The sequence below is a fragment of the Streptomyces sp. NBC_01306 genome, from assembly GCF_026340465.1.
Classification (GTDB): Bacteria; Actinomycetota; Actinomycetes; order Streptomycetales; family Streptomycetaceae; genus Streptomyces.
Window position 1 is genome coordinate 2,745,906 of record NZ_JAPEPC010000001.1, and the last position, 114,637, is coordinate 2,860,542.

At 68.7% G+C, this 114,637-nt stretch carries 106 protein-coding genes and 3 pseudogenes (2 of these 109 only partly in view); 41 read left to right on the top strand and 68 right to left on the bottom strand.

The annotated features are described in order from the left end of the window. The 15 genes from recQ to OG385_RS11955 all read right to left on the bottom strand — a co-directional run. On the bottom strand, positions 1-1,911 hold the 5' portion of the coding sequence (gene recQ / locus OG385_RS11885) for a DNA helicase RecQ (protein WP_266854372.1). It extends 228 nt beyond the left edge of the window; only the first 1,911 of its 2,139 coding nucleotides appear in the window; the start codon lies at positions 1,909-1,911; the stop codon falls past the left edge of the window. A gap of 383 nt (positions 1,912-2,294) precedes the next feature. Next, a complete protein-coding gene (gene nuoN / locus OG385_RS11890; protein WP_266854373.1) occupies positions 2,295-3,947 on the bottom strand; it encodes an NADH-quinone oxidoreductase subunit NuoN in 1,653 nt (550 codons plus the stop codon). Further along, positions 3,944-5,515 carry an NADH-quinone oxidoreductase subunit M gene (locus OG385_RS11895; protein ID WP_266854375.1) on the bottom strand — a complete coding sequence of 524 codons (1,572 nt, stop codon included), beginning with the start codon at positions 5,513-5,515 and terminating at the stop codon, positions 3,944-3,946. The genes nuoN and OG385_RS11895 overlap by 4 nt, the downstream gene beginning before the upstream one ends. A gap of 5 nt (positions 5,516-5,520) precedes the next feature. Then, a complete protein-coding gene (nuoL, locus tag OG385_RS11900) occupies positions 5,521-7,416 on the bottom strand; it encodes an NADH-quinone oxidoreductase subunit L (protein ID WP_266854377.1) in 1,896 nt (631 codons plus the stop codon). A gap of 14 nt (positions 7,417-7,430) precedes the next feature. Then, positions 7,431-7,730, bottom strand: coding sequence for an NADH-quinone oxidoreductase subunit NuoK (nuoK, locus tag OG385_RS11905; RefSeq protein ID WP_266854378.1), 300 nt, complete (start codon positions 7,728-7,730; stop codon positions 7,431-7,433). Next, on the bottom strand, positions 7,727-8,611 hold the full coding sequence (locus tag OG385_RS11910) for an NADH-quinone oxidoreductase subunit J (protein ID WP_266854380.1): 885 nt from the start codon (positions 8,609-8,611) through the stop codon (positions 7,727-7,729). The genes nuoK and OG385_RS11910 overlap by 4 nt, the downstream gene beginning before the upstream one ends. After that, positions 8,608-9,288, bottom strand: a complete 681-nt coding sequence (nuoI, locus tag OG385_RS11915) for an NADH-quinone oxidoreductase subunit NuoI (protein WP_266854382.1) — start codon at positions 9,286-9,288, stop codon at positions 8,608-8,610. The genes OG385_RS11910 and nuoI overlap by 4 nt, the downstream gene beginning before the upstream one ends. Next, positions 9,281-10,612 carry an NADH-quinone oxidoreductase subunit NuoH gene (nuoH, locus tag OG385_RS11920; protein WP_266860784.1) on the bottom strand — a complete coding sequence of 444 codons (1,332 nt, stop codon included), beginning with the start codon at positions 10,610-10,612 and terminating at the stop codon, positions 9,281-9,283. The genes nuoI and nuoH overlap by 8 nt, the downstream gene beginning before the upstream one ends. Before the next feature lie 35 nt (positions 10,613-10,647). Beyond that, positions 10,648-13,164 carry an NADH-quinone oxidoreductase subunit G gene (locus tag OG385_RS11925; RefSeq protein ID WP_266854384.1) on the bottom strand — a complete coding sequence of 839 codons (2,517 nt, stop codon included), beginning with the start codon at positions 13,162-13,164 and terminating at the stop codon, positions 10,648-10,650. After that, positions 13,161-14,546 carry an NADH-quinone oxidoreductase subunit NuoF gene (nuoF, locus tag OG385_RS11930; RefSeq protein WP_266854386.1) on the bottom strand — a complete coding sequence of 462 codons (1,386 nt, stop codon included), beginning with the start codon at positions 14,544-14,546 and terminating at the stop codon, positions 13,161-13,163. The genes OG385_RS11925 and nuoF overlap by 4 nt, the downstream gene beginning before the upstream one ends. After that, positions 14,546-15,358, bottom strand: a complete 813-nt coding sequence (gene nuoE / locus OG385_RS11935) for an NADH-quinone oxidoreductase subunit NuoE (protein ID WP_266860786.1) — start codon at positions 15,356-15,358, stop codon at positions 14,546-14,548. Before nuoE ends, nuoF begins: the two co-directional genes overlap by 1 nt. 53 nt (positions 15,359-15,411) lie before the next feature. Then, positions 15,412-16,755, bottom strand: coding sequence for an NADH-quinone oxidoreductase subunit D (locus OG385_RS11940; RefSeq protein ID WP_266854388.1), 1,344 nt, complete (start codon positions 16,753-16,755; stop codon positions 15,412-15,414). Beyond that, the gene (locus tag OG385_RS11945) at positions 16,755-17,477 is read right to left on the bottom strand and encodes an NADH-quinone oxidoreductase subunit C (RefSeq protein WP_266854390.1); all 723 of its coding nucleotides are present in this window, start codon (positions 17,475-17,477) and stop codon (positions 16,755-16,757) included. Before OG385_RS11945 ends, OG385_RS11940 begins: the two co-directional genes overlap by 1 nt. After that, positions 17,474-18,028, bottom strand: coding sequence for an NADH-quinone oxidoreductase subunit B family protein (locus OG385_RS11950; protein ID WP_266854392.1), 555 nt, complete (start codon positions 18,026-18,028; stop codon positions 17,474-17,476). Before OG385_RS11950 ends, OG385_RS11945 begins: the two co-directional genes overlap by 4 nt. An 18-nt stretch (positions 18,029-18,046) precedes the next feature. Beyond that, entirely contained in the window at positions 18,047-18,406 is a 360-nt protein-coding gene (locus OG385_RS11955; protein WP_250299117.1) for an NADH-quinone oxidoreductase subunit A, read from the bottom strand. Between the two features lie 775 nt (positions 18,407-19,181). On the opposite strand from OG385_RS11955, the gene OG385_RS11960 reads away from it, so the two are divergent. From OG385_RS11960 to OG385_RS11975, 4 genes are all read left to right on the top strand, one after another. Further along, positions 19,182-19,997 carry a C40 family peptidase gene (locus tag OG385_RS11960; RefSeq protein WP_266854394.1) on the top strand — a complete coding sequence of 272 codons (816 nt, stop codon included), beginning with the start codon at positions 19,182-19,184 and terminating at the stop codon, positions 19,995-19,997. A gap of 236 nt (positions 19,998-20,233) precedes the next feature. Continuing rightward, positions 20,234-20,755 (top strand): nuclear transport factor 2 family protein, encoded by a 522-nt coding sequence (locus OG385_RS11965; protein ID WP_266854396.1) that lies wholly within the window; start codon positions 20,234-20,236, stop codon positions 20,753-20,755. Positions 20,756-20,787: 32 nt separating this feature from the next. Beyond that, positions 20,788-21,651, top strand: a complete 864-nt coding sequence (locus OG385_RS11970) for an SDR family NAD(P)-dependent oxidoreductase (RefSeq protein WP_266854397.1) — start codon at positions 20,788-20,790, stop codon at positions 21,649-21,651. Positions 21,652-21,906: 255 nt separating this feature from the next. Next, positions 21,907-23,343: an RICIN domain-containing protein gene (locus OG385_RS11975; protein WP_266854399.1), complete on the top strand. Its 1,437-nt coding sequence runs from the start codon at positions 21,907-21,909 to the stop codon at positions 23,341-23,343. A 93-nt stretch (positions 23,344-23,436) separates the two neighbouring features. Here the strand turns inward: OG385_RS11975 and OG385_RS11980 are convergent, their stop codons facing one another. The 5 genes from OG385_RS11980 to OG385_RS12000 form a co-directional block, all read right to left on the bottom strand. Beyond that, the gene (locus tag OG385_RS11980) at positions 23,437-24,480 is read right to left on the bottom strand and encodes an alpha/beta hydrolase (protein WP_266854401.1); all 1,044 of its coding nucleotides are present in this window, start codon (positions 24,478-24,480) and stop codon (positions 23,437-23,439) included. Positions 24,481-24,522: 42 nt separating this feature from the next. Further along, positions 24,523-25,422, bottom strand: coding sequence for a hypothetical protein (locus OG385_RS11985; protein WP_266854402.1), 900 nt, complete (start codon positions 25,420-25,422; stop codon positions 24,523-24,525). Continuing rightward, a complete protein-coding gene (locus tag OG385_RS11990; protein ID WP_266854403.1) occupies positions 25,419-25,682 on the bottom strand; it encodes a hypothetical protein in 264 nt (87 codons plus the stop codon). Before OG385_RS11990 ends, OG385_RS11985 begins: the two co-directional genes overlap by 4 nt. A gap of 11 nt (positions 25,683-25,693) precedes the next feature. Beyond that, positions 25,694-28,195 carry an ATP-binding protein gene (locus OG385_RS11995; RefSeq protein WP_266854405.1) on the bottom strand — a complete coding sequence of 834 codons (2,502 nt, stop codon included), beginning with the start codon at positions 28,193-28,195 and terminating at the stop codon, positions 25,694-25,696. A gap of 194 nt (positions 28,196-28,389) precedes the next feature. Continuing rightward, complete coding sequence (locus tag OG385_RS12000) at positions 28,390-29,109, bottom strand: Crp/Fnr family transcriptional regulator (RefSeq protein WP_266854406.1); 720 nt, start codon at positions 29,107-29,109, stop codon at positions 28,390-28,392. Between the two features lie 170 nt (positions 29,110-29,279). On the opposite strand from OG385_RS12000, the gene OG385_RS12005 reads away from it, so the two are divergent. The 3 genes from OG385_RS12005 (at position 29,280) to OG385_RS12015 (ending at position 31,757) form a co-directional block, all read left to right on the top strand. Beyond that, a complete protein-coding gene (locus OG385_RS12005) occupies positions 29,280-30,020 on the top strand; it encodes a hypothetical protein (RefSeq protein WP_266854408.1) in 741 nt (246 codons plus the stop codon). Next, complete coding sequence (locus tag OG385_RS12010; protein ID WP_266854409.1) at positions 30,017-30,484, top strand: hypothetical protein; 468 nt, start codon at positions 30,017-30,019, stop codon at positions 30,482-30,484. Before OG385_RS12005 ends, OG385_RS12010 begins: the two co-directional genes overlap by 4 nt. 97 nt (positions 30,485-30,581) lie before the next feature. Beyond that, positions 30,582-31,757: a trans-acting enoyl reductase family protein gene (locus OG385_RS12015; protein WP_266854411.1), complete on the top strand. Its 1,176-nt coding sequence runs from the start codon at positions 30,582-30,584 to the stop codon at positions 31,755-31,757. Positions 31,758-31,782: 25 nt separating this feature from the next. Here OG385_RS12015 and OG385_RS12020 read toward each other — a convergent pair whose 3' ends face one another. Next, positions 31,783-32,265 carry an ATP-binding protein gene (locus tag OG385_RS12020; RefSeq protein ID WP_266854412.1) on the bottom strand — a complete coding sequence of 161 codons (483 nt, stop codon included), beginning with the start codon at positions 32,263-32,265 and terminating at the stop codon, positions 31,783-31,785. A gap of 202 nt (positions 32,266-32,467) precedes the next feature. On the opposite strand from OG385_RS12020, the gene OG385_RS12025 reads away from it, so the two are divergent. The 3 genes from OG385_RS12025 (at position 32,468) to OG385_RS12035 (ending at position 34,234) form a co-directional block, all read left to right on the top strand. Next, complete coding sequence (locus tag OG385_RS12025; RefSeq protein ID WP_323183751.1) at positions 32,468-33,376, top strand: helix-turn-helix transcriptional regulator; 909 nt, start codon at positions 32,468-32,470, stop codon at positions 33,374-33,376. Between the two features lie 11 nt (positions 33,377-33,387). Then, positions 33,388-33,585, top strand: coding sequence for a DUF397 domain-containing protein (locus tag OG385_RS12030; protein WP_266854414.1), 198 nt, complete (start codon positions 33,388-33,390; stop codon positions 33,583-33,585). A gap of 247 nt (positions 33,586-33,832) precedes the next feature. Beyond that, entirely contained in the window at positions 33,833-34,234 is a 402-nt protein-coding gene (locus tag OG385_RS12035; protein WP_266854416.1) for a hypothetical protein, read from the top strand. On the opposite strand, the gene OG385_RS12040 is transcribed toward OG385_RS12035, so the two are convergent. Continuing rightward, entirely contained in the window at positions 34,191-35,360 is a 1,170-nt protein-coding gene (locus OG385_RS12040) for a Cmx/CmrA family chloramphenicol efflux MFS transporter (RefSeq protein ID WP_266854417.1), read from the bottom strand. The genes OG385_RS12035 and OG385_RS12040 overlap by 44 nt on opposite strands. A 494-nt stretch (positions 35,361-35,854) precedes the next feature. Further along, positions 35,855-36,046, bottom strand: coding sequence for a DUF1059 domain-containing protein (locus OG385_RS12045; protein WP_266854418.1), 192 nt, complete (start codon positions 36,044-36,046; stop codon positions 35,855-35,857). A 368-nt stretch (positions 36,047-36,414) separates the two neighbouring features. On the opposite strand from OG385_RS12045, the gene OG385_RS12050 reads away from it, so the two are divergent. Next, complete coding sequence (locus OG385_RS12050) at positions 36,415-37,095, top strand: DUF4232 domain-containing protein (protein WP_266854419.1); 681 nt, start codon at positions 36,415-36,417, stop codon at positions 37,093-37,095. Positions 37,096-37,129: 34 nt separating this feature from the next. On the opposite strand, the gene OG385_RS12055 is transcribed toward OG385_RS12050, so the two are convergent. Then, the gene (locus OG385_RS12055) at positions 37,130-37,738 is read right to left on the bottom strand and encodes a TetR/AcrR family transcriptional regulator (protein ID WP_266854421.1); all 609 of its coding nucleotides are present in this window, start codon (positions 37,736-37,738) and stop codon (positions 37,130-37,132) included. A 92-nt stretch (positions 37,739-37,830) separates the two neighbouring features. Here OG385_RS12055 and OG385_RS12060 point away from each other — a divergent pair, with 92 nt between their 5' ends. The 3 genes from OG385_RS12060 to OG385_RS12070 all read left to right on the top strand — a co-directional run bounded on the left by OG385_RS12060 (position 37,831) and on the right by OG385_RS12070 (position 41,248). After that, positions 37,831-38,592: an SDR family NAD(P)-dependent oxidoreductase gene (locus tag OG385_RS12060; RefSeq protein WP_266854422.1), complete on the top strand. Its 762-nt coding sequence runs from the start codon at positions 37,831-37,833 to the stop codon at positions 38,590-38,592. A gap of 269 nt (positions 38,593-38,861) precedes the next feature. Next, entirely contained in the window at positions 38,862-40,139 is a 1,278-nt protein-coding gene (locus tag OG385_RS12065) for an MFS transporter (protein ID WP_266854424.1), read from the top strand. A 116-nt stretch (positions 40,140-40,255) separates the two neighbouring features. After that, positions 40,256-41,248 carry a hypothetical protein gene (locus OG385_RS12070; RefSeq protein WP_266854425.1) on the top strand — a complete coding sequence of 331 codons (993 nt, stop codon included), beginning with the start codon at positions 40,256-40,258 and terminating at the stop codon, positions 41,246-41,248. A 121-nt stretch (positions 41,249-41,369) separates the two neighbouring features. Here the strand turns inward: OG385_RS12070 and OG385_RS12075 are convergent, their stop codons facing one another. Beyond that, a complete protein-coding gene (locus OG385_RS12075) occupies positions 41,370-42,653 on the bottom strand; it encodes a geranylgeranyl reductase family protein (RefSeq protein ID WP_266854427.1) in 1,284 nt (427 codons plus the stop codon). A 100-nt stretch (positions 42,654-42,753) separates the two neighbouring features. On the opposite strand from OG385_RS12075, the gene OG385_RS12080 reads away from it, so the two are divergent. After that, on the top strand, positions 42,754-43,278 hold the full coding sequence (locus tag OG385_RS12080; RefSeq protein ID WP_266854429.1) for a GNAT family N-acetyltransferase: 525 nt from the start codon (positions 42,754-42,756) through the stop codon (positions 43,276-43,278). 71 nt (positions 43,279-43,349) lie between these two features. Here the strand turns inward: OG385_RS12080 and OG385_RS12085 are convergent, their stop codons facing one another. The 4 genes from OG385_RS12085 to OG385_RS12100 form a co-directional block, all read right to left on the bottom strand. Continuing rightward, on the bottom strand, positions 43,350-44,048 hold the full coding sequence (locus tag OG385_RS12085; protein WP_266854430.1) for a demethylmenaquinone methyltransferase: 699 nt from the start codon (positions 44,046-44,048) through the stop codon (positions 43,350-43,352). A 107-nt stretch (positions 44,049-44,155) separates the two neighbouring features. After that, a complete protein-coding gene (locus tag OG385_RS12090; RefSeq protein WP_266854432.1) occupies positions 44,156-44,668 on the bottom strand; it encodes a hypothetical protein in 513 nt (170 codons plus the stop codon). Between the two features lie 7 nt (positions 44,669-44,675). Beyond that, positions 44,676-45,890 (bottom strand): cyclic dehypoxanthinyl futalosine synthase, encoded by a 1,215-nt coding sequence (mqnC, locus tag OG385_RS12095; RefSeq protein WP_266854434.1) that lies wholly within the window; start codon positions 45,888-45,890, stop codon positions 44,676-44,678. A gap of 252 nt (positions 45,891-46,142) precedes the next feature. Beyond that, a complete protein-coding gene (locus OG385_RS12100; protein ID WP_266854436.1) occupies positions 46,143-49,082 on the bottom strand; it encodes a BTAD domain-containing putative transcriptional regulator in 2,940 nt (979 codons plus the stop codon). A 434-nt stretch (positions 49,083-49,516) separates the two neighbouring features. Here OG385_RS12100 and OG385_RS12105 point away from each other — a divergent pair, with 434 nt between their 5' ends. The 3 genes from OG385_RS12105 to OG385_RS12115 all read left to right on the top strand — a co-directional run bounded on the left by OG385_RS12105 (position 49,517) and on the right by OG385_RS12115 (position 51,340). Next, positions 49,517-50,473, top strand: a complete 957-nt coding sequence (locus OG385_RS12105; protein WP_266854437.1) for a virginiamycin B lyase — start codon at positions 49,517-49,519, stop codon at positions 50,471-50,473. Next, positions 50,470-50,817, top strand: a complete 348-nt coding sequence (locus OG385_RS12110; RefSeq protein WP_266854438.1) for a YciI family protein — start codon at positions 50,470-50,472, stop codon at positions 50,815-50,817. Before OG385_RS12105 ends, OG385_RS12110 begins: the two co-directional genes overlap by 4 nt. 67 nt (positions 50,818-50,884) lie before the next feature. After that, positions 50,885-51,340: a VOC family protein gene (locus OG385_RS12115; protein WP_266854439.1), complete on the top strand. Its 456-nt coding sequence runs from the start codon at positions 50,885-50,887 to the stop codon at positions 51,338-51,340. A gap of 71 nt (positions 51,341-51,411) precedes the next feature. Here the strand turns inward: OG385_RS12115 and OG385_RS12120 are convergent, their stop codons facing one another. From OG385_RS12120 to OG385_RS12135, 4 genes and pseudogenes are all read right to left on the bottom strand, one after another. After that, complete coding sequence (locus OG385_RS12120) at positions 51,412-52,263, bottom strand: aldo/keto reductase (RefSeq protein ID WP_266860790.1); 852 nt, start codon at positions 52,261-52,263, stop codon at positions 51,412-51,414. Between the two features lie 198 nt (positions 52,264-52,461). Beyond that, positions 52,462-53,466 (bottom strand): UDP-glucose 4-epimerase GalE, encoded by a 1,005-nt coding sequence (gene galE / locus OG385_RS12125; protein ID WP_266854440.1) that lies wholly within the window; start codon positions 53,464-53,466, stop codon positions 52,462-52,464. 74 nt (positions 53,467-53,540) lie between these two features. Continuing rightward, the gene (locus OG385_RS12130; RefSeq protein WP_266854442.1) at positions 53,541-54,461 is read right to left on the bottom strand and encodes a helix-turn-helix domain-containing protein; all 921 of its coding nucleotides are present in this window, start codon (positions 54,459-54,461) and stop codon (positions 53,541-53,543) included. 466 nt (positions 54,462-54,927) lie between these two features. Continuing rightward, positions 54,928-55,020: pseudogene (locus tag OG385_RS12135) on the bottom strand (ATP-binding protein); the annotation flags it as partial. Between OG385_RS12135 and OG385_RS12140 the strand changes: the two are divergent. The 11 genes from OG385_RS12140 to OG385_RS12190 all read left to right on the top strand — a co-directional run bounded on the left by OG385_RS12140 (position 54,997) and on the right by OG385_RS12190 (position 65,303). Further along, entirely contained in the window at positions 54,997-55,191 is a 195-nt protein-coding gene (locus OG385_RS12140) for a DUF397 domain-containing protein (RefSeq protein ID WP_266860792.1), read from the top strand. The pseudogene OG385_RS12135 and the gene OG385_RS12140 overlap by 24 nt on opposite strands. Positions 55,192-55,480: 289 nt before the next feature. Further along, on the top strand, positions 55,481-56,137 hold the full coding sequence (locus OG385_RS12145; protein ID WP_266854444.1) for a hypothetical protein: 657 nt from the start codon (positions 55,481-55,483) through the stop codon (positions 56,135-56,137). A gap of 53 nt (positions 56,138-56,190) precedes the next feature. Beyond that, positions 56,191-57,219, top strand: a complete 1,029-nt coding sequence (locus OG385_RS12150; RefSeq protein ID WP_266860794.1) for a hypothetical protein — start codon at positions 56,191-56,193, stop codon at positions 57,217-57,219. Between the two features lie 244 nt (positions 57,220-57,463). Further along, complete coding sequence (locus tag OG385_RS12155) at positions 57,464-58,084, top strand: hypothetical protein (RefSeq protein ID WP_266854446.1); 621 nt, start codon at positions 57,464-57,466, stop codon at positions 58,082-58,084. A gap of 349 nt (positions 58,085-58,433) precedes the next feature. Next, on the top strand, positions 58,434-60,443 hold the full coding sequence (locus OG385_RS12160; RefSeq protein ID WP_266854447.1) for a hypothetical protein: 2,010 nt from the start codon (positions 58,434-58,436) through the stop codon (positions 60,441-60,443). 74 nt (positions 60,444-60,517) lie between these two features. Continuing rightward, complete coding sequence (locus OG385_RS12165; protein WP_266854449.1) at positions 60,518-61,534, top strand: hypothetical protein; 1,017 nt, start codon at positions 60,518-60,520, stop codon at positions 61,532-61,534. A gap of 77 nt (positions 61,535-61,611) precedes the next feature. Next, on the top strand, positions 61,612-61,896 hold the full coding sequence (locus tag OG385_RS12170) for a hypothetical protein (RefSeq protein WP_266854450.1): 285 nt from the start codon (positions 61,612-61,614) through the stop codon (positions 61,894-61,896). A 392-nt stretch (positions 61,897-62,288) separates the two neighbouring features. After that, the gene (locus OG385_RS12175; protein WP_266854452.1) at positions 62,289-62,516 is read left to right on the top strand and encodes a hypothetical protein; all 228 of its coding nucleotides are present in this window, start codon (positions 62,289-62,291) and stop codon (positions 62,514-62,516) included. Beyond that, positions 62,513-63,748 carry a WXG100 family type VII secretion target gene (locus OG385_RS12180; protein ID WP_266854454.1) on the top strand — a complete coding sequence of 412 codons (1,236 nt, stop codon included), beginning with the start codon at positions 62,513-62,515 and terminating at the stop codon, positions 63,746-63,748. Before OG385_RS12175 ends, OG385_RS12180 begins: the two co-directional genes overlap by 4 nt. 23 nt (positions 63,749-63,771) lie before the next feature. Next, positions 63,772-64,608 (top strand): hypothetical protein, encoded by an 837-nt coding sequence (locus OG385_RS12185; RefSeq protein ID WP_266854455.1) that lies wholly within the window; start codon positions 63,772-63,774, stop codon positions 64,606-64,608. 11 nt (positions 64,609-64,619) lie between these two features. Continuing rightward, complete coding sequence (locus tag OG385_RS12190; RefSeq protein WP_266854457.1) at positions 64,620-65,303, top strand: hypothetical protein; 684 nt, start codon at positions 64,620-64,622, stop codon at positions 65,301-65,303. 114 nt (positions 65,304-65,417) lie between these two features. On the opposite strand, the gene OG385_RS12195 is transcribed toward OG385_RS12190, so the two are convergent. The 12 genes and pseudogenes from OG385_RS12195 to OG385_RS12250 all read right to left on the bottom strand — a co-directional run bounded on the left by OG385_RS12195 (position 65,418) and on the right by OG385_RS12250 (position 74,826). Continuing rightward, positions 65,418-66,137 carry a hypothetical protein gene (locus tag OG385_RS12195; RefSeq protein ID WP_266854459.1) on the bottom strand — a complete coding sequence of 240 codons (720 nt, stop codon included), beginning with the start codon at positions 66,135-66,137 and terminating at the stop codon, positions 65,418-65,420. A 32-nt stretch (positions 66,138-66,169) separates the two neighbouring features. Then, positions 66,170-66,862, bottom strand: a complete 693-nt coding sequence (locus OG385_RS12200) for a hypothetical protein (RefSeq protein ID WP_266854460.1) — start codon at positions 66,860-66,862, stop codon at positions 66,170-66,172. Positions 66,863-67,188: 326 nt separating this feature from the next. After that, positions 67,189-67,875 (bottom strand): hypothetical protein, encoded by a 687-nt coding sequence (locus OG385_RS12205; protein WP_266854462.1) that lies wholly within the window; start codon positions 67,873-67,875, stop codon positions 67,189-67,191. 93 nt (positions 67,876-67,968) lie between these two features. Further along, positions 67,969-68,427 (bottom strand): TadE/TadG family type IV pilus assembly protein, encoded by a 459-nt coding sequence (locus OG385_RS12210; RefSeq protein ID WP_266854464.1) that lies wholly within the window; start codon positions 68,425-68,427, stop codon positions 67,969-67,971. Continuing rightward, a complete protein-coding gene (locus OG385_RS12215; protein WP_266860796.1) occupies positions 68,424-68,834 on the bottom strand; it encodes a TadE/TadG family type IV pilus assembly protein in 411 nt (136 codons plus the stop codon). The genes OG385_RS12210 and OG385_RS12215 overlap by 4 nt, the downstream gene beginning before the upstream one ends. A 98-nt stretch (positions 68,835-68,932) precedes the next feature. Further along, positions 68,933-69,373 (bottom strand): TadE family protein, encoded by a 441-nt coding sequence (locus OG385_RS12220; protein ID WP_266854466.1) that lies wholly within the window; start codon positions 69,371-69,373, stop codon positions 68,933-68,935. A gap of 160 nt (positions 69,374-69,533) precedes the next feature. Beyond that, complete coding sequence (locus OG385_RS12225) at positions 69,534-69,779, bottom strand: hypothetical protein (protein ID WP_164259321.1); 246 nt, start codon at positions 69,777-69,779, stop codon at positions 69,534-69,536. Positions 69,780-69,823: 44 nt separating this feature from the next. Then, entirely contained in the window at positions 69,824-70,753 is a 930-nt protein-coding gene (locus tag OG385_RS12230; protein WP_266854468.1) for a type II secretion system F family protein, read from the bottom strand. Positions 70,754-70,992: 239 nt separating this feature from the next. Beyond that, a pseudogene (locus OG385_RS12235) lies at positions 70,993-71,907 on the bottom strand (type II secretion system F family protein); the annotation flags it as partial. Positions 71,908-71,917: 10 nt separating this feature from the next. After that, positions 71,918-73,228, bottom strand: coding sequence for a CpaF family protein (locus tag OG385_RS12240; protein ID WP_164259316.1), 1,311 nt, complete (start codon positions 73,226-73,228; stop codon positions 71,918-71,920). Then, a complete protein-coding gene (locus OG385_RS12245; RefSeq protein ID WP_266854470.1) occupies positions 73,225-74,052 on the bottom strand; it encodes a hypothetical protein in 828 nt (275 codons plus the stop codon). Before OG385_RS12245 ends, OG385_RS12240 begins: the two co-directional genes overlap by 4 nt. Before the next feature lie 45 nt (positions 74,053-74,097). Beyond that, a complete protein-coding gene (locus OG385_RS12250; protein ID WP_266854472.1) occupies positions 74,098-74,826 on the bottom strand; it encodes a hypothetical protein in 729 nt (242 codons plus the stop codon). Positions 74,827-75,741: 915 nt separating this feature from the next. Here OG385_RS12250 and OG385_RS12255 point away from each other — a divergent pair. From OG385_RS12255 to OG385_RS12275, 5 genes are all read left to right on the top strand, one after another. After that, positions 75,742-76,401 carry a hypothetical protein gene (locus tag OG385_RS12255; protein WP_266854473.1) on the top strand — a complete coding sequence of 220 codons (660 nt, stop codon included), beginning with the start codon at positions 75,742-75,744 and terminating at the stop codon, positions 76,399-76,401. Then, positions 76,389-77,441, top strand: a complete 1,053-nt coding sequence (locus OG385_RS12260) for a hypothetical protein (protein ID WP_266854475.1) — start codon at positions 76,389-76,391, stop codon at positions 77,439-77,441. The genes OG385_RS12255 and OG385_RS12260 overlap by 13 nt, the downstream gene beginning before the upstream one ends. Positions 77,442-77,674: 233 nt before the next feature. Beyond that, the gene (locus tag OG385_RS12265) at positions 77,675-78,202 is read left to right on the top strand and encodes a hypothetical protein (protein WP_266854477.1); all 528 of its coding nucleotides are present in this window, start codon (positions 77,675-77,677) and stop codon (positions 78,200-78,202) included. 204 nt (positions 78,203-78,406) lie between these two features. After that, positions 78,407-79,003, top strand: coding sequence for a hypothetical protein (locus OG385_RS12270; RefSeq protein WP_266854478.1), 597 nt, complete (start codon positions 78,407-78,409; stop codon positions 79,001-79,003). Between the two features lie 146 nt (positions 79,004-79,149). Next, the gene (locus OG385_RS12275) at positions 79,150-80,580 is read left to right on the top strand and encodes a PE-PGRS family protein (protein WP_266854480.1); all 1,431 of its coding nucleotides are present in this window, start codon (positions 79,150-79,152) and stop codon (positions 80,578-80,580) included. Positions 80,581-80,685: 105 nt separating this feature from the next. On the opposite strand, the gene OG385_RS12280 is transcribed toward OG385_RS12275, so the two are convergent. The 4 genes from OG385_RS12280 to OG385_RS12295 form a co-directional block, all read right to left on the bottom strand. Further along, a complete protein-coding gene (locus OG385_RS12280; protein ID WP_266854482.1) occupies positions 80,686-81,228 on the bottom strand; it encodes a hypothetical protein in 543 nt (180 codons plus the stop codon). A gap of 838 nt (positions 81,229-82,066) precedes the next feature. Further along, entirely contained in the window at positions 82,067-83,449 is a 1,383-nt protein-coding gene (locus OG385_RS12285; protein ID WP_266854483.1) for a PE-PGRS family protein, read from the bottom strand. Between the two features lie 34 nt (positions 83,450-83,483). Further along, positions 83,484-84,317: a hypothetical protein gene (locus OG385_RS12290; RefSeq protein ID WP_266854485.1), complete on the bottom strand. Its 834-nt coding sequence runs from the start codon at positions 84,315-84,317 to the stop codon at positions 83,484-83,486. Between the two features lie 38 nt (positions 84,318-84,355). Further along, positions 84,356-84,616, bottom strand: a complete 261-nt coding sequence (locus OG385_RS12295) for a WXG100 family type VII secretion target (protein WP_266854486.1) — start codon at positions 84,614-84,616, stop codon at positions 84,356-84,358. A 693-nt stretch (positions 84,617-85,309) separates the two neighbouring features. On the opposite strand from OG385_RS12295, the gene OG385_RS12300 reads away from it, so the two are divergent. Beyond that, positions 85,310-85,570 carry a WXG100 family type VII secretion target gene (locus OG385_RS12300; protein ID WP_266854487.1) on the top strand — a complete coding sequence of 87 codons (261 nt, stop codon included), beginning with the start codon at positions 85,310-85,312 and terminating at the stop codon, positions 85,568-85,570. 125 nt (positions 85,571-85,695) lie between these two features. Here the strand turns inward: OG385_RS12300 and OG385_RS12305 are convergent, their stop codons facing one another. The 3 genes from OG385_RS12305 to OG385_RS12315 form a co-directional block, all read right to left on the bottom strand. Continuing rightward, complete coding sequence (locus tag OG385_RS12305; protein ID WP_266854489.1) at positions 85,696-90,171, bottom strand: FtsK/SpoIIIE domain-containing protein; 4,476 nt, start codon at positions 90,169-90,171, stop codon at positions 85,696-85,698. A 222-nt stretch (positions 90,172-90,393) separates the two neighbouring features. Beyond that, a complete protein-coding gene (locus tag OG385_RS12310) occupies positions 90,394-92,649 on the bottom strand; it encodes a serine/threonine-protein kinase (protein ID WP_266854491.1) in 2,256 nt (751 codons plus the stop codon). A gap of 235 nt (positions 92,650-92,884) precedes the next feature. After that, on the bottom strand, positions 92,885-93,631 hold the full coding sequence (locus OG385_RS12315; protein WP_266854492.1) for a DUF4232 domain-containing protein: 747 nt from the start codon (positions 93,629-93,631) through the stop codon (positions 92,885-92,887). 155 nt (positions 93,632-93,786) lie between these two features. Here OG385_RS12315 and OG385_RS12320 point away from each other — a divergent pair, with 155 nt between their 5' ends. Next, entirely contained in the window at positions 93,787-93,942 is a 156-nt protein-coding gene (locus tag OG385_RS12320; RefSeq protein WP_266854494.1) for a hypothetical protein, read from the top strand. A 97-nt stretch (positions 93,943-94,039) separates the two neighbouring features. Here OG385_RS12320 and OG385_RS12325 read toward each other — a convergent pair whose 3' ends face one another. Further along, positions 94,040-94,852, bottom strand: a complete 813-nt coding sequence (locus tag OG385_RS12325; protein WP_266860798.1) for a menaquinone biosynthetic enzyme MqnA/MqnD family protein — start codon at positions 94,850-94,852, stop codon at positions 94,040-94,042. Positions 94,853-95,252: 400 nt separating this feature from the next. Between OG385_RS12325 and OG385_RS12330 the strand changes: the two genes are divergently transcribed. Continuing rightward, positions 95,253-95,456: a cold-shock protein gene (locus OG385_RS12330; protein WP_008738468.1), complete on the top strand. Its 204-nt coding sequence runs from the start codon at positions 95,253-95,255 to the stop codon at positions 95,454-95,456. A gap of 191 nt (positions 95,457-95,647) precedes the next feature. On the opposite strand, the gene OG385_RS12335 is transcribed toward OG385_RS12330, so the two are convergent. Further along, entirely contained in the window at positions 95,648-97,564 is a 1,917-nt protein-coding gene (locus tag OG385_RS12335) for a long-chain fatty acid--CoA ligase (RefSeq protein ID WP_266854496.1), read from the bottom strand. A 129-nt stretch (positions 97,565-97,693) separates the two neighbouring features. Next, positions 97,694-98,936: pseudogene (locus tag OG385_RS12340) on the bottom strand (acetyl-CoA C-acetyltransferase). 93 nt (positions 98,937-99,029) lie between these two features. Here OG385_RS12340 and OG385_RS12345 point away from each other — a divergent pair. Further along, complete coding sequence (locus OG385_RS12345; protein ID WP_266854498.1) at positions 99,030-100,385, top strand: 3-oxoacyl-ACP reductase; 1,356 nt, start codon at positions 99,030-99,032, stop codon at positions 100,383-100,385. Between the two features lie 84 nt (positions 100,386-100,469). On the opposite strand, the gene OG385_RS12350 is transcribed toward OG385_RS12345, so the two are convergent. The 3 genes from OG385_RS12350 to OG385_RS12360 form a co-directional block, all read right to left on the bottom strand. Further along, positions 100,470-100,865 carry a RidA family protein gene (locus tag OG385_RS12350; RefSeq protein ID WP_266854500.1) on the bottom strand — a complete coding sequence of 132 codons (396 nt, stop codon included), beginning with the start codon at positions 100,863-100,865 and terminating at the stop codon, positions 100,470-100,472. 75 nt (positions 100,866-100,940) lie between these two features. Further along, positions 100,941-101,966 (bottom strand): NlpC/P60 family protein, encoded by a 1,026-nt coding sequence (locus tag OG385_RS12355; RefSeq protein WP_266854501.1) that lies wholly within the window; start codon positions 101,964-101,966, stop codon positions 100,941-100,943. A gap of 309 nt (positions 101,967-102,275) precedes the next feature. Continuing rightward, entirely contained in the window at positions 102,276-102,920 is a 645-nt protein-coding gene (locus OG385_RS12360) for a class I SAM-dependent methyltransferase (protein WP_266854503.1), read from the bottom strand. Positions 102,921-103,081: 161 nt separating this feature from the next. On the opposite strand from OG385_RS12360, the gene OG385_RS12365 reads away from it, so the two are divergent. Further along, positions 103,082-103,726: a dihydrofolate reductase family protein gene (locus tag OG385_RS12365; protein ID WP_266854505.1), complete on the top strand. Its 645-nt coding sequence runs from the start codon at positions 103,082-103,084 to the stop codon at positions 103,724-103,726. 62 nt (positions 103,727-103,788) lie between these two features. On the opposite strand, the gene OG385_RS12370 is transcribed toward OG385_RS12365, so the two are convergent. Together OG385_RS12370 and OG385_RS12375 are read right to left on the bottom strand one after the other, a co-directional pair. Beyond that, positions 103,789-106,065: a C2 family cysteine protease gene (locus tag OG385_RS12370; RefSeq protein ID WP_266854507.1), complete on the bottom strand. Its 2,277-nt coding sequence runs from the start codon at positions 106,063-106,065 to the stop codon at positions 103,789-103,791. After that, positions 106,062-106,400 carry a hypothetical protein gene (locus tag OG385_RS12375; RefSeq protein ID WP_266854508.1) on the bottom strand — a complete coding sequence of 113 codons (339 nt, stop codon included), beginning with the start codon at positions 106,398-106,400 and terminating at the stop codon, positions 106,062-106,064. Before OG385_RS12375 ends, OG385_RS12370 begins: the two co-directional genes overlap by 4 nt. A 279-nt stretch (positions 106,401-106,679) precedes the next feature. On the opposite strand from OG385_RS12375, the gene OG385_RS12380 reads away from it, so the two are divergent. After that, entirely contained in the window at positions 106,680-107,555 is an 876-nt protein-coding gene (locus tag OG385_RS12380) for a MaoC/PaaZ C-terminal domain-containing protein (RefSeq protein WP_266854509.1), read from the top strand. Here OG385_RS12380 and OG385_RS12385 read toward each other — a convergent pair. From OG385_RS12385 to OG385_RS12410, 6 genes are all read right to left on the bottom strand, one after another. After that, positions 107,515-108,138: a TetR/AcrR family transcriptional regulator gene (locus tag OG385_RS12385; RefSeq protein WP_266860800.1), complete on the bottom strand. Its 624-nt coding sequence runs from the start codon at positions 108,136-108,138 to the stop codon at positions 107,515-107,517. The two genes, OG385_RS12380 and OG385_RS12385, sit on opposite strands and share 41 nt — an antisense overlap. Positions 108,139-108,362: 224 nt before the next feature. After that, a complete protein-coding gene (locus tag OG385_RS12390) occupies positions 108,363-109,769 on the bottom strand; it encodes a dicarboxylate/amino acid:cation symporter (RefSeq protein ID WP_266854511.1) in 1,407 nt (468 codons plus the stop codon). Positions 109,770-110,174: 405 nt separating this feature from the next. Further along, positions 110,175-110,471 (bottom strand): DUF4229 domain-containing protein, encoded by a 297-nt coding sequence (locus OG385_RS12395; protein WP_266854513.1) that lies wholly within the window; start codon positions 110,469-110,471, stop codon positions 110,175-110,177. Between the two features lie 116 nt (positions 110,472-110,587). After that, complete coding sequence (locus OG385_RS12400; protein ID WP_266854514.1) at positions 110,588-111,112, bottom strand: GNAT family N-acetyltransferase; 525 nt, start codon at positions 111,110-111,112, stop codon at positions 110,588-110,590. Between the two features lie 75 nt (positions 111,113-111,187). Further along, entirely contained in the window at positions 111,188-112,366 is a 1,179-nt protein-coding gene (mqnE, locus tag OG385_RS12405; RefSeq protein ID WP_266854516.1) for an aminofutalosine synthase MqnE, read from the bottom strand. 123 nt (positions 112,367-112,489) lie between these two features. Continuing rightward, entirely contained in the window at positions 112,490-112,945 is a 456-nt protein-coding gene (locus tag OG385_RS12410) for an Lrp/AsnC family transcriptional regulator (protein WP_164259277.1), read from the bottom strand. 97 nt (positions 112,946-113,042) lie between these two features. On the opposite strand from OG385_RS12410, the gene OG385_RS12415 reads away from it, so the two are divergent. Further along, positions 113,043-113,180, top strand: a complete 138-nt coding sequence (locus OG385_RS12415) for a hypothetical protein (RefSeq protein WP_266861326.1) — start codon at positions 113,043-113,045, stop codon at positions 113,178-113,180. 32 nt (positions 113,181-113,212) lie between these two features. Here the strand turns inward: OG385_RS12415 and OG385_RS12420 are convergent, their stop codons facing one another. Together OG385_RS12420 and mqnP are read right to left on the bottom strand one after the other, a co-directional pair. After that, complete coding sequence (locus OG385_RS12420) at positions 113,213-113,917, bottom strand: UbiX family flavin prenyltransferase (RefSeq protein ID WP_266854517.1); 705 nt, start codon at positions 113,915-113,917, stop codon at positions 113,213-113,215. 79 nt (positions 113,918-113,996) lie between these two features. Continuing rightward, on the bottom strand, positions 113,997-114,637 hold the 3' portion of the coding sequence (gene mqnP, locus OG385_RS12425; protein WP_266854518.1) for a menaquinone biosynthesis prenyltransferase MqnP. The gene runs 262 nt beyond the window's last position; 641 of the gene's 903 nt are visible here — the last part of the coding sequence; its start codon lies off the right edge, out of view — the gene reads right to left on this strand; it ends in the stop codon at positions 113,997-113,999.

Consider the following 114,637-nt stretch of genomic DNA (forward strand, 5'->3'; position numbering starts at 1 on the left):
GCCCGCACCCGCCAGCTCGCCCAGCACCCCGAGCACGCCCTCCCCGTACGTCGCCAGCTTCTTCTCACCGAGGCCGCCGATGCCACCCAGCTCACCGAGCGTGGCGGGCCGCACCGTGGCGATCTCCCGCAGTGTCGCATCGTGGAAGATCACATACGCCGGGACGCCCTGCTCCTTGGCCTGCTTGCCGCGCCAGGTGCGCAGCGCCTCGAAGACCGGCACCGCTTCCGCGGGCAGATCCGCTGCCGCCACTGCCGCCCTGGCCTTCTTCTCGCCCTTGACCGCCCGGGCCACCACGGCCTTCTCCGGCTCCTTGCGCAGCCGGACCCCGGTCTCTCCCGAGAGCACCGAGCCGCTGGTGCCGGTCAGGACCAGCGTGCCGTACTCCCCCTCGACCGCCAGCAGCCCCTGCGCCAGCAACTGCCGTACCACACCCCGCCACTGGGCCTCCGGCACGTCCTCGCCGATGCCGAAGACGGAGAGCTGGTCGTGGTCGAACTGGATGACCTTGGCCGTCCTGCGGCCGAGCAGGATGTCGACGATCTGGCCGGCGCCGAACTTCTGCCTGCGCTCGCGCTCCAGCCGTACCACCGTCGACAGCACCTTCTGCGCCGCCACCGTGCCGTCCCAGGTCTCCGGCGGCGTGAGGCAGGTGTCGCAGTTCCCGCAGGCGGGGGCCACCGCCTCCTGGCCGAAGTACTGGAGCAGCTGGGCGCGGCGGCAGTCGGCCGTCTCGCAGAGCGCCAGCATCGCGTCGAGATGGGCCGCGGCCCGGCGCCGGAACGCCTCGCCGCCCTCGCCGCTCTGGATCATCTTCCGCTGCTGCACGACGTCCTGGAGTCCGTACGTCATCCACGCCGTGGACGGCAGCCCGTCCCGCCCGGCGCGCCCGGTCTCCTGGTAGTACCCCTCCACCGACTTGGGCAGGTCCAGGTGGGCGACGAACCGGACGTCCGGCTTGTCGATCCCCATCCCGAAGGCGATCGTCGCGACCACCACCAGGCCGTCCTCCCGCAGGAAACGCGACTGGTGGACGGCGCGGGTGCCCGCGTCGAGCCCCGCGTGGTACGGCACGGCCTCGACACCGTTCTTGCAGAGGTACTCGGCGGTCCGCTCGACGGAGGCACGGGAGAGGCAGTAGACGATTCCGGCGTCCCCCGCGTGCTCCTCCTTGAGGAAGGCGAGCAGCTGCTTCTTGGGGTCGTTCTTGGGGACGATCCGGTACTGGATGTTGGGCCGGTCGAAGCCCGCGACGAAGTGCCGCGCGTCCGGCATCCCGAGCCGCTCGGTGATCTCCTGGTGCGTGGCGCGGGTGGCGGTGGCCGTCAGGGCGATGCGCGGGACGTCGGGCCAGCGCTCGCCGAGCAGCGAGAGCGCCAGGTAGTCGGGGCGGAAGTCATGTCCCCAGCTGGCGACACAGTGCGCTTCGTCGATCGCGAACACGGAGATCTTCGCGCGGCTCAGCAGACCGAGCGTGGCCTCGACCCGCAGCCGCTCGGGCGCCAGATAGAGCAGGTCGAGCTCTCCGGCGAGCAGCTCGGCCTCCACGGTGCGGCGCTCGTCGAAGTCCTGCGTGGAGTTCATGAAGCCCGCGCGCACACCGAGGGCGCGCAGCGCGTCCACCTGGTCCTGCATCAGTGCGATCAGTGGGGAGATCACCACGCCCGTACCCGGTCTGACCAGGGCGGGGATCTGGTAGCAGAGGGACTTTCCGCCACCGGTCGGCATCAGCACGACGGCGTCCCCGCCGTCCACCACCTGCCCGATGATCTCTTCCTGCTCGCCGCGGAAGGCGTCGTAGCCGAAGACCCGGTGCAGGGTGCTGAGCGCCTCGCTCTCCGCGCCCCGCGCGTGCGTGGTCCGCTCTGCCTGCTCCGTACGCTCGGCCACTGCCTCGCCACTGCCCTTCATCGTTCCGTCCTGCGTTGTGCCGTCCTGCGCCGTTCAGTCCTGCGCCGTTCAGTCCTGCGTTGTTCCGTCGCGCGTCTCATCGTTCCGTCCCCCGTCGCGCTGGTCACTCGCCGTACCGCCGGTCGCTGCCTCTCACTCCTGCCACGATAGGGTCCCGCACCGACATCCCCGGACACAGCGGCGCATCCCGGGGTGCGCCCGCGACGGTACGCGCCCCCGGCTCACGCCGGGACAAGCCGGGGCACGCCGGGAAACCCCAGGTCAGCGGCGTACGAAAGCCGTCGGGCGGACCGGGGACACCCGGCCCGCCCGACGGCGGAGATCGTTACCGCGGAATTCGTACGACTGAGTTCGTACCGCTGAGATCCTTTGGAGAAGCCCGGCTACCGGGCGAAGACCCCCGCCTGGCCCGCCAGGTCCAGGAAGTACTGCGGGGCGAGCCCCAGCACCAGCGTGACCGCGACACCCACGGCGATCGTCGTCATCGTCAGCGGCGACGGGACGGCGACCGTCGGGCCGTCCGCCTTCGGCTCGCTGAAGAACATCAGCACGATGACCCGGATGTAGAAGAACGCGGCGATGGCGGACGAGATCACACCGACCACGACCAGACCGCCGGCCCCGCCGTCGGCCGCCGCCTTGAACACGGCGAACTTCCCGCTGAACCCGCTGGTCAGCGGGATGCCCGCGAAGGCCAGCAGGAAGACGGCGAAGACCGCGGCCACCAGCGGTGAACGCCGCCCGAGCCCCGCCCACTTGGAGAGGTGCGTGGCCTCGCCGCCCGCGTCCCGTACCAGCGTGACCACGGCGAAGGCACCGATCGTCACGAACGAGTACGTCACCAGGTAGAAGAGGACCGAGCTGACGCCCTCCGGTGTGGTGGCGATGACACCGGCCAGGATGAACCCGGCGTGCGCGATGGACGAGTAGGCCAGCATCCGCTTGATGTCGGTCTGCGTGATCGCGACGACCGCGCCGCCCAGCATCGTGATGATCGCGATGGCCCACATCACGGGCCGCCAGTCCCAGCGCATCCCCGGCAGCACCACGTACAGCAGCCGCAGCAGCGCGCCGAACGCGGCGACCTTGGTGGCCGCCGCCATGAAGCCGGTGACCGGGGTGGGCGCCCCCTGGTAGACGTCCGGGGTCCACATGTGGAACGGCACGGCGCCGACCTTGAAGAGCAGCCCGAGCAGGATCATCGCGCCGCCGATGAGCAGCAGTGCGTCGTTGCCCATCGTGTTGGCGAGCGCCGGGTCGACGTTCTGCACGGTGCCGTTGACGACGTCGGCGATCCGGGCGTACGAGACGGAGCCCGCGTACCCGTAGAGCAGGGCGATCCCGAAGAGCAGGAACGCCGAGGAGAACGCCCCGAGCAGGAAGTACTTCACGGCCGCTTCCTGCGACATCAGCCTCTTGCGGCGGGCGACGGCGCAGAGCAGGTAGAGCGGCAGCGAGAAGACCTCCAGCGCCACGAAGAGCGTCAGCAGATCGTTGGCCGCGGGGAAGACGAGCATCCCGCCGATGGCGAACAGCGCGAGCGGGAAGACCTCGGTGGTGGTGAACCCGGCCTTGACCGCTTCCTGTTCGCTGTCGCTGCCCGGTACGGCGGCGGCCTGCGCGGCGAAGGAGTCCGTACGGTTGCCGTGCACCTCCGGGTCGAGCCTGCGCTCGGCGAAGGTGAAGACCGCCACCAGCGAGGCCAGCAGGATGGTGCCCTGCAGGAAGAGCGCGGGCCCGTCGACCGCGACCGCGCCCATCGCCGCGATGTGCGCCTTGGTCGAGCCGTAACCGCCGGCCGCCAGCGCGACGACCGCCGCGAAGGAGGCGACGACCGCCACGACACTGAGGAACACCTGGGCGTGGTAGCGGACCCTGCGCGGCACGAAGGCCTCGACGAGGACGCCCAGCATCGCCGCACCGAGAATGATCAGCACGGGTGAGAGCTGCGCGTACTCGATGTGCGGGGTCGGGATCTTGCCGATGGGGCCCGCCGCCCCCGTTGTCCACAGGCTGTGGACAGCTGTTGCGCTCACTTCGCGGCCTCCACTGTGGGCTTGGGGTCCTTCTTCTGGACGTCGGACATGGTGTGCTTCACGGCCGGGTTGACGATCTCCGTCAGCGGCTTCGGATAGACGCCGAGGAAGACCAGCAGCGCGATCAGCGGCAGCACGACGACCAGTTCACGGACCTTGAGGTCCGCCATGCCCTGCACCGTCGCCCTGACCGGGCCGGTCATGGTGCGCTGGTAGAGGACCAGGACGTAGAGCGCGGCCAGCACGATGCCGACCGTCGCGATGATCCCGGCGGCCGGGTACGCGCTGAACGTGCCGACCAGGACCAGGAATTCACTGACGAACGGCGACAGGCCGGGCAGCGACAGGGTGGCGAGACCGCCGATCAGGAAGGTCCCGGCCAGCACTGGGGCCACCTTCTGCACACCGCCGTAGTCGGCGATGAGCCGCGAGCCGCGCCGCGAGATCAGGAACCCGGCCACCAGCATCAGGGCGGCCGTCGAGATCCCGTGGTTGACCATGTAGAGCGTCGCGCCCGACTGGCCCTGGGTGGTCATCGCGAAGATGCCCAGGATGATGAAGCCGAAGTGCGAGACCGACGCGTAGGCGATCAGCCGCTTGATGTCGCGCTGGCCGACCGCGACGAGCGCGCCGTAGACGATGCTGATCAGCGCGAGCACCAGGATCACCGGGGTGGCCCACTTGCTCGCCTCCGGGAAGAGCTGGAGGCAGAAGCGCAGCATCGCGAACGTGCCGACCTTGTCGACCACGGCGGTGATCAGCACGGCGACCGGGGCGGTCGCCTCACCCATGGCGTTCGGCAGCCAGGTGTGCAGCGGCCAGAGCGGCGCCTTCACCGCGAAGGCGAAGAAGAAGCCGAGGAAGAGCCAGCGCTCGGTGCTGGTCGCCATGTGCAGCGAGCCGTTGGCCCGCGCGGCGACGATCTCCTGGAGGGAGAAGTTCCCCGCGACGACGTAGAGGCCGATGACTGCGGCCAGCATGAGCAGGCCGCCGACCAGGTTGTAGAGGAGGAACTTGACTGCCGCGTACGAGCGTTGGGTCGCCGCCGCCTCGTCGCCCCCGGCGTGCGCCCGGTCCCCGAAGCCGCCGATGAGGAAGTACATCGGGATGAGCATGGCTTCGAAGAGGATGTAGAAGAGGAACACGTCGGTGGCCTCGAAGGAGAGGATCACCATCGCCTCGACGGCCAGGATCAGGGCGAAGAAGCCCTGGGTGGGCCGCCAGCGCGAGCTGTGCGTCTCCAGGGGGTCGGCGTCGTGCCAGCCGGCCAGGATGACGAACGGGATGAGCAGGGCGGTCAGGGCGATCATCGCGAGCCCGATGCCGTCCACCCCCAGCTCGTACCGCACGCCGAAGTCCTTGATCCAGGCGTGCGATTCGGTGAGCTGGTAGCGGGCGCCGCCGGGGTCGAACCGGACGAGCTGGACGGCGCCCAGGGCGAGCGTGCCGAGCGAGAAGAGCAGCGCGAGCCACTTCGCCGCGGTGCGCCGCGCGGCCGGGACCGCGGCGGTGGCGACCGCACCGACCGCCGGGAGCGCCGCGGTCACCGTCAGGAGAGGAAAGGACATGGTGATCAGACCGCCCTCATCAGCAGGGTCGCGGCGACGAGGATCACTGCGCCGCCGAACATCGAGGCCGCGTAGCTGCGGGCGTAGCCGTTCTGCAGTTTGCGCAGCCGTCCCGAGAGCCCGCCGACCGAGGCGGCCGTGCCGTTGACGACGCCGTCCACCAGGGAGTGGTCGAGGTAGACCAGCGACCGGGTGAGGTGCTCGCCGCCGCGGACCAGGACCACGTGGTTGAAGTCGTCCTGGAGCAGGTCGCGCCGGGCGGCGCGGGTGAGCAGCGAACCCTTGGGGGCCACCGCGGGCACGGGCTTGCGTCCGTAGACGAGCCAGGCGATGGCGACGCCGATCACCAGGACCACCATCGTCCCGGCGGTGACGGCGCCCGCGCTGACCGGCGAATTGCCCTCGGAGTGGCCGGTGATGGGCTCCAGCCAGTGCAGGAAGCGGTTACCGATGCCGAAGAACGCACCGGCGAAGACCGAGCCGAAGGCCAGGATGATCATGGGGATGGTCATCGTCCTGGGCGACTCGTGCGGGTGCGGCTCGTGGCCGTCCGCGTCCGGCACCCAGCGCTTCTCGCCGAAGAACGTCATCAGCATGACCCGGGTCATGTAGAAGGCCGTGATGCCGGCGCCCAGCAGGGCCGCGCCGCCGAGGATCCAGCCCTCGGTGCCGCCCTTCGCGAAGGCCGCCTCGATGATCTTGTCCTTGGAGAAGAAGCCGGAGAGGCCGGGGAAGCCGATGATCGCCAGATAGCCGAGGCCGAAGGTCACGAACGTCACCGGCATGTACTTCCGCAGGCCGCCGTACTTTCGCATGTCCACCTCGTCGTTCATGCCGTGCATGACCGATCCGGCGCCGAGGAAGAGCCCGGCCTTGAAGAAGCCGTGTGTGACGAGGTGCATGATCGCGAAGGCGTACCCGATCGGGCCGAGTCCCGCCGCCATGATCATGTAGCCGATCTGCGACATGGTCGAGCCCGCGAGGGCCTTCTTGATGTCGTCCTTCGCACAACCGACGATCGCCCCGAAGAGCAGTGTCACCGCGCCGACCACCACGACGGCCAGCTGCGCGGTGGGAGCGGCGTTGAAGATCGCGCCGGAGCGGGTGATGAGGTAGACGCCCGCGGTCACCATCGTCGCCGCGTGGATCAGGGCCGAGACCGGGGTCGGGCCCTCCATCGCGTCACCGAGCCAGGACTGGAGCGGCACCTGCGCCGACTTGCCGCACGCGGCGAGCAGGAGCATCAGGCCGATGGCGGTGAGCTTGCCCTGCGAGGCGCTCCCCACGGAGTGCAGGACCGGGCCGAAGGCGAAGGTCCCGAAGGTGGTGAACATCAGCATGATCGCGATCGACAGGCCCATGTCGCCGACGCGGTTGACGATGAAGGCCTTCTTGGCCGCCGTCGCCGCGGACGGCTTGTGCTGCCAGAAGCCGATCAGGAGGTACGAGGCGAGGCCGACGCCCTCCCAGCCGACGTACAGCAGCAGGTAGTTGTCGGCGAGGACCAGCAGCAGCATCGCCGCGAGGAAGAGGTTCAGATAGCCGAAGAAGCGGCGGCGCCGTTCGTCGTGCTCCATGTAGCCGATCGAGTAGATGTGGATCAGCGTGCCCACACCGGAGATCAGCAGGACGAACGTCATCGACAGCTGGTCGAGCTGGAAAGCGGCGTCGGCCTTGAAGCCGGCCACCGGGATCCAGCTGAACAGGTACTGGTGCAGGGTGCGGTGGTCCGCGCTCTTGCCCAGCATGTTCACGAAGAGGACGGCCGCCAGCACGAAGGACGCGGCGGCGAACAGCGTGCCGAGCCAGTGGCCGGCACGGTCGAACCGCCGCCCACCGCAGAGCAGTACCGCCGCTCCGAGCAAAGGCGCTGCGATCAGCAGCGCAATCAGGTTCTCCACTGTTCAGCGACCCCTTACAGCTTCATCAGGCTGGCGTCGTCGACCGAGGCCGAGTGGCGGGAACGGAAGAGCGACACGATGATCGCGAGCCCGACCACGACCTCCGCGGCGGCAACGACCATCGTGAAGAAGGCGATGATCTGGCCGTCCAGGTTTCCGTGCATACGGGAGAAGGCGACGAACGCGAGGTTGCAGGCGTTGAGCATCAGCTCCACGCACATGAAGACCACGATGGCGTTCCGCCTGATCAGCACCCCGACCGCGCCGATGGTGAACAACAGCGAGGCGAGATACAGATAGTTGACCGGATTCACTTCGCCTCCTCCTCTTCCCGGTCGAGCCGGTCGGAGCGGTCGGACCGAGTGCTCCCGGGCCGGTCGCTCTCACCGGCGATCCCGGCGTCGTGGCCGTGTCCCGACGTACGGCCCAGCCGCTCCTCGGAGCGCTGCTCCAGCGCCCTGAGGTCCGCCAGGGCCTGGCTCGACACATCGCGGATCTGGCCGCGCTGACGCAGCGTCTGCATGACGGTGAGCTCCGCCGGGGTGCCGTCCGGGAGCAGTCCGGCGACATCCACGGCGTTGTGCCGGGCGTAGACACCGGGGGCGGGCAGCGGCGGGACCTGCTTGCTGCGTACGCGGTCCTCGGACATCTGCCGCTGGGTCCTGGCCTGTTCGGTGCGCTCCCGGTGGGTGAGCACCATCGCGCCGACGGCCGCGGTGATGAGCAGCGCGCCGGTGATCTCGAAGGCGAAGACGTACTTGGTGAAGATGAGGGCGGCGAGGCCCTGCACATTGCCGTGGGCGTTGGCCTGGCCCAGACCCGTGAAGCTCTTGAGCGAGGCGTTGGCGATACCGGCGATCAGCAGGATGCCGAAGCCGAGCCCGCAGAGCACGGCCAGCCAGCGCTGCCCCTTGATGGTCTCCGTGAGCGAGTCGGCCGCGGTGACGCCGACCAGCATGACCACGAAGAGGAAGAGCATCATGATCGCGCCGGTGTAGACGACGATCTGGACGATGCCCAGGAAGTAGGCGCCGTTGGCGAGGTAGAACACCGCCAGGATGATCATGGTCCCGGCGAGGCTCAGCGCGCTGTGCACGGCCCGGCGCATCAGTACGGTGGAGAGCGCGCCGATCACGGCGACCGTGCCCAGCACCCAGAACTGGAAGGCCTCACCGGTGGAGGTCAGGTAGTTCACGCCTGCGCCTCCTCGTTCGGCGCCCCGGCCCCGGCCGGCGGCTCGGCCGTCTCACCCTTGGAGAACGCGGTCTGGCGGACCGTGCCGGGGGCGGCTTCGGTCACCAGGCCCCGGTAGTAGTCCTGTTCGTCGGTACCCGGGAAGATCGAGTGCGGCGAGTCGACCATGCCCTCGTCCAGGCCGGCGAGCAACTGCTCCTTGGTGTAGATCAGGTTGGCGCGGCTGCTGTCGGCGAGCTCGAAGTCGTTCGTCATCGTGAGCGCCCGGGTGGGGCAGGCCTCGATGCAGAGTCCGCACAGGATGCAGCGGGCGTAGTTGATCTGGTAGACGCGGCCGTACCGCTCGCCCGGGGAGTAGCGCTCCTCCTCGGTGTTGTCCGCGCCCTCCACATAGATCGCGTCCGCCGGGCAGGCCCAGGCGCACAGCTCGCACCCGATGCACTTCTCCAGTCCGTCCGGATGCCGGTTGAGCTGGTGCCGCCCGTGGAAGCGCGGCGCCGTCGTCTTCTCCTGCTCCGGGTACTGCTCGGTGAGCCGCTTCTTGAACATGGCCTTGAAGGTCACGCCGAAGCCGGCCACCGGGTTCTGCCACGGTGTCTTCGGGGTCTCGGGTGTCCCGGGGGTCTCGTCCCCGGAAGACCCGGAGGACCCGGAAGCCCCTGTAGAGCGGTCAGGCATCGTCAGCCTCCTTTCCATCACTCACAGTGTCCACGCCACCACTGACAATCAGCTCCCGCTCCGTGCGCGAGGGCCGCCGGGGTACGGGTGGAAGGGTCTGTCCCGGCAACGGTGGTACGGGGAAGCCGCCCGCCATCGGGTCGAAGGCCGGCCCGGGGCCCGCGGCTTCCTCGGCGGCCCGCTCCTGCTTCTCCTGCTTGTCGCGGAAGATGTCGTAGACGAAGGAGAGCAGCAGGATCGCCACGACGGCCCCGGCTCCGTAGAGCACGATCCGGGAGTAGTCGTAGTTGTCGTTGCGCAGCGCCCGCACGGTCGCCACCAGCATCAGCCAGACCACGGAGACCGGGATGAGGACCTTCCAGCCGAGCTTCATCAACTGGTCGTAGCGCACGCGGGGAAGCGTGCCGCGCAGCCAGATGAAGAAGAAGAGGAGGAGCTGGACCTTGATGACGAACCAGAGCATCGGCCACCAGCCGTGGTTCGCGCCCTCCCAGAAGGTGGAGATCGGCCACGGGGCCCGCCAGCCGCCCAGGAAGAGCGTCGCGGAGACCGCCGAAACGGTGACCATGTTGACGTACTCGGCCAGCATGAACATCGCGAATTTGATGGACGAGTACTCGGTGTTGAAGCCGCCGACCAGGTCGCCTTCGGACTCCGGCATGTCGAACGGGGCGCGGTTGGTCTCACCGATCATGGTGACGATGTAGATGATGAAGGAGACCGGCAGCAGCACGATGAACCAGCGGTCCTTCTGCGCGTCCACGATCGCCGAGGTCGACATCGACCCCGAGTAGAGGAAGACGGAGGCGAAGGCGGCGCCCATCGCGATCTCGTAGCTGATCATCTGCGCGCAGGAGCGGAGTCCGCCGAGCAGCGGGTACGTCGACCCGGACGACCAGCCGGCCAGGACGATGCCGTAGATGCCGACCGATGCGACCGCGAGGATGTAGAGCATCGCGATCGGCAGGTCGGTGAGCTGCATCGTCGTACGGTGGCCGAAGATCGACACCTCGTTGCCGGAGGGGCCGAAGGGGATCACCGCGATCGCCATGAAGGCGGGTACCGCGGCGACGATCGGCGCCAGCACGTAGACCAGCTTGTCCGCCCGCTTGACGACCAGGTCTTCCTTCAGCATCAGCTTGATGCCGTCGGCGAGCGACTGGAGCATTCCCCAGGGGCCGTGCCGGTTGGGGCCGATGCGCAGCTGCATCCAGGCGACGACCTTGCGCTCCCACACGATGGAGAAGAGCACGGTGATCATCAGGAACGCGAAGCAGAAGACGGCCTTGATGACAACCAGCCACCAGGGGTCCCGTCCGAACATCGACAGGTCCTCGGTCGCTGCGAGGTAGTAGTTCGTCACGCCTCCACCTCCGTCGTGGCCGCGGGTGCGGCGGGTGCGGCCGGCGCGGCGGAGATCCGCACCGGTTCGCCGGGGCGGGCGCCGGTGTCGCGCAGGACGCCGCCGCCCGTCGAGTTCATCGGGAGCCAGACCACCCGGTCGGGCATCTCGGTGACCTGGAGCGGCAGCCGTACGTCGCCCGCGGGGCCGGTGACGGCGAGGACGTCGCCGTCCTTGACGCCCGTCTCCTCGGCGGTCGTCGCCGACAGCCGGGCGACCGCCGCGTGCCGGGTGCCGGCCAGCGCGTCGTCGCCCTGCTGGAGCAGGCCCAGGTCGAGCAGCAGCCGGTGGCCCGCGAGTACGGCCTCGCCCTCGGAGGGGCGGGGCAGTGGAGCGACCGTGCCGGCCGGGTCGCTCGCGTGCTGCCCGGTCCACGCGCCCAGCCGGTCCAGCTCGTTGCGTACGGAGGTGATGTCCGGCAGCGCGAAGTGGACGTCGAGCGCGTCGGCGAGCATGTGCAGCACCCGTGAGTCGGCCGGGGCCAGGGTGCGCGTCATCTGCTCGGGCTTGAGCGATGCCTCGAAGAGCCGTGCCCTGCCTTCCCAGCTGAGGAAGGTGCCCGCCTTCTCGGCGGCGGCGGCCACCGGAAGGACCACGTCGGCCCGGTCGGTGACCGCGCCGGGCCGCAGTTCGAGCGAGACCAGGAAGCCGACCTTGTCGAGGGCCTCCTCGGCCCGCGCCGGGTCGGGGAGGTCCGCGGTCTCGACACCCGCGACGAGCAGTGCGCCCAGTTCGCCGGTCGCGGCTGCTTCGAGGATCTGTCCGGTGTCCCGGCCGAAGCGGTGCGGGAGTTCGCGTACGCCCCAGACCGCGGCCACTTCCTCGCGGGCCCGCGGATCGGTGGCGGGGCGGCCGCCGGGCAGCAGCGCGGGGATCGCGCCCGCCTCGACCGCGCCCCGCTCCCCGGCCCTGCGGGGCACCCAGACCAGGGCGGCGCCGGTGGCGGTCGCGGTGCGTACGGCCGCGGTGAGCGCGCCGGGTACGGCGGCGAGCCGTTCGCCGACGACAATCACCGCGCCTTCCGTACGGAGGGCTTCGGCGGCCTGCTGCCCTTCGGGGTCCAGGCCGACCCCGCCCGCGATGGCGTCCAGCCACTCGGTCTCGGTGCCGGGTGCGGCGGGCAGCAGCGTGCCGCCCGCCTTCGCCAGGCCGCGGGTGGCGTGGGTGGCGAGGGAGAAGGTCCGCTGCCCGTGCGTGCGGTGCGCCTTGCGCAGCCGCAGGAAGATGCCGGGGGCCTCCTCCTCGGACTCGAATCCGGCGAGCAGGACGGCCGGGGCCTGTTCCAGCGAGGTGTTGGTGACTCCCGTGCCGTCGAGGTCCTTGCCGCGGCCCGCGACCCGGGCGGCCAGGAAGTCGGCCTCCTCGGCCGAGTGCACCCGGGCGCGGAAGTCGACGTCGTTGGTGTCGAGGGCGATGCGCGCGAACTTGGCGTACGCGTAGGCGTCTTCGACGGTGAGGCGGCCGCCGGTCAGCACACCGGCCCGGCCGCGCGCCGCCGCGAGACCGTTCGCGGCCCGCTCCAGCGCCTCCGGCCAGCTGGCCGGTTCCAGGACGCCGTCCTCGTTCCGTACGAGCGGGGTGGTGAGCCGGTCCGGGCGCTGGGCGTAGCGGAACCCGAAGCGGCCCTTGTCGCAGAGCCACTCCTCGTTGACCTCGGGGTCGTTGTCGGCGAGCCGCCGCATGACCTTGCCGCGCCGGTGGTCGGTGCGGGTCGCGCAGCCCCCCGCGCAGTGTTCGCACACCGAGGGCGACGACACCAGGTCGAAGGGGCGGGAGCGGAACCGGTAGGCCGCCGAGGTCAGCGCGCCGACCGGGCAGATCTGGATGGTGTTGCCGGAGAAGTACGACTCGAACGGGTCGCCCTCGCCGATGCCGACCTGCTGGAGCGCGCCGCGCTCGATCAGGTCGATCATCGGGTCGCCGGCGATCTGGTTGGAGAACCGGGTGCAGCGGGCGCAGAGCACGCACCGCTCGCGGTCGAGCAGCACCTGGGTCGAGATCGGTACGGGCTTCTCGAAGGTCCGCTTCTTGCCGTCGAACCGGGAGTCGGGGTTGCCGTGCGACACCGCCTGGTTCTGCAGGGGGCACTCGCCGCCCTTGTCGCAGACCGGGCAGTCCAGCGGGTGGTTGATGAGGAGCAGTTCCATCACACCGTGCTGGGCCTTCTCGGCGACCGGCGAGGTGAGGTGCGACTTGACGACCATGCCGTCGGTGCAGGTGATGGTGCAGGACGCCATCGGCTTGCGCTGGCCCTCGACTTCGACGATGCACTGGCGGCAGGCGCCCGCGGGGTCGAGGAGAGGGTGGTCGCAGAAGCGCGGGATCTCGATGCCGAGCTGTTCGGCGGCGCGGATGACCAGGGTCCCCTTCGGGACCGAGATCGCGATGCCGTCGATGGTCAGCGACACCAGGTCCTCGGGCGGCACTGCTGCCTCACCGCCCCCGGAGGGAGCGCTGTTAGTCGTCACTGTCATGCGTTCACCTCCGAGATGTGGCGGGGCTCGTCGGCCCAGACGGTCGACAGGTCCGGGTCGAGCGGGCAGCCCTTGCCGGTGATGTGCTGCTCGTACTCCTCACGGAAGTACTTGAGCGAGGAGAAGATCGGCGACGCGGCGCCGTCGCCGAGCGCGCAGAACGACTTGCCGTTGACGTTGTCGGCGATGTCGTTGATCTTGTCGAGGTCCGACATCTGGCCCTTTCCGGCTTCGATGTCGCGGAGCAACTGGACGAGCCAGTACGTCCCTTCGCGGCAGGGCGTGCACTTGCCGCAGGACTCGTGCGCGTAGAACTCGGTCCAGCGGGTGACGGCCCGCACCACACAGGTCGTCTCGTCGAAGCACTGGAGCGCCTTGGTGCCGAGCATCGATCCTGCGGCGCCCACGCCCTCGTAGTCCAGCGGGACGTCGAGGTGCTCGTCGGTGAACATCGGGGTCGAAGAGCCGCCCGGCGTCCAGAACTTGAGCCGGTGGCCGTGCCGCATCCCGCCGCTCATGTCGAGCAGCTGGCGCAGGGTGATGCCGAGCGGGGCCTCGTACTGGCCGGGGCTGGTGACGTGCCCGCTGAGCGAATACAGCGTGAATCCGGCGGACTTCTCGGTGCCCATCGATTTGAACCAGTCCTTGCCCCGGTTCAGGATCGCGGGAACCGACGCGATGGATTCCACGTTGTTCACCACAGTGGGACATGCGTAGAGCCCGGCGACAGCAGGGAAAGGAGGCCGGAGCCTGGGCTGGCCGCGGCGGCCCTCCAGGGAGTCGAGGAGTGCGGTCTCCTCACCACAGATGTACGCGCCCGCCCCCGCGTGCACGGTGACGTCCAGGTCGAGTCCGCTGCCCAGGATGTCCTTGCCGAGGTACCCCGCCTCGTACGCCTCGCGTACGGCTTCGTGCATTCGCCGCAGTACGGGGACGACTTCACCCCGGAGATAGATGAAGGCATGAGAAGACCTGATCGCGTAACAGGCGATCACGATCCCCTCGATGAGGGAATGCGGGTTGGCGAAGAGGAGCGGGATGTCCTTGCAGGTCCCGGGCTCCGATTCGTCGGCGTTGACAACTAGATAGTGCGGCTTTCCGTCGCCCTGCGGGATGAACTGCCACTTCATCCCGGTGGGGAAGCCCGCGCCGCCTCGGCCGCGCAGACCCGAGTCCTTGACGTAGGCGATGAGGTCGTCGGGCGCCATGGCGAGGGCCTTCTTCAAACCCTCGTACCCGTCGTGCCGTTTGTACGTCTCCAGGGTCCAGGAATCCGGCTGGTCCCAGAAGGCGGAGAGGACCGGGGTGAGCAGCTTCTCGGGGCTGGACTCTCCGTCGCCCTCGCCGTTCCCGCTGCCGTTGAGCTCGGTTGCCACGCTCATCACTCCCCCTCCTCTGATACGGGGCCTGCCGGGTGCTCCGGGTCTGACGCCGAGGTCTGCTGCGGTGCGTCGTGCGAGCTGAGGTGCTCGGAGCCCGGCTGGGCAGGAGCCTTCGGGGATCCGCCGCGCGGAGACACCACACGCGGCTGCGGCGCCTCACCCTTCGCAAGCCGCAGGCCCACCAGGGACGCGTGCCCCGCGCCGCCGGTCGACTCGACCGCTCCGTCCCGCTCGTCGGGGAAGCCGGCCAGGATCCGGGAGGTCTCCTGGAAGGTGCAGAGCGGCGCGCCCCGGGTCGGGGTGACCTGCTGTCCGTCCCGGAGGTCGTCGACGAGCCGTTTCGCGGACTCGACGGTCTGGTTGTCGAAGAACTCCCAGTTGACCATCAGGACGGGTGCGAAGTCGCAGGCCGCGTTGCACTCGATGTGCTCCAGCGTGACCTTGCCGTCCCCGGTGGTCTCGCCGTCGCCGACGTCGAGGTGCTCCCGCAGCGCGGAGTAGATGGCGTCGCCGCCCATCACCGCGCAGAGGGTGTTGGTGCAGACACCCACCTGGTAGTCGCCGCTCGGCTTGCGCCGGTACATCGAGTAGAAGGTGGAGACCGCGGTGACCTCGGCGGTGGTCAGCTCCAGCGCCTCCGCGCAGAACCGGACGCCGGTCCGGGTGACGTACCCCTCCTCGGCCTGCACCAGGTGCAGCAGCGGGAGCAGCGCCGACCTGCTGTCCGGGTAGCGGGCGATGATCTCCTTGGCGTCCGCGTCGAGCCTGGCGCGTACGTCGGCCGGGTAATCGGGGGCGGGGAGCTGGGGCATGCCCAGGCTCGTCGGGGCGGCCGATGCCGCCGGAGCCGCCGAATGAGCTTCCGTCATCGGTCGACGCCTCCCATCACGGGGTCGATGGACGCGACGGCGACGATGACGTCGGCGACCTGGCCGCCCTCGCACATCGCCGCCATCGCCTGGAGATTGGTGAAGGACGGGTCGCGGAAGTGGACGCGGTAGGGGCGGGTGCCGCCGTCCGAGACCATGTGGACGCCCAGTTCGCCCTTGGGTGACTCGACAGCGGTGTACGCCTGTCCGGCCGGGACCCGGAACCCCTCGGTCACCAGCTTGAAGTGGTGGATCAGGGCTTCCATGGAGGTGCCCATGATGTTCTTGATGTGGTCCAGCGAGTTGCCGAGTCCGTCCGGGCCGAGCGCGAGCTGCGCGGGCCAGGCGATCTTCTTGTCGGCGACCATCACGGGGCCCGGCTCCAGCCGGTCCAGGCACTGCTCGACGATCCGCAGCGACTGGCGCATCTCTTCGAGGCGGACCAGGAAGCGGCCGTACGAGTCGCAGGTGTCGGCGGTCGGCACGTCGAACTCGTAGTTCTCGTAACCGCAGTACGGGTCGGTCTTGCGCAGGTCGTGCGGGAGGCCCGCGGAGCGCAGGATCGGCCCGGTCGCACCGAGCGCCATGCAGCCGGCCAGGTCGAGATAGCCGACGTTCTGCATACGCGCCTTGAAGATCGGGTTGCCGGTGGCGAGCTTGTCGTACTCCGGCAGGTTCTTGCGCATCGCCTTGAGGAACTCGCGCAGTTGGTCCATGGCGCCGGGCGGCAGGTCCTGGGCCAGTCCGCCGGGCCGGATGAACGCGTGGTTCATCCGCAGTCCGGTGATCAGCTCGAAAATGTCGAGGACGAGTTCACGGTCCCGGAAGCCGTAGATCATGATCGTCGTCGCGCCCAGCTCCATGCCGCCGGTGGCGATGGCCACCAGGTGCGAGGAGAGCCGGTTGAGCTCCATCAGCAGGACGCGGATCACCGAGGCGCGGTCGGGGATCTGCTCCTCGATGCCGAGCAGCTTCTCGACGCCCAGGCAGTACGCCGTCTCGTTGAAGAACGGCGTCAGGTAGTCCATGCGCGTGACGAAGGTGGTGCCCTGGACCCAGGTCCGGTATTCGAGGTTCTTCTCGATGCCGGTGTGCAGATAGCCGATGCCGCAGCGGGCCTCGGTGACGGTCTCGCCGTCGATCTCCAGGATGAGCCGGAGCACACCGTGGGTGGACGGGTGCTGCGGTCCCATGTTGACGACGATGCGCTCGTCGTCGGCCTTGGCCGCGGACTGGACGACCTCGTCCCAGTCGCCGCCGGTGACTGTATATACAGTCCCCTCTGTCGTCTCGCGGGCCGAGGCGGCCGAGGCGCGGGGAGCTTCGCTGGAAGTGGTCATCAGGTGTACGACCTCCGCTGGTCCGGGGCAGGGATCTGGGCGCCCTTGTACTCGATGGCGATCCCGCCCAGGGGGTAGTCCTTGCGCTGCGGGAAGCCCTGCCAGTCGTCCGGCATCATGATCCGGGTGAGGGCGGGGTGGCCGTCGAAGATGAGGCCGAAGAAGTCGTAGACCTCGCGCTCGTGCCAGTCGTTCGTCGGGTAGACGGCGACCAGCGACGGGATGTGCGGGTCCGCGTCGGGCGTGCCGACGTCCAGCCGGATCAGCCGGCCGTGGGTGATCGAGCGCAGGTGGTAGACCGCGTGGAGTTCGCGGCCCTTGTCGCCGGGGTAGTGCACGGCGCTGACGCCGGTGCAGAGTTCGAAGCGCAGGGCCGGGTCGTCGCGCAGTGTCGTCGCCACGGTCAGCAGGTGCTCGCGGTCGATGTGGAAGGTGAGTTCGTCCCGGTCGACGACCGTCTTCTCGATGGCGTTCTCCGGGACGAGCCCCTGCTCCTCCAGTGCGCCCTCCAGCTCGTCGGCGACCTCGTCGAACCAGCCGCCGTAGGGGCGGTTCGCGGCTCCGGGCAGGGCCACGGTCCGTACGAGACCGCCGTATCCGCTGGTGTCCCCGCCGTTGCGGGCGCCGAACATCCCCTTGCGTACGCCGATGACCTCACCGGCTTCGCTGCGCTGGGCGGGCGCCGCGCCGTTCTTGTCGCGCTGCTCTTCGTCGCCGCTCACCGCAGCAGCCCCTTCATCTCGATCGTCGGGAGCGCCTTGAGGGCCGCCTCCTCCGCCTCGCGGGCCGCTTCCGCCTGATTGACCCCGAGCTTGGAGCTCTGGATCTTCTGGTGGAGCTTGAGGATCGAGTCCATCAGCATCTCGGGACGCGGCGGGCAACCGGGCAAATAGATATCAACCGGGACGATATGATCTACACCCTGAACAATTGCGTAATTATTGAACATACCGCCTGAAGACGCACAAACCCCCATGGAAATGACCCACTTGGGGTTGGGCATCTGGTCATAGACCTGCCGCAGGACGGGCGCCATCTTCTGGCTCACCCGCCCTGCCACGATCATCAGGTCCGCCTGTCGCGGCGAACCGCGGAAGACCTCCATGCCGAACCGCGCGAGGTCGTAGCGGCCGGCACCCGTCGTCATCATCTCGATGGCGCAACAGGCGAGGCCGAACGTGGCCGGGAAGACGGAGGACTTCCGCACCCAGCCGGCGGCCTGTTCGACGGTGGTCAGCAGAAATCCGCTCGGCAGCTTCTCTTCGAGTCCCATGGTGTGCTCCTCAGCCCCTCAGTCCCATTCCAGACCGCCGCGCCGCCACACATACGCGTAGGCGACGAAGACGGTGAGCACGAAGAGCAGCATCTCGACGAGCCCGAAAAGCCCCAGGGAGTCGAAGGTGACCGCCCAGGGGTAGAGGAAGACGATCTCGATGTCGAAGACGATGAACAGCATCGCCGTCAGGTAGTACTTGATGGGGAAACGGCCGCCTCCGGCCGGCGTGGGTGTCGGTTCGATACCGCACTCGTAGGCCTCTAGCTTCGCCCGGTTGTAGCGCTTGGGACCGATAAGCGTGGCCATGACCACGGAGAAGATCGCAAACCCTGCCCCGAGGGCGCCGAGCACGAGGATGGGCGCGTAGGCATTCACGCTCCTCGCTCCTTCCAGTCGTCCTTGACCGTTGGACCGCATCGGGCCGGCTCGTCCGCCTCGCTCCCCCGCCGTCCTGACGAAGATCGCGAATATGTGAAGCAGGTCACAAGCCCGACTGCCCCGCATCCTATGCCCGCCGGTCTGTGATCTGCGACACGGGGTGCGACAACGCCTTTGTGATCTCCACCACCTGACGAAGGATCATCAAGTCGGATGACCGGTGATCTTCATACGTGAAGCGCCCGAGTGGTCACGAGACGTGACATCTCACTGCGTCAGCGCTGGTCGAGAGCGTGCGCCACTATCAAGTAGTGGCTCTTACATGCAAATTGGCGATGGACGCGGATGGGTGCTATCGACCCCTCGGCTCTCCAGGGGGAGGCATCCGGCGGCCGCGAAACGGTGCGTGCACACGTTCACGAGCGACCCCGGGGGCGCTCCGGAAGTGCCCCCGAAAGGGGGGCGTCCACGACTCCGGTCGCGGACGCAGCGCCGCCCCCCTCCGGTTCACAGCGGTCATGTGACCTGCCTCACGCAGGATGGGTGCCGAAGAAACAGGGCTTGGCCAACCTCGTGAACGGATGGTAGGCGTCGGGCAATTCGGGCGTATTGCAGAAAGCCCATGATCACGCCCTTGATCGCCCACGCCCGTATTGCCCGTTTCGGCGTCAATAAAGGCCGCAGGCAACCGGAATGAACTGTTCCAGTCGTAACTGTGGCGCAACACACGTTTGTTGAAGCCACCCCGGAATGCCTGATAGCGGTAGTGCTCATGTCCCACACCGCTCACATACCCAGCCACCGGAAGCCCCGTCGGAGCAGCGCCGCCAGGACCGCGCTCCGTGCCGGAGTTGCCGGTGGCGTTCTCAGCACCATCGCAGTGGCGGGTGCAGCTGGTTCGGCGAACGCGGCCGAGCCGGTGAACGAGAGCACCATCCAGATGCCCACCCTCAGCGCGGCCCAGGTCGCCGACGTCACGGAGCAGGTCGCATCCGACCTGCAGCAGCAGGCCCAGCAGGACACCGCGGCCCAGGACGCCGCCAAGGCCGCCAAGAAGGCCCACACCGAGGCCGTGCACAAGGCGGAGGCCAAGAAGAAGGCCGAAGCGAAGGCCAAGGCCGAGGCCAAGGCGAAGGCTGAGGCCGCCGCACGCGCCTCGCGCTCGTCCGCCCGTACGGCGCTGCACGCCGTCACCACGGCCGCGAGCACGTCCTCCAGCTCCTCGATCGGCTCCGGCTCCGTCGCGTCCATCGTGAGCTTCGTGAAGTCCCACATCGGCGACGCATACGTCATGGGTGGCACCGGCTCCAGCTCCTGGGACTGCTCGGGTCTGGTCCAGGCCGCGTACAAGAACGTCGGTGTCGACCTCCCCCGCGTCTCGCAGGGCCAGTCGACCGCGGGCACCCAGGTCTCGCTGAGCAACCTGCAGCCCGGCGACATCCTCTACTGGGGCAGCTCCGGCAGCGCGTACCACGTGGCCATCTACGTGGGCGGCGGCCAGTTCGTCGGCGCGCAGAACCCGAGCACCGGTGTGGTCGAGCGCCCCCTGAGCTACGACCAGCCGACCGGCGCGGTCCGCGTCCTCTGAGTCCGGGTCTGAGTCTGAAGTCTGTGGTCTGAGCCTCCGGGCATCTGAGCACCGTTTGCCTCTGGCCGAAGGGCCGTCACTTCCCCCGCTCGGGAGTGGCGGCCCTTCGGCGTATCCAGGAGTCGCCCGCCCCCGGCATCCGTTTCTCCCGCTGACAGGGAAACCACCGTGGCCTCCGCCCGTATCCGGCGCCTACCGTCGCGGCCGGCCCATCCGTCCGCCGAGAGGAGCCAGCGATGCCGTCACCGTCCGCCGCCCTGCCGAGCCCGAGCCTTGCCGAGCGTGTTGCCCGGTTGGAGGCGCGGCAGGAGATCGAGGAGCTGAAGTACCGCTACCTGCACGCCTGTGACCACAAGGACCCCGAGGAGTTCCGCGCCTGTTTCATCCGCGAGGGCGCCGACATCGACTACGGGGAACTGGGCGCCTTCGCCACCGTCGATGACCTCGTCACCCTCTTCAGCCGGATCGCGCTCGCCCGCGGCGGCGAGGGCGGACACATCGTCCTGGACATGCACCACGGCCTGCACCCGCAGATCACCTTCCACTCACCCACCGAGGCAAGTGGCCGCTGGACGCTGCGCTTCCGGCAGGTCAACATCGCCGAGGAGACCGAGCGGGTGATGTGCGGTGAGTACGACGACCGGTACGTCGTCGAGGACGGCGCATGGCGCCTGGCCCAACACCACTTCCGCACGCTGTGGTCACTGACCCGCCCACTGCCCCAGGGGTACGCCGTCGACGAGGGAGGGTTTCAGTGACCGAAGCGACCGAAGCGACTGAAGTGACCGAAATGACTGAAGTGACCGAGGGGACCGACAAGTCCGCCAAGACCGCGGCGCGCGTCGCGCTGGTCACCGGCACCGGCAAGGGCGTCGGCCGGGGCATCGCCGCCGCGCTCGGCGCGCAGGGCTGGACCGTCTACGTCACCGGCCGGGGCGAGCCGGGCCCGGACAGCCCGCAGGCGGAGACCGCCCGCCGGGTGGCGGAGGCCGGCGGCGAGGGCGTCGGCCTGCGCTGCGACCACCGCGACGACTCACAGATCGAGGCACTGATCGCGCGGATCACGGCCGCGCGAGGCCGACTTGACCTGCTGGTCAACAACGTGTGGGCGGCACCCGACGGCATGGCCGGGTTCGACGAGCCGTTCTGGACCCGGCCCGTCTCCGACTGGGAACCGCTGGTCGGCATCGGGCTGCGCGCCCACTACGTCGCCTCGGTGCACGCGGCCCGTCACATGGTGGCCCGCGGCAGCGGTCTGATCGTCAACATCTCCTCGTTCGGCGCCCGGGCCCCGCTGCACTCGGTGCTCTACGGCATCTCCAAGGCAGGTCTGGACAAGATGGCCGCCGACATGGCGCACGAGCTGCGCGCGGCGGGGGTGTCGGCGCTCTCCCTCTGGCCCGGCCTGGTGCGTACGGACGGACTGGTCGAGGCAGGCGTGAAGGAGGTGGCCGGGTTCCAGTTGGCGGACGCCGAGTCACCTGAGCTCGTCGGCTCCGTCATCGCCCGCCTCGCGGACGACACCCGGCTGCCGGAGCGCAGCGGGCACACCTATGTCGTTGCCGAACTCGCCGAGGAGTACGGAGTGACCGAACCCGACGGCCGACGCGCCGCGTCGCACCGCGCGGCCTTCGGCGGCGGCCCGCTGTACTGACGGCCCCGGTCGGCCCGCTGTGGAGCACCGGCATGAGCAGTGCGTTGACGGTTGACGCCGGAGGCTCAGGTGGCAGCGGGCCGTCGGGCGCCGGGCGCTGAGTGCCCCAGTGCAGGTCAACGTGGATCAGCTGGGTCTCCACGGTGCGATTCGGACAGGGCGGCACGAAGGGCAGCCGGAGAGGCCGCCCGGGGCAACGGCCGTGCCCCGTAGTCTGGTGACACCGGGTCATGATGCTGACTAGTGTTCGACACAATGAGCATCTGGACTTCTCTGGAGCCGGCGTCCACCACAGTGGACCCCGGCAGTACGGCCACCGTGCGGCTACGGCTGCGCAACACGGGCGACGTCGTCGACGAGTACCGGTGCGTACCCGTCGGTGACCTCGCCCCGTACGTGACCGTCGAACCACCGACCATCCGACTCTTCCCCGGCACCACCGGCACCGTGGACCTCACGTTCGCCCCGCCGCGCACCCCCGACGCCATCGCCGGACCCAACCCGTACGGCGTCCAGGTCATCCCCACCGAACACCCCGAGGCGACCACCGTCCCCGAGGGCAACGTCACCATCACCCCGTTCTCCGAAGTCCGCGCAGAACTCGTACCCCACACCGTCAAGGGACGCTTCCGCGGACGCCCCAAGCTCGCGATCGACAACCTCGGCAACACCAAGCTCACCGCATCGATCAACGGCAGCGAGAACGGCGACCAGCTCTCGTACGAGATCCTCCCGGCCAACGTCCAGATCGAACCCGGCCGCGCCGCCTTCGTACGCGCCACCCTCCGCCCCCGCCAGATCATCTGGTTCGGCCGCAAACAGGACCGCCCGTACAAACTCGCCATCCAGCGCTCCGGCACCAAACCCCTCGACGTCGACGGCACCTACGTCCAACGCGGAGTACTCCCCCGCTGGCTCGCCACCGTCTTCGCCATCTTCATGGCCATCGCCATCGTCTTCATCATGGCCTGGTTCACCCACAAACCCACCGTCGCCACCCGCGCCACCGCCAAGGTCGCACAAGCCGGCGACATCCCCGCCCCCACCCCCACACAGAGCCTCCCGACGCCCGCCGCGAGCGTCCCGCCGCCCACGCCGTCAGCTCCGAACCCGAACACCGGCGACAGCGGTGGCGGCGACAGCGGAGGTGGCGGTGGAGGCGGCGGAGGCGCTCCCAAGAAGAAGCCCGACCCGGCGAACGCCAAGCACGTGCTGATCAAGAACTCGGTCACCCACCTGTGCGCCGAACTCCCCGGCAGGGACAACGGCCAGATCGGCGGCCCGGTCCAGGAGAACGACTGCAACCCCACGGACCAGGACAACCAGATCTGGGACCTTGAGGTCCAGCACCCGCACGGCGGCCCGAACAACAACAGCCTCTTCCAGATCCGCAACATCAAGGACAGGCTCTGCATGGACCTGCCGGAGGGGGGCAGTCAGCCGATCGGGGCCGTGGTGTCCGAGTTCACCTGCGCCGGCACCAATCCCGACAACCAGCTGTGGTGGCTCGCCAAGCAGGACGACGGCCACTACTGGTTCCGCAACCAAGCGAGCAACGGACTCTGCCTGAACGTCGATGGGTACAGCCCGCCCGGTAAGCCGGTCACCACCAAGAACCGGCTCACGCTTCAGAAGTGCGCCAACAATGACGACCGGGAGTGGGACATCATCAAGGTCCCCAAGGACATGTAGTCCCGGTCCAGGACCCGGCGTTGACACGGTGTGGGCCGGCCTGGCCTGATTTCGCGGCCGGCCGGCCACCCGAGGCCGTACTGGCCGGGCGCCTCAGCGGGCAGGCCCGCTGTTCGCATCGGACTGCGTGAGGATGCGCCGAAGCCAGTGGGTACGGGCGTCTCGGGCGTCCTGGCTGAGAGTTGCCTGTGGCGCGATGCTGTCGAAGCCGTGGAAAGCTCCGGGCCATACGTGCAGTTCGGCTTGGCCACCGGCCTGCCAGATCGCCTGGGCGTAGGCCACGTTCTCGTCCCGGAGGGTCTCGGCCGACCCGACATCGATATACGCCGGGGGCAGCTTCGACAGATCCTCGGCACGCCCGGGAGCCGCGTAGGGCGACAGGTCCGATGCCCCGTACCGTGCGCCCAGCAGCGCCTGCCACCCGGTGGCGTTGGAGGTTCGGTCCCAGGTGTCGATTCCGGCCATCTGGTGGCTGGAGAGGGTGTTGTTACGGTCGTCGAGCATCGGGCACAGGAGCAGTTGCCCGATCGGCGCGGGCCCGCGCCGGTCACGGGTGAGCAGGGCGAGGGCAGCGGCGAGTCCGCCGCCGGCACTCTTTCCACCGACAATGATGCGATCCGTGTCGATGCCCAGCCGGTCCGCGTGCGCGGCCACCCAGACGAGTCCGGCGTAACAGTCCTCCACCGGCCCCGGGTACTGCGTCTGCGGTGCCAGCCGGTACTCGACAGAGATGACGGCCAACTTCAGTCCGAGAGCCCAGTCGCTGAGCAGCTTCGGAAGCACGGACCACGCGTTACCCATGATCATTCCGCCGCCGTGCATGTAGTACAGCAACGGCAGCGGCCCGGCGATCCCGGCGGGCCGTGCGCTCACGAGCGTGACGCCCTGACCGTCCGACGCTCCCGGCACACACAGCTCATCCACCTCGAACCGGCCGTCGGCCCGGAGGTCTCGGACCGTCGGCCTCGGCCGGGCGGCAGCATCCCGCCGCTGCCGGGCCGCAAGGTTCTCCGGGGTGAGCGGCTCCCTCGCCCCGTCCCCCGAAGCCGCCAGCACCAGGCCCAGTTCGGGGTCGAAAGGGGGCGCAGCCCCAGCCGTCGGGACGGGGCCGCCTCGCTCGGTGGGATGGCCTGTCATGAGTGCAGGAACCCTCGCGCGAAGTCCATGTGGCCCAGTCAATCACTCGCGGGGAGGAAGCGTGAACGCATAGGCGCGCTGCGCTGCGCATCCCTGGCAGATACCGGCGAACCGGGAGAGGAGGTGATCGTCTGCCGGGGTAAGGATGTTGCGCCAGAAGCAGCGGAACTCCCCACATGCGCAGGACCGTTGACTGACATCGGTGAACGCGCTGGTGTTGGAGTCGCGGCCGCCCTCGGCCGGCGGCTGTGGCCAGGCGTCGCTCCGGTCGGCAGCAGGCAGCCCGTACTGCTTCCGCTTCCACGACACCGCATCGGAGGTGAGGAAACCCCGCCCGGCGCATTCCACACACTTGCCGGGCCCCGCGTTGTTTCCGGCACACGAGCATCGCCCGTAGCCGCCGCTGCCGCCGCTGTAGGCCCTGCCTTCGCAGAGCAGGCACACCCCCCAGCCGTGACAGTCGTCGCACAACACACCACTGGCCGTGGTGAGGGTGAAGAGCGGCTGGCCCAACTGCCGTTCGGTGTATACGACCGGTGTCCAGCCGGTGAGCGACAGGATTCCGGGCCCGTTGCCCTCGTAGACCTTGACCTCGAACTCTTCGCGCCGGACCGTCGCCCAGTTCTCCCCGGGGTGGCCGGAAGACCGTCGGTGCACGTTCCAGCCGGCCACGGTGAAGGCGTTCAGGACGTCGTCGAAACCGGCAGACGAGGGCGGATCGCCCCCGCTGACGCAGACGAGGAACAGGAAGCGGTGACCGACCGGTGCGGGGTCGCGCAGCCGTACCAGGTCGGTCCACTCACGGACCACCACGGGTCGGCGGTCCGGGTGCAGCGCGGAAGCGATCTCCAGCAGCTGCCCTCTGAGCCACACCGCACTGGCCGGGACGGCAAGCGCGCCCCCGTGCCCCGGTTCATCGGTCGTACCGGCCGTATCGGTCATTGTGGGTATCGTCCCTCTCCCCCGTCCTGGTGGATGTGCATGTCGCCGTTGGTGACGGCATAGACAGTGCCGTGGCCCTTCGCCGTGTTGGTCTGGGTCGACGTCGCAGGGTCCGGTTCAGGCACGGGTGGGGTCGCGGGGGCGGGTTGGTGCACTTCGACGTGGTTGTCGTGGCCGACGACGACGGGGCCGGACACGTCGCCGCCGATCCGGACGGTGAACTCGTCGCCCGACGACGAGGGTGACAGTGACGGTGACACGATGATGGCTCCTACGAGTAGCAGAGATCGGTCACCGCGGATGCGTCGTCGCCGGTGGCGTCCACATACTGGTCGATGGCCGCCAGGTCATCGCGGGTGATCGCGCTCGCGAGAGATGCGTGATCCGACGACTCCTTCTGGATCGCCGACTTGATCGATGGGTCGGTCGCGGCCCCGGCCGCCGCCGCCAGGTCCTCTGAGAGCTGCTGCTCGTTCGCGGCCCACGCTTGATCAGCGGCGGGGTTCGTGATCGGTGCCGTTGCCCCGGCCTCATCGGACTTCTGCTTCGCGTCGGACTGCTCTTCACACCCCGCCGGATCCTCAAGAGGATCGTCGGTGGGCGTCGAGGTATCTGTCAGCTCCGACGGGAGGGAGAACGACGGGGTCGGCAGCGCCTCGTTGCGCGCGTCACTCGATCGCGACTGTCCGCTGTGGGAACTGGACGAGCTGATGGCGTAGCCCACGCCCGCGACCAGCGCACAGGCGATGACCAGGGAGACGAGGGTCACGGCCAAGGTGCTCACGCCCGCACTCGCCGCTCCCACCGCCGTCGCCGTTGTCGCTGCCGTCGTTGCCGTCGTTGCTGTCGTTGTCGTCGCGGCACCGGACGACGCTGTCGTGGCGCCACCCCAAGAACCGCCACCGGCACCCGCCGAGTGCGCGGCCGCACCGGATGCCCCGCCGTGGCCCGTGAGACCCGAGGCGCTACCGCCACCGTGGCCCGTGAGACCCGAAGCACCACCGCCACCGTGCCCCGAAGCTACAGACGCACCGCCACCGCCGTGCCCCGAGGCCGATGCACCGGCGCTTCCATGGCCCGGGGCCCCGCCCCAGGAGCCTGCCCCTCCGGAGCCCACCGACGGCTGGGCCAGGGCGCCATGACCGGCGGAAGCACCTGAGTGGGCCGACCCGAAGCCGTGCTGACCCATGTAGTGATGGACGTCGAACGAAGGTTGCCCACCGCTCGCATGGGCTCCCGCCCCTCCGACTGCACCGCTCGCATGGGCTCCCGCCCCTCCGGCTGCACCGCTCGCGTGGGCCCCCGCCCCTCCGCCGGCACCGGTCGCCGACCCGGCGGCCAGTTCATGCCCGAGCCACGCCGCGTGAGCCAGCAGCGCCGCGTACACGACCCGCTTGCCGATCAGCAGGGCCCGGACGGCCTCCTCGTGAAGGAAGTACGCCTCGGCCTGACGGTCGTCCGCGGCCCGCGACGCGACCCAGCCACGGCCGAGCAGCCGCCCCCACACACCGAACCGGAGCGAACGGGCCAGCCCGGGCGACGTGGCCCGTGCGAGCCGCACCGCCAGATCCGGGTGGCCCGAGGACTCGGCCACCTCGGCCACCTTCTCCAGCACGCTGCCGTGGGCAGCCAGCTCCTGCGGCGTGGTTTCCCGGAGCGCCGCCCACCGAGTGAAGTGGTCGCACAGCCGCTCGGCCGGGAACGGCGCGGGGAACCGCGCTCGCACCACCGGCACCGTGTCGGCAACGGACGCGTAGCCGTACTCGCCGAGACACGCCAGCCCCAGGCGCACCAGCCGGTCGCACACCGCGCCGGGCTCCGCCACCTCCGTCAGCGCCCCCACATGTACGGCCGCCACCTCCGCCCCGTCGAAAGTGGCGAGCAGGTGCAGCACCCCCATCACCGACTCGTCGTCGGCCAGTTGGGCGAGCAACGCCGGGAGCAGGTCCGCGACTTCGCCGACGCGCGGGAGCCTGCCCTCGCCCTCCGGGCCGGAGCGCGCCACGGCAGCCGCCCGCAGCAGTGGCAGCGGCAGACCACCGGCGGCCCGGCACAGAGCGGCGGCGGCCTCGTGGTCCGCGTCCGCCAGCGGACCGCCCAACTCCCGTTCCAGAAGCTCACGTCCGGCGGTTTCCGAAAGACCGCACAGCTCCAGTGCCGTGCCGCCGCTCCACAGCGTCCGCTCGGCACTGGCGAAGACGAACGTTGCCTGCGGGGCCATGTCCATCAACTCAAGCAGCTGGTCGGACGTCAGGTCGGCGTCATCCACGTACACCGTCACCCGCATACCGGTCATCAACCGTCGCAGTTCCGCCCGGTTCGGCGCATACCCGGGGGCCTCGTAGCAGGCCTCGAACACGTCCTGGGCGAGATCCTCGATGTCGCGATCGGCCCCGCCCAGGAACACCGTCCCGTCCGGCCCGGGGGGCAGCAACCGCGCGGCGTGCCGCAACAGCGTGGTCTTGCCGACCCCCGGCAGCCCCCACAGCTGCACCGGTCCTCCGGCTCGGACCGCCGCCGCCAGCGCCTGCGCCGCCTCCTCCCGGCCCACCGGCTCCGGCAGACTCCGGGGCAGAACCTCGGCCCGCTCCCGGCGCTGAGGGCGGGGCCGTTCGGGGCCGACCAGCACGGTGACCTGTGAGCCCTGTTGCGCGTCGACGACCACATTGTGGTTGCCCGCGATCACGGAGCCGGTGACGCTGCCACCGACGTCGATCCGGTGCGTCGCGCCCGGCCCGTCGGGTGTCCGCGTGTTGTCATCCGTGTCTGGCATCGCTCCCCCTGTGCCGCCCGGTCATCCACTGCCGTCGTCCCTGTCGCGAGACATCAGGCCTCATCCCCGTCTCCCCGTTCAGGAGGTCTCCCCGTTCAGGAGGCGGTCCGCCCGCTGTCACGCTAATGGCCCGCTGCCGCCCGAATACCGTCCTACGACGGTTTTCCGACGACCGCTCGGTGCCTTGATGGACTTCAGGCACAGGCGAGTTGACGCAGCTGCGCGAGATTCTCGACGCAGAAGGTGCGGTAGCCGGTGGACACCACACCAGCTTCACGGAGCCTTCGCAGCGCCTTCTGCACGGTTGGCTCCGCCGCACCGGCGAGAGTGGCCAGTTCGGGCTGGGTGATCGGCCAGCGGATGATGGCGCCCGCGCCGGTGCGCTCTCCGTAGGTCATGGTGATCTGGTAGAGCACCCGGGCCAGCCGGGTCGGGGCGTCGCAGCCGGTGAAGTCGATACGGTGGCCCGTCGCGACCCGCAGTTTGGCGACGATCGACTCGTTGACCGCCTGGGCGATCCGCCGGTCGTGCCGCATACAGTCGAGGAAGTCGGCGCGGGTCACGACGCGGGCGATGACCGGCCCGCACGTCGTCACCGTCGCGGACCGTGGCTGCCCGTCGACGGCGGCGAACTCGCCGACGAGGTCGCCACCCATACGGACGGCCAGGAGAGCATCCCGGTGGTCGTTAGTGCGTCCGGTCGCCTTGACCACCCCGTCGAGCAGGATCAGCATGAACGTGCTCTCCTCCGCTTCACGGATCAGCACCCGGCCGCCCGGGTAGCGCACGAGGGCCCCCAGCGCGAGCAGCCGGTCGCGCGCCGCCCGCGGGAGCCCCCCGAGCACGCTCGCCGATGGCCACGCCCATGACTCGCGCGGTCTCCGCCCGGCCCGCCGCTCCGCAGAATTCACCACGGCATCAGTGTGCACCCGGGTGGGGCGCCGGACATGGCTCCCAACAGCCCCCGTGCGTCGACGACTTCATCGAACGTGGGCGGATTCCGTACTGGGACGGGATCTCCGGCACACGCCTGGTGCACAGTGGGCGGGCGAGGCTGGACCGGTGGCGGGACCCGGAGGAACGCATGGACGCAGTACTGGAGTACCGGCCCCTGATGGCTGTGGACATCGAACGTTCAGGGGGCCGGGGCGACGTGGCCCTGCTGCGCATCCGCGAGGTGCTTCTGAACACGCTTCAGGAGGCGCTGAAAGAGAGCGGAATCGACTGGCAGGACTGCCGGATCAACGACCTCGGGGACGGCCTCCGGATCGTCGCCCCGGCGTGGGCGCCGAAGTCCAGGTTGATCCACCCGCTCTTCCACGAGCTGGTGGTCCGGCTGCACGCGCACAACCGGACGGCCGCAGGGCCGACCCGGATCCGCCTCCGGGTGGCGTTGCACGCCGGTGACGTGTGGCTCGGACGGGCCGGGGTCGCCGGGGGGCCGCTGGAGGTGCTCGCCCGGCTGCTCGACGCCCGCCCGGCCCGGGAGGCGTTGGCCGGGGCACCCCTCACGGTGCCCGCGTCGCTCCTTGTCTCCCAGCACTTCTACGACGAAACGGTGCGGCACGGCTACCCGGGCATCGATCCCGAGTCCTTCCGGCGGGTTGACGTCACAGAGAAGGAGTACTCGGCGAACGCCTGGCTGCACCTCCCCGGGGCAGCCGCTCCGACGGGGGGAGCGGCTGCCCCGGACCAGGCCGTCGAACCGCACCGGCGGGACCGCCCGGCGGGCCAGTCAAAGATGATCAACAAGGCTTCGGGACACGGCGTCGTCTACGCCACGCAGAACGGCAACCAGAACATCAACGGACGCCCGCCCGAATGAGGAAGGGAAGTTACGTGGAGGACGAACTGGCCACACTCGCGGCAGCCGGAGCGACCACCCTGGTCACCGCGATGACCACGGACCTGTGGCAGACCGTGCGCGACGGCGTGGCCGACCTGTTCCACCGGTCCGGCCGGCGGCGCCGGGAGATCGCGACCCGGCTCGACAGCCACGCCGCGCTCGTCGAGGGGGCTGCGGCCCCCGACGTCGCGCGGCAGGCACTCCTGGGTTCCTGGGAAATGGAACTCGAAGCCCTGCTCCGCAGAGAGCCGTCCTGCCGTGAGCCGCTCGCGCGCCTGGTGGAGGCGGTACGGCGCACGATGCCGGACAACCACCGGGAGGCCGCCCACGCACACCTGGAACAGACCAACACCGCCCATGGATCCGGCACGGTCTTCGCTGTCCAGGGCGGCGACCAGCCGGTGCACTGGCCGGGACGGGGTGACACGACTGCACCCCAGTGAGCGGCACGGTCCGGCCGGTGTCGTGAGCCGCTCGCTTGTCGCGCCCCCACTTGGTCCCTACCGTTGGGTAACCGCAAGCTGAGGAGAGTGCGAGACCATGGATCGTGCGTACGACATCGTTCTCGTCGGTGCGACCGGCTTCGTCGGCGCCCTGACCGCCGACTACCTGGCCCGCAACGCCCCCGAGGGCTGCCGATGGGCACTCGCCGGACGCAATGCCGAGGCCCTGCGCGCGCTGCGGAGCCGGCTCGCGGAGACCGTGCCCGCGGCGGCCGGGGTTCCCCTGCTCCACGTCGATGTGCACGACCCCGCCACCGTGAGGGAACTCGCTCACTCCACCCGGGTTCTCGCCACGACGGTCGGCCCGTACGTCCAGCACGGCATGGGCACCGTCGCCGCCTGCGCCGACGCCGGGACGGACTACGTCGATCTCACTGGCGAGCCGGAGTTCGTCGACCTCGCCTACGTCCGGCACCACGCCCGCGCCCTGGAGACCGGAGCCCGGCTGGTGCACGCCTGCGGCTTCGACTCCGTCCCGCACGACCTCGGTGTCCAGTTCACCGTGGAGCAGTTGCCGCAGGGCGTGCCGCTGCGGGTCGACGGTTACGTGCGCACCAGCGCCGCCCCCTCCGGCGGCACTCTCGCCTCCACCCTGACCGCGCTCTCCCGGGGCCCGCAGATGGTCCGCGCGGCGCGTGACCGCCGTAACGTCGAACCCCGGCCGAGGGCCCGCCGGATCTCCACCCGGGCCGGGGCGAGGTTCGCTCCGGAGGTCGGGGCCTGGGCTCTCCCGCTGCCCACCATCGACCCGCAGGTGGTGTCGCGCTCGGCGGCCGCCCTCGACTCCTACGGCCCGGACTTCCGTTACCGCCATTACGCGGCGGTCCGGCGGCTGCCGGTCGCTCTCGGCGCGGTCGCAGGGGTGGCCGGGGTGGCGGCTGCCGCGCAGCTCCCCGCCGCCCGGCGCTGGATCTCCGGCCGGCTCGCTCCGGGCGACGGCCCGTCCGATGAGCGCCGGGCCCGCAGCTGGTTCAGCGTCCGGTTCGTCGGCGAGGGCGGAGGCCGACGCGTCTGCACCGAGGTGTCGGGCGGGGACCCGGGCTACGACGAGACCGCGAAGATCCTCGGCGAGTCCGCGCTCAGCCTCGCTTTTGACGAACTCCCCGCCCTGGCGGGCCAGCTCACCCCCGCTGTCGCCATGGGCCCGGCGCTGCGGGCACGGCTGCTGCGCGCCGGGCTGCGCTTCAGGGTGGCCACTCGGCGAGGGGTATGAGCCGGGCCGGGGAGCAGCACTCCGTTCAATGAGTGGGGGCGAACGGCGGGATGACGCGTTCGGTGCCACTGACGAGCGTGAACCAGACGGACTTGGACTCCGGTACGGGCTCCCCGTTGGCCCGGGTCCCCCAGCGGGCCGCGAGGGCTTCCACGAGGACGAGGCCGCGGCCGTGTTCGGCGCAGGGAATGTGTTCCCCGTGCGCGCGCCAGGGCAGCGACGCCGGGTCGTCGTCGGTCACGTACACCGTCACCCGCTTCGGGTTGACTCTGACATCCACCCTGACGAGTGGCGAGCGGGTGTGGCAGTACGCGTTGGTGACGACCTCGCTCACGCAGAGACGCCCGTCCTCCACGAGACCCGGGTGCCCGGTGGCCCGCAGCAGCGTGCCGAGGAAGTCCCGCACGATCCCGGGCGCGGTCGGGCTGTTGGGCGCGATCAGCCGGTAGCGGGCGCCGCGCTGCGGGAGGGGCGGGCGGGGTGCTCGACGGGCGGTGGCAGGGGTCATCTCATGGTCTCCCTTACGTGATCCGGTCTCGGCCGCAGCGCGTATCGCCGTCCATAACCCGTGGCATCGGCCACCCTTCATGCCGTCAACTGGCATGTGGATGGCTGCACTTCGGACTGTAGGCAGACAGCACCGTACGGTGAGGACAATAGGGGTCACACAAGCCCCGGAGCAACCTTGTCCCTAGAGTTCACACGACCGAGTGGACCAGCTGCGCCATGACGCGCCAAACTGGACGCAGACAGGGGAAGGTGACATGCCGCCAAGGGACAATCCGACCGGGCGCCAGGCGCGCCTGGGCGGTGAACTGCGGAAGCTGCGCGAACGTGCGGGCAAGACCGCCCGGGAAGCCGCCGGGCTCATCTCGACCGACCAAGCCAAGATCAGCCACATAGAAGCGGGCCGCACCGGCATCGGCGAGGACCGCATCCGCCGCCTGGCCAGCTTCTACGCCTGTGACGACGACGCGCTCATCGATGCGCTGTGCGCCATCTCGCGGGAGCACCGGGGCCAGTTCTGGTGGGACGAGTACCGGGGCATACTCGCGCCCGGATTCCTGAACATCGCCGAGATGGAGCACCACTCCCGTTACCTGCACTGCCTCCAGTCGGTGACACTGCCCGGATTGCTCCAGACACAGGAGTACGCCCAGGCACTGTTCGACGCGGTTCTCCCCAAGCTGCCCGAGGACGACGTGGCAGCCAGACTCGAACACCGGATGCGAAGGCAGTCGGTACTCGACAGGGAACAGCCACCAGAATTCGACGTCATGGTGCACGAAGCAGCTCTGCGCATGCGTGTTGGCGGGCGCAAGATCGCCCGCCAACAACTGGAACACCTCATGGAGGCGACAGACCGGCCGAACGTAACCGTGCAGGTGATCCCGTTCGCCATCGACCGGTTCGTCGATATCACCCAGACAGTGCTGTACGCAGGCGGAGTGGTGCCTCAGCTGGACACTGTGCACATCGATACCCCCATCCGCGGGCTCTATTTGGACGCCGCAGCGGATGTGCACAGGTACCGGCTGCAACTCGATGTCGCGAAGCAGGCCTCACTGGACCCCGTGGAGTCGCGCAGCTTCATTCACCACATCGCACGGGACATGTGAGAATCCGCAGCATGGACGCAGCAATTGAGTGGCAGAAGTCATCCTTCTCCAACGGCCAGGAACAGTGTGTCGAGATCGCGGAGCGCGCCGGCGAGATCCTGATGCGCGAGAGCGACGACCCGGGCGCGGTCGCCGCCACCAGCCGGGAGAAGTTCGCGGCATTCATCCAGGGCGTCAAGGCAGGCGAGTTCGACCACTTCGCCCAGTAGCCCGTCCCGCCGCCGCTGAAGGCCCCTCGCCCCTGCGGGCAGGGGCCTTCACGCGCACCCGGAGGCATGAATGCCCCGGAGCATACTTGCGCAGCCATTCCCGGTAACGCTACCGTCACCGTACGTCGCCACCACGGCCGCAGCAGTAACCGAGCCGCGCCCTGGAACGCGTAACCACCCCTGCCTGCACTCCAGTTGAGGCAGCCACGCCAGGCTTTCCCCAGACGCTGCGATCGGACGGTCGGCCATGCGTACGTCACCCCACACCGCTCCCCACACCCTCACCGAGGCCCGGGTCGAGCACGGTTTCCGGTTAGAGGTGCTGCGGTACGGGCCCGCGACCGGATTCCGGCCCGAGCCCATCGATCTGAGGATCGTCCCCACCCCGCGCGAGGCCATCCGCGTGATCCGTACTCAGCTCCGCGCCAGCCATGTGCTCGGCCTGCCACCGCGCGAGACCGCCCGCGCCCTGCGCTGGTCCGAACACGGCGGCTGGCTGCCCGCGCTCGCCGCGCTGCACCGCGCCGAGCCCTGCGGATTCATGCTGCTGCTCCGCAAGGGGCGCCACATCGAGTGGACCGTACGCCCCCTGCGCTACCTCGTACTCACCCCGTCGCCCGGATCCGCACCCGCCGCGCCCCGGCCGTGATCAGGGCGAGCCCCATCAGCGCACCGCTCACCCAGACCGGTGCCCGGTAGCCGAATCCGGCGTCCAGGGCCAGGCCGCCCGCCCAAGGGCCCAGCGTGGCGCCCAGGTTGAAGGCGGTCGTGGAGAACGCCCCCGCGAGGCTCGGGGCTTCGGGGGCCTCGTCGAGGACACGCGCGATCAGCGCCGTGCCCGTACCGAAGGCGAACATCCCCTGCACCAGGATCAGGGCGAGGGCCGCGGGCGGGCTGCCCGCCGTCAGGGCCAGGGCGCTCCAGCCCAGGGCGAGGGCGACCATGCCGGAGGCGATGAGGGCCGTGGGGCGGCGATCGGCGAACCGTCCCGCGACGGTGACGCCGATGAACGAGCCCACACCGAAGAGCGCGAGGGCGGCCGGCACCCATCCGGCGCTCAGACCGGTCTCCCGGGTGAGGAGCGGTTCCAGATAGGAGAACGTGCAGAAGGTCGCCCCCTGGACCAGCGCCATCGTCAGCAGGGTGAGCCGGAGGCGGGAGCGGCTCAGGACACCCAGTTCGGTGCGTACGGGTACAGGTACAGGTACAGGTGCGGTTTCCGCGTCGGGCCGCCCCGCCGGGACATTCCGTACGAGCGCCAGGACCGCCGGTACGCAGACCAGGGCGACCGCCCAGAACGCCGACCGCCACCCCCACCGCTCCCCCAGCACCGCACCGGCCGGTACCCCGACCACGCAGGCAACCGTGACCCCGCCGACCACCACGGCCGCCGCCCGCGCCTTCAACTGCGCCGGCACCAGAGAGACCGCCGTCGTCAACGCCACCGCCCAGAAGCCCGCGTTGGCGACGGCGCCGGCGAAACGGGTCGCGAGGAGCACTCCGTAACTCGGGGTGAGCGCCCCGATGACGTGCACCGCGACGAACACCGCGAGGAACAGCAACAGCGCGCGGCGCCGGGGCCAGGTGCGGGCGAAGAGCGCCATGAGGGGCGCGCCGACCACCATCCCGACGGCGAAGGCCGAGGTCAGCAGACCCGCTGCGGCGAGGGAGACGTTCAGGTCAGTGGCGATGCCCGAGATGAGCCCGGACAGCATGAACTCCGATGTGCCCTGAGCGAAGACCGCGAGCCCGAGGACGTAGACAGCAAATGGCATGGGAGGCGCACCCCTTGGGACGGAACAGTCGACGAAGCCGTCATGGACAGACAGACCGGTGTGCGGGGATGCGGGCCGCGCCCGTCGTACGCGCGGGGAATCCGGCATACGTGACGCCGTGACGCGGAAGAATGCCCGGCTGAGAGCAGCGGGGCATGACTCGGGGAGCAGCGATTCAGCGCTCGGCCGAGGAGGAAGCGGCCCGTACCCGCGGTGATCCGGCGGCGACGGAGCCGTGCGAAGAAGTACCCATGACCCTGCGGGTCAACCAGCCTCAGTCAGCAGGAACTCGGCCACCGGCGCACCGGTGGCCTCGGTCTGTCGGACTCGGGGGAGGACATGGAGGGGACGGTATCCGGCCGGGTGGTCGCGATGCCAGTGATTAAAGGTGTCATCGCCGTTGGATCCGGCCCTTTGGGTCCGGCCCACGTTGCGGCGACATCCAGGCGGCCCGTTTCCACGTCGAACGCCGCGCCGCCTGAATCGCAAGGGGGTCACACGTGCTGCGGGGCTTCGTCCTTCAGCATGCCGCGGACCTGCTCGCGCAGCTCACTGCTGTCCGTGTGTCCGTGGACCGAAGCGGCGTGCTCGGACGCCGCGCGTACGACTTCTTCCTCCTCACCGCTGATGGTCAGCGTGCAACCGGATTCGCTGGGCATGTCCCGGCAGTCGGCGACCTTACGCATGGCAAACCTCCAGTCAGCCCCGCCCCCGTACCGCCGGCCTGCGGGCACCGAAGCCATAGGCCATGGGGCAGACACTGGGGCTACATGGGCCATATACCACAAATATAGGTATTACTTACCAAGAACACCAGCTTGCGGTCGTTCTCCCAGGTCGCTGCGCCGGACCCCGCCGGACAGCTGCCGCCATGGAACGGGACCGGACTGTCCCACTTCCTCCGCCTTCCTGTCACAGCGAGTCGACTCGCATGTCACAGCGGTGTCTTGATGGAACTCCGCTCGGAACAACCAGCCCAGCTGTCGGAATCCTATGAACAACAACGCCCGCTCAACCGGAGCGAGCGTGAAGACACCGCTTCCCTGGAGTACCGATGCGCGTCAAGAAGATCTCCGCTCTCGCCCTCGTCGTCGCCGCTGCCGGCCTCTCGCTGACCGCGTGCGGCAGCAGCGACGGATCGAACGCTTCCGCCGCCAACAACAGCAGCAGCACGTCCACCGCCGCGAGCGGCTCGACCGGCAGCAAGGGCTCGACCTCGGGCTCCTCGGCGTCCGGTTCCTCGTCGTCCAGCTCCTCCAACGGCTCCGGCACGAACGGCAAGGTCGCCACCAAGAGCGAGTCCGCGGGGTCGGGCGCTCGCTGCGACGCCGACCACCTCGCCCTCAGCGCCGCCTCCGCGGGGGTCAAGAACCAGCTGGTCATCAACATGAAGAACACCGGCTCCAGCACGTGCAGCATGCACGGCTTCCCGGGCGTCCAGCTCATCGGCCCCGACGGCCTGGGCGACACCGGCCCCGACGCCGCCCGCACCGACGCCTCGGGCTCCACCATGACCATCGCGCCCGGCGAGGAGACCCGCTTCCTGCTCCACTACATCCCGGACACCAGCGGCAACGGCAAGACCTACACCCGGCTCGCTGTCACCCCGCCCAACGAGCGGGTCTCGGAGATCGTGAACCTCAACAAGCTGGCCATCACCGTCTCCCCCTCCACCGGCAACGCCCCCGACGTCTACGTCGACCCGATCGGCTACCACACCGGCTCCGGCAAGTGAGCCCAGCAGCACCGAGTTCACCCCGGAACGGCCGTCACACGGGCGGCCAGTTCCGCAGGGCCGCGTCGGCCACCCGCTGGAGGTCGTCGCGGCTGGTGCCACCGGCGGCCTGGACGGCGATGCCGTTGGCCACGGCCATGAGGTAGCGGGCGAGCACTCCGGGATCAGCGTCCGGGGGCAGGTCGCCTTCGTCGACGGCTTGCCGGAACCGGTCCCGGAAGCGGGAAGTACCGCCGTTGCGCCAGTCGTTGAGAGCGGTGCGGGCGGCGTGCCCGGAGGCGCCGGAGGCGAGGGAGCCCTGAACGCCCAGGCATCCGGCGGGGCAGTCGGGGCGGGTGGTGGCCCGGACGGTGCCGTTGAGGAAAGCGGCGGCCACCTGCCGGGCGGTCGGCTCCTCAAGTGCCCGGGTGCCGTGCGCCGCAGGACCTTCGGCATAGCGCTCCAGCGCCCTGCGGAACAGCTCGTCCTTGTTGCCGAAGGCCGCGTACATGCTGGTGCGGGTGATGCCCATGGCGCTGGTCAGGTCGGTCAGGCTGGCGCCTTCGTAGCCCTGTTCCCAGAAGACCCGCATGGCGCGTTCGAGGGCCTCCTCCGCGTCGAAACCTCGCGGTCGGCCGATCGGTGCCTTCTGGTGGATCTCCATGCCCTCAACCGTACCGCTTCCGCACCGATCGGTACGGAAGTGCTACGGTCTCTTTCAGTACCGATCGGTACTGAACTGCGTGGAGGTCAGTCATGGTCGTTCGTACGGGACAGCTCGAAGGCAAGACAGCGGTCGTCACCGGAGGCAGCACCGGCATCGGTCTGGCCACCGCCGTACGGCTGGCCGCCGAGGGCGCACACGTCTTCATCACCGGCCGGCGCAAGACCGAGCTGGACGCGGCCGTCGAGACGATCGGCCGGGCAGGGGCCACCGCAGTGGCGGGCGACGTCTCGAACCTCGCCGACCTGGACCGGCTGTACGAGACGGTCCGCGCCCGGGGCCAGGGCCTGGACGTGCTGTTCGCGAACGCGGCGATCGGCTCATTCGCGACGCTGGAACAGACCACGGAGGAGCACTTCGACCAGACCTTCGGCGTCAACGTGCGAGGCATGCTCTTCACCGTGCAGAAGGCGCTGCCCCTGCTCAACGACGGCGCCTCGGTGATCCTGAACGCCTCCACCGCCGCCGATCGCGGCGCGGAGGCATTCGGTACGTATGCGGCGTCCAAGGCCGCGGTCCGGACCTACGCGCGGACCTGGGCCAACGAACTCACGGGCCGGGGCATCCGGGTCAACGCGATCTCGCCGGGCCCGACCGACACCCCCGGAATCACGGGCCTCGTCGGCGACGAGAACACTGCCGACGCCAAGGCGAACCTCATCGCGGGCGTGGCGATGGGGCGGATGGGACGCCCGGAGGAAGTCGCCGCGGCCGTGGCGTTCCTCGCCTCCGAGCAGAGCAGTTTCGTCCTCGGCGCGAATCTGTACGTCGACGGCGGTGAGAACCAGATCTGACCCGAGCGTCGCCGAGCGTGCGTAACAAGACGCGCACCGGCCCACTCCCCCGCTCCCCCTGCTCTCCCCGATCCAGCCCTGCGTACAACGTGCTGTTGTGACCTCGGACGCGTCGGTTGTTTGACCGCAGGTGTACCGCTCGATTTGATCTCGGGGGTCAACGCCAGGTAGTCCGGGCGGGAAATCGGGCGAGACATCCGCCGGGAAATCCCGCAGGGCGTCCGGCGGGACCGGGCCGGAGAGCAGAGTGAGCGGGAGGTGCGCTGAGCGTGGTGTCCAGGCGGTCGCTGGGGCGGCAGTTCGGGTGGCTCTGGGCGGCGTACGGGGTCAGCACGCTCGGTACGTTTCTCGCGTTCGACTCGTTCTCGCTGATCGCGATCCTCGCGCTGCACGCCGGGACGGCCGAGGTGTCACTGCTGTCCGCCGCCGGTCTTGCGGTCGGTGCGGTGGTGGCCGTGCCGCTCGGCCCGTGGGTGGAGTTCCGCCGCAAGCGGCCGGTGATGGTCGCGATGGACCTGATCCGGTTCGCCGCGCTGATGACCATCCCCGCCGCCTACGCGCTCGGCGGGCTCAGCTTCGCCCAGCTGCTGGTCGTGTCGGTGGTCGTCGGCGCGGCCGACATCACCTTCACCGCGGCGAGCGGGGCCTGCCTCAAAGCGCTCGTACGGCCGGAGGACCTGCTGATCGCGAACGGCCGGTTCGAGTCCACGGCCTGGACCGCTACCATGCTCGGACCGCCGCTCGGCGGGGCCGCGATCGGGATGTTCGGCCCGGTGCTGACCGTACTCGCCAACGCGGTCAGCTATCTGCTGTCGGCCGTGGGGATCCGCGCGATCGGCGGCGAGGAGCCACGCCCCGAGCGGGCCGCCGCACCGAGGCTGCGCGCCGGTGACCTGCTCGACGGGTGGCGGTACATCCTCAAGCACCCGACGCTGCGCCCGCTGTTCTTCAACTCGATCCTGAACAACGCCCTGATCATGGCGGCTCTGCCGCTGCTGGCCGTGCTCATGCTCAGCCACCTCGGGTTCGCCCCCTGGCAGTACTGCATCGCCTTCGCGGCGCCCTGCGTCGGCGGTCTGATCGGCTCACGGGTGGCCCGCCGCCTCGTCACGCGATTCGGCCAGCACAAGGTGCTGCTCGCCGCCGGGACACTGCGGGCGTGCTGGTCGATCGGGCTGGCCTTCATCGGGCCCGGCGTTGCCGGGCTGGTACTCGTGATGGCCGTCGAGCTGGGGCTGATCACCTGCTCGGGCGTGTACAACCCCGTCCTCGCCACCTGCCGGCTCGCCCAGACCGCACCGGACCGGGTCGCCCGTACCCTGTCCGCGTGGTCGGTCACCAGCAAGGCCACCATCGCGGCCGTGACGGCCCTGTGGGGCCTGCTGGCCGCGGCGACCGGGGTCCGTACCGCGATCGCGATCGCCGGTCTGCTCCTCCTGGCGACCCCGCTGCTGCTGCCACGCCGCGACCCCTCAGCACGGCCCGGACCGGAAACGGAGCCGGAGGCGGGGCCAGGAGCTGAACCGGCCCAGCCCCAGCTGTCGTAATCGGACAAGAGCTGGGCAAGGATGTTCGTTTTGATTGACTCCCCGATCTGACATGAGCATGGTTTCTGCGTACTCCTCGGTCCCCCACCTCTGAGAGGACGCACCCCGTGAGACGTATGAAATCCACGGCAGCCGCGCTCGGCGCCACCGCTGTTCTGCTTCTGGCCTGCGGTGTCGGCAGTGCCACCGCCACCGCGGCACCCGCCCACGGCCGCGCTGCCGCCGCCCGGCAACAGGCCGCCGACGTCTGCGCGTCCGCCGGCGCCGACTCCGGCCGTACGGTCCGCGGGGCACTCTCCCGCGACGAGGTCCACCATCAGCTCGCCGGCCTGACCGGTCCCCAGCGTGCGGCCCGCGGCTACCCCAACTCCGCGAACAAAGCCGACACCTCAGGGATAGCCGACAAGGGTCCGCTGGGCGGCGGCGGCCCCGGCCGCGGGCTGCTGACGGACATACACCCGGCCCAGGGCACCTCCTTCAAGGAGATCAGCGGCAGCGACGGCTCCTGCGCCACCCAGTCGGTGTCCACACAGCTGACCGTCCAGGACGGCTCCACGACGATCTACACCCCCACGATGTACCCGGCGGGCGGCTCATGCATCGAGCTGGTCACCGTCTACACGGTGTCCGGCCGCTCGGTCTCGGCCTGGGACTGGTGCGACAGCGTCGCCTTCGAGGCGTCGGTGCCCATCGACAGCGCTTTCCTGAGCACCTACACGGACGGCACCTCCAGCGCGTACACGGGCCGTGTCGTCAAGACCGACGCAGCCAGCAACTCCTGGACCGCGGGGCTCTACAACTACCGGACGGGTTCCTGGGACACCCTCTTCACCCAGTCGGGCCAGAACCAGTCGGGCCGCAACACGGGCTGGGACATCAACGAGCTGTACTCCCAGGTCGGCACCTCGGGCCGGTCCGCCGCCTGCGATGCCATGGCGGGCCAGACCTTCGAGTCCAGCAACATCACGGTCCGGATCAACGGCAGTTGGACCCCGGCGTCGCCGGACAACTCCGACACCACCTATGACTCGCCGGCCGGTTCCTTCTACTGCCCCGACCGCACCTACCAGATGGTCAGCGCGTACGACCACTGGAAGGCCGTGGGCTGAGGCCGTGGGCTGACGGACCGCCGTCGCACGTGAACCGTCCCGGCGCCCTGACGCGCCGGGACGGTTGGACGCCGGGACGCCGGGACGCCGGAGCTCCAGGGGAGCAGGAGCCCAGCCCCCGTCAGGAGTTGGGTGCCACCTTCGACAGCCCGTTGATGATCCGGTCCATCGCGTCCCCGCCGGTCGGGTCGGTCAGGTTCGCCAGCATCTTCAGCGTGAACTTCATCAGCACCGGGTGGGTCAGGCCGCGCTCGGTGATGAGCTTCATCACCTTCGGGTTGCCGATCAGCTTCACGAACGCGCGGCCCAGCGTGTAATAGCCGCCGTACGTCTCCTTGAGGATCTTCGGGTAGTTGTGCAGCACCATCTCGCGCTGGGTGGGCGTCGCCCGCGCGGTGGCCTGGACGATCACGTCGGCCGCGATCTGGCCGGACTCCATGGCGTACGCGATGCCCTCGCCGTTGAACGGGTTGACCATGCCGCCCGCGTCACCGACGAGCAGCAGGCCCTTGGTGTAGTGCGGCTGGCGGTTGAAGGCCATCGGCAGGGCGGCCCCGCGGATCGGCATCGTCATGTTGTCGGGGACGTAACCCCAGTCCTCCGGCATCGACGCGCACCACGACTTCAGCACCTCGCGCCAGTCCAGCTCCTTGTAGGCGGCCGAGGAGTCGAGGATGCCGAGGCCGACGTTGGAGGTGCCGTCGCCCATACCGAAGATCCAGCCGTACCCGGGCAGCAGCCGGTCCTGCGCGCCGCGGCGGTCCCACAGCTCCAGCCAGGACTCCAGGTAGTCGTCGTCGTGACGCGGCGAGGTGAAGTACGTACGGACCGCGATCCCCATCGGCCGGTCGCTGCGCCGGTGCAGGCCCATGCCGATGGAGAGGCGGGTGGAGTTGCCGTCGGCGGCGACGACCAGCGGGGCGTGGAAGGTGACCGGGGTCTTCTCCTCGCCCATCTTGGCGTTGACGCCGGTGATGCGGCCGGTGCGCGGGTCGGTGATCGGGGCGCCGACGTTGCAGCGCTCGTACAGCCGGGCGCCCGCCTTCTGTGCCTGGCGGGCCAGTTGCTCGTCGAAGTCGTCGCGCTTGCGGACCAGACCGTAGTCCGGGTACGAGGCGAGATCCGGCCAGTCCAGCTGGAGGCGCACGCCGCCGCCGATGATCCGCAGGCCCTTGTTCCGCAGCCAGCCCGCTTCCTCGGAGATGTCGATCCCCATGGAGACCAGCTGCTTGGTGGCGCGCGGGGTCAGTCCGTCGCCGCAGACCTTCTCGCGCGGGAAGGCGGTCTTCTCCAGAAGCAGGACGTCGAGTCCGGCCTTGGCCAGGTAGTACGCGGTCGTGGAGCCGGCAGGGCCTGCCCCGACGACGATCACATCTGCGGTGTGCTCGGAGAGGGGCTCGGTCACGGCGGGAACTCCGGAAGACTCGATTTCATGTGCCACGCGGCACTGGACAGGTGCAGTCTATGGGGACCTCCTGATCGATCAGCTGAAGGGTTGGAACGAAGTGAACAAGCCTGCGCCGGTCGTCCGGCTGCGCGTCCCCACCGAGGAGGACGCCTTCGCCTGGCACCGGGTGTTCGACCATCCGGACGTCATGGAGTTCCACGGGGGTGCATCGAAGGAGTTGTCGGAGTACGAGGAGTTGACCGCGCGGCAGCGCAGACACGACGCCGAGCGGGGCTTCTGCCTCTGGACGGTGCTCGACGGGGACGGCGAGGTGATGGGTTTCACCGGCGCGCAGCCCTGGCCGCAGGAGAACTTCGGGCCGGTCGGCCAGATCGAGATCGGCTGGCGGCTCGGGCGGAAGTACTGGGGCCACGGGTATGTGACGGCCGCCGCCCGCACGACCCTGGAGCGCGTACGGGCGGCCGGTGTCGATGAGGTGTTCGCGATGGTCGACGCCGAGAACGAGCGGTCGGTCGCGGTGACGCGGCGGCTCGGGATGGAGCTGCACGAGACCTTCATGACACCGGTGTCGAAGCGGAAGGGCCACTGCTTCCGGCTGGACCTGCGGGAGGGGACCGGCTGAGGGCGATGGGGACGGGTGGGGGCGCGACTCCGCCCCCACCCGTCCTCTCCCCCTGGTTCAGTCCACCTGGTTCAGTCCGTCCGCTTGAAGCCGCGGTGCAGGGCCACGATGCCGCCGGTCAGATTCCGCCAGGCCACGTCCGCCCAGCCGGCCTGCTGGAGACGGGCGGCGAGTGCGGGCTGGTCGGGCCAGGCGCGGATCGACTCGGCGAGATAGACGTACGCGTCCGGGTTGGACGAGACGGCGGTCGCCACCGGGGGCAGCGCCCGCATCAGGTATTCGGTGTAGACGGTGCGGAACGGGGCCCAGGTGGGCTGCGAGAACTCGCAGATCACGACCCGGCCGCCGGGCTTGGTGACCCGGTACAGCTCCCGCAGCGCGGCGTCCGTCTCCTGGACGTTGCGCAGCCCGAAGGAGATCGTCACGGCGTCGAAGACCCCGTCGCGGAACGGCAGTTTCGTCGCGTCGCCCGCCGTCAGCGGGAGGTGCGGATGCCGCTGCTTGCCGACCTGGAGCATGCCGATCGAGAAATCGCAGGGCACGACGTACGCACCGGTCTGCGCGAACGGCAGCGAGGACGTAGCGGTCCCGGCGGCCAGGTCGAGGATCTTCTGCGCGGGGCGGGCACCGACGGCCTTGGCCACCTCCTTGCGCCACAGCCGCGCCTGCCCGAGGGACAGCACGTCATTGGTGAGGTCGTAGTTCGCCGCCACGTCGTCGAACATCGAGGCGACTTCGTGCGGCTGCTTGTCCAGGGATGCTCGGGTCACCCGTCCATTGTGTCGTGCGGCCCACCGGAGCCCGCCCACAGGGTCGCGGCCCGCGTGGCCCGGGGGAGGGTGTGGGGCGCCCTTCCTTGACTCGCCGGTTGTCGGCGTCACCGCGCCCGGTGCACCATCCGCCCGGCGATGCACGTCACCAGGCAGTTCCCGTCGTCGCCGTACACCGCGAAGTCGGCCCGCCCGGAGACGGCGAGGGTACGCGGCGCGGAGAGCGCCGAAAGCACGGGGAGGCCCGACCGTTCGACAGCCGTACGGACGGCCGCCCGTGCGAACGGGCCGGCGAGCGACGTCGTTCCCGCCGCGAGGAGCCGTTGCAGCCCGCGCCGGGCGCTCGCGCCCCAGCGGACCTCGGTCATCCCGAGCGCGGCCAGCGCCTCGCCGGTCAGCGGGTCGGAGCCGAGGTCCTCGCGGGGGTCGGGCCAGTAGGCCGCTTCGAGGAGCGCGGGCGCGTCCGGTTCGTGGCGGCCGGGGGTCAGCACCCCGTCCCAGCTGCGCAGCCGGGCCCGTTCGCCGTACGCCGCGTCCAGCTCGTCGTACGGTCCGAGCGCCGCGATGCGGTCGCCGTCGATGACGACCGCGTCCGCACCGGCCCGGTGAAGGGTCAGCAACGCGGCCTCAGTTGGCGTCGAGGAGCTTCAGCTCGGGGTGGGCCGTGCCGCCCTCGATCGCCGTGGACGAGATGTGCGAGACGACGCGGTCGTCGACCGGGTCGTTCGCCGGGTCGTCGTGCACGACGAGGTGCTCGTACGTCGTCGCGCGCTGCGCGGGAACGCGGCCGGCCTTGCGGATGAGGTCGATGATCTCCATCCGGTTCGACCGGTGCCTGGCACCGGCCGACGAGACCACGTTCTCCTCCAGCATGATCGAGCCGAGGTCGTCGGCGCCGTAGTGCAGCGACAGCTGGCCGACCTCCTTGCCGGTCGTCAGCCAGGAGCCCTGGATGTGGGCGACGTTGTCGAGGAAGAGCCGGGCGATGGCGATCATGCGCAGGTACTCGAAGAGGGTGGCCTGCGTCCGGCCCTTCAGGTGGTTGTTCTCGGGCTGGTAGGTGTACGGGATGAAGGCGCGGAAGCCGCCGGTCCGGTCCTGTACGTCGCGGATCATCCGCAGGTGCTCGATGCGCTCGGCGTTGGTCTCGCCGGTGCCCATGAGCATGGTCGACGTGGACTCGACACCGAGGCCGTGCGCCGTCTCCATGATCTCCAGCCAGCGCTCGCCGGACTCCTTGAGCGGTGCGATGGCCGTGCGCGGCCGCGCGGGCAGCAGCTCGGCGCCCGCACCTGCGAAGGAGTCGAGCCCGGCGGCGTGGATCCGCGAGACGGCCTCTTCGACCGACACCTTGGAGATCCGCGCCATGTGCTCGACCTCGGAGGCCCCGAGGGAGTGGATGACCAGCTCCGGATACGCCTTCTTGATGGCCGAGAAGTGCTCCTCGTAGTACTCCACACCGAAGTCCGGGTGGTGCCCGCCCTGGAACATGATCTGCGTACCACCGAGCTCGACGGTCTCTGCGCAGCGGCGCAGGATGTCGTCGAGGTCGCGGGTCCAGCCCTTCTCGGTGTCCTTCGGGGCCGCGTAGAAGGCGCAGAACTTGCACGCCGTGACGCACAGGTTCGTGTAGTTGATGTTGCGCTCGATGATGTACGTGGCGATGTGCTCGGTCCCGGCATACCGCCGCCGGCGCACGGCATCGGCGGCCGCACCCAGCGCGTGCAGCGGGGCGTCGCGGTACAGCACGACCGCTTCCTCGGGAGTGATGCGCCCGCCTGCGGCGGCACGGTCGAGGACGGCTGCGACATTTACAGACGTAAGGTCGGCGTTCTCGGTCACCGGGCGGGTCCTTCCCAAGGGGCTACTGACGACCGATCCAGCCTACGCCAGGGGCTGACACGAAAGATTGCGCCCCCTTTGTCTGGTTTCCATGGAGGGGTCGTGGGGGCGACGTCGGCAAAATCAAGCCCGTCCTGGGGGCACCTCCCAGCGGTAGCTGGGGGAGAGTGAGGACCGGGGTCCGGGGCGGAGCCCCGAAAAGGCCCGCACCCCCACACCCCGCATCGCCACCGCCACCGCCACCGCGTACGGTCACCCCGCCGCCGCAACTCCCCCACGCCACCCCGGAAGCAGCTCATCCAGCAACGCCTCCGTACGCGGCGGCACCCCCCGGTCCCCGCCCCGTACGGTCAGATCCGCCGCAAGCTCCCGCAGCCGCGCCTCGTCGCCGGTCGCGTGGGTCGCGCGCAGCATCTCGTTCCACAGCCGCTCGTCCGCCGAGGATCCGGACACGGCGGCCCGCAGCGCGGCGATCGCCTTCTCCGGATGCTCCTGCTCCAGGTGGTGCGCCGACAGGGCCAGCGCGACATCGGCCACCAGCAGCGGCAGCTGCGTGTCGATGATCTCGTGGGTCAGCCAGGTGTAGCGGCCCTCCGTACGGTCAGCGAGCAGCGGCCCCCGTACCAGCCCGAGCGCATCGGTGAGCAGCCGCTCCCGCACCGAGGCGCGCCGCGCGCCCCGGCCCTCGGTCGCCTCGTGGTGGAGCGAACGGAGCACGTCCAGGTCGGACACCACGGACGGGGCCAGCGTGAGCCGCCCGGTGCTGTCCGTACGGAGCCGGGCCGAGCCGTCCTCGTCGGTGCCGAGCCACAGCCGCAGCCGCTCGATGAGCGCGTCGCACACCTCCGGGGTGACTCCGCGCGGCCACATGGCCGAGGCGAGGACCCGCGGGTGGACGCCCTCACGGTGCAGCAGGAGCAGCGCGAGCGCTTCGTGCAGCAGGGCGCTGCGTTCGCTGTCCGGGGTGTCGAGGCCGATGATCTCGTACGGTCCGACCAGTCGCGCGTACACCGCGGGGCGGCCCTGCTCGGTGATGTCGACCAGGAACGGGCGGGCCGGTTCGGGCCCGTCACCCTCCGGGGCGGCGTCGGCGAAGAGCCGTACGACCGCTTCGTGCTGCGCCTGCGGCAGCAGCTGCGCGTCGAGTTCGAGGCCGAGCAGCGGCGCGAGCAACCTGCCCTCTCCCGTGATCTCCAAGTCCCAGGTGGCACCCGGCAGTTGCCCGGCCGAACCGGCCCCGATCAGACAGCCGATGCCCAGCCGTCCCGAGTCGGCGGTGAGTTCGGCGAGCGCGGTGGCCTCGTCGGCGGTCGGTTCGTCCGCGACGAGCACCAGGTGCGGGGCCCAGCGGGTCTGCTGGGCCGGGCCGGTCCGCCCGGTGAGGACCGAGTCGTGGCCGGCCGCACCGAGCGCGCTGCGGCGCTGCCCGATCTCCGCGCCGAGCGTCTCGATGAGTTCGTCGACGGAGCCGAGGTGGCGCAGCCGTGTCGGGGCCAGCGGGCTGAGCTCCGCGCCGAATCCCACGACCGTGACGGTCATCCGGTCCGACCAGCCGTTGGTGGCCAGTTCGGCGGCGACGGACGAGAGGACGGCTGCCCGGTCGGGGTCGGCCCCGGTGAGGGCGACGAGACCGGGCACGGCCTCCAGGTTCAGCAGCAGCCGCGCGTCGTCGCGGGTGCCGAGGCTCACGAGCCCCGGGTACGGGGCGGCCGAACTCTCCGGGTCGATCCCCTCGTACGTCGCGACGGCCGACCGCTCAAGCCGCCAGAACGTCTGGTCCTGGCCCAGCTCCCAGGGCGCCGGCGGCGTCCCCGACGGCTGGGCGAGCTGGAGGTGCAGATCGTCGTCGGTGAGCCAGGCCGCGTACACGACGGGCAGCGGGCGGCTCTCCCCGCCGAGCGAGGAGGAGAGGCCGCGGAGGGCCAGGTCCAGGAAGCGGACGGCGTCGGGGTCGGCCCCGACCAGCAGCGCGTCGTGCACATCGGCCTCGTCGCCGGTGGGGACCGGCGGCTCCATACCGCGCCGGCCGGCCACCGCGGTCATCGCCGACTGCCACAGCGCCATCCGGCGGCGGCGGCCCAGCGCGCCGAGGATTCCGGCGGCGAGCAGCGGGGCGCCGATGAGAGCAGCGGAGAGGCCGAGTCCGGAGTCGGAGCTCTGCGAGGGCGCCTCGGCGACCGCACCCGATCCGGCGCCGGAGCCCGTGGTGGGCGCGTTCGGGAGGCGCTGTTCCGGTACGGAGATCTGCGCCGTCGGGTTGTCACCGCGGCTGCCACCCTGGTGCTGCGCGGGCTGCTCCTGGTGGTTCCCGGACTTGGCGTAGTCGTCGATCTGGTGACGTACCTGCTCGGAGACGCTCGGCGCCTGGTCGGGCATCTGCACGACCTCGCCGCCGTGGGCGTCGGCCGGCATCTCCATGATCCAGCCGGGCCGGATCAGACTCGCCTCGGAGAGCTTCGTGCCGTCCGGCTGCATCCGGTCCTTGTTGAGCTGGTAGATCTCCTTGTACCTGCGGCCGTCGCCCAGGTGGCGCTGGGCTATCTCCCACAGCGAGTCGTGGTGGCGGCCCTCGGGCGGGCTGATCCGGTAGAACTTCGTCGCACCCTCGGTGCCGGTCTTCGCGTTCGCCTGCTCGGCGTGTGCCTGCGCGTCGGCCTGCGAGGCCACGGCGGCCTGCGCCTGCTGCGCGACGCCGACCCCGGGGGCCTGCTGCGCGGCGGCGACCGTCGGCTTGTGCGTCGACTCCAGGGACTGCCCGAACTGCGCGATCCCGGGTGCGAAGCTCGCGGCGGTGGCGCTGACCAGGAGCAGCGCGGCGATCAGCTGCCGGGCCAGCATCTGGCTGGGCCCCGCGCCGGGAATGTGCGAGGGCATCCCGACGCCGGAGACCGCGGCCTTGACTTCCACGAGGACGCACGCGGCGAACTGCGCCCAGGCCAGCCAGACGACGCAGATCAGGATGTTCACGAACGTGTCGACGGTGATCTGCTGCTGCACCATGTCGAAGGACGGCATGCCGTGCGGCAGCGGCCAGCCCTGCGTGGACAGGGCCAGCGGCACGGCGAGCAGCAGCCCCGCGAGCGCGAGAAACGCGAAGAACGCCTTGGCGAAGTCACCCGCGGTCCGTTGCCGGGGCAGAGGCTGAGGCGTCCGGTTGGTCGGGCCCGTCGAGCCGGGAGTATTGCGCGCCATGGCGGGTGTCCTGTGTGGAGGGAGCGGGTTCGGGATCGTCGGGGTCGCTGGTCGTCAGTCGTCGGAAGTCGTCGGAGCCGGTCGGAAGCCGAGGGGGGTGGACCGAGCCTACCGAGATGGTACGGACGGTTTCGAAAGACAGACAGGGCCCGGGGGACACAACGTGCCCGAAATAGCACCCCTGTTGACACTTGCCCTGATTAGTCGCTGGCGGGCCGGAGAACTGGAGGCCCAGCCGTAACCGGTACGGTCGCTGGACCGGCGGAGTGACTCAGCGGAGTGGCTCAACTGCAAGCCCCTGAAAGTCCGTTGCTCCGGGTGCGCCCCAGCCTCCATGCTGTGCCGACCGCCGCCGATCCGATCGGCGGACCCATGATCCGTCATCCCATTGATCCGTCATCCCATGGTCCGGAGCATCCGGAGAAGGAGCGTTGATGCCCCAGGCCGTCGAGGAGTACGTCGTGTCCGGCCCCGAGAGCGGCCCGTACGCGATCACCACGGGCCCGGACGGCGCTCTGTGGTTCACCATGGTGCACAGCGGCAGGATCGGCCGCCTGATTCCCGGGCAGAAGCCGACCAGCCATCAGCTCGACGCCGACAGCGGGCCGACGGTCATCACGGCCGGCCCGGACGGCGCACTGTGGTTCACCGAGTACCGGGCGCACCGGATCGGACGGATCACGACGGCAGGCCAGGTGACGGAGTTCGCCCTGCCGACCGCGGAGTGCGGGCCGTTCGGTATCGCGGCGGGCCCGGACGGCGCGCTGTGGTTCACCGAGACCGCCGCCGACCGCGTCGGGCGCCTCACCACCGAGGGGAAGGTCACGGAGTACGCACTGCCGAGGGCCGGAGCGTTCCCCTCCGCGATCGCCGCCGGACAGGACGCGATGTGGTTCACGATGAACCAGGCCAACGCCATCGGCCGCATCGGCATGGACGGCACTGTCACGGTGCACGACCTGCCCACCGAGGCTGCCGCACCGGTGGGGATCGCGGTAGGGCGGGACGGAAACGTCTGGTTCACCGAGATCGCCGCCGGCCAGATCGGCCGGATGGCACCCGACGGCCGGATCACCGAGTACCCGCTCCCCGACCGTTCCGCCCGGCCCCATGCCGTCACCACGGACACCGGTGACAGGCCCTGGTTCACGGAGTGGGGCGCCAACCGCGTCGGCTCGATCGCATCCGACGGCACCGTCTCCGTCCATGCCCTGCCCACCCCGGCATCCGAACCGCACGGCATCGCCGTGGGCCCGGACGGCGCCCTGTGGACGGCTCTGGAGACGGGTGCACTGGCGCGCGTAGCCCCGACACAGGCACCGGCACCGGCCGGCAACACCACCAGCACCAGCACCAGCACCAGCACCAGCAACCAGAGGAACGGCTCATGAAATACGCACTCGTGGTCTTCGAGACGGATGCATCACGCGCACAGATCCAGGCCGATCGCGACGCCTACCGGAAGGCATACGAGACCTGGATCGGCGAGACCGCAGCGGCGGGCAAGCTGGTGGGCGGCGACGCGCTGGAAACCGAGCACCAGGGCCCCGTCACCGTACGCAAAGCGGCGAACGGGTCCCCGACCGTGACCGAGGGGCCCGTGCACGCGGGCGAGGAGACCCTCGGCGGCTGGTTCGTACTGGAGGTGGCCGACCATGCCGAAGCGGTCGAACTGGCCCGCGGCTTCCCCACCCCGGAGGCACTCGAAATCCGCCCGCTCCTCGAATCCGCCTGAGCGGCACCAACCCCTGAACGGCAGCAGCCGATGGGGCAGTTGAGACGACGCGTCCGATGATGGGTGGATGACTTCCTACTATCACGTGTGCTTCGTCGTCCCGGACATCGAGCGAGCCATGGCTGACTTCCGGCGGTCGGCCGGAGTCGAGTGGAGTGATCCCGCTTCCGAACGAATGGGTGAGTGGGACTACCTGATCGCCTTCACGACGGGCGGGCCGCCGTTCATCGAGCTGATCGAGGGCCCCGAGGGCAGTCCGTGGGACGCGTCGGCGGGAGCCCGGTTCGATCACCTCGGGTTCTGGACGAGCGACATCCAGCAAGGCTCGTCGCGCCTCGAACGGGAAGGACTGCCCGTGGAATTCTCCGGCTGCCCGCACGGCCGGCCGTTCGCCTATCACCGTATGGACAGCGTCGGCGCGCGTATCGAACTCGTCGACGCCGGCCGGCAGGACACTTTCCTCAGCCGGTGGCACCCCGACGGCGCCCCGATGCCCGCCATCGACGAATCGCAGAGGAGCTGACAGAAGACCTCCCCGGCATCAGGGGCGCCGCCGACGCGCGGCGCCGCGCGGCGCTGTCGTCGCCCCGCCTCTCAGCTCCCGGTGGCCTGAAGAAGATCCATGTCATCGGCGGTGAGGTGCAGCGCCCCGGCGGCCACGTTCTCCTCCAGGTGGACGGGGTTGCCGGTCCCCGGGATAGCCAGGACGTGCCGGCCCTGTTGCAGCGTCCACGCCAGGCGGACCTGGGCCGGGGACACCCCGTGGGCCTCGGCGATGTCGCGTACGTGCGCGCTTTCGCCGCCGTTGGCCCTGGCGCCCTCGTCCCGGCCCTCTCCGGCGATCGCGTAGAACGGCACAAACGCGATGCCCTGCTCCCCGCAGGACCGCAGCAGTTCGCTGTTCCTCCGGACGTCGAGGCTGAAATGGTTCTGCACGCACACCACGGGCGCGATGGCCTGCGCCTCCGCCAAGTGCTTCGCCCTGACGCTGGATACGCCGAGGTGCCGGATCAGCCCCGCATCACGGAGGTCGGCGAGAGCGCCGAAGTCCTCGGAGATCGAGTCCTGGGACATGCGGCGCAGGTTCACCACGTCGAGGTGGTCGCGGCCCAGCTGGCGCAGGTTCTCCTCCACCTGGCCGCGCAGCTGGTCGGGGGTGGCCGTGTACCACTCGCCCGAGGGGTCGCGGCCGGGTCCGACCTTGGTGACGATGACCAGGTCCTCCGGGTACGGGGACAGGGCGGTGTTGATCAGCTCGTTGGCCGAGCGCAGGCGTGAGAAGTAGAACGACCCGGTGTCGATGTGGTTGACACCGAGCTCGACGGCGCTGCGGAGGACCTTGACCGCTACGTCGCGGTCACCGGGTTCACCGAGGTCGAACGCGCCACTGCCGGTGAGGCGCATCGCTCCGAGGCCGATCCGGTTCACGCTCAGGTCGCCCAGCATCCAGGTCCCGGCCTCGGATGCATGGGCGCTCGTCGTGGTGTTGTGCACGCCCTCGTTCACAGTGCTGTTCACGGCGTTGTTGTTCGCGGCGTTGTTGTTCACGGCGTTGTTGTTCACGGCGTTGTTAACGGAGTTGTTCACGGTCCTGCTCCTGCTTCCCTGAGTCGCGCATCGGCCCCGCAACGCACACGGGCTTCGTCAACCGGCCACCTGTGCAGCCCACTTCGCACGCCAGGCCAGCGCGTCGCGTACACCTTCCACCGTGCTCTTCCGGGCGCTCCAGCCCAGGAGTTCACCCGCACGGTCGCCGGCGGTGTAGCAGCCGATCACATCACCGGGACGCGGTCCGGCCTCACGGACGTCAAGGGTCTCTCCCACCGCCTCCTCGAAGGCCGTGACGAGTTCCCGCACGGTGGTGCCCTGACCGGTGCCGACATTGATGACCTCGTACCGGTCATCGGCACCGGGTTTCAGGACCTCGTCGAAGCGCGTGAGGGCGGCAACATGCGCAAGGGCAAGGTCCCAGACATGGATGTAGTCGCGGATACCGCTGCCGTCGCGGGTGTCCCAGTCCACTCCGGTGATCGTGAACGGAGTTCCCTCGGTGTGCGCCTCGATGAGCTTTCCCAGCGCGTGGGACGGATTCAGGTCCTGCAACCCCGTACGCATCTGGGGGTCGGCCCCGATCGGGTTGAAGTACCGCAACGCGATGACGCGGACGGGGGCCGCCACAGTCCAGTCCTGGAGAACCTGCTCCATCATCTGCTTGGTACGGGCGTAAGGACTCGATGCGGCCACCGGGCAGGTCTCGTCCGCACGGGCGTCGGCGGTGGGCGCGTAGATGGAGGCTGAACTGCTGAAGACGACGCGCTCGCAGCCGTTGCGCTGGAGGGATTCCAGAAGGTCGACGGTCTTGGCGACGTTCTCCCGGTAGTAGTGCAGCGGCCGGTCGACGGACTCGGGAACGACGATCTTGGCAGCACAGTGCAGGGTCACGTCGATGTCGGGATGCTCGGCGAACACCTTGTCCAGCAGGGCCTGGTCGGCGATATCACCCTGGTAGAAGACGCGGTCGCGGACGAACTCGCGCCGCCCCTTGGAGAGATCATCGAGGATGACCGGGGTGATCCCCTGATCGATGAGAGCGGAAGCGACAGTACTGCCGATGAATCCGGCACCGCCGGTGATCAGAATCTTGGTCATACGCACGATTCTCCCCCCAGGCTCGTTCCTCCCCCGGCCTCACTTCTCCCCCGAGACCCCCTCCTCCCCCGGCCTCACCGCTGCTGCCCGGCCCGGCAGTCGCGGCAGCGGCCGGGCCCGGGTGACCGGAACGCGTGGTCGCAGGCGTCGCAGTTCTGAAGCGGGTCCGGCCGCCCGGCCCCTTCCCGGGTACGGAGATCGGGCAGCGGGGGCGGCACCAGGGCGGCGAGCCGGTGGGCGAGAAGGGCTGCGGGGTGTCTCAGGCGACCGGGCAGATCGGCGGTGAGGACAGCGCGTACGGCGTCGGGCCGGGCATCGCGTTCGAGCCAGGCCGCAACGGCCGGGGCCAGGCGCCGGACGTCGGTCTCGGCCAGCAGCAGCATGGGCTCGTCGCGGCGCAGGCCGGAGAGCAGTTCGATGGCCGCGCGGTGGCGTTCGGGGTCGGGCACGAGCGGCTGGGGAAGCACCAGGGCCGGGCGCGGCCCGTGGACGCCCGCTCGGGGCAGTGGCTGCGGTGGTGGCTGTGAACGCAGCTGTTGCTCGGCCGCGGGTACGACGGCAGGGGGCACGGGCGCCGCAGCCGCAGGGGCGACAGGCACGGCCGAGGCCACAGGGGCGGCGGCCGGCGGGACGGCGCCAGGCGGGACAACGCCGGGGCTCACATCCGTACGTGGCTTGCCCGGCTGGTTGTACGAGACCGTGCGGGTGACGACCCGGCCGTTCGGGAGGCGTTCCCGGGTGCGGCACAAGTAGCCGTGCGCCTCCAGCTCGCGCAGTGCGGCGGCCACCCGGGCCTCGCTCTCCGGGAAACGGTCGGCGAGGACCTTGACGCCGATCCGGGCTCCGGCGGGCAGCGACTGGATATGAACGGCCAGCGCGATCGCGACGAGGGACAGCCCGGGGTGCTGGGCGAGATGGTTGCCGACGACGGTGAAGCGGGCGGTATGCCGCGAGTTGATGTGCACGACACCGGAGGGCACGGGCCCGGAAGGCATAACGCGGGAAGGCATGTCACGGGAGGCCACGTCGCGGGAGGCCATGTCGCGGGAGGGCGTAACGCGGGAGGGCATGTCGCGGGAGGTCACGCCGCCCCGGGGATCGCGGGACGGGGCGCGCGAGGGCGCGCTAACCTGCTGGGTATCCATCGGGAAGCTCGATTCTTCCTCGGTGGTCAGGCCCTCGGACCAGGATTTGCCGTCCTGCCGGGGGCCGTCACATGTCTTGGGTTGTTGGTCGCGGCGAGCATATGCCGACCAACCAGCTCTAAATCCAGCCCGGTTGGCGAACCTCACCCGTGTGGGTGACGGGCCGCGGGGTGAGGTCGGGTGGGGTGGGGAGGTTATTTCTCCTCAGTACTTGAGAGTTCTTATGTCGCGGGAGACGGCGTCGCGGCCCACCGGGTCGCGGGGATCCGCGACCCGGTGAAGACGGCCACGGTGTCGACGTAAAGAGCCCGGGCGGTCACGGTACGAGATCGAGTTCCGCCCAGACCGTCCAGCGCGGGACAGGGCCGGGCGTAACCCCCCAGCGATCCGCGAGCGCCTCAACGTCAAGAGCAGCTACGGCACCAACGACGGCCCCGAATACGTCGAGATCGCAGCGGCGGCAAACACCGTCCACGTCCGTGACTCGAAGAACATCCCGGGCCCGCAGCTCGGCTTCACGCCGGACGCATGGACGGACTTCGTGACGTACACGTCCGGCACGTCCGGAACTACCCCCTGAGCACTCGCGCCCCGAGCCCGACCGCCCCGGGCATCGGGGCGCGCTGCTGTCACAGCACCCGGCATCACTCCAGTCGCCACCGCATCACACGCGCACACGGCCACCAGGAGGCGCACACAACACCCCACCCGCGACAGATTCATCCCGCCCGGGCAGCTCTTCCCGTACATGGCACGGAATCCCCCGACCGTCCTCTGCTGCCCTTTACACGCGGCTGGTAGCTTCGAATGCCCTGAACGTTTGCAGTCCGGCCTGCCGGCCTGCTGCCGCCAACCGGGGGAGAACACTCGTGGCCCGCCGCACTCCAGCCATCGCCGCCGCACTCGCTGTCAGTGCGGCCCTGCTACTGACCGCTTGCGGAGGCAGCAACAACGACGCCTCCAAGGACAAGATCAAGGGGGCGGACGAGGGGACGAAGAGCCCGTCTGCTTCGACATCAGCGGCGACCGGTGACGGCAGGCCCGACGTCAGCGTGCCGGCGGACCTCCACCTGAACTTCTCCTTCGACAAGCCGGCCGATGCGGCGAAGGCGGCAGCCATGGGCGATGCCGAGAACTACATTCGCGCCCTGAAACACGGCATCGTCAAGCAGAACCCGGAAGACCCGGCGTACAAGTTCTACTCGTACCCGGTTGCAGCTCGTTATGCGAAATCGCAGATCCAGGCATGGGTCAAGGGCGATTGGACACCCACCGGAACGGACCGCTACTTCAACGCCGAGGCCAATTCGGTCGGCACGTCGAAGTCGGTACTCGTCACCTTCTGCCGCAACCAGGCCAAGTCATACAGCAAGTCGGTGAAGACCGGAAAGATCAATGACGTAGGTGAGAGCCTGGACAGTTATCAGAAGTACAGCCTCTTGATGGCTCCGTCCACGACGGATGGCAAGGTCTGGAAGGCCCAGCAGATCGAGGTCCAGGGGAGGGTGAAGGAATGCCGAGGATAGGGTCCGCGCCGAGCGTACGACGGTGGCCCCTCGCCGGGGCCACAGCGATCTGGCTGCTGTGCTCCGGTGGCGTGGCGCACGCCACCGACACGCCGGGGGAGACCACGACTCCACCCGCCGACCACACACAGGGAGGCGCTGGGAACGGCAACGTCAGCGCCTCCGCCACCCACTCCCAAATCCGGCTCAGCTATCCCAAGGGAGGCGGCGGGAGCGGCAAAAAGGGCAACCTGGCTGCGATCGATCCCAACTGGAAACCGCCCGCGTGCTGGTACGAGCCAGTCTTCACGCCCGAAGGCTTGAAGAGTTTCGTGAAGTCGTCCGGCGGCGACGGCGATGTGGGTATCCACGAGTCCTGGTTCGGCACTGGCCTCTGGACCGACCACTACAAGGACGGCAAGCCCGAAGCCAACTTCGACGACCCCAGCTCCATGGCCGATGGCTACAAGAACTACAACATCGGCAAGGGCGGCTACTTCTGGCGGAGCGTAGCCCCGGACGAGTCGGATCCCGATTCCTGGCAGTGCGGCCGCATCATGTTCTGGCAGCCGGCCGGCCAGGTCCCGAAGATCCCGCACGCGCCCACGCCGAAGATGCTCGCCGAGTATGCGTACAACAAGGTCAAGGTCCCCGAGACCAAGATCGAGCTGAAGCCGCAGACCAAGTCCACCGTGAACCTGCCCACCTGGGTCTGGCTGGACAAGGGCACCTTCAAGGACGTCGTCGTACGCGCCGAACTCCCCAACACCGGGCTCTGGGCCGAGACCACCGCGAAACCCGTGAGCCTCCACCTGGACCCGGGCACGGACGACGCGGACACCTTCCCCTCCTCCGGCACCTGCACGTTCAACAAGGACGGCTCCATCGGCACGCCGTACAAGTCGGGCGACGCCAGCCAGAACCCGCCCTGCGGCATCAACTACCTGCATGCCACCGACGGAAGCCCGTATCAGCTCAAGGCGTCCATCACCTGGAAGATCAGCTGGAGGGGCACAGGCGGAGCACATGGCGACCTCCCCGACGGAACCTTCCAGACCACCCAGGACATGAACGTCCAGGAAATCCAGACGATCAACCGCTGACAAAGGGCCGCGAACGGACACCGTTCGGTACCTCCAGCTGTCACATCGCGCCCCGACGCACAGCCGCCGCGCGATCACTGCTGACGGCAGTCGTTCCGGAGCGAGCCCCCTGCATAGCCGCCATCGCCCGGGAGCACCCGCCCGGATACGATCAAGCTGGGCCATCAGAGCCCCAACCAACCTCAGGGGGCGGCAGATGAGAAGGCGTCCACGGTCGCAGTGGGAGCACGCCACGGCATCAGCGATGGCCGCGCTGCTACTGGCAGGGACGGTGTCCGGGTGTGCGGGCCAGTCCCCTCGGACGGCCGCCGGCGGGCCGTTGAACGTATCCCCGCTCGTGAAAAAGGCGGGTGCCGTTCACGGCGATGCCGGACCCTGCCCGATCAGCTACGACATCGGCCAAGCAGCAAAGCGGATTGGCGTGAGCGGCCAGGCTGGGCCGGAGCAGGGCAAGGGGACGGTCAGCTCCGAATCCGACAAGACCGCGGGGCCCGGCTCACCGCTCGCCGACGCCGGTGGCGCAGTGGTGAGCTGCGCCTTCGGAATCGCCGCAGACAAGATCACTGTGTACACGGTCGGCACCCGACGCCCCGATTACGCACTGGGGTTGATGGCTCCCCAGATCGCTTCCGATGCGCAAATGGCGTCCAGCGCGATGCAGAAGTGGCTGCCCACGGCACAGAAAGCCAAGCGGGGCACTGCCACAGTCACTCCGAGCGGAAACGTCGGCGCTGTCCGGCTTTCGGTGGACGGCGCCGGTGACATCGCCCTGGTGGTCATTGAGGGGAAGGATGGCCGTACACACATCGGTGCGGACAAGATGAAGACTCTCACGGAGACACTGGCCGCCCAAGCCGACTGGTGAGCATGACACCGGTCAAGTTCGTCGCGCCGCCACTACGAGCCGACGCAGAGCCGGTTCGGTTGCCACGGATCCCTCCACGTCGGCAGTTGGTCCCCGCCGAGTGAGGCGCACAAGGTCAAGCCCCCCCCTCACGCGAGGGCGGCCGCCGTCGCTCCCGGCGTGTGATCAAACATCCGGGCCATTCGTCGAAGAGGTCGCTTCAGCTTCACCCAGGCCCGTCCCGGCCCTGGAGTCCGCGCCCTGTTGCTCCCCGCCGCCTTTGCAACAAAGGAAGTTGAGCCGAGTGCGCCTGTTAGCCTGGCCTGTCGATCTCACGATCGGGCAATGTGTCGCACGGGGGGAGCTGTCTGTGAACGACTACGTCGGTGTGGATCCGGTTCGTATACGCAAACTGGCCGACCGCCTGAAGGATCTGGAGGCGGCGCTCTCCAGACACGGTGGCGTCATCCGCAAGAACTTCAAGGAGTGGGACGGCAGCCTCGACCTGTCTCTCATCGCACAGCAGACACACGCCGTCGGTGATGACGGCCGTGACATGTCCAAACGCGCAGACCTCGCCCGAAACCTGGAAGAGCACGGCGGCTCAGGCATGTGCACGCCTGACGGCAACATTCTTGAGATCCCGTGGGACATGAAAGGTGTACGTCAGCAGAGCGCCAAGGAGGCCAAGGAGGAAGCCGACACCCTCAAGAAGGCGCTCGACGACCCCAAAGCCGACGGCTCCCGCGACGACATCGAGGCAGTCGCCCAGTCCCTCGCCGACCACCAGGACGACCCCGCCTACCTGACCGCCTTCGCAGCCGCCGGTGGCGTCGCGGACGCTGCCCGCGTCGGCAGCGCGTTCCACCAGGAGGACGGCACCCACGGAGGGAAGGTACTGAACGACGACTCGACGAAGGTGATCGGTCAGTACGCCACAGGCATCAACCGGATCTTCACCCTCCAGAAGAAGGGCAAGATTCCACCCAATCCGGACTACCTCAAATCTCTCACCGACCCGCCGGGCGGCGACATGTGGTCGGTCGGGACGCTCTTCAAGTACGGGCCGCCCGGCGCCAAATGGGACCCGACAGTACTGTCCCAGGTCGGTGGCGCGATGCTCGACTGGCGTAAGGACCACCCAATGCGGCCCGCATATTCCAAGGGCGGCATCCAGGGCGGAATCTACACGGGCGATGCCTATGTAGACCCGGACAGTGCCTGGTACTCGGAGCTGGGTCTCGATCACAGCTACGTCGACGAGAACCTGGACGAGGCCACACGGCGCGTCAACGCAATCGACGCCAACGATCCATCGCTCGCCCTCATGCAGCGGGTCAGCGAGAATCCCGAAGCTTCTCGGGACCTCCTCAATGGCCCGGAGGGCGCGACGCACGCGAAGGAACTCATCGACGATCACTGGGCCACTCCGGGCACACACCTCGATGACACCAAGTGGCCAAGTGCCGTCATCCGCGCGGCCACAAGCGACAGGCTCCACCACCCTGACGCCTCAGCCAAAGCCGCGAAGAACATCATCAACGCCGGCGCAGAAAAGTACAAACTGGACGGTAAGAAGAGCGATTACGAGAAGGAGCAGTACCCAGTCAACATGGGCATATCGAAGGCACTGTCCAACGTCTTCCAGTCCTATGTTCCTGATTTTGCCGAGTCGACCGGAATTGATCAGAACCAGGCTTCCGAGTCTGGTGGCACCATCATCTCGGACAAGGACACCACGAAAGCCTTCCTCAGCGAGATCATGAAGAACAAGGACGAGGCCGGCAATGTTCTTCAGTCCATCAACGCGCAAATCAGCCTGACCTCTCAACGCGGTCTCACCGGTGATCAGGGGGCGTACCTGAACAACCTGGCTGAACTCCGAGGCGAAGTTTCAGCCGCCGGACACGATGTCAAGATGGACGATGCAGCGCTACGGGATGCCGAGCACGCGAAGCAGCTCATGTGGTTCAACATCATCGCCAGCGGAGCAGCCGCCGTCCCCCTCCCCGCGAATCCGGCAAAATTCGCACTCGGCTCCACATGGGTTCAGGCCTCCATCTGGGCAGGGATGCCCTACGCCGGATCGAAATTCCCCTCAGGGGAAGCCGACCAAGTACAGAGTGATTACAAAAGTATCAAGTTCGGCGATTCGACATCTATGCAAATCCCGATAGTGCAAGGTCTCATCCGATCCGGCAAGATGAAGGCTCCGGACGGCCATCCGGAGTGGGCTGACGGAAACATTGTAATCCACAATGAGAATGATCGAGAAGATTTCAACGCAATGTGGTCCGCCGAGAAGAAGCGGCATAATCACGAGCTGGATAATTTCGACGACACCATGAGAAATTCCTTCAAACGCGGGGCCGACGACTGACATGTGCGTACTGAGCGAAGGGTTCAGCCGTGAGGCGAAGCGTTAAGACATACCTGTCGGCCGGGATGGCCCCGATGGTCCTTCTCGGCCTGGCAGCCTGCGACGGCAAGCCGGGAAACACCTGGAAGGAGCCCGCCAAGGGGCAAGCCGTGGCCGTTCTCCAGACCGATTCGGACAACAAGGCCCAAGAGATTGCCTACGACGGGTTCGGAGGCACCCCGGAAGGGGTTGCCTACGGCCCCGACGGCCTGGTCTACGGCCTGGGGACATCCCTCGTCGCCATCACCAAGGACCACAAAGCGAAAGTCATTCTCGATGACCAAATCGAGGGCATGGCAGGACTGGTAGCACTGCCCGGCGGGAAGTTCCTGACAAGCGCCGATTCACAGCTCATTGAACTGGGGCCCGGCGGCCGTAAATCGGCTCTCGCAGGAGTCGCGGGAAAGAACCGAAAACTACGGGACCCTGCCCCGAAAACCGCATCGGCAAGCCAATACCGCTTCGCCGCCAGCCAACCCGTACCGTTCGCGACAGAGCCCGACGGCTCGATCATGATCGCCGATTACAACGTTATCTGGCGACTCAAGGACGGACACCTCACCCGTATCTACCAGGTGCCAGGTCGAGGCCCAGTCAAGGACTGGCCGGCTATCTCCCCCGGTGGCGCGGTGAGTGGCACGCACACGGTCTACGTTTCCCCCAGCACCAACGACCCTTCGCAGGTCCGCGGCATAACGTCCATCAGCGCAGACGGTTCCTCGCGCACTATAGCCTTGCCCCGGCATATCGACGGAGTCCCCGGAGACCCCGCCTCCCTCAAAGTTCGCTGGATGAGCGACGACGGTGCGGACGGCATTTACGTCCACGCGGGAAACTCATCGGGCTCCTACGTGCTCCACCTGGCTACCAAAAAGACCGAACTCGTGGCAAGGCACTCATCGAAAAACGAGTCGGGTTCCACATGCAAGCCAGGGAAGCCAGTTGACGCGAAGAATATTCCCTGCGAGCTACCAACATCCCTGGCCTACTCATCGGGCAGCCTCATCATGGCAGGGCTCACTTCCGCCGTACTGAAGATCTCAACAAAATAACGGTCACCCAAGGCGGTGCTGTTGCAGAAGTCCCCCGCAGTCGCACTCCGCAAATACGCCCAGCAAAGGAGTACTCCATGGGCATTCCCGAGCAGGACCGTCTCGACTACGTGTGCCGGCAGGACATGAATGAGATCGAGAGGGCGGTGACGGACATAAAAGCGGCCATGAAACGCGTCGACGCCATGATGCCGCATACCTGGATCGGCAAGAAGGCCGACACATGGCGTACCGATCACGAAGGACGCATGAAGCGGCTGAAGACCCTCTTCGATTCGTTCCCGGCAGAGGAGAACCGGCTGGTGGATGAAGCCCAGAAAAAACAGTCCGCCCAGGACAGGAAGATGCACGGCGCGAGTTAGCGTCCGTTGATTCCGCACGCCGCCGACCTGAGCATCGGCACAGAGACCGGTGAACTCTGCCCATCCCCGCACGCCGGCTTCCGAGTGCCGGCGCGCGCTGTCTGGCACTGAGCACCTCGAAGGGGCCGGTCCCCGCCACGGAAGCCGGACGCGGAACCCCGCCCGCAACCTTTTCGTCAGGCCACACAATTGCAAAGTTCCGCTCACCGCCCGGCCAAGAGTGGGCGATGCACCCCTTCCGGCGTTGACTGCGAACGGCCCCGCCAAGCACCGTCTGAGGCTGAGGTCAGGGCTGCGACGGATCAGCCGGGCCCGGGTACCGAAAACGGGGTGTGGGATCAGTGGGCTACCGGGGTGGTGACGCCGAGCACATACAGGCGTCGGCTTCATCCATGAAATCGGTCGTTACCTCGGCCAACAGTCATTCCAAGGCTGGAACGGCGGCCGGCAAGCAGGCAGCCGGCGCCGCCGGGGACCACCGGGTGGCCTCGGCGATCAGCTCGCTGGCCGGTGCAATCGCGAAGGCAGCCGGTGATACCGGCACCTCCGTCAGTGATCTCGGTGACGTCGCCCAGACGACCGCCACCAACCTCAAGAAGGCAGGCGGAGGCGGCAAATGACGCCTCCCACCTACACCGTTCCGTCCGGGGATCCAGAAACCCTGCGGACCGCCGCCGGCCGGTTCAAATCGCTGGCCCATGACCATTCCACGCTGCTGACGACGTTCCAGCGGCATGTCGAAGCCGTACTCAAGGGCTGGTCCGGCCCGCTGTCCCAGCAGTATCGGACGGCGGCCGAAGGTGTGTACCCCCGCTTCAAGGCCGTCCATGTGGCCGCGGGCGCCGCTTACTCCGCGCTGCACACCTACGCCGGGGCGCTGGAGAGCGCGCAGAAAGCGGTGAAGGGCGCCAACACCACTGCCGACAGCCACTCCCATGCCTCCAGCCATGCGCCGACCGCGCCGGGCCAGTCCCCCAAAGCACTCGGCCAGAAGGTCAGCGACGCGAGTTCCGACCTGAACCGCGCCGCGGGTACGTGTGCGACCGCGCTCAGCAACGCGCAGACGACGCTCGCCAAGACCTGTCCTGACACCCTGTCCGCCAAGCAGCTCAAGGAGCAGGTGGCGAAGGCGGGCGAGGAGCTGAAGGAAGAGAACCCGGGGCTCTGGGAGAAGCTCTTCGGCCCTGAGGGCGAGCTGCGGAAGTGGGACGAAAAGCTGCACGCCGTACCGGCTCCGTACGCCGACATGGTCCTGCTCAAGCTGATGAGCGGTGCGGAGGGCGCGGAGGAGAGCGTCAAGACCGCTGAGGAGTTCGCGGCGCGGATCCCCGAGCTGATGGAGGCCGACTTCCCGAAGATGGCCCGTCCGATCATGAACGCCATGAGCAGCGGTGCGGCCACCGAAGCCGATCTCGCCCAGGCGATCGAGGACTTCGCCAAGGACTGGGACGCGATCGGCAAGTGGAACGAGGGCACGAAGCTCGCCAACCTCGGGGAAGCGGCGCGGCTTCCGTGGCTGCGCGGGGCCAGTGTCGGGCTGAACGGGCTGGCCATCGCCGGCGACCTGTACACCATGTGGAAGCCCGAGGACAAGGGCGCGATGGGCTGGGTGGACCGCGGCGCCGCCGGGGTCAACGCCGGACTTGCCACGTGGGACACGCTCGCTCTCCTCACCCCCCTGGATGCCGTCCCCGGCGTGGGCGAAGTCGTCATGGTCGGCACCGGCCTGTACCTGGGCGGCACCTACCTCTACCACCACTGGAAACCGTTCAAGAACGTGTGCAACGCCACCGGTCACGCCGTGGCATCGGCAGCCAAGAGCACCTGGCATGCGGTCACCAGTTTTCTCTGAGCAGCCGATGGAGGCAGCACACCATGACGGGTGACCCCCGACAGGCGGACGTCGAAGCATCACAGGCGTTGCTGGATCAGGTCGACCGGGACGACGCGGTTCAACTGCCCGCCCTGTCGACTGCGGAGCTGTGCGTACTCGGAGCCATGCAGGCCACACTCGTTGACGAGGACGCGTGGTCATGGTGGTCCGGCAAAGCCGAGGCGGAACGGTTCGAACTCTCGGCCATGGCGCTGAAGTTCCTTGTCCACCGTGGGCTGCTGGCCGAGCCGGAAACCGGGCCTGCCGAGCCGGAGCCCAGGCCTGGTGAGCCGGAGCCCGGGCCTGGTGACGAATCCGGAGCAAGCGCAACGGAGGACGCCCCCGGTGAGAGCGTCGGCCTTCCGGTGCGCCCGCTGCTCGCCATGATCCTGGCAGGCCGCACCCAGCCGTCATTCATCGTCGTCCGCCGCGAGGGGGCCAAAGCCGAGCCCGACCGGATGCGGCTGTACGGAATCGCCGAGGAGGGGCGCGGTCTGCGAGCAGTGCTGGCAGAGGAAGCCACCGGCAACCATGTCTCACGGTTCGGACCGGCCTACAAGTACGTACTCGCCAGCCCGGCGGAAGCTGTCAGATCACTGCTGCGCTGGGTCGACCGCCCTCCTGCCGGGCACCGATTCGGCCGGCGCCCCTCCAAAGTGATCGACGTGTATCAGCCCAACAAGGGCACGGGCCCTGACCTGGACCGCTTCGAGGTTCGACGGAGTTCCGCCGGGCTGAGCGTCGAACGTAACCAGGACGGCACCCCGATCGACTGCGACGAAGAAACCCTCGGCCGCCACCTGAGCGAGCTGCTTTCCGGACCTGGATCTGCCGCGTGAACCTGCCTGCGATGAGCGAACCCGTCCACTACTCCGAGGAGCGCTGCGCGCTGCGCTGGCCGCTGGTGTTCCACGGCTTCTTCTGGCCGTTGCTGCTGATCGGCTCGTTCGTTGCCCTGCTGCTGACCGACAACTCATCGGTGTTCATGCCCGGAGTGATCCTGGGCATCGTCGGATCCGTGAGTCTCGGAGGTCTCCACCTGGCGGAGGACCGGCCGATCGGGATCCGTGTCGACGCGGCCGGTATCTGGATCGGCGGCATTCAGCGGACGGAGCGCCTGAAAGCTCGCGGTAGGACCGGAGGGAAGAAGCTGCCCCGGGCGCGGGCGCACCGGCGACAGGTCTTCTTCTGTCCCTGGGACGCGGTCCAGCGCGTCGAAGTGGTCAGTGATCATCAAGAGATCCGGAAGATCGCCAAGGTCGGCCGCGATGTGGGTTCGTCCCGCCTGGAGACTGCCACCGGCACCATCAAGCTCGGGTTGCTGACAGCTCCCTACATGCGTGCGGCGATCGTCATCAACGTCGATCTCACCGCCGCGAGTGTTCCCGAATTCCGCCCTCCCGAGCAGCGGTCCTTCTGGAAAACCTCGGCACCACAGCAGTTCGCGGCTTCCCCCGTCTGGTCGGCCCCCACCCGCCACCCGGAGAAGCTGCGCGCGGCGCTGGAGCAGGCGGGGTCGCAGGCACGGCGCTGACACGAACGGCACCAGTTGTCCCGTACGGGCCAGGCATCGGGCACGACGCGAAGGCCCGGAAGAATCAGACGGACAACCGCTGCCCGTCGGCGGCGGCAGCCTGCCCACGTACGGTCAGCCCTCCCGCAGTACCGCCAGCGCGAACACCAGCCGCAGGTCCAGCCAACCGGCCTTCGGCATATAGGTCCTGACCCCGCGGTCCGTGTGATCCGACGTGAGGGCCACTTCGTCCTCGCCCGCCCGCCAGGTCACCGGCTTGCGGATGTGGTTGCTGCTTTGACCGCCGCTGTCGTCACCACCGAAGATCAAGGAATCCACGACGCTTTCGGCCAGGCTCCCCGCCTGCCGCGCCACAGCCGCCTTGCCCCGCGCCGCGACCTCCTTGGCACTGCCCTTGGCCCAGTGGTAGCGGGCCACGACGTCCGGGTGACCGGGCTGCCGGAGCCACCAGGTGTGCTGGATCGTGCGTTTCGCGGCGACGGTCCGGTGCACGGTGCCGATCTCTGGCCCCGCTCCGTCCGCGACCCGGTACTGCTCGCCACCCTTCCCGCCGGTCACGGGCGCGAGCGCACAGATCGGCTGACGGGAATCCCGGGCCGCGTAGAACTCGTACGCCTTGATCTCCGGGTCGGGCTGGACGACAAACACGGCGGGCGCGAAACACCGTACGGGCCCGCCGACCGACCGCACACGTATCGCCCGCGGTCCGGTCACCGCTTTACGGCGGAACGTGGCCGGCTGCTCCACCTCGCTGACCACGAACCAGGAGATGCCCTCCCAGGGCACCGGCTCGACGGGCGGCTCCGGGGCACGCCGCTGTCTTCCGAATGCCATCGTTCGCTTCTCTCCTCAGGTGGCGCGGGTGTTCAGCGGTTGACCGACTGGATCTCCTGAACGGCGACGTCCTTCGTGTCCCCGTAGGTTCCGTTGGGCAGGCTGTCGCCCTCGCCCGTGGTGCTGGTCCAGTTGATCTCCCAGGTGAGCGTCGCCCGCAGCGGATACGTGCCCCCGCCGGACGAGCGCTCGTACGTCACTCCGCAGGACGGGGTCCGGTCGGCGGAGCCCTTGGTGTACGGGGTGCCGATCGACTTGTCCGCGTTGAGCGGGCAGTCGCCGCTCGCCGGATAGACCTCCGCGTCGTCCGTACCGGGGTCCAGGTGGAGGGCGACGGGCGTGGCGGTCGTCGTCGCAGAGAGTCCCGTGCCGGGCAGCGAGGCGGTCACCGAGACCGGCTTGAAGCGGGCCTTGTCCAGCCAGACCCAGGTGGGCAGGTTGACCGTGGACTTGCCCGCCGGGGCTGCCTCGATCTGCGTTTCGGGGACGGGGAGTTCGTCGTACGCGTACTCGGCGAGGATCTTCGGGCTCACGGCAAGGGGCTCGTGCGGGGTGGTGTTGTTCGGCACCCAGAACGGCATCCTGTCGCAGGCCGTCGCGCCCGGTTCGTCCTTGCGCTTGGGGTTTACGACAGCTGCCCAGAACTTTCCCTTGCCCTGCTGGTCAAGGTTGTAGTTCTTGTACTTGCCGTCCTTGTAATAGCTGTCGAGTACATTGCCGATCACATCGCCGATCCCGAAGATCCCGACGGCCCGCCACTCTTTGACGCTGGCCTGAATCTCCTTGGGCGAGAAGGCCGGTTCATACCAGCAAGCGGGGGGTGTCCAGTTGCTGTCCGCAGGAGACAGCGAGCCGGTCTTCGCCGATCCGGGGTCGCCGTTGGTGGTCGTCCGGATACGAGTCTGGACGGTAATTTTCCCGTTGCCCGACCCGCCCTTGGCGCTCCCCTGTTGGGCAGTGTCATGCCTGTTGCCCGCATAAGCAGGTGATGCCAGAGCCGAGACCGATACCAATACTGCGCCAAGTGCGAGAACGCGACCAGCCGTCCTATTCAACGCTGGCACGCCTTCGCTCCCCCGTCAGATGTGATCACAACCGTCTGCCATACGCCCTTGGTGTTCTTCTTGAGCTGCGTGTTGTAGAGGATGTAGTCGTCGGACGAAGGCGTGCCTTTCTCCACCTTGCCGGTTTTACGGTCCTTCGTGTACGCCGTGGTTTCATCGGCGCAGTACGTCACGGATGCCGCACCAGTGTTCTGGAGCTTGACGTGCTGGTTGTAATAGCGGGCTGTCCCCGAGAAGCTCTGCCCTGCCTTGTAGAACGAGGCGATGTACTGGTATGCGTCCAGCAACGCCGCGTCCTTCGTATAAAAGTCGACAGCGGGGAACTTCTTCGTCTGGGGAGTCCCCTCGGTGACGGCAGCGTCGATGGCGTTGATGTGCCTGCGGCTGTCCGCCAGCACAGCGTCTTGCTGAGGGTCGCCGGTCTGCCAGTCCTCGAAGTCGTTCTTTACGTCCTTGGGCAAGGTGATGTCCGGCCGCTTGATCCCGTCCGCAGAAGCCGAAGCGGAAGGGGCCGCCGTCTTCGTAGCGGTGTCCGCTCCCGGCACCTTGTCCGCCTTGTTGGAGGACGCCGAGTCACCACCGCCGCACGCCGACAGCAGCAGTGCCGCCGCGACCACCAGCGACGCCGCGCCGGCCCCCCGGCGCACGGGACGTGAGGGGAATGTGTCATGCATGAGGGTGTGTGCCTTTCCATCTGAAACGGGGTCCGCAGCCGCGCGCACATGCTGCTCTGCCTGCCCGGGGATACCCCGGCGAACGGAACGCCATCAGCCCGTGACGGACTCGGCGACCGATGAACCGTGCACGGTTATCGAGTGGCTGTAGAACAGGCCCGTCAGCACCGGCTGGTACGTCAACTGCACTGTCACCTCGACCCGTTGTGCGTTGGCCGCCGTGCAGTGCGAAGCACCGATGTCCTGCCCGGACATCCCCATCTCGACCGCGAAGGCGTGCACGCGCGCGTTGCAGTTCTGGTAGTTGATCGGCGCGGGTCCGCCCTGGTTGTCGTACAGGGCCTCCCGGTCTATGTCCTGTGCCGCGTACCGTGCGGCCTGCTCCGCGATGTCCGCGGCACGTTCCCGCTGCGAGATCGACAGCCCGCCGTCCACCACGAACGCGGCCAGGGCCAGGAACACGAACGCGAAGATGATGACCGCCGCGGCGCCCGACCCCCGGTCGTCCAGCTGGGCCCGGCGGGACTCGATCCATCCGGTGAGCGCGTTCACTGCGTCCTCCGGTACGGGTCGATCGGCGAGGTGAAGTGCCCGCTCAGGGTGGTGGGGATGTTCAGGCCGAGCATGGCGAGGCCACGGATCTGGCAGCTCACGTCGACGGTGAAGAAGCCGCCCTTGACGAACCCCTTGGCCGTGACGGACACCGGGCCGGAACAGACGTCGGTCAGATCCGCATCGGCGGCCCTGCGCGCCTCGGACATCGCGACGCCGTCGTCCTTCTGGATCGAACCCGCACGGGCGGCGTCCCGCGCCGCGCTGTCCACGGCGCCGCGCCCCTCGACCAGCTGCCCGAAGCCGACCAGCACCAGAATGAAAAGGATCATGATGGGGGCCAGGATGACCACTTCGATGGTCGACAGACCGCGGTCGGCCCCGACTCCCGCGCGGTCCAGCCGCATCCGTACGGCACGCGACGCGCGCCTCACACCCGTATCCACACCCGTACGGGCACATACACCCGCGAACGCCTGCCGCCCCGCCACCCGTTGGCCTCTCATCAGTCCCGCACGAACCGCTCGACGGGCCCCCGCGACTGCGCGTGGACCGTGAGGCCCAGGCCGGGGAAGACATTGGGGACCTTCGCCGTGATCTCCACACCGACCGTGTCCTTGTCCGGCTGGAGCATCGTCACGTTCGGGCCCAGCACCAGCTTCGAGCCGAGCTGCTGGATATAGCTCTGCACGACGTCGCCCGCGTCTCCGCGCCAGCCCCCGGGGTTCTCGTCGGCCTCGGCCCGTGCCTTGCGTGCACCGGCCTGCGCGGCCGCCTGCGCCACATGGTCGGCGAAGAAGTACAGCGCGAACTGCACTGTCGCGAAGATCATGAAGAACAGGACCGGCGTCAGGAAGACGAACTCGATCGCGGTCATGCCGGAGTCACCGCGGGCGGAGGCTGCCTCCACCCTGCGGCGTACGAACGCTCTGATCCTCTGACGCACCAGCACCGACTCAGTGACGCGATCAATCGACCGATCGATCAATCGGACTCGGAAATGAACAATTAATCCGGAAGGGTTCCCGGAAGGTTCCCGGAAGATCCCGGACGGTTCCCGGAAGGTCCCGGACCGTTTCCGCGAAGTTCCCGGAAGGGCCTCGGCCTCAGCAGGTGCCGCTCGCGCTGGCTCCCTTGATGCAGTTGCCGACCTTGTTGGCGCCGTCACTGAGCGCGGAGTTGATGATCGCGGCGACCACACCGACGATCGCCACGACGACCGCCGAGATGATGACCCACTCCACGGCTGACGCGCCGCGGTCGGTGTCTTCGGAGCGGGCGCGCTCGACGCGTGCCTGCAGGAACGTAATCAGGAAGTCGACAGTCGGGTGACTGAAGCGGCGTCCGAACATGGGATGAAATCCTCTCAAGAGAAGGGGAAGCGGGATCAGACCGGTCAGACCTGGAAGACGCGCATCGCGGCCGGATAGATGAGGAAGACCAGGAACCCGGCGCAGAGAAGCAGCTGGGCGACAAGCATCGACTGCGACTTCTCACCAGCCGCTCCCTCGATCTCGGCCATTTCGCGGTGGCGCATCGTCTCGGCCCTGGAGGCCAGCGACTCACGTACCTTCGCCCCGTCGTCGGCGACCAGCGCCAGCGACGACGACAAGTCCTTCAGTTCCTCGATACCCAGATCCTCGCCGAGCCTGCCGAGCGCGAGCCACTGGCTGGTACCGGTGATCCGGGCGTCCGCGAGCGCGTTGCGGATCCGGCGCAGCGCCCAGCCTTCGCTCACCTCGGCGGCGGCCATCAGCGCCTCGGGCAGACCGCGCCCGCCGGCCAGGTTCATCGAGACCAGGTCCAGATACGCACCGATGACGCGGCGCAGGTCCTTGCGCTTGTCCGTCGCGTCCCGGCGTACTTCGAGGTCCGGCAGGAAGAAGAAGAGCAGCCCGCAGACCAGTGCGAGCCAGACCGGGATGATCGGGCTCTTGCCGAAGCCGATCAGCACGGCGATGGCGAAGAGCATCGGGCCGAAGATCAGGCCGACCACGCCGAGCAGCACCTTGGTCGCCAGGAATCCTTCCCAGCCGCGGTCGAGCACCGCCAGGTCGGAGCGGAGCGAGCGCTGCTCCCAGCCCTGCTGGAAGTAGAGGTCGGCGATCCGCACCCCCACCCGCGCACGCAGCGAGCCGAGCCGCCCGTCGTGGGAATCGTGGTCGCCCGGCCGCTCGTACCCGGAACCGGCCGCCCGCAGCGCGTCGATGCGCTGCACCTGCGAGACCGCGGAGCGCCTCGTACGCGACAGGGCCCGTACAAGGACGAAGACACCGAGGCCCAGTACGGCCCCGATCAGTACCGGTGCGGTGAGAATGTCGATCATCGCGGCGCCCCCTGGCCATGGTTGAACGGCGAGGCCTGCGGAGGAGTCTGCTGCTGTCCGCCCGGATTCGCCCCGCCGGGATACTGGCCACCGGAGTACTGCCCACCGGGAGCCTGCTGGCCACCGGGAGCAGGCTGCCCGCCCGGAGCCTGGTGCCCGACAGGAGCCTGGTGCCCGACAGGAGCCTGCTGCCCGACAGGAGCCTGCTGCCCGCCCTGCTGCTGGGACCCGTGCTGGGACGTGTCGGGCCGTACGAACCGGACCTCGGGTTCGGCACGGACCAGGAAGCGCTCCGGCGTCTCGATCACCGACAGCTTGCGCAGCCACCAGAAGCCGAGCGCGAACAGACCGCACACCCCGGCCAGCACCAGCTGGCCCATCGGTGAACCGTACGGGGAGACGAAGCTCCGGTTGAACACGGCGAGTCCGAGTACGAACGCCACCGAGACCACGACCACGATCTGCACGCTGCGCCGGGTCGACGAGCGCTGTGCCATCACCCGGTGCCGCATGTCGATCTCCTCGCGCGCCGACTTGGAGAGCGCGCCGAGCACCTGGCGCAGACCGGGTCCGCGCAGCTTGGCGTTGAGGATGAGCGCGGCCACGATGATGTCGGCGGACGCGTCGTTGATCTCGTCGGCGAGGTACTGGAGGGCCTCCGGCAGCGGCATCCGGGCGCGGAGCCGGTCGACCAGCGCGTCCAGGTGCGGGCGCAGGGCGGGGGCGGCGGCGCGTGCGGAGGCCGGGATGGCCTGTTCGAGGCCGACGGCGCCCGCGATGGTGTCACGGAGCGACTCGGTCCAGCCCGCGAGGGCCTCCACCCGGCGCATGGCGATCTTCTCCTGGGCGGCGCCGCCGAAGAGGCGGTCCCAGAAGAAGACGAGCAGCCCGGCGGCGACTCCGGCAACGGTCCAGCGGGTCAGCAGCAGGACGACGAGTCCGACGCCGACGGCGATGGAGCCGCGCCGCCCGATGAACTGGACCAGTTCCCTGGCCCGTTCGCCGCGCTCGGCCTTCACATGGCCGGGCTTGGGCTCGACACCACGGATCGCGAGGATCAGCAGCGCGAGACCGCCGCCCGCCGCGACGCCGCACCCGAGTCCGAGCAGCAGCTGCGGATCGAAGAACCCGCCCAACGAGGAGATGCCATTCATACGGTCTCCTTCACCCCCAGGCCCCTGAGGGGCGATAGCCGTGTACGGCGAGGTCATCGAGGCACGCCACCGGGGCGTGCGGCAGGACACGCCCGTCGGGCGTCTCGGCGAAGACCTCACTGGAGAGGACGCGGCCGTCGACGCCGTTGACCTCACGGACCGAGGTGACGGCACGCTGGAGGCGGCCGCCGCTCTCGAAGTTGTTGCGGCGCTGCACGAAGACGACGAAGTTGACGGCTCCGGCGATGAGCATCTGGCTGGCCTCGATGGGCAGCCGCTCGTTGGCCTGGAGCGCGTAGGTGGAAATACGGTTGAAGACTTCGCTCGAACTGTTGGCGTGGATCGTGGAGAGCGAGCCGTCGTTGCCCTGCGACATCGCGTTGAGCATGGTCACGATCTCGTCGCCGAGCACCTCACCGACGATGACGCGCGAGGGGTTCATACGGAGCGAACGGCGCACCAGCTCGCCCATCGAGATCTGGCCGAGCCCTTCGGAGTTGGGCAGCCGCTCCTCGAACGCCACGACGTTGGGGTGGAGTTCGGGGAACTGGTCGAGCCCGAGCTCCAGCGCGCGCTCCACCGTGACGAGCCGCTCGACCGGCGGGATCTCGTTGGCGAGGGCCCGCAGGAGCGTGGTCTTGCCGGCGTTGGTGGCGCCCGCGATCATGATGTTCTTACGGGCGCGGACCGCGCAGGCGAGGAAGTGGGCCAGCTCGGGGGTGAGCGTGCCGTTGCCGACGAGGTCCGCCATGAAGACCTTGCCCATCCGGGCGCGACGGATGGAGAGCGCGGGCCTGCGGGCGACCTCCATCACGGCCGAGAGCCGGGAGCCGTCGGGGAGCCGCAGGTCGAGTTGGGGGTTGGCGGAGTCGAAGGGGCGGGACGAGAGTCCCGAGTAGGCGCCGAGCACCTGGATGAGTTCGACGAGTTCCTCGTCGGTGTCGGCCACCGGGTCGACACGGGCCTCGCGCCCGTCGGCGTAACCGACGAAGACCTGGTCGCAGCCGTTGATGTCGATGTTCTCGACCTCGGGGTCGTCAAGCAGCGGCTGGAGGCGCCCGACTCCGAAGAGCGCCGCGTGCACGGCCGCCGCGTACTGCTCCTCGGTCTCCGCGTCGAAAGGGGTACGCCCGGCGTTGATCTCCGCGCGCGCGTACTCCTCAAGTATCTGGGCGATGACGGCGCGCGCGTACTGCCGCTCGTCCTCCCCGGACATCGGTGGCGTGTTGCTGACCTGGTCGATACGGCGCTGTTCCGCGATCCGGTCGCCGGCCTCCTGCCGGTACCGCTTGACCAGGCTGTGGTCGACGACGTCGCTCATCGACCGGCCCCGGCGCCCGGCTGTGACCAGGCGGCGCCGAACTGCTGGTAGACGTCGGCGGCGACCTTGCGGGCGCTGCGGATCAGCAGCGACTTGTCGAGCCGGCCGCGGCCGCGCCCGGAGAGCAGCGCGGCGCCGGAGGTGTCGTGCGCGAGTGTGCCGATGACCCGGGCGCCGGTCTGGGCGGCGACGAGCATGTCGTTGACCTGGTGGGCGACCTTGGCGGACGCACTCGACTCGACGACCAGCAGGACGCCGATGAGCGGGGTGGCCAGCTGCGACATTCCGCGCTGTCCGCCGTGCAGCTGGGCGGCGAGGGCGGCGGCCCGGTCCCGTACGCGGGCGATGTGCTCCGGTTCCGTACGGGCGACGAGCAGCACGAGGCCGGCCTGCGGCAGCAGGTCGAGCGCGGGCGAACCCCCGGCGATGCGGCCGATGTCGGCGATCACGTCGGCGGGCGCGTGCGGTGAGTCGCCGAGGGTGGAGAAGGCGTGTCCGAGGGTGGGCCAGACACCGGCGAGGCCTGCGGCCTGCTCGGCGGAGCCGATCCCGACGAGCAGCTCCAGGCCGCCGGCCATGGGCTGGGCGTGGTCCCACAGCTGGTCGGCGGCGAGCCCGCGGCGGGCTGCGGCGGCGATGGAGAGCAGGCCGGTGTTCGGGTTGAGCGGGCCGCCGTTGGAGGCGGTGGTGCGGTAGACGAGGTCCCCGCCGGCCGGGTCGGCTTCGGCGAGCAGCGCCCGCCGGGGCCAGACGGCGGCGAGGGCGAGGGCGGCCGTGGTGACTCCGGGCGAACCCTTGTCTGCGGCGAGGGCGATGAGCGCCATGTCTTCTGCGTTCCTCTGGGTTCCTCTGGGGGCGTCGGTCAGCCGTTAGTGGGAAGCAACCGTGACCACGGCTGCTTCCCCTGCGGATGCGGCCTGCGACAGGGCAGCGGCGTCGGCGTTGTCGACCAGGAGGGTGACCGCGAGATTGCCGCTGCTGATGGTGGAGTCGTTGGGCTTGTCGGCCTGGCTGACGGTGGCCCGGTTCACGATGATGCCGCCACCGGAGGACCCGGAGTTGCTGGACGAACCGGACTGGCTGCCGCTGCTGCTGGAGCCGCTACGGTCGCCCACCCGGTAGACGGTGACGGTGTCGCCGGCCTTGATCCCGACGGGGTACTGGCCGTCCTTGAGGGAGAGTCCGACGACGGCCTTGCCCGCGGGGGTGCCCTTTTCGCCGGTGAACATCTCGCCCACCAGGAGGGACCCGGAGTAGAGGGCGCTCCTGGCGGTGAGGGTCTTCTCGACGGTGCCGAGCTGGTCCCACTTGATGTAGTTGATCGAGTTGTCGTTGGCGACCATCACCGACGTGACGTCGCTACTCGTGATGGCCTGGCCCGCCTCGACGTTGTGCGTCAGTTTGGCGACCTCGACCCGGTTGCCGGCCCGGAGCACCAGCACGGTGGCTCCCAGCGCGCCGACGAGGATCAGCAGGACGGCGAGCGCGGCGAGGGCGGGTTTGCGTTCACGGGCGACGGTGGGAAGCCGCTCACCGGCCGACTGGGCGGGTGAGGGAACCCTGTGGTTGCCTGCACCCGTGCGCTCCTGGACCTTCACGCCGCTTCTCCCCGAATCCCCGAAATGTTTCTCTGCGACATATAGCGAGTCGACTTCGCCGCCATTTATCCGGTTCCGATTCCCAGGCCACCGGAGGCTGTCAAGTCATCGCACCGTAGCAGCAGCACATAAGCGCCTCAAGACGAGATAAGGATCGCGAACTTCACGCGCATCGCCAGGATCGGTCCAAACCGGTCAGAAACGACGGGCCTTGAGGGCCACCCAAAGATTCACGAGATTTCCCCGTAGCCGCTGCACGACAGGGCATCGCCCGTTGCATCCGCCAACCCTTCACGGAGATCCGCCGATCGGGGCCCACCAGCCAGCAGGGACCCCGGAGATTGGCGATGCACACGCAAATACCAACGACCCCCGGCGTCCGCATCCCCCTCACAACTGGGCAGTTGAGGCCCGGGAGGGAGTGACAGCACCGCGGCCGGAACCGTGACGCGGGCCCCGCCGCGAACGCTCGCCCCGCACCGGGGGCTCGCCCGGCGCGAACTCGACGCGATCCGGGCGCGATCCGGGCGCGATCCGGGCGTGCCCCGAGTCCGAAGCGCCCCCGAACCCGGTCCGAGCCGCCGGGCTACGAGATGACGGCAGCAGCCCACTCGCCGGCCACCCGGCCGCCCAGCAGCCCAGCAGCCCAGCACCCCAGGAATATGTGAAGCGTGAACAAAGCGTAATCAAGACGGAACCTTCCCCCAGCCCCGAAGCGCTCCAGCCCCCAGAAGCCGCAGGAACACCAGGCGACAGCCGTCGAACACCGACCCCCACGCGCCCCGGCTCGCACCATTCGCCCCAATCATCACCCGGGCCACGCCCTGCGCGGCGAATTCGCTCTGGTGAAACCAAGTACCGCCCGGATAGCGTCGATTACCGCAAGCTCACCACCCATCACGCCGGGAGTCGCCCGTGAACCGCCGCACTCTGCCTGCTGCCGCCGCCCTAGCGACGGCGGCAGCCCTTCTGCTGACCGCATGCGGCGGAGGTGACGACCACAAGTCGACGAAGCCAGACAAGATCGCGGGGGCTGACGAGGGGGCTTCGAAGTCGCCTTCACCGAGTGCTTCGGCTTCAAGTGGCGCTCCGGGGCGTCCGAAGGTAACCCTGCCGTCCGATGTCAGCGACACCTTCAGCCCCGAGAAGACGGGTGATGCCACCCAGGACGCAATCCTCGGTGACAACGCCGCATACGTGAGAGCCCTGGATGCCGCGATAGTCGCCAGCAAACCGGAACTTCCCGCCCTGGAGTTCTACACGGAAGGGGAAGGTGCCGCCTCGTCACAGGAATGGGTGCAGTCTTTCGTGGACAGCGGGCGCACCATCACCGGAGCAACTCGATACTACAACCGAAAGGTGACGGTCAAGAACAAGACTGCTGCATCTATCAGTTACTGCGGAGATGAGAGCAAGGGTTACAGCAAGGTGATTAAAACGGGGAAGATCGAGAAAACCAAGGTGACCAATCAGAGCTATGTTGCCTACGGCGTCCAGGTCCAGCGGAACGCCCAAGGAGTCTGGGAAACGATGAAGATCAGTTCCGCTCGTGGGGCAGCGTCATGCCAACCCTGAAGCGCGCCAAGCGGGCACTGGCCGTCGGCGCGACCATAAGCGCCTCACTGATGCTTCTCACCGCGCCCGCCCACGCCGACAAAACGCCAGGAGGCGGCGGTGGAAGCGTGGGTAGCGGTTCGGCCTCGGGTGACTCCAGCGGCCACGACGTCTCGGCTCAGGCCACGGGCAGCACGGTTCAGACCGATACGCACAACAATGGCAGTGGACCGTCGGTCGGCCCGCTGGCTCCCGTTGGTAATTGGACTCCCCCACCATGCTGGTACGCCCCGAGATACTCAGCTACGGAGTTCAAGAAGCTTGAAGAACACACGTGGTCACTTGAGTCGACGGGCTACGAATGGGATGCCCAGCAGCGTCGTCACTACGCAGAGGGCCACCCTTACAAGGACTTCAACCTTGCCAAGAAGGACAAGGGTTACTGGTGGGAGTCTGACTCAGACAAGAGTTACCCGCCGGGGTGGGACTCATGCACCAAGCCCACGTTCTGGGTGGACAACGGAGACCCTCCCCCGGCAGATACGCCTCAAGCCGTGACTCCAGAGATCCTCGCGGAGATCGCGTACGCAGCTGTCCGCGTGCCTGACACTCATGTCGCCCTCGCACCCAATGGCGCCTCCAAGGTGAATCTGCCCACCTGGGCCTGGCTGGACAAAACAGACTTCAAACCGGTCTCTGTCCGGGCCTACGTTCCGCTCACCGGGATGAATGCCACCACGACTGCCACTCCGACGTCCCTGAAAATCGAACCTGGCACTCCCGACGCTGAGCTTTACCCCGGCTCGGGTGAGTGCACCTTCAACGGGGACGGTTCGATCGGCACTCCATACGTGAAGGGCGACGCGGACAAGACCCCACCTTGCGGGCTCACTTACCTCCGTGCCTCCGGCTCCGACGGTCCGTACAAGCTGAAGGCCACCATTACCTGGAAAATCAGCTGGACCGGCACCGGCCAGCCCAAGCCAAAGGACCTCCCCGACGGCACCTTCGGCACCACCCAGGACGTAACAGTCGACGAGATCCAGGCCATCAACCGCTGACCACCTCTCAGCTCGCCCGCATCGGCTCCACCGAGGTCCCAGCGGGCGAGCCGCGACAACGATGCAGGTACAAGGCCTACGTCCAGCCGGGCCCGCCCACATCCGCGCTGGCGGAACGGGAGCCCCAGTGGATAGCGTCGTACGGCTGGAGTCGGCGCGGCAGGGCTCCCGGGCCGGGCCGCCCGCCCCGGCGAAATCCGATGTCGTCAACCGCTGAGGCAGACCCGAGAATCATGTATCTGGAAAAGTCCCCCAAGACCTGGTCGGCCATCTGCATTGCCCTCTACCTGGTCGGGATCGCCTATCTGGGCGCGGACACCATTCCGGACGAAATCGGTCTGTGGCTGGGGCTGTCGGCGCTGTTTCTCGTTGTACTGCTGCCATGCCTTGCCATCCCCATCTCCAAGGCCGTCTACCAGCGCATCCGAATCGACGGGGGGACCCTCCGCGTCGGCCGCGAGCGCATCCCGCTCGCCGAAGTGGACCCGGCCTCGGTTCAGGCCGCGCTCCAGGGCGCCGTACCGACACCGATGGAGCGCTACGCAACCTCAACCGCCGCCATCGACGCACCGGCGCCGGGCCTACGGGCAGCCGAGCGCGGCGGCCCTCGCCTGGTCGGTGGCGGCTGGGCTGTCCCGATGGGCATGGACAGCGTGACGATCTCCACCCGCCAGGGGGAATTGCTGCTGATCGCCACCCGGAACCGCACCGCCTTCCTGACAGCCCTGGCGAACGGGACAGCCGGACGCGGCAACTCCTGAGGCAGCCGGCTACGCCTTCCGCCGGCTCGAACCGGACGTCCCGCCGGAAGGCCGTGCCGCTAGGGTCGGACCATCTCGCCCGTCAGTTCGGCCCAGGAGGTAACGGTGGCATTCGGCAAGGGCAAAAAGGCTGGAGAGCCTGCGGTGGAGCCCGTCGAGTGGGCAACCGTCGGGAAGTTCATCGTCAGTACCGTGGAACGTCCCGTGACCCACAAACAGAAGAAGGCCGTCAGCGGCCCGCGCGCGCTGCGCGTACCCCAGGGCGGAACCGAATTCCCGGTCAACGCCCCCTGCGCCTACCTGGCACGCTCGGCCCAGTTCGGTACGGAGTCCCCGGCCGGCGATCACACCCTGTACGAGGACCCGGAGAACCGGCAGCTGCTCTGCTCGGTCGACGCACCCCAAGCCGTGGGCGACGAGCGCCACCACGTCGTACGCGACAGCCAGGGGCAGGTCATCGGCACCCTGCGGCGCATCCCGCCCAAGAAGCCGTTCAGGCACACCTGGTGTCTCGACCAGCCGGGGCACCCGGAGATCACCGGCCGCAACGAGCTCGTCGGCGGCAACTCCAAGACGGAACGGGTCGCGCGGGTCGCCATCAAGGCCACCCTGGGGCTGGTGACATCCGTACTCGACGGTGGCGGGGACGGCAGCGACCAGTCCATGCGGCCCCGCACTCTGGAATGGCGGGTCGGCGACCACGTGGTGATGGTCTCCGAGGGGAGCAACGAGGTGAGGATCGAGGCCGACTGGATCGACCGCCGACTCGCCTTCGCATTTGCGCTCGTGGGCGACAAGTAGGCCTGACTCAGGGCAAAAGCAGCCGGTCAGGAACCGTGGATGTTCCGTCGGTGTCCGATGTGACGAGCAGTTCCACGGATATCCTGGCTGCCCGGACGCGGGCTGTTCCGGGACTGCGGCAGTGAATTCTGAGGGGGACAGAAACCATGAGGATGGCCAATCCGGATGACCTTGACCATCTTGCCAAGCTCATTGATGGCAAAGGCGGCGTACAGGACAAACTTGACGAGGCGTTTACCAGAGCATCGAACCTCGGGGTCACCAGCCATCTGACGACTCTCAAGCCCTTGCGCTCCTGGGCCAAGGACACCGGACCCGATCTCCGAAGGCGCGCTTCGATCGCGCGCCTCGAAAGCGGTGACCCGGAGGCCGGGGCGCGATGGGCCGGCTTCTCCCCCAAGGACCTGGCCAAGTACCTCAAGGACCACGACGGCAAAGGGCTCTCGCCCGACGAGATCCTTTTGGCCAACTCGGTGGCGGCGAGCGACGATCCGAAGGCCGACGCGTTCAAGAGGCAGTCCAACGAGTCCCTGAACGACTGGATCAGCCGTATCAAGGCGCACGCTCTGGAACAGATACCGGGGCTCGCACCGCACGCCGCGACGATCGTCTCCATTCTCGATCTCTACGGTGACTGGAAATCCGTCGGTGGGACCACGGCCGTGGTCACGATGCAGGGTGCGGCACTGACCAAGGTCCTGGTCGGCAACTCCCTGAAATCGGGCGTCCTCGTCCCCTGGAAGAACCGTATCGGCACAGCACTCGCGGGCCGTAACAACAGCCTGCTGAAGTGGTCCGGCAACAAGATCATCAACTACGCCCCGAAGATCCGGTCGCTCGGTGCGCCCGGCAGCTGGTTCCCCAGCAAGCTCAGCCAGTTCGCGCAGAAGATCCCCGGCACCCGGGGCATGGTGGGCGACTGGACCGGCGCGGGCTACGACGCGGCGCGCGGGCTGAAGTTCATGGACTCGCCCATCTGGAAGGGCTTGACGGTCAACAAGGCCATCAACTTCCTCGTGGGTTCCGATGAGTTGGCGGCCAAGTACGGCGGCCTGACCCATGCAGGCCAGGCGGTGTCGCGGGCCGGCAATGCCAACCTGATCCGGGTGGGCGCCAACGCCTTCAAGGACGGCCGACTCGCCAACCTCGGCCGCACCGCGTCACTGACCAAGGGCCTGGGGGCCGCCAGCAAGGTCACCGGCGCCATGCGCGGTCTGGGCATCGCGGGGAGCGCGGCGTCGACCGTGTTCAGTGCGGCGAATGTGATCGCGCAGGGAAATCCGGTCACCGCCTTCAAGAAGAAGGGCGCGGGTTACGTCGCGGACGTCGCCGAGGTGGGCTTCAACGCCTCCATGACAGCCGCCATGATTGCCCCTAACCCGATCACCATCGGCCTCGCCGTCGGTACGGGAATTATTTACGGCGGCGCCAAGGTCGTCGAACACTGGGACGACATCAAAAAGGGCGCGGGGAAGGCCGCGGACTGGGTTGGGGACAAGGCCAAGAAGGTCGGCTCCGGCATCGCGGACGGCGCGAAGAGCATCGCCAAACACGCGAATCCGATGAGCTGGTTCTGATGAGCTGGTTCTGACACTGGGGCGCCGGTTCCCGGGCCGGCGCCCGCTTCGGACCTGTCGGGTCCCGTCCCCCGCATCCACAGGGCATCCGGCCTGTGGACCTCGTCAGACCCGCCGGCGCAACCTGCCGTACAGCATGAATGACTCCATTCCGGCGCAGAGTCCGGCACAGGTCCACAGCATTCCGGCGGAGAGCCCGTTGACCGAACCGGCCAGACGCGGATACAGCCAACCAGTCGGGTCCTCGACCAGCGTGACGCGCTGCCCCGGCCGGCTGTTCTTGGAGCAGCCGCTGTCGTCATCCACGGAATAGACCGCGGACCGCGCCACGTCGATGCGCTTCACTCCGCAGGTGTAGCCGTCGTCGCCGTGCTTGCGGTGATAACTGTCGACGCCGGAGATCACGGCGTCATGCCGGACTCCGCGCTGTCCCATGACGTAGTCGTTGAGAGCGGGACCGAGGAAGAGCATCAGAGCGAACCCGAGGGCGGCGACACATGCGCCCGGGCCCGCGCCACACATGGCCCAGGCGATGCAGAGGACGATCATCGCGAGGAACGCAGAGAGCAGCATGACCAGCGTGCCCTGCCGCTGCGCGAGCCAGCCACAACCGGCGAGGGCGAGCGGCCCGAGGATCATGGTGCCCATGGTTCCGGGCCATCTTCGCGGGCGGGTGGAGGGCGGCGTTGCTACTCGGGCATGCTCCATGCCGCCCGGTTCTGTCTTTGTCACTTCGATTCCGGCCTGTTTCTTCGGCAGCTTATTCTGACGTGCGCCGACCATCACAATTTGGTATCGGAGAGGGTCAGATCGGTTAGTGAGATCCCAGTTCCACAATGCATGGAGAGGCACCCAGGCCCTTCCGTCCTTCCGTCGTTAACACGAAGGTTCGCTACTGTTGTACGTGATAAGCCTGATCGGCACCATCGAAGCTGCACCAGCCAGCGTTAGGGAACTCGTGTCGACTTCTTCGAAGATGACAGCTAGCGCCAGAGAGAGTGCATCTAGACTGCCCGAGGCGACGCCTGCGGTCACTACGCCAGTTCTGCGAATGTGCCTTCCTGGAGTGAGAGTAACTCTGCCAGACTCGCTCTTCAGCTCAGAACCTTTACCCACACCGAAATATGTATAAGAAAACTTTCGCCCCTGATAATCGAGTTGTAGCGCGCGGGACTTCGGTCGCACGCCCAGTAGATTTCGCTCCATAGCGACAGAAGATCCGTCCACATGGAGTGTGGACGCTTGGAGACCAGGCCGCCCCGCCCCACGCCCCCGAAATACTGCATCCGGGACTCCATCGCCCGTCACAAGAGCCCGGCTCACCGTAGGGCCTTCTCTCCGCTTGCGCGATTCGGCCGGGCAAAGAACCGTCACCTCGCCAAAGTCGCCCACCGGACCCTGTCTACCTACACCCCGCTCGTCCCGGAAAGGAACCAATTCAAAGCGAAAATTATCCACCTTCTCCACCATCCTTCGTTTCTGCTTTTCAGAGCCAGCTCAGCGGGTTCGCGTGTTTGCCGATGTTCTTGGCACCGTTCGCGATACCGGAGCCGATCTTCTTTGCCTCACCACCCGCCCAGTCCGCGGCCTTCCCCGCACCATTCTTGATGCCGTCCCAGTGCTGGACGACCTTCGCCCCGCCGTAGATCAGCCCGGTCCCGACAACGAAACCAACCGTGAGGGGGTTCGGGGCGATCATCGCCGCCGTCATCGAGGCATTGAAGCCGGCCTCAGCCACGTCCGCGACGTATCCCGCCCCCTTCTCCTTGAACGCCGTAGCCGGGTTCCCCTGCACGGCCACGTTCGCTGTGCTGAACCCTGCCGATACGGCACTTCCCGCGATCCCCGCCCCACGCAGGAATCCAGCCGTTTTACCTGCCGCCGAAAGGCCCTTGAGGAGCGGGGATGCTGTTTTGCCAGCCGCGATAACAGCAGGCCGGGTGTTGGCTGCCTTTTGGAAGTAGGCCTGGGTCCGAGCAACCTTGAATAAGCTCGCGCTACCTGCCCGGGTCACGAGCTGCCCGGAGTGTGACGCGCCGCCGTACCGCGCGGCCAGTTCATCCGAACCGAGGAAAAGATCGGCGATGCCATTTGCATCGACCCGCCCTACCCCTAAAGCGCGCACTAGCGGGTGGCTGCGGAGCATGTCCCAACCACTGCCCAACAACCCGTCGCGTGCAGTAGAGGTAAACGGGATACGGTTAGCGAAGCGGTACACAGAATTGCCCATGAAGAGTGATCCGATCCTGCTGGGCAGCCATGCACCGGGGGCGGAAAGGGTTCGTAGTACTGGTTTAGCGTCAACGATCTTCGTCCCCAACGCCTGCAGCCTCGCGGACTCACTCTCACTCAACGCCGCGCCTACACCCTCCCTCAGTGAAGCCAACCAGCCGTCCCTGAGCGAGTTTCCTCCCAGGATCTTCACCATGCTGACGCCGTTGACGACGGCTCTTCCGCCGGTGCCCAAGAATCCCGTGACATCTCCGGCGTCCCCGAGGAATTCCTTGATCTCGGACTCGTACGGTGCGAGGCCGGGAACCAGCACGATGATCTTCGCTTTGAGCCGATCCTCCCAGTCCGACAGTGATTCGTTCGATCGGCGTTCGGCATCCGCTCTCCGCAATCCAGCCCAGGTCGCCAGGGCCAGCAGCGGTTGATCGTTCTCCAAATACGCGTAACCCGCGCGCCTGCGCAGATCCACGGCAGTGTCGTCCGACCAGTGGTACAGCGGTTTCAGAACAACTAACTTGTCCGTCACTCCGAGGCGCCGCGCCCGGGTGAAAGCCTCCGTGAGCTTGTCGTTGACCCCGCCCTTGTCGTTGAGGAGCTTGGCAAGCTGGTTCAGTTGGTCCGGGTCGACCTTCCTCAAACCATTCCCCCTCATACGCACTTCATCGGGCGCATCACGCCTCGTCGATCAGATCCGCCTTGTCCGGCAGCAGGTCCGCGAGCTTCTCCCAGATCTCTCCCGCGCTCGAACGGGCCAGTACCAGCACGCTCTCCGGGGTCACCTGGCCCGGCAGGATCGGCTCCTCCGGTTTTTCGCGGATCCAGTAGCCGCGGGGGCCGCAGTCCCAGACCGCGAGAGCGCGGAGCATCGCGGACCGTTCGCCCTCGTGGTTGCCGTCCCAAGCCGTGGTGATGCGCCAGGTCGAGTTCATGGCGAGGACGAGATCCGTGAACTGCGCCAGGTCCGGGTCCTTGAGGTTGCTGTCCGCCTCCACCAGTGCCTTGTGCACCAGGTCGCGGGTGGCCTCCTCGTCGACTCCGTCGCCCTCGCCCAGCGCCACGAAGGCGGCGTCCAGGGCGCCCATCGACGTCTCTATCCGGTCGACCGCCGGCGTCTCGCTGTCGCCGCTGCGGAGGTTGACCTTTCTGGCCAGCTCCCAGACCAGTGTGCTCGGCTCCAGCGGTACGTACTCGGACTCCTCGTCGCCGGGCCAGCCGTCGTGGGAGATGACCGCGTTCTGGCCCACGATGACTCCGTGGTTGACCGGGCCGTGCTCGCCCGTGACCTCCACCGTGATCATGACCATGGGGTCGGCGAGTGCACCCAGCAAGTCGCGCATCAGCGGGGCCAGTTCACCCTCTTCGCCGACCAGGCCGATCTGCTGGAGTTCGACCAGCGAGGGCCACAGCTCGTCCGGCGGGGTCTCGCCGTCCAGCAGGTGGGCGAAGACACCGATGTGGCGGTCGGCCAGGCGCAGGCGGCCTCGGGAACTGTCGTACGAAGGCATGTCTCTCGTTCCTCCCCAGGGCCTGACGGCCGCGCGGCTCACTTCTTGGGATGCTGCAGGTCCTTGGCGGACTGAGAGGCTTTGTGAGCCTCCTCGCGCAGCGACGTGGCGACCGTGGTGCAGGTGGTCCGCCAGCTCTTCAGCTTTCCACGCACCTGATCGGCGTTCGGCCCGGCCCACGTCTTCATCACCGTGGTGCTCTGGGTGTGGGGCGAGTCGACCAGCGAATCGATGTGGTCGGCCAGCGATCTCAGAGACGCGGCGCGCGAATTTAGTTCCTGGATGTCCGGATTACCCATAGCAGCCTCCCCCGCTGTCACACAGATGCCGTCAAGCATAGACGGACTTCAACAGACGGCAAAGTACAGTTCAAGGACGTGCACCACCCGGCGTACGGAACTGCCCCATACGCCCCCGCCGTTGCGCGCACGCCCCATCCGTATGCTTCATTTCGCACATGCCTACTGAGCTGCGGCAACGGTCGCCGGGCTGCTGCCCTTTCTGCCTCACAGCCATGACAGGCATGACATCGACCCTTGGTCTTACGTGGCACCCCTTTGAACTCAGCCTCTTTTGCAGCCTCTTCTCGGCCTCTTTCTCGGCCTCTTTACGGGTCTATTCGCCTGACAATGCGCATGGGCATGGGCGTGGGGTGTGAGAGTGGGGGTGCGTAGGGGCGTGAAAGGGGTGCGGGGCAGCGGAGTGAGCGGCGTTGCCCCGCCCCGAGGCCCCTCCGGGCGGTACGGCTGTGCACTCGCAGGGGCCGGGTCCGCGCCACCGCCGGGTTCTGTTTAATTCTGAACGTCAGCGCCAACACTCGCCCCAATGAAGTCAATCGGGACAAACAGCTCATCCGGCGCGCCAGGTGGCAATCACCCAACTCCCCTCAACCCGAGGCCCGAAGGCCTTTACGGGAACTGCCTGCTGTGCGGTAGCGTCCACTGTTGCAAACGGATAGTCCGTTTACCTCAGTGACAACGGGGAGGATCGCGATGGATCGCGGCGCAGATCTTAGTCAACTCCGGGACTTGGCCAAGAAGTTCCAGCACAGCTCCGGGGATCTCCACACCCTCATCAAGCACCTGAACACGGCGACGTCCGGTAGCACGGGCTACTGGAAGGGCCCCAAGGCCGACAACTTCCGCCATGAGTGGGAGAGCGTTCGTCCCACCTTCGAGAAGTGGGTCCATACGCTGACCACGGCCCACGACTCGGCGAAGACCAGCGCCGACAACATCGAGCGCGCCACCTGATCCCGGTTGGCTGAACGCACGACGCCGGGGCGGCCACCTGATCAGGTGGCCGCCCCGGCGTCCTGTCGTCCGGGAGCCCGGACTCAGCCCCGCATGACGAGCCGGGTGAGCCGGATGAGCCGGACTCAGCCCCGCATCACACCCTGGACCGGCGTCATGGTCCCGCCGGTCACCAGCAGGCCGCTGCCCACCGGCCCGGCGCCCGCGTTCGACGGCAGGCGGACGCTGAAGAGCTCGCCCTCCTGCGGGTTCTGCGGTGTCAGCAGCAGCCCGTTGCGGTTCTTGCGCGCCTCTGTGGCGAAGCCCCGGTACTGCGAGGACAGCGAGTCCGTCGTACCTGCGGCGATCAGCCCGTGGTCGCCGTCCGCGCCCTTCTTGACGACTGTCTCCAGGGCCTCGTCCAGGCTGGTGTCGTAGAGGAGTTCCGCGTCGTCGACGACCACCACGTACGGGCGTCCCGCCGCTTGCTCCAGCAACTCCTCCAGATCGTCCTCGCGGTGATCCCCGTTGAGGAGCCCCAGCACGCCCGGCCGCCCCTCCAGCTCCCGCAGCGGCGAGCGGCGCGGGGTGATGAGGACGAGCGGAGTGCCCCTGGCCAGCAGGGACTCAGCGGCACACACGAGGGTGTTGGAGCGCCCCGACTTCGGCGGGCCCGCGATGATGAAGCCCGGACCCGACTCCACCAGGTCGACGCCCATGGGCCGCAGCTCGTCCCCGCCCACGCAGAGCAGCGCCCACAGGGGCGCCTGCGAGGCTGCTTCCGGGTTGAGGGCCAGCGCCTGTTCCGCGGTGATGCGCGCGGGCAGGGCGTCCACCCGCATCGGGCCGCGCCCGGCCGGGAGCCTGCCGTACTGCGCCTGTACGGCCTCGGCGATCTCCCGCAGTTTGCGGACCTGTGCCTGACCTGCGGGGTCGGCGTCGAGCAGACCGATCTGGGCCTCTTCGACACCGGTGTCCGTGATGCGCAGGGCGCGCCCCGGCGGCATGTTCTTCGGGACCTCACGCGGGTGCAGGCCCGCCATGCTGTAGTCGTTCGGATCGGCGAAGCGCATGACGAGACGGTCCATGAAGGCTGATGCGACATTGCCGGTGAGACCCGTGCGGTCGGCGGTCATGACGACCTTGATCCCGGCCGCCGAGCCCTCCCGGAAGATGCGCTGGACCTGCTCGATCAGCTGGCCGTAGTTGTAGTTCTCGAAGGTGGAGACGAACCCTTCCCAGCTGTCGAGGAGCAGCACCATCCAGGGCAGCCGGTCCTCCGGCTCCGCCGCGGCCCGCTGTTCGGCGGCGCTGGAGGCACCCTCCATGGCGAGCATCTGCTGGCGACGGGCGATCTCGCCGAGCAGCCGGTCGATCAGCCGTCGTACGCGTTCGGGCTCGTCGCGGTTGACGACGGCCCCGACGTGCGGCATCCGCACCAGTGGCAGCAGCGCGTTGGAGCCGCAGTCGATGGCGTACACATGGACGTCGTACGGAGACGTCTGCCGGCCGATGACTCCGCCCAGGGTCCGCAGCGCCGTGGACCGGCCCGACCTGGCGCCGCCGACGAGCAGCGTGTGCTCCCCGTGGACGAGGTCGACGGCGACTGGCTTGCGGGCCTGCTGGGCGGGCAGGTCGGTGAGGCCGTAGCCGATCGGCGGAACGTCCTCGTACACCGCTGACGGGTCCTGGAACTCGGCCAGTTCGTCGACGGTGACGTGTTCCCCGAGCGGCGGCAGCCACGGGCTGCGCGGGGCGGGGAAGCCCATCTTCTCCGAGCCGGCCCGGACCGCGTCGACCAGTACGGCGAGGTCCGTGACCATCGTGCCGTCGTCCTCCGCCCCGGCCGCACCCCTGGGCGCCGGGCGGCTGTACATCGGCCAGGTGAGCGGGGCGAGGGTGGCCTTGGGGCCGCTGCCGCCGGTGGCGGGCCTGCGGCCACCGATACGCGCCGACTGCACGCCGACGAGGGACTGTGCGCCGGAACGCACATAGGCACGGCCCGGGGTGGACTTGGCGATGGCACCGGCGTCCGCAGCGTCGATGACGTCCTGCGACTCGGACCCGTCCGTCACCCGCAGGGCGATCCTGAGGTTGGTGTTGGCCCGGATGTCGGCGCTGACCACACCGGCCGGGCGCTGGGTCGCGAGGATCAGGTGCACACCGAGCGAACGGCCTCGCCTGGCGATGTCGACCAGCCCCGCGATGAAGTCGGGCAGCTCGGCGACCAGCGAGGCGAACTCGTCGATGACCAGCACCAGTCGAGGCATCGGTTCGAGCTCCGGGCGGAGCTTGCGGGTGTCGTTGTAGTCCTCGATGTCCTTGGTGCCGGTGTCGAAGAGGATCGTCTCGCGGCGGTGCAGTTCGGCGGCGAGCGAGGCCAGGGCCCGCTCGGTCAGATGCGCGTCGAGGTCGCTGACCATGCCGACGGTGTGCGGCAGGCGGGCGCAGTCCATGAAGGCGCTGCCGCCCTTGTAGTCGATGAGGACGTAGTTGAGGGCGTCGGGCCGGTTGGCCACCGCGAGCGAGGCGATGATGGTCTGGAGCAGTTCGGACTTACCGGCACCGGTCGTCCCCGCGACGAGCGCGTGCGGTCCGTCGCGCCGGATGTCCAGGACGAAGGGGCCGTCCGCCGCTACCCCGATCGGGGCCGCGGTGGTGGATCCGCCCGCCTGCCAGACCCGTTCGATGGCGTCGCCGGTCGGGTCGGGCATGCCGAGGAGGTGGAGCAGCCTGGCCGCGGTGGGCAGGGCGCTGTCGGCGTCGTCGCGGCTGACATCGCGTACCGGCGCGAGGGAACGGGCCAGCAGTTCGCACCAGTCGGGGGCGACCTGGTCGGCCAGCACCTCACCGGCCAATTCGAGGCCGGAGCCGCGCAGCCGTACGTGCGCCGCGGAATCAGGGGTCCAGGACACCACGGCCCGGCACTCCTCGGGGAGCAGCCGCTCGTCCTCGTCGACGCAGAGCGCGAAGATGCCGAGCGCCGGGCCCTCCTGGAGGAGCTGGGGCACCCCGGCCATCCGGCGCAGCAGCCGTGCGCCGTCCAGTACGAGGAGGATGTGCGGGTCGCTCCCGAGTGCTCCGGCCATACCGCCCGCGTGCTCCCGTACGGCCTTGCGGCGGCCGAGTTCATTGAGCAGTTCGTTGACCCGCCGGGCGACGGCCTCGGAGTCCGATCCGATGAGGGCCACGCAGTCCTGGCCCTGCTGGGGTGCGGTGTGCGGGATCCAGTGCGCCCAGTTCCACTCGGTGGCCGCGTCGGGCGCCGATGACAGGACGACCAGGGAGAGTTCGCGCGGGCTGTGCAGCACCGCCGCCTGTACGGCGAGCCAGCGCGCCGATGACAGAGCGCGCGGGCGGTCGCCCGCGATGCCGACGACGCTCAGCTCGGGGAAGGGCAGCGTGATCGGTACGTCCGGGATGCGGGGTGGTTGCGGGCCCTCGTCGTGGACATCGCTGCGTTCCGCGACGAGTTCGATGTCCGCCGGTGCGGTGCCGACGCCGATCCGCAGCTTGAGGACGTCCGGGTCGGTGATCCTGCGCTCCCAGAGCCGGCGGCGCGGGCCGGTGGCGAAGAGCAGGATCTCGGCCGGGTCGGGGTTCTGGGCGCGCAGCCTGTTCTGCTCGTCCTTGCCTGCCCGGACCAGCTCGGCCTCGTACGCGGCGACGTCCTTCTTGTACTGCTTGACCGAGGTCTTGTTCTTCTTCTTGCCCTCGCGGTTCTCGCTGATCCACTGGCCGAGCATCATCACCGGGCTCATCAGGCAGAACATCAGCATGTAGATCTGCTTGGTGACGAAGTACATGCCGAGGCCGAAGAACAGCGGCATGAGCGCCGCGATCAGCTGGAAGCGCGCGCGTTCGCCCTTGGACGGCGGTGTGGGGACGACGATCCGGGCGCGGGGCCTGAGTGGCGAGAGGCGCGGGGGGCGGTTGTAGGCGAGGCCGCCGTCGCCGGTGTCGGAGAGGTGTGCGTCCGGTTCGCCGACCTCGTCGAGTACGAGGAGCGAGTCCCCTATGCGGACGACTCCGCCCAGCGGCCAGAGCTGTTCGCCCGTGACGGGTGCGTCGTCCAGCTGGACGGACACACCGGGCTGGGGTGTGATGGTCGCCCTGCCCTGTACGTCGATGGCCAACTGGGCCGCGAAGGGCTGAAGTTGTACGTCCGAGACGGACAGGGTGCAGGTGGGGGCCGAGCCTATGGTGGCGGACCCGGCAGCCAGCCGGACCACCCGGCCGGAGGCGGCTCCTGCCGCGACCCGCACTTCGTAGCGTCCTACGGGTTCGCCCCGGCGCAGCAGCGGCCCGATCGAGTCGTCCACGGAGATCCGCATGCCGTCGCGCAGCACGGAGCCCACCGGGGTACGCGGATCACAGCGGTGGCCGTCGGCCCAGAGGGTGGGGGCGGCCGGCGCCTGGCCTGCGTAGCTGAAGCGGGGGTCGAGCGTCGTTCCCGGCATGGGTACGACGACGGACGGGACGGCTTCGTGTGCCTGCTGCGGCACTCCCCGTGTCGCCGCGAGCACTTCTGCCACGTCGCCGGCGGTGGCCCCGTCGTCCGTGTTGACCAGGACATCCTGCGGCTCCTCCCCCTCCCGTACGACTGTCACCAGCACTCGCATGGTCGTCTTCCTCCCTGCCGGCCCTCGGTGGCCTGCCGGCCGTGGGTGGCGCGCTTGTCATATCGGTTCACTGAGGCTAATGCTTGCGCACGCGGGCAGGAACACACGTCCCGTACGGCATCGGACGCGGACCTGCGCAGTTCCGAGCCGATGTCCGCGCAGCCGAGCGGTCACGGCGGCCGAATTCGTGGTGGTGGCAGGTGTGGCCGGAGCCACATGTGGCTACACCGCCGGAAGGGCGTACAGCTCGTCGCCATGTGCGGCCATCAGCCGGGGGCCCGCCGCGGCGACCCGGTAGCGGTCGTCAACGCTGCGGCCGTCGTTGTACGTCCAGCGCAGACGCCCCGTCTTCGCGTCGATGGCATAGACGCCGCCGCTCTCGAAGACCGAGCCCGCGTACAGGGTGTCGCCGACCTTCACCAGGTTGTCCGAGAAGGGCTTGTGGGCGAGGTCGGGGCTCATCCATATCTTCTTGCCGGTCTTCGGGTTGATGGCCCAGACGCCACTGTCGTAGTCGAAGGCATACGCCACACCGTCGAAGACGAACGGGGGCTCGAACCCCCGGCGTCCGTTGGGAGGAAGCGTCCAGAGAAGATCTCCCGAGTTGAGGTCGAAAGCGCGCATTGTCTTTCCGCTGACCATGACAGTGTTCATATGCACCGCGACCTCGTACGCAGTGGAACCGTCGCCGACCTTCTTGCTCCACAGCTGCCTGCCGTCGGCGCTGTTGCGCACGGTGAGGTTCTTCCGGCCGTCCGTATAGACGAGATGGCCCGGGACCACCGTCAGCGCAAAGCCGAAGTCTTCCGTTCCCTCGTCCCGCGGTTTCTGCCAGGCGAGTTTGCGGGTCTTGATGTCGATGGCCACGATCGCGGTGAGGTTCTTCCTGGGGTCACTGTTGTCGATCTCCGCGATGCCGTAGATCCGCTTGTCATCAGCGCCGATGGGGGGCTTCGCGGTCAGCTTCCCTCCGAGGCGGGTGCGCCAGGCCTCCTTGCCGGTCTTCGCATCGATACCGACGAGCGTGCCGTCGTAATCTCCGCTGCCGCAGAAGAACATCCCGCCCGAGGCGACGATCCTCCCGGCGCTCATCGTCGTCTCCAGCTTTCCGGTCTTCCACCGGCGGGCACCCGACTTCACGTCGAAACCCTGCATCTCATCGCCACAGATGAGCGCGACGTCTCCAATGACGCGCGGCACGATGTCGTAATCGAGGTTGTCGTTGCCCGGCGTCTTGTGCCAGAGCGGCTGCGGGGCGACTCCGTTCGGCGGAGTCGTGAAAACCTCGGGCTTCTCCGTCGGCTGCACGTCGGGAGTCGTGCCGCCCCCGCGGGTGGCCAGCCAGGCTCCGCCGCCGCCCACCACTGCGACACCTGCGGCACTGCCCGCCGCTATTCGGAAGAACCGGCGGCGGCTCGGGGCTGCGGGCGCGGTGGTGCCATCCGGGCTGTCCGTCAGGGTCGGGACCGGTCCGAAGCCCTGGGGGGCCGCAGCCGGGTGAGCCGTAGCGGTCGGCAGGTGGGCGGCGGCGCCAGGAGCCCTTGCGGTCTCCGCACCCGCCGACAGTGATGCGTTGCCCTCTGCCGGGGTTTCGAGGTCCAGGATGCGCGAGGCATGTGTGGCGATCGTCGAGGAGACCGCCGAGGGGAGCCAGTCGGCGAAGACCTCGCCCGTGTTTCCCGGATCGAGTGACTGAAGGATCTCGGCCGGGGTCGGGCGCTGCGCCGCCTCCTTGGCCAGGCAGGCGCGGATCAGGCCGGTCAGCATCTGGGGAACACCCGTCAGGTCCGGCTGGGCGTGCACCACCTGGTAGAGCATCGTCGCCGGGGCGACCGCGTCGCCGAACACGTTGCGACCGGTCGCCGCGAAGGCGAGGACCACACCGAGCGAGAACACGTCTCCCGACGTCCCCACGTCCTGCCCCATCGCCTGCTCCGGTGGCATGAAACCGGGTGAGCCGACCACAACTCCCGTCTGCGTCAGCCGGTTTCCGTCCACCGCGCGCGCGATGCCGAAGTCGATGACGCGCGGGCCGCCCGCGGCGAGCAGCACGTTGGACGGCTTGAGGTCGCGGTGTATCAGGCCGGCCGCGTGGACCTCCTGCAGCGCCGCGGCGAGGCCCGCGCCGAGTGCCCGTACGGTGTGCTCGGGCAGGGCTCCATGGGCCTCGACGACATCCGTGAGGTCCGGGCCGAGGACGTACGCCGTGGCCAGCCAGGGCAGTGGCTCGTCGGGGCCGGCGTCGACCACCGGTGCGGTGTAGCGGCCCGAGACCCGGCGGGCCATGTCCACCTCGTGACGGAACCGCTCCCTGAACGCCGGGTCCGCGGCGAGGTCCTGGCGTACCACCTTCACTGCGACGGTGCGCCCGCCGGGTGAGCGAGCCAGGTACACGCGGCCCATTCCGCCCGCACCGAGCCGGCCCAGCAGCCGGTAATTTCCCAGCGTTCGGGGGTCGTCCGGCTGCAACGGGTCCATGTCAGTGATCCTTAGGGTGTCTGCTCGTCAGGCTCGATGCCTCCGACACCATAGAGAGTGCTGCGCGGCGGGGTACGCCGAAGGGTCGGCATGCGGGACGGATTCCAAACGGAAGTGCCCCGTAATCCCTGAGGGGTTCAGGGATTACGGGACAAGGGATTACGGGACATCCTCAGCCGCGGCGGACGGGCGCGGCTGCGCCCGTCTTCCTCTGCTCAGGGGCGCCGCCCGGTCGTCAGTGGCTGTCCACGCCGTCGCCGGGGACGGCGTTCTGGGGCGACTCGTGCCAGTTGGTGACGATCGGCTTGTCGACGGTGATGCTGCCGGTGGGCAGGCTGACCGGGTCGGTGTGGTCGTCCTGGCTCACCGCGGTGATGATCTCGTTGAGTTCCTTGCCACCATCCGTGCTGGTGGTCTTGGGGTTCACTCCGGCGTAGGCGGTGGTGGCGCCGCTCAGCTTCACCGGGTCGCCGACGGACTGCTCGGCCGGTCCCGCTTCCGTGCCGTCGGAGCCGAACGCCACCATCGGGAGCGCGGACGGGAGCGTGCAGGTGATACCCGGCTTCGCCTTCACCGAGATGAGGATGTAGCCGCCGGCCTGGGTCTCGGACTTGGCGCCCCACTTCAGGTCGTTGGCGCCGCAGGCCTGCCCGTAGCCGCCCTTGCCTCCGCTGCCACTGCCACTGCCGCTGCCACTGCCACTGCCACTGCCTTTGGATGCGGTGCCGTTCGATGAGGTGCCGCCGTTGCCGGACGTGGCGCCGTCCGTCGAACTGCCCTTTCCTGCCTCCGCCGAGACGTCCTTGCCGCCTGAACCCCCGGCCTTGCCGCCGGCGTCCTGGCCCTGGGCCGCGGACTGAGCCGCGCCGGTCGGGGATGAGGCGCCGGTCGAGTCGGACCCGCCCTGGCAGGCGGTCAGCGACAGGACTGCGGCTACCGCCATGGCGGCCAGGGTGGACGTGCGGATGAGGTTCTTACGCATGGGTGGGCTCCCCCGTAGTGATCGGACCGCTTCAGCAGAGATCGGACTGCTTCAGCCGGACGCGGCGCCAGGCTCGCGCCCCGCCGACAACAACGAGCTTCGTGGGAGCCGGGCGTACCCGCAATGATCTACCGGAAAGGAGGGACGCTGGAACGATGAAATGGCCTCTGAGCTGCGAGAATGCCACGCTCCTGGAACGGCCGCCTGGGACAGCCACGCCGACGGAACACCCAGCGGCGCAGTACGAGCAGCATGAGCGGTACGAGCAGTACGAGCAGTACGAGCAGTACGCAACGAGAGCGGTCGGGTGAAGGCGGCCGAGGGCAGCCGGGGACCGTCAGGGGCGATCGTGGGCGCCGCGAACGGCGCCCACGGCCCGGAGTCGGGAACCGCTTTCGGCAACAGCCCTCAGGAGCCGAGCAGTTCGACGTGCACGTCCGACGGGAAGCCCGTCGTGGAGCCGACCCGTCGTGCGAACTCCTTGACGCCTTCCAGCTGGTCGGCGCCGAAGCGGAAGTCCAGTGTCGTGAAGTAGCGCTCCAGCAGCTCCGCGTCGAAGACCTCCCAGTGCGATGCCTGCTCGGCGACCTTGGTGACCTCTTCGAGGGACACGTCGCGGGAGGACAGGAACGCCTCGTGGACCGCCTTCACGACCTCGGGCTCGCGCGCGGCGTAGTCCTTGCGGGCGGCCCAGACCGCGAAGACGAACGGCAGCCCCGTCCACTCCTTCCACATCTGGCCCAGGTCGTGGACCTGGAGGCCGAGCTTGGGGGCGTCGTGCAGTGCGGCACGCAGCGCCGCGTCGCCGATGAGGACCGCCGCGTCGGCCTCCTGCATCATCACGCCGAGGTCGGGCGGGCACCGGTAGTAGTCGGGCGTGACCTCGTACCGCTCGGCCAGCAGGAGCTGCGCCAGGCGTACGGAGGTGCGCGAGGTGGAGCCGAGCGCCACCCGCGCCCCGTCGAGCTGCTCCAGCGGCTTCTTGGAGACGATCACGCAGGACATCACGGGACCGTCGCAGCCGACCGCCAGGTCGGGGAAGGCCACGAGGTCGTCGGCGTTCTTGAGGAACTCGACGAGCGTGACGGGCGCGATGTCCAGGTCGCCCCTGACCAGCTGCTCGCTGAGCTTCTCGGGGGTGTCCTTGGTCAGCTCCAGATCGAGCAGGGTGCCCGTGCGGGCCAGCCCCCAGTAGAGCGGGAGACAGTTCAGGAACTGGATGTGCCCGACGCGGGGCCGGCTGCGACGGTGGTCGGCTTCGGCGGCGTGTTCTTCGCCGTGTTCCGCGGTGTGCGCGGGGGCGGTCCCGGTGGCGTGTCCGGTGACGGGTGCGGCGGCCTCTTCGGCGTATGAATTGTCCACATCGTGAGGCTAGACCCGCGTTGTACGCTGGAAAACGCAGGGTGGTCCGTCAGCATGACGCACCGCGGCCAAACGTCCGGGTGAAGTGATCTTCGCCTCTATCGCGGGCGCGCGGGCGCGTGCTAGGCTCGCCGCAAGTTGCAGTTTGGTTTCCCTTGCAGTACAGAGCCTGCGGAGCATGTGACCCGCAGGCTTTTGTAGTTTTCAGACTTCTTAGCAGGTTCTGGAGCAGGGCAACCCTTTGGCCCAAGGAGGGCTTATGGCTACCGGAACCGTCAAGTGGTTCAACGCTGAAAAGGGCTTCGGCTTCATCGCCCAGGACGGCGGCGGCCCGGATGTCTTCGTCCACTATTCCGCGATCAACGCGTCTGGTTTCCGCTCGCTTGAGGAGAACCAGCTCGTGAACTTCGACGTCACGCAGGGCCCGAAGGGTCCGCAGGCGGAGAACGTCACCCCGGCCTAGTTGCCCGGGCCGATCGGATCGCGGTCGGGATAGCACCACCCAAGGAGCCCCTTTCCGTACGTTCGCGTACGGAAAGGGGCTCCTGCCTTTTCCGGCACCCGGCTATGGACCGCCGATTGCCGCCTACCGCTGGCTGTCGCCTATCGCCGGTTGTCGCCTATCCCCGGTTGTCGCCTATCCCCGGTTGTCGCCTACCGCCGGTACATCTCCTCGATCTGCTCGCCGAAGTCCTTGGCTATAACCGCCCGCTTCAGCTTCAGCGACGGTGTCAGATGCCCGCTCTCCTCCGTGAAGTCCACCGGGAGTACCGCGAACTTCCGGATCGACTCGGCTCGCGACACCAGCCGGTTCGCCTCGTCGACCGCCCGCTGCAGTGCTCCCCTCAGCTCCTCGTCGTGGACCAGTTCCCGCATCGGGACACCTGCCTTCTTCCGCATCAGCCGCCAGTGCGCGAGGCCGTCCGGCTCCAGGGTGATCAGCGCCGTGACATAGCTGCGGTTGTCGCCGACGACCATGCACTGGCCGACCAGCGGATGCGCGCGCAGCCAGTCCTCCAGGGGCGCGGGCGCCACGTTCTTGCCGCCCGACGTGATGATGAGGTCCTTCTTGCGGCCGGTGATCGTGAGGTAGCCGTCCTCGTCCAGCTCGCCCACGTCGCCCGTGGCGAACCACTGGCCGGAGCCGAGCCCGGCGCTGCCCGCGTACTGCCCGGCACCCGCGCTCTCGCCGCGCTGCCCGTCCCAGTAGCCGCTGAAGACCTGGCCGCCGCTGAGCAGCACCTCACCGTCGTCCGCGATCCGGACCGCCGTGCCGGGCAGCGGCCAGCCGACCGTGCCGAGCCGCGGCTTCATCGGCGGGGTGACCGTCGCGGCGGCCGTCGTCTCGGTGAGGCCGTACCCCTCGAAGATCTGGATTCCGGCGCCCGCGTAGAACGCCGCCAGCCGGTGGCCGAGCGGGGAACCGCCGCAGATCGCGTACTTCACCCGGCCGCCGAGCGCCGCCCGTATCCGCCGGTAGACCAGCGGGTCATACACGGCATGGGCCAGCCGCAGGCCCGTCCCCGGCCCGGAGCCGGTGCCGTGCTCGGCGGCTTCCAGCGCCTGCCCGTACCGCTGCGCGATCCGCGCCGCGCGGTCGAAGGACGAGGCCCGGCCCATCTTCTCGGCGGTGGCGCGGCCGGTGTTGTAGACCTTCTCCAGGACGTACGGGATCGCCAGCAGGAACGTCGGACGGAACCCGGCGAGGTCCGCCAGCAGGTCCTCCGTACTGATGCTGGGTGCGTGCCCGAGGCGCACCCGGGCCCGCATACAGCCGATCGCCACCATCCGGCCGAAGACATGGGAGAGCGGCAGGAAGAGCAGCGTCGACGGCGGGTCCTTGGTCACCGATCTGAAGACCGGGTGGAGCAGTTCGACCGCGTTGTCCACCTCGGCGAAGAAGTTGGCGTGGGTGAGGACGCAGCCCTTGGGGCGGCCCGTGGTGCCCGAGGTGTAGATCAGGGTGGCGACGGAGGCCGGCGAGCGCCCGGCCCGGCGTTCGGCCACCGCTTCGTCGGGTACGTCCCGGCCCGCGTCCTTCAGGATGCCGATCGCGCCGGTGTCGAACTCCCAGAGGTCCGCCAGGGCGGGCAGCTGGCGGCGCTCCACGCTGACCAGCCGGGCCTGCTCCTTGTTCTCGACGGCGCAGGCCACCGCGCCGGAGTCCTGGAGGATCCAGCGGACCTGGAAGGCGGAGGACGTCGGATAGACCGGGACGGTGACCAGACCCGCCGCCCAGGAGGCGAAGTCGAGGAGCGTCCACTCGTAGGTGGTCCTGGCCATGATCGCGATACGGTCGCCGGCCGCCAGGCCCGCTGCGATCAGCCCCTTGGCAACGGCCTGCACTTCGAGGGCGAACTCCATGGACGAGACATCGGTCCAGCGGCCGTCCGGCTGCTTCCGGCTGAGCACCGGTTCGTCGGGGGCCTGGTGGGCGTTGTCGAAGGGGATGTCGGCGAGCGAACCGTGCTCGACGGGCCGGACCAGTAGCGGTACGGAGACCTCCCGCACCGTCCCGTCCACGCGCCGCTTGCGCGGTTCCAGCTGCTGCACTGACACGGGCACGGTCACTTGCGGCTCCTCATGTCGTGATGTCGTGGTACGTCAGCCAGGGCGCTCTCCCGGGCAGGTGTGTTCTGCCCGGCAGGTGTGTTCTGCCCGGGGGTGTGTTCTGCCCGGGGGTGTGTTCCGCCAGGCAGGTCAGGGGCGTTCGAGGATTGCCGTCACGCCCTGGCCGCCCGCCGCGCAGAGGGAGATCAGCCCCCGCCCGGGAGCCTCCCGCTCCGCGAGCAGCTTGGCCAGGGTGGCGACGATGCGGGCGCCGGTCGCAGCGAAGGGGTGGCCCGTCGCGAGCGAGGAGCCGGCGACGTTGAGCTTCGCCCGGTCCACCGGAGCGAGTCCCTGCTTCTCCCAGGCGGCGAGCGTGGCGAGCACCTGGGACGCGAACGCCTCGTGGATCTCGAAGAGGTCGAAGTCGTCCAGGGTGAGACCGGCGCGCTCCAGCATCCGCGGAACGGCGTACGCGGGCGCCATCAGCAGCCCGTCGGGGCCGTTGACGTAGTCGACGGCCGCCGTCTCGTACAGCGTCAGATACGCCAGCGGTTCGAGTCCGCGCTCGCGCGCCCACTCCTCGCTCGCCAGCAGCACGGTCGCAGCGCCGTCGGTGAGCGGGGTCGAGTTGCCCGCGGTCATGGTCGCGCCGGGCTCTCCGGCGCCGAACACCGGCTTCAGCGTGGCGAGTTTCTCCACGGTGGAGTCCGGGCGGAGGTTCTGGTCCCGGGCCAGGCCGTGGAAGGGAGTCACCAGGTCCTGGAAGAAACCGCGTTCGTACGCGGCGGCCAGCCGCTGGTGGCTGGTGGCGGCCAGCGCGTCCTGGTCGGCGCGGCCGATGTCCCACTCGCGGGCGGTGCGCGCCGCGTGCTCCCCCATCGAAAGCCCGGTGCGGGGCTCGGCGTTGCGCGGAATGTCCGGGACGAGGTGGCCGGGGCGTACGCGGGAGAGAGCCCTGAGGCGCCCGCTCACCGACGTGGCCCGGCGTGCGTCGAGAAGGATCTTCCGCAGCTCGTCGTTGACGCCGAGAGGCGCATCGCTCGCGGTGTCCGAGCCGCCGGCGATCGCCGAGTCGACAGCGCCGAGTGCGATCTTCCTGGAGTCCCGTACCGCAGGCCTGCTGGATGTCGTACGCGGGCGTGCGCGGGTCGAGACGCGAGCCGAGCACGGTCTCCCGGGCGAGGTTGAAGTCGCGGCTGTGCTTGAGGACGGCGCCCGCGACGAACTCGCCGATCCGCTCGCCCTCCAGGCCGAACCGCTCGACCAGTCCGTCCAGCGCCGCTGTCAGCATGGACTGGTTGGACACGGTGGCGTACGGACCGTCCGAGCGGGCGAACGGGATGCGGCTGCCGCCGACCACTGCGACCTTGAGAGGCATCATGCCCGGCGTCATCGCGGCCTCATCTCGGCATCATCTCGACCAGCTCCTGACTCTTGAGTAACCTTACTCAAGAGTAAATCTACGATGCCGTAGGGAGCCTGGACAATGGCCGATCGCTATCTGCACTTCACCAGCACAGCACCCGGCCGTTTCCTCACCAGCAGGCTCGGCCTGCCCCAGCCGGCCGAGCTGCGCCGCTGGTCGGCCGAACGCCCCTGCCTCGAAGGGCCCTTGCTCCATGTGACAGCGGGCGGACCGTCGCTCGCGGGGCTGCCGGGGCTGGCGGAGGTGCTCGCCCGCACCGGCCTGAAGGCCGCGGAGCCCGCAGAGCCCACGGGTCCCGCAGCGGAAGGCGAACGGCCGGCCGGCGTGGTCCTGGACGCCACCGGTGTCGTCACGGTGGCCGGTCTCGCGGAGGTGCACGGCGCGCTGCATCCCGTCGTACGGTCCCTCTCGCCGGGCGGCCGGGTCGTGGTGCTGGGCGCCCCGCTCTCCGACGAGGACCACCACCAGGCTGCGGCGCAGCAGGCGCTGGAGGGTTTCGTACGGTCCCTGGGCAAGGAGATCGGCCGGGGCAGGACCGTCCAACTGGTCAGGACGGTCTCCGCGACGGCGGCCGAGTCGACGCTGCGGTTCCTGCTGTCGCCCAAGTCCGCGTACGTGAGCGGGCAGGTCATCGAGATCGGCGGGCCAGGGACGGACACCGGCACCGCGGCCCCCGCGAACCGGGACCTGCCGCTCGCCGGCCGCACGGCGCTGGTCACCGGCTCCGCACGCGGCATCGGCGCCTCGGTCGCCGCGACTCTCGCCCGCGACGGGGCGAAGGTGTTCTGCCTCGATGTCCCGCAGTCCCAGGCCGAGTTGACCCGTACGGCCGACTCACTCGGCGGAACCGCCCTGCCCCTGGACATCACCGCGGCCGACGCTGCGGACCGGATCGCCGCCGCGCTCCCCGACGGCCTGGACATCCTGGTCCACAACGCGGGCATCACCCGCGACCGCCGCCTCGCCAACATGGCCGCCGACCGCTGGGCGAGCGTGCTCGACGTGAACCTGGACAGCGTGCTGCGGACGACGGACGGCCTGCTCAAGTCCGGCACACTGCGACCGGGCGGCCGCATCGTCGCCACGGCATCGATCGCCGGGATCGCGGGCAACACCGGCCAGACCAACTACGCAGCCAGCAAGGCCGGCATCATCGGCCTGGTCCGGACCCTCGCCCCCCGGCTCGCAGAACAGCACATCACGCTCAACGCCGTGGCCCCCGGCTTCATCGAGACCAGGATGACGGCCGCCGTACCGCTCTTCATCCGCGAAGCGGGACGGCGCATGAACTCGCTGGGACAGGGCGGCCTCCCGGTGGACGTCGCGGAGACGACCGCCTGGTTCGCCCACCCCGCGTCGGACGGCGTCAACGGCCAGGTCGTACGGGTCTGCGGCCAGAGCCTGCTGGGGGCATGAGGGGCACCGACCGCCCGGCCGCCGGCCCCTCGCTTCTGCCCGCCGGGCGAGCCCTCGCTCCACCCTCCGGCCCGCCGCCTCGCTTCACTCTCCGGTCGGCGCCACGGCCCATGCCTCGATCTCGACCCGGAAGGCGGGATGCACCAGCCCGGCGACCTGTACCAGTGAGCAGGCCGGAGGATGTGCCGGATCCTGGTGCTCGTCGCGTACCCGCCGAAAAGCCGGAAGGTCCTGCAAGTCGGTGAGGAACACGGTCAGTTTGACCACCTGCGCCAGGCTCGAACCCGCCGATTCCAGGGCGGTGGCCAGGTTCGCGTACACCTGCCGCACCTGGGCCTCGGCGTCGCCCTCACCCACTGGACGGCCCTCACCGTCCACCGGAACCTGACCCGAGACCGCGACAACCGTCCCCGTGAACGCCACAGCGTGGCTGTATCCGTTCACGGGTGGCGCCCCTTCAGGTCGCACGAAGTGCTGCACCGCTCCCCCATATCAACACCGAAACCGACACCGACAGCAACAGCAACGAGCGGACCCGCCCCCGTCAGTGCGTGATCAGATGCGCACCGCGGCCTGGAAGCTGCCGATGGTGTTCATCGACTCGTAGCGGACATAGGCGCCCGGGTACGGGGCGTGCAGCACGGTGTTGTTGCCCGCGTAGAGCCCCACGTGCTGGGTGTTGTTGAAGAAGACCAGATCGCCCGGCTTCAGCTGGCTGCGCGAGATGCGGGTGCCCTCGTTGATCTGGGTGTACGTGGTGCGGGTGATCTGGGCACCGGCCTGGGCGTACGACCACTGGGTCAGGCCCGAGCAGTCGAAGGCGTTGGGACCGGTGGCGCTGCGGACGTACGGCTTGCCCACCCGGGTCTCGGCGGCCTGGAGGGCGGCGGCGCCGAGGGCGGATGCGGGGGCCTCGTGGTCGAGTTTGACCCGGTCACCCGCGTCGCGGCTGGCGCGCACGTCGTCATCGTGCATCTTCGTACGCTCGGAGACGGTCAGGGTGTTGAGCACTTTCCGCGCCTCGGCGAGCTTGTCCTGCTGCTTCTTCTTGCGCTCCCCGAGCGTCTTGCGGACGTCCGCGAGGTCGCGCAGTTTGCCCTGGGCCTCGGTGCGCTCCTGCGTGAGGGTCCGCTGCTTCTTCTGGATCTTCGCCAGGGCCTCGGCCTGCCTGGCCGTCAACTGGTCCAGGTCGGTGGCCCGGTCGAGGAAGCTGTCCGGGTCCGAGGCGAGGAAGAGCTTCACCGAGGGGTCGATCCCCCCGTCGCGGTACTGCGATGCGGCGATCGAACCGAGGCCGGCGCGGAGCGTGTTGAGCTCCTGCTGACCGCGGGCGACCCTGTCCTGCAGCGCGTCGGTCTGCTTCTCCAGCTTGTCCTGCTGCTCCTTGACCCCGTTGTACTGCTCGGTGGCCACCTCTGCCTCGTCGTAGAGCTTGTCGACCTTCGCCTTCACCTCGCTCTTGGTCGGCTTGGGATCGGCGTGAGCGGCCTGAGAGGTCAGGGCCACGGCCGCAGCGGCGGTCGCGGTCAGCACGGTCACGCGGGCACGGCTCGGCTGCTTGGGACGACGGTGGGACGCCACGAAGGCGAGCTCCTTCTTCCTCAGAGCCGCCTACCGGGTCATGGGGGGAAGTGAATCCCCGGCTCCGTGCACATCACGGACTCGGCGGTACCCCCGCTGACACCCCGGTTGGGTGATCAATCGCGCGAAGGTTCGAGGCCCAACCCTAGTGACCATCTTGTGACCATTACAATCTTCACAGCGAGAAACTCGGCACACGACGCACTTCTTTTACTCACAACGCACGCCGTGTAGCGGCGACTTGACGGCCCGTTGCGTAGCGGAAGTTTTCGATGCCGGGACGTCCCGATGCGCCGATGTCCATCCGGTCTACACCTTGTGTGCGAGAAGCTGGACTTCCTGGAACTGCCGCCGGTCCGTGGGCTTCGGCTCGGTCACCAGGCGGGCCGACTCGGCCAGTCCATGGTCGCGCAGGAGCTGAACGAGGCGATCGGGATACCAGCGGTAGGCCGTCGCGACCACATGGTCGTAGGACTGTGTCTCGTGGTGGGGGCCGTCAGTGGCGGGGAACTCGATCAGCAGGTGCCCGCCGGGGGCCAGGACCCGTGCGATCTCGGCCAGGATGGCGGGCAGGTCCTGCGGCGGAGTGTGGATGACGGACCACCGCGAGAGCACCCCGCCGAGCGCACCGTCCTCGATGTCCAGCGCGGCCATCGAGCCGACCTCGAACCGCATCCCGGGGTTGGCATCGCGGGCCAGCTCGACCATCACAGGGGAGGCGTCGACTCCGAAGGCATTCAGGCCCAGCTCGCGGAGGTGGGCTGTGATGTGGCCCGGTCCGCAGCCGAGGTCCGCGACCCCGCCGCCGTTCGCCCGTACCAGCTCCGCGAAGGCACTCAGGAGGGCGCGCTCCAGAGGGCGGTCACGCAGGGAGTCGTGGAACTGCTCCGCGTAGGTGGTGGCGATGGCGTTGTAGGCCTCACGGGTGGCGCACAGGGTGTCGGGTTCGGTCACCCGGAGACCGTAGCGGCAGAAGGAGGAGAGTGCCTGCGTTTCAAGAGTGCGATCCCCCGGTCCGCCCGGCTTCCGGCCGGTCCCCGGGGAGGGAGCGATGAGTTCCGCCGGCCCGGGGAGTCTCACTCCGACCACCGTTGTCGACGACATGGGAAGAACAAATGGCTCAGCTGCTGAAAGTGCAGAACTTCACCGTCTCAAGTGACGGAATCGGCGCCGGCGAGGATCAGACCCTTGAGCGCCCCTTCGGCCACGTCGATCCCGGGAGGCTGTTCGCCTGGGCCGGCGCCACGGCGAGCTGGCCCATGCGCACCGACTCCGGAGGGAGCCGGGGCCTGGACGACTACCTGACGCGCGACTTCGCACGCAACATCGGTGCCGAGATCATGGGCCGCAACAAGTTCGGCCCCCAGCGCGGACCCTGGCCCAACGAGGAGTGGCGCGGCTGGTGGGGCGACGAACCCCCTTTCCACACACCGGTGTTCGTCATGACCCACCATGAGCGCCCTTCGTTCACGCTCTCCGACACCACGTTCCACTTCGTCGACGGCGACCCGGCCACGGTCCTGGAGCAGGCGCGGGAAGCAGCACAGGGCAAGGACGTCCGGCTCGGCGGCGGGGTCACCACCATCCGGGAGTTCCTCGACGCCGACCTCGTCGACACCATGCATGTGGCGGTCTCACCGGTGAAGCTCGGGTACGGACTGCGACTGTGGGAGTCCCCCGATGAGCTGCTCGACCGGTTCCACCTCGATGTCGTGCCCAGCCCGAGCGGGGTGACCCACCACCTGTTCTGGCGGAAGTGACAGGCCTCGGGTGGGCCACCGTGGCCCACCCGAGCGTCCTGCGGCCAGACCACTTCGTGGTATCAGCCCCCGGCAGGCCCGATGAGCTGGAGGTCCACGTACCCGGAGTGCGGACTGCTCTCGGCGGGGCTGCCGTCACCGACGTCGATGTCCGCCACCTTCCACAGGCGGCCGGCGAATTCGAGAGTGTCGCCCACCCGGGCGTCCCGGTAGGCGGCGTCCCCGCCGTCGCGGCTCGCGATGCCGATGTCGGCGCGCGGGCCCTGGTTGATCTCCGTCACCACCGCGCTGTACTGCCCGCTGTACTCGTTGTTCGGCACGTGCCACCTGAGGCGGAAGCGGCCGTCGACCAGAGACGGCCACGTGGCCTCGGAGCTGGGCTGGGGTGACTCGGTCACGTTCTTCTGGCCCTTCGGTGTGAGTACCACTCGGTACGTGCAGATCTGCGCCACCGTGAACGAGACACCGCCCACGGTGACGGCCTGGCCCGGCTTCACGGTCCATGCCCGGGTACCGGCTTCCGCCGAGCCGAGCCCTGTCCCGTTGGTCAGGACAGCGGAACGGGCCGAGCCGTCCGACCGCGCCTCCTTGTACGACACGTTTCCGGCACCGCCGGGCAGCTTGACGAAACCACCGCGCAGCACGTGGAGCCCCTTCGCGGCGGAATTACCCGCGCACACCGGGCCCTTGTCGCGGGGCGGGGCGGGGCTCGTCGTGGACGCACTGGGGGACGGGGCCTGCTCGGACTGCTTTCCGGACGAGCCGCAGCCCGCCGCGAGCAGCACACAGCCGACGACTGCGGCAAATCGGGCTGCCTTCATGACTTGGGCACCTCCAGAGCCTGCGGATTCCCGAAGAACTCTTTGTACTCGTCGGGGGTGGCCACGATGTCCTTGTTGGGCGGGCCCCATGGGTTGCCGAGCACGATGTTCCCGTTCTCGAACCCCTTGACGAAGTAGACGTGACGGGTGGAGAACGTGGTTCCCCCACTTGTCCTGGCCCTTCTTGTTCACATCGTCCCCGCTGCCTGTGCTGACAATCACCGGATGCCCCGAGTTGAAACTCGTCCGCACCGAATCCACGCTGTTGTCGATGCCCTTGGAATCGTGACCGGTGACATAAGGAGGGGCCTTCTCGTTGTAGTCCCACTCGATCGCCCCGTACGTCCCGTGCTCCGTACGGTCGTAGCGCTTGTCACCCTCATGCCCGTCCGGCGCGCCGCCGTCGTCGCCACCGTAGACGAGAGCGAACGCCTTCTCGTAGTAGGCGGGCCACATGGCTCCCTTGGCATGAGCCGTCATAGGAGTGCCGTCCTTGTCCAGCGGTACGTCCGGGGTGACGGTGACCCATCGCTGATTACCGTCCTTGTCCCAGATGCGGACGTTGACGGTGCCATTGGGATTCTGCTTGATCCCGTCACGGATGAACTGCGGGTTCACCTGAGCCGTCGACGTGAGTGATGCGATGTACCAGCAATCGCCGAACCGTCCTTGGTTGATGTCGGCAGCGTTGATGTCCTGCCCGTTGGAACCAGGGGCGAACAGAGGGTCGGACGGAATACCCCAGTGCATTCCCTTGGCGTCCGCTCCGGACTGGGAATTCTTGCCATCCAGATAAGCGTCTGTCGTGTCGAATCCCGGCTGCATTCCCGGAAAAGCCGCCTGGGCCTTGGCCCAGTGGGCGGGGCCGAGCTTCGCCAGGATCCCGCTGAGATGGTCACGGCGCTCACCCTCAGGCAGGCCGTTCTCGTCCCACCACTTCCAGCCGCTGTCATCCGTGTTGTTGATCAGGTCGTTGTAGCGCTTCAGATCGGCCTCGGGAACACGGTCGAAGAAGGCGTCCAGTTCAGCGGACGTCATCCCGTCCAGCACGCTCTCGACCTTCTTCAGATCGTCTCGGTTCCCGTTGGTGCCGAAGTCCTTGCCGTCGAGTTCCTTGATCTGCTTCAGCGCATCCTTGATGTGCTGCTCGTCGGCAGGGGCCTCGTCCGCGAAGAGGAGAGCCGGGTCGACCGCGTAGCCATGTTCGATGAGCATCTCGCACTCGTCGAGCTGCTTGCTGCGGCGATCCATCGACCCGGCCATGTTGCCCAGTTCGTCGTCCAGCACTCCGGGCATCTGCGCGGGCCCGCCGAACAGCGACGGCATGAAGAAGACCTGGCCGACCAGGGGCTGCAGGAGCGGGTCGGTGGTAGCCGGTTTGCCCTTCATGAGCTGGGTCGCCTCGGTGAGAACGGAGGCCAGGTCCCGGTGCAAGCCACGCGCGTCGCCGCCCAGTTTGCGCAGACTGGCGGCGAGGGCACGTATCTCTGTGCTGTCGAAGCCACGGAATTCGGTCAATGCCCCAGTCCCGTCTTCCGTTTGGCCGAGCCCGTCTTCGCCTCATCGTCGAGCCGGTCCGCCTCGGTGTCCCAGCGGCCCGCATCGTGCATGAGCGCAGACGCCATCTGCCCCAGCGTGCTCTTGCGATTCGCGATCTGCTGCGTCGATCGGGTGGCGAACGGACCACGCCAGAGTGGAGGATCGGTCTGCTGGGCCTTCTTCGCCGCGCCGTCCAGATGGGGCCCGAGCTTCTTGGCGAGCGTACGAGCCCTGCGCGCACAGGCGCGCAGATCGCCTGCGCGCTTTTTCAGCTGCTCCGGTGTTTCCCCCGCCGGTTCGTCCGGTCGTGCCATGGTGCGTCCCCCAGCCCCGTCAACCCTCAGATCGACCGGTAAGGCTAACACCCCGCAATCCGGGCTCACTTGGGTTGCGGCAGACGCTGTGGCTCCGAACTGGCCGGCCTCGGCCAGAAGGAACTGGGCAGGGCCACATGTCGCGCTCGACCTCAGCTCCGCGATGGAACGGAGCGCACGGACCCCGCAGCCGCCGAACCCCGGCCACCTCGACCAACACCCGACCCGCGGGTAACCTTACTTCGGAGTAAATACCTTACGGATCACGGAGCCCGGACCATGAGTGACCGCCTCACGCGCTCCCCCGGCCTGCTGCCCTCCATGGTGCGTGGGGCTGTGGCCTCGCCCTTCAAGCGGGGGGTGTCGGCCGAGGCGCCCCTGCCCGCGACCCGGCTGGTGCGGGGCGGGGTGCGTATCGATCCCGGGCGTCTTGACTCGTACGCGCGGGTATGCGGCTTCGAGCGGGGCGGCCCGCTTCCCCTCACGTATCCGCATGTCCTCGGCTTTCCGCAGGCCATGCGGCTGATGTCCGCGCCGGCCTTCCCGCTGCCGGTTCTCGGGCTCGTCCATACCGGTATCGAGATCACCCGGCGGCGGGCTCTGCATCCGGGCGATGAGCTCGAACTCACCGTCTACGCCGACGGGTTGAGGGCACACCGACGTGGTACCGAAGTCGTCATGGTGACGGAGGCGCGGGGGGCCGGTGAGCCGGTCTGGGAGTCGCGGAGTACGTATCTGGCCCGGCACCCGGCGCCCGAAAGCGTGGCAGCCCGTACGCCGGACGCGCCGCCGCAGGCCGCGCGCCACGCCCTCACCACCGCCACCTGGGAGCTCCCCGCCGGCCTGGGCCGCCGGTACGGTGCCGTCTCCGGTGACCGAAACCCGATCCACCTCCACCCCCTCACCGCGAAGCTCTTCGGCTTCCCGCGCGCCATCGCGCACGGCATGTGGACCGCCGCACGCTGTCTGGCCGCCGTCGGGACCCCCGAAGACGTCCACGTACGCGTCGAGTTCAGGGCGCCGGTGCTGCTGCCGGGGACCGTGACGTACACCGCCGGAGCGGGTGCCTTCCAGGTCCTGAGCCAGGTGCCCGACGGCGCGGAACGGATCCACCTCACGGGCGCGGTGACGGCGCCCAGCGCTCCCCGTTCATAAGGTTCTCCAGGCCCGACCAGGCGAAGTTCATCAGCGTCGACGCGGCTTCCCTGGCCGAGACTCCGGGCATCCCGTTCGCCCATCCGGCGAGGGATTCCGCCGCACCCACCAAGGCCTGCGCGAGGCCCGCCACATCGCCCTCCGGCAGGGCCGGGTCGCGGTGCGCCTCGCGGGCGGCCGCCGCGATCAGGCCCGTCACGAAGTTCGTCATCTCGTCGCGCATCGCGGCGGCTTCGGCGGCGAACGGCTCCCCGTGCGTACGCGCCTGATGGTGCAGGATGTTCCAGCCGTCCTGATGGCCCCGGGTGTGCTCGAAGAAGGCGCCGACGCCGTGCCACAGCTGCTGGTCCGCGGGGTCCGCCGGGTCCACCCCGGCGCGTACCGCGGCGACCAGGGACTGGGCCTCCCGGCGGATGCACGCGGTGAAGAGCTCTTCCTTGGAGTTCAGGTACAGATAGATCAGGGGCTTGGACACGCCCGCCAGTTCGGCGATCTCGTCCATCGAGGCGGCCCGGTATCCGCGCTGCCCGAAGGTCCGCACGGCGGCGTCCATCATCTGCCGCTCGCGCACCGCCCTCGGCATCCGCTTGGCCTTGGCCGCCTTGACTGCACCCACCTCAGAGCCCCTCCAGCCAGTTGGTACACACCAGGCAAGGGTACGGGTCCGGCCCCTCTCCGTCGTACGGAGAGGGGCCGGGTGGCGTGAAGTGAACGATCAAGCAGCGGTCAGATCTGCCGGGCCTGTCAGGTCTGCCGGGACTGCCAGGTCTGTCAGGCCGGTCAGATGTGTCAGGCCTGTCAGGTGAGTCAGGCCGCGACCGGAACGGACTGCTTCTCCTCGACGTCGGCGACGTGCACCTCGCGCTCGTCGACCGGGGAGGCCGAAGCGGAGTTGAACGCGTCGAGGTCCAGGATCTTCTCGCGCGCCGAGACGATGACCGGAATCAGAGCCTGGCCGGCGACGTTCGTCGCGGTGCGCATCATGTCCAGGATCGGGTCGATCGCCATCAGCAGGCCCACACCCTCCAGCGGGAGCCCCAGCGTGGAGAGGGTCAGCGTCAGCATCACGGTCGCGCCGGTCAGTCCGGCGGTGGCCGCCGAGCCGATGACCGAGACGAAGGCGATCAGCACGTAGTCCTGGATTCCGAGGTGTACGTCGAAGATCTGCGCGATGAAGATCGCGGCGATCGCCGGGTAGATCGAGGCGCAGCCGTCCATCTTGGTGGTCGAGCCGAACGGCACCGCGAACGAGGCGTACTCCTTCGGCACCCCGAGGCGCTCGGTGACCCGCTGGGTGACCGGCATGGTGCCGACCGAGGAGCGGGAGACGAACGCCAGCTGGATCGCGGGCCAGGCGCCCTTGAAGAACTGCAGCGGGTTGACCTTGGCGACCGTCGCGAGCAGCACCGGGTAGACCACGAACAGCACGATCGCGCAACCGACGTAGATGTCGGCGGTGAACGTCGCGTACTTGCCGATCAGGTCCCAGCCGTAGTCGGCGATGGCGAAGCCGATCAGGCCGATGGTGCCCAGCGGCGCGAGGCGGATGACCCACCACAGGGCCTTCTGGAGCAGTTCGAGTACGGCCTCGCTGATCTTGAGGATCGGCTCCGCCTTCGCGCCGAGCTGGAGTGCGGCGATACCGGCGACGGCGGCCATGAAGACGATCTGCAGGACGTTCAGCTGGGTGAACGGCGTGACGACGTCCGTCGGCACGATGCCGGTCAGGAAGTCGATCCAGGAGCCGGACCCGTCGGGCGCCTTGCCGTCCTTGGGCGTGAGACCGGTGCCCGCGCCGGGGTTGGTGATCAGGCCGATCGCGAGGCCGATGACGACCGCGATCAGTGACGTGATCATGAACCACATCACCGTGCGGGTGGCCAGCCGGGCCGCGTTGTTGACCTTGCGGAGATTGGTGATCGACACCAGGATCGCGAAGAAGACGAGCGGGGCGACCGCCAGCTTCAGCAGCTGGATGAAGATGCCGCCGACGTGCTCCAGCGTGGACTTGAGCCAGCTGATGTCCTGGCTGCGGGCGAGCCAGCCGAGCAGGACACCCAGGACCAGACCGGCGATGATCTGGGCCCAGAACGGGAACTTGTCGGATATTCGGGACTTCGCCGGACCGGCGCTGGGACTGCCGGTCGAGTCGGCGGTGGAAGGCGCCGTGGGATTCGCGGCGGAATCCTCGGAACTCGCGGGACCTGCGGACATGGGGACACTCCGGTGAGGACGCAGCTGTGTGCTCGGTACGGAGCACGGGGGGACGGGGGCGCGGCGCCTGTCAAGTGGGGGCGCCGCCGCATGAGGCCGATCAGAAGCGGCGACAGGCCGCGGACATGCAGCGGCAGAGATCGACATGCAGGCGCTCCACGAGCGCAGGGCTCCTGGGATGCGGGCGCACGGCTGTCTTCATGTCGAACACGTTAACACTTGAACTTTGAGTGCCTCAAAGCCGTTCTTTGGGGCAGGGGCGCGGCAGTACGCGAAAACGCCGGGACCCCGGCGCTGGAGCGACTCGCTCCGGCCCGGGGTTCCCGGCGTGTGTGACGTAACTTACGGTGCTTGCCCGCGCCTTGGGACGGCTGCGGGGCCGCGGGTGGAACGGAAGCCGACGGCTTACTGGGTGAGGCCGTCCTCCTGCGTACGGTTGGCCTCCAGCTTGACCTTGGCCCGCTCGACCTTGTTGATCAACTGCTCGGACATCTTGTCGCGCTGCTTGCGCAGCAGGACGAAGCTGAGCGGCGCGGAGATGACCAGCGCCAGCAGGATCGTCCAGATGAAGTTGGAGCCGCCGAGTCCCTTGGGGATGATGCCGAAGTGGACGAGGACCGCGCAGAAGACCAGGGATCCCATGAAGATGACGATCCGCATCGCGGTGTAGCGGATCGTGGCGCCCGGGTTGGCTACAGACACGGGTGGGGCCTCTCTCTTCGTACCGATGATCGCTGGTGCTTCAGGACCTGCCCGACAAGTGAAGCACGCCCCACTTGCGATCACCCCGGCCGGGGTAGGGGTGCGGCGCGCCGGGGTCAGAGCAGCGGCAGGTACATGATGATGTCGTCGCGGTCGTCGCCGGGGGCGACCCGGATCGCGTCCGGCACCCGGCCCACTTCCTTGTAGCCGCAGGACTCGTAGAACCGGTCCACCCCGGTGCCGCCCCGGCAGGTGAGGCGGATCGCCTCGATGCCGTCGAGGGTGCGGGCGGCGTCCGCCGCCGCTGTCATCAGGTGGCGGCCGTACCCCTTGCCCTGGTGGGAGGGGTGGACCATCACGGTGTACAGCCAGATCCAGTGGCGCATCAGGCGGTGCGTGTTGAGCGTGAGGAAAGCGGTGGCGGCGACCGTGCCGCTCTCGTCGCGGCCGACCAGCAGCCGGACGCGGCCCTCGGTCATCGCGGTCAGATGCTTGATCAGTTCCGGGCGGACGTCGTCGGACGTGACCGGGGGGACGAAGCCGACGGCGCCGCCGGCGTTCGACACATCCGCCCAGAGCGCGGCCACTTCGTCCCGCAGCCTGGCGTCCATCCGCGGGTCCAGTTCAAACGTGAGGCTCATACAACCAGCGTAGGAAAGCGCGGAACCCCGGCCGTGGCCGGGGTTCCGTCGTCGAGGCGGGGAGAGCGCGACCGTTCAGAAGCGCATCGGCTGCGGGGCGTCGCGGCGGGCCGGGTCCGGTCCGTCGAACTCGCGGACGATCTCGTACTGCGTGTTGCGCTCGACCGGGCGGAAGCCCGCATCACGGATGAGTTCGAGCAGGTCCTCGCGGCCGAGCTTGTTCGGCGTGCCGTAGTTGTCGGCGTCGTGGGTGATCTTGTACTCGACCACCGAGCCGTCCATGTCGTCGGCGCCGTGCTGCAGCGCGAGCTGCGAGGTCTGGACGCCGTGCATGGGCCAGAAGACCTTCACGTGCGGGACGTTGTCGAAGAGCAGCCGGGACACCGCGAAGGTCTTCAGCGCCTCGGCGCCGGTGGCCATCGTGGTCCGCACCTGGAGCTTGTTGCGGACCTTGCCGTCCTTCATGTCCACGAAGTCGTGCTGGTAGCGCAGCGGGATGAAGACCTGGAAGCCGCCGGTCTCGTCCTGGAGTTCACGCAGTCGCAGGACGTGGTCCACGCGGTGGCGCGGCTCCTCGATGTGGCCGTAGAGCATCGTCGCCGGGGTCTTGAGACCCTTCTCGTGGGCGAGGCGGTGGATGCGGGACCAGTCCTCCCAGTGGGTGGCGTGGTCGACGATGTGCTGCCGGACCTCCCAGTCGAAGATCTCGGCGCCGCCACCGGTCAGCGATTCGAGGCCGGCCTCGATCAGCTCGTCCAGGATCTCCGAAGCGGAGAGCCCGGAAATCGTCTCGAAGTGGTGGATCTCCGTCGCGGTGAACGCCTTGAGGGCGACCTGCGGGAGGGCTTCCTTCAGCGCGCTGAGCGAGCGCGGGTAGTACCGCCACGGCAGCGTCGGGTGGAGGCCGTTGACGATGTGCAGCTCGGTGAGGTTGTCGCCCTCCATCGCCTTCGCGAGGCGGACGGCCTCCTCGATACGCATCGTGTACGCGTCCTTCTCGCCCGGCTTGCGCTGGAACGAGCAGTAGGCGCACGAGGCGGTGCACACATTGGTCATGTTGAGGTGCCGGTTGACGTTGAAGTGGACAACGTCGCCGTTCTTGCGCGTACGCACCTCGTGGGCGAGGCCGCCGAGCCAGGCCAGGTCGTCCGTCTCGTAGAGCGCGACGCCGTCCTCACGGGTCAGCCGCTCACCGGCCCGGACCTTTGCCTCGATCTCGCGCTTGAGGCCTACATCGTTGATCGACGCAGTCATGTGCGGCCGCCTCCCATATGCGTACGTAAACAACCAGCCAACCGTACTCCCCCGCCCGCGCGGCTCCGGGACCCGGCTGGCACCCGGCCGGCAACCGCCTCGCTCCCGGTGCCGGGGGGCGGGTCAGCTCGGCTCGGGCAGCTCTCCGACCCGGTTCTCCCACTTGGTGGAGAGGACGATCGTGGTGCGGGTGCGGGAGACGCCCCGGGTGCCGCTGAGCCGGCGGATCGTGCGCTCCAGACCGTCCACGTCGTCCACCCTGACCTTGAGCATGTACGAGTCGTCGCCCGCGATGAACCAGGCGTCCTCGATCTCGGCCAGGTCCTTGAGCCGGTGGGCCACGTCCTCGTGGTCGGCGGCGTCCGAGAGCGAGATACCGATGAGCGCGGTCACCCCGAGGCCGAGGGACTTGGCGTCGACGGTGGCGCGGTAACCGGTGATCACTCCGGCCGCCTCAAGGCGGTTGATGCGGTCGGTGACGCTGGGCCCGGAGAGCCCGACCAGCCGGCCGAGCTCGGCGTAGGAGGCCCTGCCGTTCTCCCGCAGCGCCTGGATGAGCTGCCTGTCCACCGCGTCCATACTGTTGAAGCCTTCCATTGTTCAGCAATATCGCGAGTTTACGTATAGAATCTAAGGCATGCAGGGAAAACGCCCTGCGAATCTTCCATCAGGAGTGATGTTCACCGTGTACACGATCGAGATGGCCTATGCCCGGATGCGCGAGCTTCAGGACCAGGCCAACCGTTCGCGTGACCAGCGGCTCGCCACCGCCGCCCCGGCCCGCCGTACGAAGCGGCACGCCAAGAAGCGCTGACCGCCGGGCGGTTCCATGACCGCCCGAGTACGTCAGTCCTTGCGGGAGCCACCGAGCTCTCCCTCCCAGCGGCGGTACAGCCGGTGCGGCACCCCTGCCGCATCGAGGACCCGCCCCGCGACGAAGTCCACCAGATCCTGGATGTGCGTCGCTCCCGCGTAGAACGCCGGAGAGGCGGGCAGCACCACGGCGCCCGCCTCGTCCAGGGACACCAGGTGGCGCAGGGTCTGACCGCTGAGCGGGGTCTCCCGCACCGCGACCACCAGCGGGCGCCGCTCCTTGAGCGTCACGCTCGCCACCCGCTGGAGCAGGTCCTTCGAGAGCCCGAGCGCGACCCCCGCCACGCAGGCGGTGGAAGCCGGGACGATGATCATGCCCTTGACCGGGTACGAACCGGAGGACGGCCCGGCGGCCAGATCCCCGGCTGCCCAGTGCCGTACCGCTTCGGTCCCCTCCGCGAAGAGGCCCGGGTCCACCGCGAAGGTGTCCGGCTTCCCGTCCGCGCCCCTGGCCAGCCAGGTCCGCAGATCCTCCGGCCAGTGCGCGTCGCGGAAGGCGATCCCGGTCTCGTCCAGCAGCGTCAGCCGCGACGAGCGGCTGACCACCAGGTCCACGGCCTCGCCCGCGTCGAGCAGCCCGCGGAGCACTGCCGCCGCGTAGGGCGTACCGGACGCCCCGGAGACCCCGACGATCCACGGCCGCCGCGGCTGCTGACTGTGTACATTCACGCGCTCCACGTGTCCGAGCCTATCCGGGCCCGTCCGGCCGGCCGGAGACGGGAGGCGGGTCGCCGACGAGGGGCGGCCCGGACGGGTGTCACACCGTCAGGCCCCGCACCAGCAGATCGAGCAGGGCGCACACGAACAGGGCGATCCCGATGAAGCCGTTGACCGAGAAGAAGGCCCGGTTCAGCCGGGACAGGTCGTGCGGCTTCACGACGTTGTGCTCGTAGACGAAGGCCACCGCGACGATCACCAGGCCGGCCCAGAAGAACGCTCCGGCGTCCGTCGCCACCCCGTACCAGACCAGCAGGGCCGTGGTCACCACGTGACAGGCGCGGGCGCCGTACAGCGCGGCCGGGATGCCGAAGCGGGCCGGCACCGACTTCACTCCGTCCGCGCGGTCCGCCTGGACGTCCTGGCAGCCGAAGATCAGGTCGAAGCCGCCGATCCAGATACCGACCGCGAGGCCGAGGATGACCGCGTCCCAGGACCACTGACCGGTGATCGCCAGCCAGGCGCCGACCGGGCCGATGGCCTGCGCGAGGCCGAGGATCGCGTGCGGGAAGTTGGTGAAGCGCTTCCCGTACGGATAGACCACCATCGGGATGACCGCGATGGGCGCGAGCGCCAGGCACAGCGGGTTCAGCGCGGCCGCCGCGACGAGGAAGACGACGACCGCGACCCCCGCCCCCGTCCAGGCCGACTTCACCGAGACCGCGCCGGTGACCAGTTCGC

Bases quoted from the DNA above. Each gene is read 5' to 3' on its own strand.
- OG385_RS12195 (WP_266854459.1), bottom strand. From the start codon at position 66,137: ATGGCATTCGGAAGACAGCGGCGTGCCCCGGAGCCGCCCGTCGAGCCG.
- nuoE (WP_266860786.1), bottom strand. From the start codon at position 15,358: ATGCCCCAGCTCCCCGCCCCCGATTACCCGGCCGACGTACGCGCCAGG.
- OG385_RS12345 (WP_266854498.1), top strand. From the start codon at position 99,030: ATGGCCGATCGCTATCTGCACTTCACCAGCACAGCACCCGGCCGTTTC.
- OG385_RS12380 (WP_266854509.1), top strand. From the start codon at position 106,680: ATGAGTGACCGCCTCACGCGCTCCCCCGGCCTGCTGCCCTCCATGGTG.
- OG385_RS12205 (WP_266854462.1), bottom strand. From the start codon at position 67,875: ATGCATGACACATTCCCCTCACGTCCCGTGCGCCGGGGGGCCGGCGCG.
- OG385_RS12415 (WP_266861326.1), top strand. From the start codon at position 113,043: ATGTTCACCGTGTACACGATCGAGATGGCCTATGCCCGGATGCGCGAG.
- OG385_RS12225 (WP_164259321.1), bottom strand. From the start codon at position 69,779: ATGTTCGGACGCCGCTTCAGTCACCCGACTGTCGACTTCCTGATTACG.
- OG385_RS12260 (WP_266854475.1), top strand. From the start codon at position 76,389: ATGCCAACCCTGAAGCGCGCCAAGCGGGCACTGGCCGTCGGCGCGACC.
- OG385_RS12035 (WP_266854416.1), top strand. From the start codon at position 33,833: ATGCGTACGTCACCCCACACCGCTCCCCACACCCTCACCGAGGCCCGG.
- OG385_RS12130 (WP_266854442.1), bottom strand. From the start codon at position 54,461: ATGCCTTCCGGGCCCGTGCCCTCCGGTGTCGTGCACATCAACTCGCGG.
- OG385_RS12180 (WP_266854454.1), top strand. From the start codon at position 62,513: ATGACGCCTCCCACCTACACCGTTCCGTCCGGGGATCCAGAAACCCTG.
- OG385_RS12010 (WP_266854409.1), top strand. From the start codon at position 30,017: ATGAGGAAGGGAAGTTACGTGGAGGACGAACTGGCCACACTCGCGGCA.
- OG385_RS12365 (WP_266854505.1), top strand. From the start codon at position 103,082: ATGGCTCAGCTGCTGAAAGTGCAGAACTTCACCGTCTCAAGTGACGGA.
- OG385_RS12375 (WP_266854508.1), bottom strand. From the start codon at position 106,400: ATGGCACGACCGGACGAACCGGCGGGGGAAACACCGGAGCAGCTGAAA.
- OG385_RS12215 (WP_266860796.1), bottom strand. From the start codon at position 68,834: ATGCGGCTGGACCGCGCGGGAGTCGGGGCCGACCGCGGTCTGTCGACC.
- OG385_RS11975 (WP_266854399.1), top strand. From the start codon at position 21,907: ATGAGCATCTGGACTTCTCTGGAGCCGGCGTCCACCACAGTGGACCCC.
- OG385_RS12155 (WP_266854446.1), top strand. From the start codon at position 57,464: ATGGCCGCGCTGCTACTGGCAGGGACGGTGTCCGGGTGTGCGGGCCAG.
- nuoI (WP_266854382.1), bottom strand. From the start codon at position 9,288: ATGCCTGACCGCTCTACAGGGGCTTCCGGGTCCTCCGGGTCTTCCGGG.
- OG385_RS12050 (WP_266854419.1), top strand. From the start codon at position 36,415: ATGCGCGTCAAGAAGATCTCCGCTCTCGCCCTCGTCGTCGCCGCTGCC.
- nuoH (WP_266860784.1), bottom strand. From the start codon at position 10,612: ATGTTCGGACGGGACCCCTGGTGGCTGGTTGTCATCAAGGCCGTCTTC.
- OG385_RS11985 (WP_266854402.1), bottom strand. From the start codon at position 25,422: ATGACCGATACGGCCGGTACGACCGATGAACCGGGGCACGGGGGCGCG.
- OG385_RS11965 (WP_266854396.1), top strand. From the start codon at position 20,234: ATGCCGTCACCGTCCGCCGCCCTGCCGAGCCCGAGCCTTGCCGAGCGT.
- OG385_RS12390 (WP_266854511.1), bottom strand. From the start codon at position 109,769: ATGTCCGCAGGTCCCGCGAGTTCCGAGGATTCCGCCGCGAATCCCACG.
- OG385_RS12165 (WP_266854449.1), top strand. From the start codon at position 60,518: ATGGTCCTTCTCGGCCTGGCAGCCTGCGACGGCAAGCCGGGAAACACC.
- mqnE (WP_266854516.1), bottom strand. From the start codon at position 112,366: ATGACTGCGTCGATCAACGATGTAGGCCTCAAGCGCGAGATCGAGGCA.
- OG385_RS12055 (WP_266854421.1), bottom strand. From the start codon at position 37,738: ATGGAGATCCACCAGAAGGCACCGATCGGCCGACCGCGAGGTTTCGAC.
- OG385_RS12385 (WP_266860800.1), bottom strand. From the start codon at position 108,138: ATGCCGAGGGCGGTGCGCGAGCGGCAGATGATGGACGCCGCCGTGCGG.
- OG385_RS11995 (WP_266854405.1), bottom strand. From the start codon at position 28,195: ATGCCAGACACGGATGACAACACGCGGACACCCGACGGGCCGGGCGCG.
- OG385_RS12230 (WP_266854468.1), bottom strand. From the start codon at position 70,753: ATGATCGACATTCTCACCGCACCGGTACTGATCGGGGCCGTACTGGGC.
- OG385_RS12115 (WP_266854439.1), top strand. From the start codon at position 50,885: ATGACTTCCTACTATCACGTGTGCTTCGTCGTCCCGGACATCGAGCGA.
- OG385_RS12400 (WP_266854514.1), bottom strand. From the start codon at position 111,112: ATGAGCCTCACGTTTGAACTGGACCCGCGGATGGACGCCAGGCTGCGG.
- OG385_RS12305 (WP_266854489.1), bottom strand. From the start codon at position 90,171: ATGCGAGTGCTGGTGACAGTCGTACGGGAGGGGGAGGAGCCGCAGGAT.
- OG385_RS11970 (WP_266854397.1), top strand. From the start codon at position 20,788: ATGACTGAAGTGACCGAGGGGACCGACAAGTCCGCCAAGACCGCGGCG.
- OG385_RS12190 (WP_266854457.1), top strand. From the start codon at position 64,620: ATGAGCGAACCCGTCCACTACTCCGAGGAGCGCTGCGCGCTGCGCTGG.
- nuoF (WP_266854386.1), bottom strand. From the start codon at position 14,546: ATGAGCGTGGCAACCGAGCTCAACGGCAGCGGGAACGGCGAGGGCGAC.
- OG385_RS12310 (WP_266854491.1), bottom strand. From the start codon at position 92,649: ATGGACCCGTTGCAGCCGGACGACCCCCGAACGCTGGGAAATTACCGG.
- OG385_RS11950 (WP_266854392.1), bottom strand. From the start codon at position 18,028: ATGGGACTCGAAGAGAAGCTGCCGAGCGGATTTCTGCTGACCACCGTC.
- OG385_RS12040 (WP_266854417.1), bottom strand. From the start codon at position 35,360: ATGCCATTTGCTGTCTACGTCCTCGGGCTCGCGGTCTTCGCTCAGGGC.
- OG385_RS12005 (WP_266854408.1), top strand. From the start codon at position 29,280: ATGGACGCAGTACTGGAGTACCGGCCCCTGATGGCTGTGGACATCGAA.
- OG385_RS12185 (WP_266854455.1), top strand. From the start codon at position 63,772: ATGACGGGTGACCCCCGACAGGCGGACGTCGAAGCATCACAGGCGTTG.
- OG385_RS12290 (WP_266854485.1), bottom strand. From the start codon at position 84,317: ATGCCTTCGTACGACAGTTCCCGAGGCCGCCTGCGCCTGGCCGACCGC.
- OG385_RS12015 (WP_266854411.1), top strand. From the start codon at position 30,582: ATGGATCGTGCGTACGACATCGTTCTCGTCGGTGCGACCGGCTTCGTC.
- OG385_RS12315 (WP_266854492.1), bottom strand. From the start codon at position 93,631: ATGCGTAAGAACCTCATCCGCACGTCCACCCTGGCCGCCATGGCGGTA.
- OG385_RS12105 (WP_266854437.1), top strand. From the start codon at position 49,517: ATGCCCCAGGCCGTCGAGGAGTACGTCGTGTCCGGCCCCGAGAGCGGC.
- OG385_RS12245 (WP_266854470.1), bottom strand. From the start codon at position 74,052: ATGGCGCTCATCGCCCTCGCCGCAGACAAGGGTTCGCCCGGAGTCACC.
- OG385_RS12265 (WP_266854477.1), top strand. From the start codon at position 77,675: ATGTATCTGGAAAAGTCCCCCAAGACCTGGTCGGCCATCTGCATTGCC.
- OG385_RS12020 (WP_266854412.1), bottom strand. From the start codon at position 32,265: ATGACCCCTGCCACCGCCCGTCGAGCACCCCGCCCGCCCCTCCCGCAG.
- OG385_RS12045 (WP_266854418.1), bottom strand. From the start codon at position 36,046: ATGCGTAAGGTCGCCGACTGCCGGGACATGCCCAGCGAATCCGGTTGC.
- OG385_RS12060 (WP_266854422.1), top strand. From the start codon at position 37,831: ATGGTCGTTCGTACGGGACAGCTCGAAGGCAAGACAGCGGTCGTCACC.
- OG385_RS12410 (WP_164259277.1), bottom strand. From the start codon at position 112,945: ATGGACGCGGTGGACAGGCAGCTCATCCAGGCGCTGCGGGAGAACGGC.
- galE (WP_266854440.1), bottom strand. From the start codon at position 53,466: ATGACCAAGATTCTGATCACCGGCGGTGCCGGATTCATCGGCAGTACT.
- OG385_RS11925 (WP_266854384.1), bottom strand. From the start codon at position 13,164: ATGACAGTGACGACTAACAGCGCTCCCTCCGGGGGCGGTGAGGCAGCA.
- OG385_RS12330 (WP_008738468.1), top strand. From the start codon at position 95,253: ATGGCTACCGGAACCGTCAAGTGGTTCAACGCTGAAAAGGGCTTCGGC.
- OG385_RS12275 (WP_266854480.1), top strand. From the start codon at position 79,150: ATGAGGATGGCCAATCCGGATGACCTTGACCATCTTGCCAAGCTCATT.
- OG385_RS12240 (WP_164259316.1), bottom strand. From the start codon at position 73,228: ATGAGCGACGTCGTCGACCACAGCCTGGTCAAGCGGTACCGGCAGGAG.
- OG385_RS11895 (WP_266854375.1), bottom strand. From the start codon at position 5,515: ATGTCCTTTCCTCTCCTGACGGTGACCGCGGCGCTCCCGGCGGTCGGT.
- OG385_RS11940 (WP_266854388.1), bottom strand. From the start codon at position 16,755: ATGACCACTTCCAGCGAAGCTCCCCGCGCCTCGGCCGCCTCGGCCCGC.
- OG385_RS12300 (WP_266854487.1), top strand. From the start codon at position 85,310: ATGGATCGCGGCGCAGATCTTAGTCAACTCCGGGACTTGGCCAAGAAG.
- OG385_RS12070 (WP_266854425.1), top strand. From the start codon at position 40,256: ATGAAATCCACGGCAGCCGCGCTCGGCGCCACCGCTGTTCTGCTTCTG.
- OG385_RS11960 (WP_266854394.1), top strand. From the start codon at position 19,182: ATGTCCCACACCGCTCACATACCCAGCCACCGGAAGCCCCGTCGGAGC.
- OG385_RS12100 (WP_266854436.1), bottom strand. From the start codon at position 49,082: ATGGCGCGCAATACTCCCGGCTCGACGGGCCCGACCAACCGGACGCCT.
- OG385_RS12280 (WP_266854482.1), bottom strand. From the start codon at position 81,228: ATGGGCACCATGATCCTCGGGCCGCTCGCCCTCGCCGGTTGTGGCTGG.
- OG385_RS12320 (WP_266854494.1), top strand. From the start codon at position 93,787: ATGAAATGGCCTCTGAGCTGCGAGAATGCCACGCTCCTGGAACGGCCG.
- OG385_RS12110 (WP_266854438.1), top strand. From the start codon at position 50,470: ATGAAATACGCACTCGTGGTCTTCGAGACGGATGCATCACGCGCACAG.
- OG385_RS12175 (WP_266854452.1), top strand. From the start codon at position 62,289: ATGAAATCGGTCGTTACCTCGGCCAACAGTCATTCCAAGGCTGGAACG.
- OG385_RS12030 (WP_266854414.1), top strand. From the start codon at position 33,388: ATGGACGCAGCAATTGAGTGGCAGAAGTCATCCTTCTCCAACGGCCAG.
- OG385_RS12170 (WP_266854450.1), top strand. From the start codon at position 61,612: ATGGGCATTCCCGAGCAGGACCGTCTCGACTACGTGTGCCGGCAGGAC.
- OG385_RS11980 (WP_266854401.1), bottom strand. From the start codon at position 24,480: ATGACAGGCCATCCCACCGAGCGAGGCGGCCCCGTCCCGACGGCTGGG.
- OG385_RS12120 (WP_266860790.1), bottom strand. From the start codon at position 52,263: ATGCTGGGCGACCTGAGCGTGAACCGGATCGGCCTCGGAGCGATGCGC.
- OG385_RS12295 (WP_266854486.1), bottom strand. From the start codon at position 84,616: ATGGGTAATCCGGACATCCAGGAACTAAATTCGCGCGCCGCGTCTCTG.